The following is a 115,343-nucleotide window of genomic DNA, read 5'->3' as shown; positions in this document are numbered from 1 at the left end:
ATGGGACGCTACATTTCGGACCATGACCGGAAAATTGCCGATAAACTGGCCTATGTTATCTGCGGGGGTGATCTGAGCACACCACAGACGGTTTCGGAGCAATACCTGCTTGACTTGGAGCGGGAGGCTTTCCTGTCGCTAACGGGTGAAAAGAAGACACTGGAACGAATTCAAAGTCTGCTGACGGGCGGCAAGGCGCTACGGAACTAAAGGACACATAGATTTTTATAAAAACGCGGGTAGTGAGAGGCAAGCCAGATAGAAGTCTGCAAGCTGTCTCACTACCCGCGTTTTGCTTTATAGTCCTGATGCAGCCAATTTTTGCTCTCTTTTCTTACCAGTTATTTACCTGTTTCGTTGCTTACCGACTGCTATGGTTAGCCTGTTTCAATGAATCTATAGTATATATTTTTTATTTTATTGTTACTAATAAATAGCCGACAGCTTTTGTTTTGTCTATAATTGCTGGTTACTAAGTATATTTTTAATGTTTTTTTTGGTAACATAATATTGTATTATATAATGGTACGATTAAATATATTTTAGGTCACCTACCTTTTAATATATTTTTTCAAAAGCAAGGGCTTAAGTATGTGCGTTTTAACGTAACTTTTCAATGGCATTACGCCCTAACCCATAGAGATAATTTATTGTATTATGACTGATCTGATCAGCGATGAGGATATGATTCGTCAGTACCTGTCGAGTCAGCCTAACCACTGTTTTGAGATATTGTATAAACGATATGTCAATAAAGTCTATAGACGTTGTCTGTCGATGACAAAGGACCCTCTCAAGGCCGAAGATTTTACCCACGACATATTTTTGAAGGTATTTAATCGTCTGGAGGCTTTTCAGGAGCGGTCGAGTTTCTCAACCTGGCTATACGCTATTTCATTCAACTATTGCTCTGATCAAATCCGATTGGCAAAGCGGATGAGCTTCATTACCATCGAAGAGGAACTCGATCAAAACATACCAGAGCCTGAAGATGCATCGGTGCAAGGTGATGCCACGCAGCTCGTGAACCGAATCTGGAAGACACTCTCGACAAAAGAACGGATGTTGTTGCAACTCAAGTATGAAGACGAATTGAGTGTGCATGATATTGCCAACCTGTATAGCCTGAATCCGAGTACGGTAAAAATGCGGTTAAAGCGAAGCCGGGATAAAATACAACAACTCTACGCAAAAGCCTATTACGACTAGCCTGAAAAGGAGTCGTAGTGCGGTGTTTATAAATCGTTCAGGGTACGGCCATAAGCAAAAGAATTTGACTGTTCATTGTACAAACTCGGTGAACTGATCCAGAGCGGCCGGATTGCGAAGTGTGTCTTTACTGGTTGCCAGCGACGCATCCATGCCTGACAGGATCTTCTTGATAGGTGTTTCCAACTTTTTACCGCTGATGGTATAGGGGATTTCCCGGATTGAATACACCCGATCAGGAACGTGGCGAGGGCTAAACTGGCTTCTGAGTGTCTGTTTGATTCGCCCTACCAGTTCATCTGTAAGATCATACCCTTCACGAAGGACGACAAATAGCGGCATAAAATAGCGCCCACCCGGTTGTTCCAGACCAACGATCAGGCTGTCGGCAATTTCGGGTAAACTTTCTACAGCACTGTAAATCTCGCTGGTGCCAATACGAACTCCGTCCCGGTTGAGCGTAGCGTCGGAACGGCCATAGATAATTACGCCGTTGTGGTTAGTAATCTGAATATAATCGCCGTGCCGCCAGATACCCGGATAATCGGTAAAATAGCTTTTTCGGTATCGGTCATTATCTGGGTCGTTCCAGAAATAAATAGGCATGGAGGGCATGGGCTCCAGAATAACCATTTCGCCCAGCGATTCGCGAACGGGCTTTGCATGCTCATCGAACGCTTCAATATGAGCCCCCAGCATACGGCACTGGATTTCACCTTCGTATACGGGTAAGAGTGGATTGCCGCCGACAAATGCACTACATACATCTGTACCGCCACTGAGCGAGATCAGCCAGATAGTTGGCTTAATAGCTGTGTATATCCAGCGAAAACCCTCAGGAGGCAAGGGAGAGCCCGTTGATCCGATTGTACGCAGTGCTGACAGTTTGGCAAGTTGACCGGGGTGGATATCCGCTCGCAGACAGGCCAGATAATAAGCGGCTCCTCCACCGAAGTGATTGATCTGAGCCGTTTCGGCTAGTCTCCATAAGACATGCAGATTAGGATAACCAGCCGCTCCGTCGTACAGCACCAGCGTAGCGCCTACCAGCATCGCACCCACGGCATAATTCCACATCATCCAGCCCGTCGTCGAATACCAGAAATACCGTTCGCCCATACGAACATCCTGATGCAACGCCAGGGCTTTCATGTGTTCGAGCAGGCAGCCGCCTACACTATGGGTAATGGCTTTGGGTTTTCCGGTAGTTCCTGACGAGTACAATACCCAGATGGGGTGCTCGAATGGTACAGGTTCAAACGTCAATCCATCAGGGGTTGGAGTGGTCAGGACATCCTGCCAGTGGACAAACTTGGCCGTCCGCCCTACTGTGTGGTCGGTTAGTTGAGTCAGCCAGTCTTTTGACGTTGAGGGTCGGTAAGGAACCCAGATCACTTCCTGAAGCGAAGGCAGGTGGGTGCTTAGGTCACATATAGCATCAACTTTATCGACGAATTTGCCATTGTATTGATACGTGTCGATGGCAAAGAGTAGTTTAGGCTGAATTTGCTGGAATCGGTCAACAACGCTGTCGGTTCCAAAATCGGGCGAGCAGCTCGACCAGACGGCTCCAATTGAGTTTGTTGCCAGAAATGCCACCAACGCTTCAGGTATATTAGGCAGAACAGCCACAACCCGATCGCCCTTTTCTACCCCTGCCTGTCGCAGATAAGCCGCTACAGCCGCGACCTGACGTTCCAGTGTGGCCCAGGAGATGGCGGTCAATGGCTGTTGCTCGGAAGCAAACAGAAGCGCGGGGCGATTAGCTGCCTGGTGAGTCGCTTTGTGTCGGAAGATATGTTCGGCATAGTTAAGCGTAGCTCCTCGAAACCATTCCACCCCAATCATATCGGTATCACTCGGTCTGAATAGTACCTGTTGGTAAGGGGTGTGACTTTGCACATCAAAAAATTGCCAGATACTTTCCCAAAACGCTTCCAGATCAGTTACCGACCAATCCCAAAGGTCATCGTAATCACGGAAATACAGGCCTTTTTTAATGAAAAGCCAGTCCATATAGCGTTTCATCAGTGTTTGCTCAATGGTCCGTCGATCGGGCGTGTAAAGAGGTTTTGCGGTAGGAGTGGGCATCGATGGTTGGGAGTCGTTTATCGTATTCGATTATCAGTTGTCAGTTTACAGTGGTAGTAGCAGTCAACCAGCAACTATCGACTAACGACCAAGCACTCCTCTGGATTGTTTTTTCAATAAAATGCGTTTCGGAAAAAGAAGTTTTACAGGGTTATCCTGAAAAAACCTAAATTTGTAACCCAATTTTTACCTGCCTAGAACAGTACGCTGAAAATCAGTGTTGCTTATCTAAACAAACAGGCGATTTACTGTATTTTTCCATGAATCAGGATTCAGAAAAGAACGACCGGAGTAGCCGACAAAACCGTGATGGTAGTCGTTCTATGGGCCGTCGGGATGATGCCCCACGTTTCAACCGTAGCCAGGATGGCGATCGGCCACGCTTTAGCCGAGGTAATGACCGGCAGGATAACAGAGATGACAAACCGCGTTTCAGTCGGGAACGTAGTCAAAAACCAACACCGCGTGATGACGAGCGTGGGAATCGGACTCAGGGTCACTTCAAGGATCGACGTCGGGACGAAGGGCCTGCCCGGTTTGATCGCGATGATAAACCTCGCTTTGATCGGGGGCGCCGGGATGATTTTGACGACCGTCGGCCTCGCTTTGACCGTGACGCAACTGATCGGCCAGCCAGAGGCCCTCGTGACGAGAAGCGGTTTAGCCCGAAACGGGCAGGAGATACAGGAAATCGCCGGTTCGATGAGCGCGATGAAAATCGGCGTGGCCCCGCTCGTTTTGACCGCAATAATGATCGATCTGGCAACGAACGTCGGTTTCGTGATGAACAACATGATCGGCCTCGTTTTCGCAGTGAATCGGAGGGTGATCGCCCCCGTTTCGACCGAAATACACGCGGAGACCGGAGCGACGAACGATTCGGTTCACGTAATAACCGATTTGGTAATGATGAGCGCCCGCGTACCAGCCGGTTCTCGAAGGATACCGATCGGTCGGAGCGCCCTGCTCGTTTCGACCGGAACGATAAACCCGGCTTCAAGCGATCAGATGACTTTAACCAGTCAGATAACGACCGATCCAAAAATCGTTTCGACACGGGTGAGCAACGGGGCCGAGGCCGACGGGCTGGCAACGATGAAGCCTGGAATCGGGATGAACCTTCCTCACGTTTTACGGGTCAGCAACGCAAAGAATCAAGCGATCGACGTACCGGAAAATACATCCAGGCCCCAAACTATGATCGGGCACTAAGTCCCGAGAATGCTCCCTTTCATCAGAAATCGTCGGACGATCGGCGCGGAAAGCCGAAAGGAAGTGATGAAAAGCCAAAACGTGGCCGTTCGGAAGAACACCAGGACGGCCCCGGCCTTACCCGGCTGAACCGATACATCGCCAACTCCGGGGTATGCTCACGTCGGGAGGCCGATGAACTCATTGCTCGGGGCGACATTTCGGTGAATGGTAAAGTCGTGACCGAAATGGGCTATAAAGTAAAAGAAGGCGACACGGTAAAATATGGCACCAAAGTTCTGAATCCTGAACGGTTTGTGTACGTGTTGCTCAATAAACCTAAGGACTATATCACGACTACCGAAGATCCTGAAGATCGGCGAACGGTGATGGAACTGGTGGCCGACGCTGGCAATTTCCGTATTTATCCCGTCGGACGGCTAGACCGTAATACAACGGGTTTGCTGTTACTGACCAACGATGGCGAGCTGGCCGATAAACTGACACACCCGTCGAACAACATTCGTAAAATCTATCAGGTTGAAATTGATAAGCCTGTGACCGAGGAGCATTTTGAGGCTATCCGCAACGGTATCGAACTCGAAGATGGCCCTATCAAGCCTGATGCGTTAAGTATCATAACGCCCGATGCCCAGGTGATCGGTATCGAGATCCACTCGGGTCGTAACCGAATCGTCCGTCGGATTTTCGAACACTTTGGCTATCAGGTCACCAAACTCGACCGGACAACCTACGCCGGATTAACCAAGAAAGACCTGCCCCGTGGCAAATGGCGTTTCCTGGAACCCAAAGAGGTTGTGAAGTTGAAATACTTTAACTAAAGAGCGAAAGAGTGAATGGGTGAAAGAGCGAAATGCTGACGCAAACTTTTTTCGCTCTTTCACCCATTCACTCTTTCGCTCTTTTACAATCCTATGAATCACCTTTTTCCGTATATCGAGCGGACGCTGCTGCATCCTGGGGTAACGATCAACGAGCAATATGACGTGCTCGATGAGGTGATTCAGTTGGGGATGGCAGGGATGACGGTTGCGCCTTTTTGGGTCAAAAAGTTCCGTCGGGAACTGGGCGACGATCACCCGGCTATTTTATCGACGGTGATTGGCTATCCGTTTGGGTACCAGCGCACCGAAGCCAAGCAAACCGAAATTGACTGGGCGTTGAAGGACGGGGTCAATGAGATTGAAGTGGTTTTGAATACCTCGGCTTTATTTTCACCCACGTCGGTCTGGCTCAAAATTGAACTGGCCAAGCTTGTGGCTATAGTTCACGCACAGGAGAAATTTTTTACCGCTATTTTGGAATCGACCTTGCTGGATACAGAGCAACGTCGGAACATGATCAAACTCGCGGCCGACTCGGGTGCCGACTTTATTAAAAACGCAACGGGCGCCCTTCAAACCGACTTTTCTCTGGAGTCGGCGTTGCAGTTTCGTCGGGAAATACCCCAGACGGTGGGGGTTAAAGTAGTGGCTGATGGGGCCACAGAAAGTCAATTGGAAGCGCTGACTGCTGCTGGCATTGAACGGCTGTCGATCGGACGTATGTTGTTATAAAGAAACGCAGAAATATTTTTGGTTTAAAGTAGTATTTTTCTACTTTGCGTCTACTTAAACTAGTTTCTTATATGCGTTATCGATACTTATCCTTCACCTCTATTGAACAACTATTCAAACGAAACAACTTCTTCAGCCTTAGTAAAATAATTTGTTTAGGCCGATCCTTGTTGACGGCATCCAATCCTTTCCTGGGCCTGAATTACCTGTTTACTTTCCTAAGTATCATCATGTCTGTTTCTGTACAGGGGCAGACTAACTTTATTGGTGCCCCAAATTCTACATCACTTGGAGCCTATAATGTTCTAATAGGGCTTCGAGTTGGGCAGGCTATGGCCTCAAACGGCTGGTATAATACATTTGTTGGCTACCAAACAGGCCAGAATAATACAGAGGGGTCATCCAATACCATAATTGGCAGCCAGGCTGGGCAATCCAATACGACTGGAGGTTCAAATGTATTTGTGGGAAATGCAGCAGGTATTAACAACACAACGGCATATAGTAACGTATTTGTCGGTACATGGGCTGGCTTTAGCAATCAAACAGGACCTCGCAATACATACCTAGGCTACTATACAGGTTATAGTAATGTACTTGGTTCCGACAACTTGTTTGCCGGTTATGAAGCAGGGAAATATTCGACTGGCGTCAACAATGTATTTTTAGGGTCATATTCAGGCAATAGTAGTACATCTGGTAGCAGTAATAATTTTATAGGTTATAATTCCGGAAAAAGTAATACTACTGGTAGTGATAATATTTTCTTAGGTAGTAGTGCTGGTGCACAAAATACAACAGGATATAATAATATTTTTGTTGGAACAGGGGCAGGGTCTAATAATGTAAAGGGAGATCATAATGTATTCATTGGGTTTATTTCTGGGCCAAACAATAATAGTGGGCAGTTCAATGTTTTTTTAGGCCCTTATACAGGCTCGTCCAACTCATCGGGCAATGGCAATATCTTTTCAGGAGCATACGCTGGTTATTACAACACTACCGGAAGTAATAATATTTTTTCTGGCCATTTAGCTGGTAACGGAAATACAATTGGGTATAGTAATATTCTTATAGGGGTAATGAGTGGTATTCGTAATAAAACTGGTCATAACAATGTGGCAATAGGTGATTCTGCTGGCTACAACATAAACAGCTCAAACAATGTATTTGTAGGAAGCAAAGCTGGATTTTATAACACATCAGGGACAAATAATATCATAATCGGCCCTTCGTCAGGAACAACTATTACAGACGGAAATGACAATGTAATTATTGGCTACAACTCCCAAGCCGATGATGGACTCCAAAATGCCATCGCCATTGGTTCTAACAGCCGGGTAGCTGTCAGCAACGCCATGATCCTGGGCAACGAGGTTAACGTAGGCATCGGTACCTCAGCACCCACGGCCCGGTTAGAAGTTGTCAGCGAATCTGTCGACAAAAGTGGTTTGCGCTTAACGAACCTGACCGATGCGAGTCCGGCCAGTGCCCAGACCGATCAGTTTCTGTCAGTCGATGGTCAGGGTAATGTCGTCAAGGCCCGTTATCAACTCCGCATTCAGGATCCGTCTCAGTGGAGCGACAAGGTGTTTAGTCCGGGCTACTCGCTCCAGCCCCTTTCGGCTGTCGAAGCCTACATCCAGCAGAATGGACACCTGGCCGACGTACCCTCTGCCGAGGAGGCAGCTGCTAAAGGTGTTGATCTGGTGAAGATGAATGCGCTACTGCTTCAGAAGGTCGAAGAGTTGACACTGTATAGTATTCAGCAGGATAAAAAGACTCAGCAATTAGAAAAACTCATCGAGAAACAGCAGGCGCAAATTAATCAGTTGATGAACCTGATTAAAAAATAATCATAACTGAAGTGGAGCACCTGTCGATCGGACGTATGTTGCTGTAATCACATGAAGGAAAGTTTGGTGAAAATGTGCCGATTGTATAGTTTGCACATATCATAACCACATCTTTTTATGCGTTATCTGGCCCTGTTCTTTCTGATTGGTTGTTCTTCGCTGCTGTTTGCCCAGCAAACGCCTTATCAATTATTCGAAGTCGATTCGGTAGCCGAACCTCGGGGTGGGCAGGCTTATTTTAATGTCTTCCTACAGACCAATCTGCGTAAACCCATACAGGCCGAAGCGCTCGGTATTGGTGGCCGGGTTATGCTGACAGGCGTTGTTGAAACTGACGGTAGCGTGTCGGATATAAAAGTCTTAACAAGCCTTCGACCTGATTGTGACCGGGAAGCTATACGGGTACTTAGCCTGTTTAAAGCCTGGAAACCAGCCAGTAAAGGTGGTAAGCCCGTTCGGCAGATCGTTAATATGCCCATCGTATTCAAGGCGAATGAGCCGTTTACATATATTAGCGGTAATCGCATCAGTTATTTCGATAATGCCGATAAGCTTATAACCGATAGCACACAGGCGGCTTTTCGACAGGTTATCCCGCTCGATACAAACGGTTTGCCTTCTGACGATATAGTGCTTTACAGACTAAGGGGAAAGAGCTGGAAAGTAGAACGTCGATTGCCCTTTGTCCGTGAGAAATACGAGTCGGGGAGCAAGTTGAAGCAGCGGACATATCGAATTGGTTATCAGGATGCTGAGCGCTTATGGCAGGGGATGACCTTTAGCCTGACCAGCGATGGGCGACTTCTTGAACAGACGTATTACGAGCACGGGCGACCAAAAGGGCCCCGCATCACGTATTATCCCAATGGCCTGGTGGCTGAAAAGAGTGACGAAGCCGATACCAAACGAATGATAACGGCCTGGTATACAACTGGACAAATTAAACTGGTACGGGAAATTGATAGTTCTGCACCACTGGGTACCAGGAATCCAGAGCGCTTGTCAGCCTATTGGGATAGTACAGGGAATCAACAGGTTAGAGACGGTAACGGATTGGCTGTATTCAGAGAAACCGTTCGTTCTTACGCCGACACGACCAAACAGACATCGTTTATTGAACAGGGGACTTATCAGAACCGACTGAAACAGGGCGTCTGGATAGGGCGTTATGCCGATGGCTCTTATTTCTATGAGGAAATCTATGACAAAGGGATTTGTCAGAAAGGAAAGGCCCGAACGATTGGAAAAGATACGGTACAGTATTCCGTTCCTGAGCAATTGCCTGAATTTAGAGGTGGTATGCCTGCACTTGGGCAATTTTTGAGTCAAAACCTACATTACCCGCCCGCTGCCCAGCGAGCCAAAGTGCAGGGACGGGTATTTATCAGCTTTGTCATCAATAAGGAGGGGGAGGTAGAAGACGTTGAGGTGCTGAAAGGTATTGGCTTCGGAACCGATGAAGAGGCCGTTCGCGTGGTAAAAGCATCGAGTGGTCGTTGGGTACCAGGAGCACAGCGTGGGCAAAACATTAAAGTAAAATACAACCTGCCAATCAATTTTTCGCTTCAGTAAGTCAGGGTATTACCACAAAGGACCTACTCCACTGACTCTGGTAAACTAGTTGGATTTAAAACAAAATACAGGCGCTGGGATTTATAAAAAAAGCGTTGGTATTTACCCAACAGATTACTCAACGTAAACGAAGCAAGTTATGCAACAAGACCAGAGTTTAGATAATGTACGACTGGATATTGAGGCCGTAGGATTTACATTAACCGACGATCTCCGGGTTTCGGTACTGGATGCGCTGTCGAAACTTCAGCGATTCTACAAGGGCGATGTTATTACGGCCGATGTGTATTTAAAAGTGGAACCTAACCAGCGAAGCAACGAGAAGCATGTGGGTATTAAATATGGTGTGCCCGGCAATGATGTATATGCTGACGAATCGGGCGATAACTGGTATGCGTTGATCCACAGCGTAGTTGGGAAATTACAACGTCAACTGGAGAAACGCTTCGGTAACCATACGAATGCCAACCGGGCTAATCTCGACGAAATCGACCCGGCTAGTTTAGTCTGATTTGATGAATTATAAGTTATCGCCCGGTCTTTCAGGTAAAGGTCGGGCGATTCTATGTATAGAGCATACTAGTTAGTTATGCCGAGAAAGGGTAACCTGTAGGCTAGGATCTGATAGAGACACATGAAGGAAAGTTTGGCGGTAAAGTGGTAATTATATACTTTGCGTATACTTATCCTGTTTTTGTTTATGCAATACCGTCTGCTTTTCTTTCTGTTTTTTTATCGATCCGTATTACTAGCTCAACCAATGATCTATCAACCTTTTGAGGTCGATAGTGCGGCACAGCCACGGGGAGGCTTGGGTGCGTTCAATACCTTTCTTATGGCAAATCTGAGAAAGCCTATAACTGCACAGGTATCTGGTGCGGGTGGTATTGTTGTTCTTACCGGGGTTGTTGGGACGAATGGACATATATCGGATGTGCGGATTACGAAAAACTTCCGACCCGATTGTGATCGTGAAGCTATGCGGGTATTCAAGCTCTTTAATGCCTGGAAACCCGCTAAAAAGCGAGGGGAAGTTGTACATCAGCAAGTAAGTATGCCCATTATATTTAAGCCTAATGTGCCCTTGAGGTATATACATGGCGAAGTCATCACCTATCAGGATGCCGACCTTATTGTGCTTCCAGATAGTAATGAGCGAGTGAAATTCAAAGAGGTTAATCCAGTGGATACGAATGGTGTCCCTTCTGGTGATCTTGTTCTGTATAAGTTAGCCAATATGAAATGGGAAGAGTATGCCCGTGATTCACTAGTACATAGATTAAATGAACAGCCTGATTCGTTTGGTAGGCCTACGTATACGATTGGGCATCAGCAGGCATTGTTAAAATTAAATGGCTCCATCTGTACGGTAGATGCTACAGGAAAGCTGCTGAGTGAAGCTAATTATAAGATTGGCAAATTAGCTGGCCCCCAAATTGCGTATCATCCGAATGGGGCTGTTGCTAAAAAGCATGATTACGGCGATGATAAACAGGTAATTTTGTCCTGGTATGCTAATGGGCAGATTCAGCAGGTTCAGGAACTCGTCATGGGGGACGTTCTTGAAACGTCGGAGATTGATAAAGTAACTGCTTTTTGGGATAGTGCAGGGCGGCAGTTAGTCAGAAATGGTACTGGATGGGCACAGTATTATCGGAGCGTAAAATCGTATACCAATAAAAATCGTGAGACATTGCTTGTCGAGCAGGGGCATTATCAGGATTATCTTAAACAAGGTACGTGGACAGGAATTTATGCCGATGGCTCCTATTTTTACGAAGAGAACTATGATAAAGGTGTTTTACTAACTGGAAAATCCTGTGTAGCTGGGCAGGATACTACGTTGTACGAACTAGAGGACCGTCATCCAATATTTTCGGGGGGGATGCCAGCACTTAAGCAATTTCTGGACCGGAATCTGTCGTATCCAATCAGTGCACAAAAAGATCGGGTTAGTGGTCAGGTGGTGGTCAGTTTTGTCGTTTGCACAGATGGTACACTGTGTGACTACGTGGTTACTCAAAGCATTCGAGCCGATCTGGACCGTGAAGCTCTGCGCGTTGTAAAGAAAATGAGTGGTCGCTGGATACCTGGTATACAACGAGGAAAGAAGGTTCAGGTAAAGTATTACTTGCCGATTAATTTCAACCTAGACTGACTTCGCGTAAGAAGTTTCGGTAAAACCCGTGATCTGTTCGTAAATTTGCCGGATAACCTCCGCGCACATGTCGCTCAAGCAAATTCCTCTCCATCATATTCATCAGCAGTTAGGTGCGAAAATCGTACCGTTTGCGGGTTACGAAATGCCCGTTCGCTATTCCTCCGATCTGGAAGAACATAATACCGTACGCAATGGCGTCGGGATCTTCGATGTCTCACACATGGGCGAGTTTGTGCTCAAAGGCGACGGTGCCCTGGATCTGATTCAGCGCGTATCGGCCAATGATGCCAGTATTCTGTATGACGGTAAAGTGCAATATAGCTACCTGCCCAACGGTCGGGGTGGTGTAGTGGATGATTTACTGGTTTATCGGATTAGCGATCAGGAGTATATGCTCGTTGTGAATGCATCCAACATCGAGAAAGACTGGAACTGGATCAGTCAATATGCATCGGATTATGCCGTTACAATGACTAATATCTCCGACGGTACCTGTTTGTTTGCCGTACAAGGGCCAAAAGCCGCTGAAGCCTTACAGTCACTGACAAAAGTTGATCTGGCTTTGATGGAGTATTATACCTTTGAGAAAGCCGATTTTGCCGGATGCGCCAATGTGATTATATCGGCAACGGGCTATACGGGTGCGGGTGGATTCGAAATTTATGTGTCCAGCCATCAGGCTGAATCAGTCTGGAACGCCATTATGCAAGCTGGAGAACCCTTCGGTATCAAGCCAATTGGTCTGGGGGCCCGTGATACGCTCCGGCTCGAAATGGGCTACTGCCTCTACGGTAACGACATTACCGACGAAACATCACCCATTGAAGCGGGACTGGGCTGGGTTACCAAGTTTACACACCCCTTCATTGATGCCGACGTGCTGAAAGAACAGAAAGAACAGGGTGTTCCACGCAGACTCGTCGGATTTGAATTGATTGATCGGGGTGTACCCCGTAGCCATTATGAATTGGCCGATGCTGATGGCAACCCAATCGGCGAAGTAACGTCGGGTACGCAATCGCCTACGCTGAGCAAAGGCATTGGCTTAGGCTACATCAAAACGGCTTTTAGTAAACCCGGCACCCAGATATTCGTAAAAGTCCGCGACCGGCTCCTCAAAGCTCAGGTCGTTAAACTCCCCTTCGTTAAAAAATGACCGCTCCGGCGGTCCGGCGGGATTTTATGATTTAACTGACCGACCTTGATTGTGTAAAAAGCTTTCCAAGAAAGTCAGTCAAGGTCGGTCAGTTAAATCATAAAATCCCGGTTCAGACAATATGAAACAAATTGACGTTTGCTTTACCCCCGATTTACTCCATCTGCACACGGTTGAAAATACCATCGTGGTAGTGGCAGATGTATTTCGGGCTACTTCGTGCATGGTGACAGCCTTTGCGTATGGTGTCAACAGCATTATTCCCGTCGCTACGGTCGAGGAATGTAAGGAATTACAGGAGCGCGGCTATCTGGCCGCTGCCGAACGCAATGCCCGTAAGGTAGACGGCTTTGAGCTGGACAATTCCCCGTTCACCTACATGGACGAACGGATTCGGGGGGCTAATATCGCTATGACGACCACCAATGGTACGCTGGCCATCACTCGATCCCGATCGGCGGTGAAAGTGCTGGTGGGTTCATTTTTGAATCTGGATGCCATTGTACGCTACCTCAAAACCGAGGGCTATGATGTTATGGTGCTTTGTGCAGGCTGGAAGGGTCGGGTGAATCTGGAAGATACGCTCTTTGCCGGTGCTTTGGTCGACCGCTTGAAAGATAGTTACGCTATGGCCGAAGATAGTGCCATTATGGCCTGGCGGCTTTATGCCCAGGGGAAAGACAACCTAGTGGCCTACATGGCAAATGCCTCACACATCCGCCGACTTCAGCGATTGGGTATCCAAAAAGATATTCCTTACTGCCTCCAGCACGATCTGTACGATGTTGTGCCCGTATTGCGAGGTAATGCCCTGGTAAATATGTAGGAGTCGCCGATTATTTTTTGCTGACAAACGGATTCCCTTTTATATAGTATCGATACGGCAAATCGGCCCCGTGGGTTATACCGATACGCGTGGTTGTAACCATGTCGAAGTCGTGAAGCACGGGGCCGCGTATATACAGAGGTCCGTTTGTCAGTGATCTCCCATTATCACGCGTCCGGTCGATTCCCATGGCAGTAGTTAGCTTGCTGGGACCATTCGCCAGATTACGCTGGCCGTGGGCAGTAGTTGGGTCAAGGACGTTGTTGCGATAGCGGGCAAAACCAGTTTTGAATGCTTCGTTTCGCCGAAGTCCCATCAGATCAATGCCTTCAGTAGGCTCCAGTGCCCGAATCAGTACAGCTTCGCCAATACCTTGCGGCCCGGTCACGACGTTGATGCAATTGTAGTGATTGTAAATCTGGTAGACATAGAGTGTACCGGCAGGGCCAAACATGGCGGCATTGCGAACCGTTTGCCGTCGGTACGCATGACAGGCCGGATCTCCAGTCAAATACCCTTCCGTTTCAACAATTACCCCTGCCGTTGTTCCCTCAGTCGATTCATGTACAAGCTCGCAACCCAGTAATAACTGGGCTAACGTAAGCGTATCGTGCGATTGGTAGAACGTATCGTCGAAAGTATCCAAGGGTATCTTTAGTTGATCAAATTACATTCATTGTCTGCTCCTTAATTTTCTCCAGTTCATCTTTCATCTGGACAACCAGCCGCTGAATGGCAGCGTCATTGGCTTTCGACCCGATGGTATTGATTTCACGGCCAATTTCCTGGGAGATAAAATTCAGTTTCTTGCCATTGGCTTCCTCGCCCATCAGAACCTCAAGGAAATAGGCCAGGTGATTTTTGAGCCTGACTTTTTCTTCCGATATGTCGAACTTCTCGACGTAGTAAACTAATTCCTGCTCAAACCGATTCTGATCGAAGGTTTCGCTGTCGAGCAATTCTTTAACCGAATTGCGCATCCGATCACGTACGGCCGGAATCCGTCGGACATCCTGTTCTTCTACATCGGCCAGCCGATCGGTAATAATCTGAATGTACTCCTGAAACTTGCCTTCGAGCATGGCTCCATCCTGTTTCCGAAAAGCATCGCAACGGCGAATAGCTTCCTGAACGGCAGCCTGTACCGTTGCCCAGTCCGAAGCATCGGCGGCTGGATCGGTCGACTCGGTCAGATACGCATTGGGCTGCTGGAGAGCTAGTTGCAGGATGTTGCTGTCGGGAATACTCATAAGCATGGTATTGGCCGTTTCCTTTAAATCGCTGACGTAAGCCTGCACCAGCGGGCGATTGATGGTTACACCTGGCCGTACCACATTCGTGCGGGTAAGATTGATAGAAAGCTCCACCTTACCACGTTCCAGTTGCTGGGTTAGCAGGGCGCGTAGCTCAATTTCCTTATCCGAGAATTGGCGGGGAATTCGGCAGTAAATATCCAGAAATTTGGAATTCAGGGTTTTAACTTCAGCTGTAACAGACAGGCCTCCAGCCTCTACTGTTGCATTGCCGAAGCCAGTCATTGATTTTAACATTCGATGTATAGTTTTCTGTTTACAGTTTTCTGTTTACAATTGGCTGACGCGTCAGCCAATTGTAAACAGAAAACTGTAAACGCCATAACTTATTTAAGTGCGCCTTCCTCCAATTCAATAAACTCTTTCCGGTGTCGGGCTACGTCGATGGCAGTATAAATGGCCTGTAACATAGACGTCTCATCGGCAAGGTTTTTTCCGGCGATATCGTAGGCAGTTCCGTGATCGGGTGAGGTTCTGACGGCGGGCATCCCGGCGGTAAAGTTGACCCCTTCTTCAAAGGCAATTGCCTTAAACGGAATTAGTCCCTGATCGTGATACATGGCCAGTACGGCATCGAAATGCTTGTATGCTCTCGTGCCAAAGAAACCATCGGCAGGGTAGGGGCCAAACACCAGTTCGCCCTTGTCCAGTAAATCGGCAAGCAATGGCTTGATAATCTCCTGTTCCTCATTGCCCAACAGGCCTTCTTCTCCAGCATGTGGATTAAGGCCCAGCACAGCAATTCGGGGTCTTTCAATGCCAAAATCCTGTCGTAATGACTTCATCATCAGGGCAAGTTTTTGCGCGATGCGATCCCGCGTAATATTCTGACGAACTCGCCCCAGCGGAATATGGCCCGTTACAACCCCAACGCGTAAGGCTCCGCTGACCATAAACATCAGATTGTCCTGAACCTCGAATTCCTGAGCCAGGTATTCCGTATGTCCCGGAAATTTAAATTCTTCCGACTGGATATTGTACTTGTTGATGGGGGCCGTTACGAGTGCATCCAGCTTACCCGCTTTCAGGTCATCCACGGCCCGTTGCAGACAGGCAAACGCAGCCTGACCCGCTTCAGGGGTTACGCGGCCCGGTTGAATATCCTGGTTCTGATCGGGCCAGCACGTAATGACGTTGGTTAGTTTATGGCTGATCTGGCCTATCGACTGAGCCCCATTCAGATTCCAGTCTTTGAAGTTGAGCAGATTGCGATATCGGTTCAAAATCCGCATGGAACCGTAAATAACGGGGGTGCAAATTTTCTGTAATCGGTTGTATTGCAACGCCTTCAGAATAACTTCGGGCCCAATGCCGTTGTAATCGCCCAACGAAATGCCAATCACTAATCGTTCTTCACGACTGGTATGTTCGGTCGGTTGGTTTGGCTGGTTGTTCAGATCACGCAGTGTGGCTTCGCCCAGGAGCGATTCCTGTACGCGGGGCAGGGGGGGCGTTTGCTCCCGGCTGGGTCGATTGTCGTCGCGCTGCCGGGCTTCATTAGGCCGCTGATTCGAGTTGGGTTGTCGGTTTTCGTGCCGATTTTCCCGTTGATTTTGCTGGTTTTTTGGGCGCTGATCGTCTGACCGCCCATTCTGTTGCCGATTCTCGCGCTGATTCTGAATAGGCTTTTGAGGTCTTTCGGGCCGGTTAATTGGGTCTGTGTCGGGCGTGTTATTCCCAGGACGATTATCACGGGAAGGAGTGCTCTGACGGTTGTTAGGGTGTTGATGGCCAGGCCGTTGTTCAGTCGATGGCTGTGACTGAGCTTCGTCAGGACGTACATCAGACTTCGACCCGTTTGATGGGTTGGTGCGGGGTTGGTTTGATTCGTTAGGTTGGCGTTGTTCCATGTACTTTTTGTAGTTTCGCCAAGAATTAATGAATAATGTAAAATGACTAATAGATAATGCAAGTCATGCAGGAATTGGATGGGTTGTCCATACAATTATTCAATGTTCATTATCCATTATTCATTGTCAATTACTTAATGCGTGCTGCAAGTTACGAATAACCCCGGATGTTCCAGAGTCAACGATCTATTCTCATTGCCGACGAGATGCACCCGTCGCTTTTTGCCATGCTCACTGAAGCTGGCTTTCAGTATGATTATCAACCAAAAATCAGCCGTGCCGGCTTACTAACAGCTCTTGAGCCTTTTGAGGGCTTGATTATCCGAAGCAAAACTACGGTCGATCAAGAATTGTTGAGCCATGCACCTAATCTACGGTTTATTGGACGGGCCGGAGCCGGTCTGGATTTAATTGATCTGGAGGCTGCCGAAAAGCGAGATATTGCTGTATTTCATGCCGGTGCCGGAAACCGGGATGCTGTAGCCGAACATACGGTAGGTATGCTTCTGGCCTTGTTAGCGAATATTCTTAAAGCTGACCGAGAGGTGCGGCAAGGTATCTGGGATCGCGAAGGAAACCGTGGATACGAACTCGGGAGCCTGACCGTCGGCCTTATTGGGTATGGCAACAATGGCCGTGCCACGGCTAAACGGCTGAGTGGTTTCGGGTGTAGGGTGTTGGCTTACGATAAGTTCCTGGTCAACTACGGTGATGCATTTGCCGAAGAAGCAACAATGGAACAGGTTATGGCTGAAGCGGACATAATCAGTCTACATATTCCCCTGACGGATGAAACCCGTATGTGGGTGAATGATGCGTTTATTGGGCAGGTTAGCAAACCATTTTACCTCAACAATATAGCTCGGGGCGAAATTGTGTCGCTGGCGGCCGTTGTGCGCGGACTCGAAAGTGGTAAGATCCGAGGAGCTACGCTGGATGTTCTGGAAAACGAAAAACTGGCCAAATTGACACCCGATCAACAGGCTACCTTCGATTACCTTCGCCAATCGGACCGAGTCGTGTTGACCCCCCACGTTGCTGGCTGGACCCATGAAAGCTATGTGCGAATCAATGAGGTACTCGTGAAGCAATTGATTGACAGCGTGAATCGGTAGCTATCAGTAGTGGTAGGTACGGCAGATTCTGGTACCTACCACTACGTTTACTTGGTTACTGTAAAATTTGAACTTGTGCAACTTGTACCTGCATCGTTAGTTAGGCAAATTTGACCCGTGGTGGCTCCGGCGGGCACCGTTGCAATAAGCGAACTACCCGACAGACGGAACGTGGCAGGAGCAGAGTTGCCACCACTGAATCGAACGGCGGTAACCGTTGATAGATTTTGACCTGTTATAGTAACTTCGGCTCCGACCGTTGCACTTTTGGGTGTAAAGTCGGTGATGGTAGCCAGGCGAATGGGGGTAAATGAACTGGTTGTTGTGACGTCGCCCGCTATGTTCACAATCCGCAATGGGCCGACCTGAGCATCGGCAGGAACCAGTACCCAACGTTCGGTATCGGTGTTTTTGCCACCATCGGCCGCCGGACTGGCTGAACCTGTAAAATAAATCTGCGCATCCTGGAGGAAATCACCACTTAATACGATCCGTTCGCCCACTCTCGCTTTGGCAGGAAGCAGACTTGTCACTACTGGTTTTTGAACAATAACGAGTGGTACGGATGCCGAACCTGCCCGGCTGGTTACCGTGATGGGGCCGCTAACGGCGTTGTCTGGTATGCCAATTAACAAATCGATGCCTTCATTTCGGCTGGTGATGGGGACTGCGATACCACTCACTTTCACGTCTGTAATCCGATACAGGTTTTTGCCCGAAACAGTTAACGGGCGTCCATTTAATTGTCGGGCTGGGGTTAAAGACAGATTAGATGGAGGTAGATAAAAGAAAAAAGGATCAGTAGCCGTAGCCGTACCACCAACGCTGTTGGCCGATATTGTGACGTTACCTGACGCAGGCAATGCAGGCACAGTGGCCTCAATTTGGGTACTGCTAAGAATTCGGAAAGGGACTACCACACTGCCAAACGACACGCTTGTAACACTTAACAGGTTTAGACCCTGAATGATGAGTTTATCCCCGGCAATGCCGTCACGAGCCAGTAAATTGGTGATAAATGGCTGTGGAATAATCTTTAATGAATCGGTACTATTGGCAATGAGGGTTTCGAATACCCGAACCGATACCAGACCGGATGTGGCTGTAGCTGGGATCGTTGTGCGTATAACTGTATCAGTGACCATTGTGACGGCTTTATCCGTAACGAGCCCATTAATGCTTAGAACGCCGTCGGTTAAATTTTTACCCTGCACAACCAGCGCCGTTCCTGCTTTAGCCTGTGTTGGACTAATCCGGGTAATTTGTGGGGTTCCGGCAACAATAAACCTTGCGGTTAGATTGCCGCCTTTCGTTTCAACAGCGAGGGCCGATGGGCCACGCGGAGCGTTGGGTGGTACAAGGATAGTTAGCTGATTTGACGTACTGTCTTTTACAGTCGCGTCTATATTATCGAAGCGAATGCGGGTAACCTGATTAAGAAAGTTGCCCGTAATGGTCACAACAGTCCCTGGCAACCCGTTGGTCGGTGTTACCGAAGTTAGCATCGGTGGGGGTTGCTTGACGGTAAAGGGGAGGGGGTCCGATATGCCCTGATCCGTTTGAACTCTGACTTGATTTATGTTTGGTGCGGTTGTTGGCACCCGAACAAGAATCGTATTATCGTCATAACTTTGAATAGAAGCCGTCACCACCGATTTGGAGGTACTAAATGTTACAACCGGATTGGAGCCAAACTGATATCCCCTTAATCGAACACTATCGCTGACAAAAGCCTCTTTGGGCGCTATGCTGATAAGTTCAGGAGGGTTGTTTTGTACACGACAGCCCACCAGGCCAATAAGTACAAGAAAGGGAATAAAGCGTGTTCGTGTCGAGTTCATAGATAGCAACGGGATTATGTTCCCGGCGCGTATAATCGGTAAAATTAGTCATTTTAAGCGTCCAAAAACCATTTCTTTCGAAAGCCTGTTAGACTTAATGAACAATGAATAATGTAAAATGAATAATGACCACCCGGCTCCTAACCTTCATTATACATTGTCCATTATACATTATCCATTACAAACAGAATGAACTACCGCAATCTGAAATCATCAAAACTATTGGCCATTACTACACTCGGTGAGCTGAAAGCGGCCGGGTATGAGTCCCGCTCAATCAAGCAGGAGTTGCGGGAAAATTTAATTGAGCGAATCAAGGAAAAGGAAGTTGTTTTTCCGGGTATATGGGGGTATGAAGATACAGTAATTCCTGACGTAGAACGGGCTATTCTATCCATGCACCATATTAACTTGCTGGGATTGCGTGGACAGGCTAAAACCCGGATTGCCCGGCTGATGGTTAATTTGCTGGATGAATATATCCCGGTGGTGGCTGGTTCGGAACTCAACGATGATCCCCTGAACCCAATTTCACGGTATTCAGTCGACCTGATTGCCGAAAAAGGCGATCTGACACCGATTGACTGGCTTCATCGCAATGACCGCTACACCGAGAAACTGGCTACGCCCGATGTGTCGGTGGCCGACCTGATTGGTGATGTGGACCCGATTAAGGCCGCCACGCTCAAATTACCCTATTCCGACGAACGGACGATTCACTTCGGGCTGATACCACGCTCGCACCGCTGTATTTTTGTTATTAACGAATTGCCCGATTTACAGGCTCGTATCCAGGTTTCGTTGTTCAATATTCTGCAGGAGGGCGATATACAGATACGTGGTTTTAAACTCCGCTTACCGCTCGATATTCAATTCGTGTTTACGGCTAATCCCGAAGATTATACCAACCGGGGGAGTATTGTAACGCCGTTGAAAGACCGGATCGACTCGCAGATTGTAACGCACTATCCGAAGTCGATCGAAATCGGGAAGAAGATCACGATGCAGGAGGCTATTGTTAAAACGGAGCAGAAAGGTATGGTGAAAACCAACGACCTGATTGCTGATTTGATTGAGCAGGTGGCTCTGGAAGCCCGTGAGAGTGAATACGTTGACTCGAAAAGTGGAGTTTCTGCCCGGATGACTATCTCGGCTTATGAAAACCTTCTTTCGTCGGCTGAGCGCCGGGCGTTACTCAATGGCGAACGCGATACGTATGTGCGCATAGCCGATCTGTACGGGGTCGTTCCGGCCATTTGTGGTAAGGTCGAACTGGTATATGAAGGGGAAGTAGAGGGACCAGTGATTGTAGCACAAAATCTGATTGGTAAGGCCATTCGAAATCAGTTTTTGCAGTATTTCCCCAATCCAGAGAAAGCTAAAAAAGATAAGCGGGGCAATCCGTACAAGAAAATAACAGACTGGTTTGGCGATGGTAACACGATGGACATTCTGAACGACCTGAGTAACCGCGACTATGAGGCTCGTCTGCGAACCATTGATGGCTTGGACGATGTTGTCGACCAGTTTCATTCTCGACTGAGCAAACCCGAAAAATTGTTCATGATGGAGTTTGCCCTGCATGGTTTGGCAGAACATTCGCTGGTTGGCAAAAAAGCAATGGATACCGGCCAGTCGTTCAAAGATCTACTTGGCTCGATGTTTAATCCGGGCCAAAACTTTGGTGAAGAGGAAGACGAAGAAGATGACGATCGATACTAAGACCGTAATTGGCTGATCGATCACGATGTTTAAAGGGCGCTTACAGGTGATTTTATTCCCTGTAGCGCCCTTTTCCTTTCGTATAGATTATAGACAATTGATTTCTTCCAGGAGGGTTGTGTAAACGGGTAGTTGGCTCAAAAGAAGCGCAACAATCGCATGGCCCCGTGCATTCAGGTGTGCTCCATCGGCTAGAAAATAAGCCGCTTGCCGGGGAATGGCGCTAAACGTGTCGACCAGCCGAAATCCATTCTGCCGGGCACACTTGCAAATAAAAGGAATACTTTCCCGGCGAAGCCATTGATCTACAGCGTGTAAGCTAGGGAAAGGTGTCATAACAATTACTTTAGCTCCGTATGGAGCCAATAAAGCCAAGGTTTGTGTCAACCGTTGGTCGAATTGCTTTAAATATGGAAGCTGGCTATTCTGGGTTTTGTAAAGCGTCAGGAAGGCCGCTTTGAACCAATTCTTTAGCTTTTGCTGATAGGGAATCGGTGCCGTTCCGGTAATGTTCGGCAAGGGTTTGGGCTGATAGGGCTTTGGCGTTGGCGAAAAAAGCTGGTGTTGAAAAAGCTCCCGAAAACATTTGCGCCAGGAAAGCTCATAATGGCCCAGTTGAAGAACAATCTGGTCGGCCTGCATCAGTTCGACCCTGTGTTGCGTAATCAAATCAGCTACCTGACTCAGGCTGACCATGCTATGGCATAGGGTTTGGATGGGTTCGTCTGTCAGATAGGCTAAATGTTCGGTCCATTTTTGGACAAAGCCAAGATGAGGAGCTATAGCGTAGTTGCCAACATGACAACCGCCAATAAGGATTACTTTCATAGCGTAGTGAGCTAAATACATAGGTCACTACCTACAAATTTTGTGCAACGTTGCAAGATGATTTATAAAATATAATTAAATATATATTAAAGAGATCAAATAGCGTATTTAAGAGGTACGATAGATATAGAAGTACTGGGTGTATAGAATTCTGTAAAATCTATATGCACCCAGTACTTTTTAGAATTTACCTATAATCGGCTTGCTTTTAATGTGGTTAAGGGGTGTAATTTTTAACCGGGCCGGGTGGGTTTTTACCCTCGTTACAGACTATTCGACAACCACAGCCGTACCATTGGCACTGACCATAAGCATAGCTCCATTGCTACCAATCGTCTGATAATCCAAATCGACACCAATAATGGCGTTGGCCCCGAGCCGGGATGCCTGATCGATCATTTCTTTGATCGCGATACTTTTGGCTTCGCGTAGGGCTTGTACATAAGCCCCGCTATGACCACCTACTACATCTTTTATAGAGGTGAAAAAGTCTTTTACGAGGTTGGCACCGATGATGGCTTCACCATTAACCAGACCAATGTATTTTGTAATCTGTTTGTGTTCAATATTAGGCGTAGTTGTTATTAGCATTGTTGAGGGGGAAGACAGTTTTGGACTGTAAAGTTATAAAATGTCTTCGGTATACGGTTTTTAGTTTATGGCGGGCTGGTACACAATTGCGTTTACGCCAGCCTACTATAAACGGAACTCGCTATTTACAAATTCAGGCTGGATTTTTCTATTAGGCATTGACCCGTCATTCGGCCGGAAAGCGGTTGATGGCCTGATTGAGCCAGTAGAGAAAGGCATAGGTTCTGTGCCTTCGACCGCTCAATAAGCGCTATTCCCATTCTCGACCGCTTGCTCAACATGATTTTCTGTAGCCTTAAGCCCCTTCTATTTTTGGCCCAAACATTATTGATGAACTATGAAAAATATGAATGCAATTCGGTTAATGGCATGGGCACTGGTACTCGCCCTGCCCATGTGGTTTAGTAGTTGTAAAAACGGTGGTGATACCAATGTGACTCCATCGACATCGGCCGTAGAAGGAAGTTGGCGGATTTCAGGGTATAAAATTGATCCATCCATCGATCTGGGAAATGGTCAGAAGACAAATGATTTACTGAGCCTGTACAAAGCATATCCCGGCGGCAGCGATATTGTCGATTGCCTGACCACTACGGTAGTCACGTTCAATAGCGGTGGTAAAATAACGGGTAAAGCAGGGCCCAAATGCAACACGTCGATGGATGATGTAAATCCAATTGAAGATAATTCAACCTGGAAACTGGACGGGACTAAACTGACGATTACCAGCGGTACCGACGTATCGGTCTATACGGCAACGGTAAGTGGTAACACATTGAAATTGTCGAGCCAGGAAGCTGAAGATCTGGATGGCGACGGCAAAGATGAGACGTATACGTATACGATGGAATTAACGAAGGTATAGGACTGATTTCATTCAGCAATCAGTATATCAAGGATCGGTCGATCGGCTATTCATCGCCGATCGGCTTTTTTATGGATTATTGACAAGGCAATCGTGCAGGGTAGCTATGTATTTCTCCAGATAAAGCGGAGCGTCTTTTGTTCTGTACTGCAAAATATAACGGGGGTGGTCGAGGGTTACGATTCGTTCGAAAAAGCCTTGCTGGTCGTTCAACCGTTTCAGATACGCTTCATTTTTCTTTCCCAGGCATACGGCCACCCGGCGGTCGCACCCAAAGTCGATCTGGGTTCGAACGGTTTCGGTAATGATTGGCCAGAGCGCTTCCGTGGTGATACGGTCGTCGTAAAAGTTATAGTTTTTTCCGCTTTTCGTCAGGGCAAGAGGAAACAGTGAGGTTAGAAAAAACTGTCCATAAAACGCTTCAGCTCCGCCAAATGCGTCTACAACCTGATAGATAAATCGGCTGGATAGTTCGGGAGTGTCGGCGAGGGTATTGGCAATGTGGCAGTAGCGACGCAGGTTTTGTGGGGTGGTAAATGAAATGCCGGTCACGCCCGCACCAAACCGACCCGGATTGATGCCTAAAACAAATACGCGCGGCTGATTATCGTTAAAAAACTTGCCGTAAAATTCCCCAATAATCCGGCGTACATCCGGGGCCTGGTAAGGATTCAGAACCTCCACCCCAGCCGGAAGATTTGTAGGAACAATAAGGGAATTGTAATAGGCAATCGCCTGATCGGCAAAGGTTGGCATAGAGTGTATTGAAGAATAAAAACAAAGTCGGGAGTAGAGGCCCGACTTTGTTTGCTGTCATTCCGACGATAGGAGGAATCTCAAAATTGCCTATTACTCAAGCTTGAGATTCCTCCTATCGTCGGAATGACAGAAAGATTACCAAACAGAATTGAATCAGATAGCCCTTTACTTGATATTCTTCCGGCGGTTGCGCTGAAAATCCTCAAACATCATGTTGCCCAGGCCCTGTAAGCCACTATAATAGGCCCGACCATTATTGACTTTCGTGAATTCCTGCACGAATTGTTTCAGATAGGGGTCGGAGGCAATCATGAATGTAGTAATCGGAATATCCAGTCGACGACATTGGGCAGCCAGCGTCAGGGTTTTGCTCACGACTTTCCGGTCTAGACCGAACGAGTTTTTGTAGTATTTGATGCCTTCTTTCAAACAGGTCGGTTTCCCGTCCGTAATCATGAAAATCTGCTTGTTCTTGTTTTTTCGCCGACGAAGCAGGTCCATCGATAGTTCGAGCCCGGCTACGGTGTTGGTATGATAAGGGCCAACTTCCAGATACGGCAGATCTTTCGCCTGAATCTGCCAGGCATCGTTGCCAAATACCACAATATCGAGCGTGTCTTTCGGATACTTCTGTTTAACCAGTTCGACCAGGGCCAACGCTACTTTTTTGGCGGGTGTAATCCGGTCTTCGCCGTACAGAATCATCGAGTGGCTAATGTCGATCATCAGCACGGTCGATGTCTGGGTTTTCTGTTCTTTTTCCGTAACCTCCAGATCGCGCTCCATCAGCCGAAACTCTTCGACACCGCTGTTGATCTGCGCGTTTTTGATCGATTCGGTCATCGAAATCTGTTCCAGCGTATCACCAAACTGGTAGCTGCGAAGGTCACTGCTTAGCTCGTCGCCAGTGCCGGTATAGGGCGTATTGTGATTGCCGCCCGATTTAGAGCGTTTGAGCTTACCGAAGATTTCTTCCAGCGCACTTCGCCGAATGGTTTGCTCACTCTTTGGCGTCATCACAATGCGGCCTTCCTGGTTTTCTTCCGTGATATACCCCTTTTCTTTGAGGTCGTCGAAGAAGTTACCGATGCCGTACTTATCGTCGGTAAGGCCATACTGCCGGTCGAGCTGACTCATCCACGACATAGCCTGTTCCACATCACCGGAGGTCATGAGCAGCAGCTGCTGAAAAATGTTGAGCAGCTTGTCGAAGTTGCTGCCTCCTTTCTGCTCAGGAGGTATATAGTCGGAAAATTGAAAGCCTTTCATTGTTAAAGAGCGAAAGAGTGAATTGCCAAAGAGTGAATGTGTGAATAGCGCTAATAGGCTGTTCAGAGAACAGTATGGTTTGCGGATTTGTTCGTCTTACTTCTTCACGATAGGTAAACGAATTTGGGATGGATATTGTGCCGAATGGAACACTTGATTGTGAGCTACAACAGCCTTGGTTTCGTCGTAGTTATTGCCACCTGTATTGAGGTTTCGATCAAATCGGGGAAAGTTACTACTCGATATTTCAACCCGAATCCGGTGCCCCGGTGCAAAATAATTACTGGTCGACATCGGGCTTAGGGCGAGTTTGTAAATTTTTCCTTTGTCCATCCAGACTTCTTTGTCGAACCCTTCACGATAACGAGCCCGCAGTATGGTTTCGTCCAGATTGTAGGCTTTGCCGTCGGGGTATACATCAATCAGCTTAACGGTAAAATCGGTGTCTTTTGCATCAGACGAAACATAGAGTGTCGATTCGATAGATCCCGTTACTTCAATGCCATCGGCAAACGGTTCGGTGGTATAGACCAGAATATCCTGGCGGGTTTCCATCTGATGCTGATCGAACGACCCACCCTGTACGGAATTACCCGCGCAGCAGACATTGCCGCCGTAAGATGGCACCGGATACATCGGATCGTAGGTGAAGGCGTCGGGTTTCTCGTCTTTGCCAAGGGGCTTTGTGATTAGCTTGCCATCGCCGTATAAACTGTTTGCCCGTCCGTTGCTGGAAAGGTAATAGGTCGTCAGTTCAGCATTGGCTGGAGGCCAGGTGTCGGCCGTTTGCCACTTGTTCGAGCCCATCGTATAATAGCGGACGTGCGGAGTCTTTTTCAATACATCGTTGTTTTCGCTTTTGAGCCAATAATCGAACCAGCCATAAATCAGACCGTCATAGTCCAGCCGGGCATCGCCAACACTACGTTCGCCTACTACGGTGTTTTCGGTGGCGCGTTTGTAAGCGCAATGCAGGGTCGGAGCAATCACTAAATACTGATTGTCGCGCACCTGTGGATCGGTTGCGTTTTTTCGAACGTGATTGAACAGCGCCAGATTTGGCCCAGTCGAAACATCATACCAGGAAGCAAACCAGAAACTCGGCACGCCAAACGGCATGTTATCATGGTATAGCCCCCCTTTATACCAGTCGGGATCGTTCGGTTTGCGAACGATCATTTTCTCGTAAACGCCCTTCTGACCATTCACATTTTTGATGATGTCCTGGACGGGTAAATGCTTCAGGCCTTGCGCCCAATCGACGCGGGGCATTTCGGGAGCTAAGTCATAAAAGCGCGATACACGGGTTAGGTCGTCACTGGTAGCGGTTTTTGGGAAGAGTGGCCGGGCAAACAAATCAGTTTGTGTACCATATAGCCAGGTTGTAAACAGCATTTGCTGAGCACCGCCCCGGTACCAGTTGCCCTGCTCATAAAACGACCCTACCCGCCCTACGCCAGCGCCAAAGCCCATCGGAACCATGGCGGCATGTGCTGGGTGATCCAGAGCCGCTACCGCCATTTGCCATTCGGCTGTGGATGAGCAGCCGTAGGTGCCAATCTTCCCATTCGACCAGGGTTGTTTGGCCATCCAGCTAAAGGCATCATACCCATCGGTTGTTGGTGGGCCAAGAATATCCCATTCGCCTTCGGAGAAAAACTTACCCCGTTCATTCTGAACAACATACGCGTAGCCTCGTTTTACGGCATCCAGAGCCGCCTGATACGAGTTTTGCCGTTGTTCGCCATCGCCCCAGGCGTTGAAGTTATAAGGCGTTTTGGAGAAAATAATTGGGACTTTTTGATCGGTTTTAGGCCGATAAATGTCGGTAGCGAGCCGGATGCCATCGCGCATGGGCATCATCACTTTCTGCTCGATGATGGCAATTTCCTGAAGTTTTTTGAAAAGGTCTTCCTGCGGGGCCTGAGCCAGACAAATGTGACCGATCAGGAAAGTGAGTAATAGGCTTGTCAAAGAGGAGTACTGTTTCATTCAGCCATTGTTAGTTAAGAAGAGAAGCAATCGAATTGGTTGAATTAGCGCATTTATAGCCATAAAACAAAGCAGCGTAGCCTCAAAAGCCACGCTGCTTACCGAATTTGCATATTGCACGACCAACCATTAACTCCCTACTGTATTGTGGTGATGTTTATGGTGTTTTCTCACAGGATGGTTCTCCGCTGTAGGGGATAATTGCCAGGTTGTCTCATGCTGCGTTTTATAATTTCGGTTGACGAGGCTACTCGTCGATGCATTGGAAGCTAAGCTACCAATGGCCAGATTGGGTTCGGCTATTGAATGTTTGTAATCGGCTATTCTGGTATTGTAATGAGCCCAGGTAGTGCTCGTAATTGCTGACTGATCCTGCCATTTGGAAGAATACACCTGCTTGTAATTACGACTTGAATAGATCGGATTATTGCGAGGCTGGCCTATTCCCGGACTGGCCGAACAAATAGGCGCTATAGTCGCCGATAGGCTCATAAAAAAGAGCGAAGCACAAATCGTTTTCATAGCATTTCTGAGGTTTGTTGTTGACTGAATTATTGGGTAATCCCTTAAACCTCAGAAGGCTTATTTCGTTTTTTCGAAAAGCCCGTCTGCCCGTGAATTAAATCAAAATTTAATGCTGAATGGCTTATGACTTTTGGGCCCAGCTATTCATCTGCGTTTGGCTTTTAATTAGTTCAGAAAGGGAATCATTTAGGTTGATTAGGGAGAAAACTACGTCGACAACTGTATATTTTGGAAACGGATCAACAAAAGTATGGAAACGATAATGGTGGAAATTCTTAACCAGAAGGCCTATAAGCTACTAGAAGATTTGGCTGATCTTAACATAATTCGGTTGCATGAACCAGCAGGTTCTGCCCGAACGTTGGTTGAGCGTAAGTTTGGTTTCGCCAAATATATAATCGGTCGAATTAGTGATGATTTTAACGAACCACTGAACGAGTTTACTGACTATATGCCGTGACTAATCCCATATTGATTGATACGCACATATTACTTAGGTTCGCTGCTACCGAAGCAAGGATTCCAATTCCTGGATATCGAACCGAGTGATTTGCATACACTTTATACATTGCCAATGCACCACGGTGATCCATTTGACCGAATGATTATTGCTCAAGCCATTGCCCGCTCATGGCCTGTTGTTTCAGACGGTGGGAAATTCAATCAGTATCCGGTTAACTTAATAGTTGGTTAAAATCATTTTATACGTAACTGTATAAACCAATTACAACTGCGCCAGCAGGTACAGTACTGCCATCCGAACCGCTACACCGTTTTCGACCTGGTCGAGAATGATGCTGTGCGCCGAATCTGCGGCATCGGAAGTAAGTTCGACGCCCCGGTTGATGGGACCGGGATGCATCAGTACGATAGGTCGGTCGAGGTCGTCGAGCATCTGTTTGGAGATGCCGAAAAACAGCGAGTATTCCCGAAGTGAAGGAAAATATTTGATTTGCTGCCGTTCTAACTGAATGCGTAGTACGTTGGCTACATCGCACCAGGCCAGTGCTGCCCGAACATCATGCCCGACTTTTACGCCTAGTGCTTCAATGTATTTAGGAATCAGTGTTTTGGGGCCGCAAACCATTACCTCGGCGCCCTGTTTTTGCAAACAGAAAATGTTGGACAGTGCTACGCGGGAGTGCGTAATATCGCCAATGATCGCTATGCGTTTTCCGGCTACATCGCCCAGTTTTTCGCGGATCGAAAAGGAGTCGAGCAGGGCTTGCGTAGGGTGCTCGTGGGTGCCATCGCCCGCGTTGACGACATTGGCTTTGATGTGCCGGGTCAGGTAATGAGGAGCACCGGGGCTGCTGTGCCGCATCACCACCATATCGACCTTCATGGCCAGAATGTTATTGACCGTATCTAGTAGAGTTTCGCCTTTTTTGACCGAACTCCCCGACGCCGAAAAATTGACCACATCGGCCGAGAGTCTTTTTTCGGCCAGCTCAAACGAGAGTCGCGTACGGGTCGAATTTTCGAAAAAAACGTTGGCAATCGTCACATCGCGCAGGGACGGGACTTTTTTGATCGGTCGATTGATGACTTCCTTAAACTGACTGGCCGTTTCCAGAATGAGCTGAATATCAGACTCGGTCAGGTCTTTGATGCCCACCAAATGGCGGACGCTGAGCGATTGGGCCATGCGATTGATACGGGTAAAAATCGGGCAAAGATAAGGCTCATGTCCGTAAACCGAATCGTATTAGCCACATTGCCGCCTACTTCTCTGCAAGAAATTCAGTAATCGGTTGATTACCAGATTTATTTGGGCACGGATTTCACTGCTGGGTAATCCTGGCGCGTATGCCCGCTACAGCCTCTTCATAGGAAGCCCCGATAGGAATTTGTTTGCCTGCTATCGTAAGCTCCTGGCGACCGATTTTATCAATTTTATGAATGGCAATCAGATAAGAACGATGAACCCGGACAAATTGATCCGCAGGCAAAAGTTGCTGAAGCTCGGTCATGGTTTGTCGGCTCAGGAGCTTTCGGGTTTTAAGTACAAACGTCAGGTAGTTTCCATCGGCTTCAATGTATAAAATATCCTCCAGCATAACCTTTTCTTCGTCATACCCTGTTTTGATGAACAGAAATGCCGGTTCTATGCCGATGCGTGCGGTTTTATGCTCCAGCGCCTTATTGCAGGCTTTCAAAAACCGTGTCAGTGGAAACGGTTTTAACAGATAGTCGACTGCGTCCAGATTGAAGCCTTCAACGGCATAGCTCGAATAGGCGGTTGTGAAGATAATCATTGGTACTCTAGACAGGCACTTGACCACATCAATACCGGAAATGTCGGGCATTTTAATGTCCAGAAAGAGCAAGTCCACTTTATAGGTCTGTAGCCAGGTAATAGCTTCGAACGCGTCGGTAAACGTGGCTTTCAGGTCCAAAAAACTTATCCGGGCGGCATGTAGCCGGATCACTTCCAGCGCCTGTGGTTCGTCGTCGATAGCGATTGCGGTTAACGTCATAAGGCCAGATTTGCTTTCACGAACAAAGTAACATTCGATTCATGACAGAGCACATACCTGATTTGGTTCCCAAACAGTTTTCTCCTAACGATATTGCCTTTGCTCATGAGTTGCCGAAGGTAGTCCGGACGGTTGCGAAGTATGCATTTTCTAACTAAAGCGGCTAGTTTTTTAGAGGCTATATAAATCAGTTTTTTTGCAATCGGCTTAAAACCAGTCCAATTGTACGTATGGAAGAGGTTGCCTGTTTGGTCGATAAGTATACTCATGTTCTGATTTGTGCTGGGTATACTTACGACACCCTGGTCCGTTTTAGCATAGCTGTAAGTACGACTTGTATACCCGATGTGGGTACGCCCAGGGCCTAAGTAAACGGCTGTCGGGAAAAGTGGTATTAAACGGGTTTCGCCCTCAGGGGATTTTTGCTCAACGGCTGGTGAGGGCGTTTGGCCGATTACGACTTTGGCAACCAGTAACATCAAAAGTAGGGCAACCGCGAGTTGTCGCATGATGATCGGAGATTTAATGGTACCAGAATAAATGATTCATTCTTGGGAAGTTGATGTGAAGAGGCTACCAGAAAACCAGCGTGAGCCCTACAAAATAGTCCTGTTCCGACTGCTGAATGGTAAGCTGGTGCCGACCGGGATAAATCAACTCCAGCCGTTTCCGAACATTGTCGAGTCCCAATCCCGACTGTTCATCTTCGGGATCATTCGCGTGTTTTGGATGCAGGGAGTTATGAACTTTGAAATACAGATGGGTAGCGTCGAGGGTGAGGGTAATGTAAATCCACGACGGATGGCGAAGGCTGATGCCATGTTTAAAGGCATTTTCGACGAACGGAACCAGCATCATAGGCGCCAGATAGATCTCGCGTTCAGGCTCCTGAATCGTCACCCGAATTTCGATGTTGTGCGATTCATCCAGACGCATCCGCTGCAACTGAATATAATCTTGCAGATAGGCAATTTCTTTGCTTAGGGGAATCCGTTCACGATTATTTTCCTGGAGCATAAACCGCATCATATCACCCAGCTTCTGAATACCATCGGCTGTTTTTTCGCTATTTTCTTTCAATGCAGTAGCATACAGACTGTTGAGGGCATTGAACAGAAAATGCGGATTGATCTGGGCCCGAAGGCTGGCCAGTTCGGCAGCTTTCGAGGATACCTGCGTTTGTAGTACGGTTTTTTCAGTCGAAAATGTTTCTCGCAGATAGGCTATGGAAAAAGAACCCACGTAACTGACCAGCAGAAACAGAACAATATTGCCAAAGTAATGGAATGAGGCCGAAGCAAACCAGACGAGTAGTGGCCCTGCCAGACCAAGCAGGACATAAATAAGCAGATGGTAAGGGAAGGCGGGCGAAGGGGTGCGAAGATTGGGAAGAATGTATCTGAAACAATAAATATGCAGGAAATAGACCTGGATAAATAAGGTCAGTAGGGTGAGCGTATTCTGTAGATGGAATTGCCATAATGTAGGAGGGAGGTTACCATCCAATGCGAAACTAAGCAGAAACAGACCAACTCCGCCCAGGAATACGTAACTAAGTGGTCGTAAATAGCGCTGCGTTTCCTGCTCTATTTTCTGGTTCAGGAATGAATAGAACTGAAAAACCAATTCGTAGGCTAGCAGAACAATCCCGAGTCCAATGGTATCGGCCAGAACCGTACGCTTTCGGTATAGAGAATAAACTTTCAGCCCGATGATCTGCTGCAGGGTATCATGTCGAAAACGGACGTACTGCTTAAGATAATGATAGCTGAACGCGCTGGCAAACAGTAGTAAGGCCGTTTGCAAGAGATATATCCATCCCTTTTGATCCTGAAGGGATAAACTTAGTTGAGGATAGGCCCGCTGATGAAAACTATACCAGCCTGCCAGAAAAAAGCATATACCCGAAACCAGTGGGATGTTATTATTTAGAATGTAATTGTAGTCGCTCACGTCATGCCAGATTGTCGAAGCGGGTATACGAAGCTTTTGCACCTGCTCGATCATGCCATCGAGTCGGTGAACCTCCTGGAAAAGTCGTCGGACAACGTAAATAACCGCTATGACAATCAGGAATAGTGGTTCAAAACGGCGAAGGAAAGTAAGGTTCCACATAGAATTAAGTTTGAGCCAAAACTAGGTGGAACCGACAGGCGTGTGGGCGAAATGGGATGAACAATCCAAAAAATGGGACGAATCCGCCTGGCTATATGCGCTATTGTTTCGCAAACGGGAACAGGGGCGATTCGATGTGCGACTGGGTCATCAGACGGGCAAGCTCCTTCGCCTTATCGGGGTATTGAGCAGCCATATTATGCGCTTCGGCGGGATCCTTACTCAGATCGTATAATTCGACTGGCCCATTCGGGTTGTTGATGGCCTGCAATCGAACAGCTTTCCAGTTTCCCTGCCGAACGGCCTGCCGACCGCCATTTTCGTGAAATTCCCAATACAGAAAATCATGCTTTTTCTGAACACCCCGGCCCGTAAGGGTGGGAACAAACGAAAGCCCATCAATAAGTTTTGGAATCCTGGCTCCGGCCAATTGCGCGAACGTAGGCAACAAATCCCAGAACGCTCCGATGTAGTCGCTTTTTGAGCCCGATTGAATGGTGCCCGGCCAGCGTGCAAAAAACGGTTCGCGGATGCCGCCTTCATACAAATCCCGTTTGACACCGCGCAGATTTCCACCACTGTTAAAAAAGGCCGGGTCGGCTCCGCCTTCAGTGTGTGGACCATTGTCGCTCGTAAAAATGACCAGCGTGTTTTGATCGAGCCCTTTTTCTTTAAGCTTAGCCATTACCTGACCAACGTATAGATCCAACCGGGCCACCATAGCCGCAAACGTAGCGCGGGGATACTCCTGCGATGTATAGCCTCCTGTTTTTGCATTGGGGCCGTAATCGGCTCCCTTATACGGTTTTTCAGGAAACTTGCCTTTGTAATAAGCCAGCAGGCTATCGTTGGGCACCAACAATTCAGCATGGGGTAGAATATAAGGCAGAAATAGAAAGAACGGCTGCTTGCCGTCACGATCATCCAGAAAACGTAGCGTCTGTTTCTGAATCAGGTCGGGAGCGTACTGGTTTGCCTGCCGTAGCTGTTCATTTCCTGGTAATGCGATCTTTTGGGCATTGTCCCACAAATGGTCGGGGTAATAGCGGTGCGCCAGCGCCTGACAGTTGTAGCCATAAAATCGGTCAAAGCCCTGCCTGTTAGGGTCCCCTTCTGAACCAACTGGCCCTAAACCCCATTTGCCAAAAGCCGCCGTTGCATAACCAGCCTGTCGCAGAAGTTCGGCTACGGTAGTAACTGAATCAGCAATGGGTTGCTGGCCTTCGGGTTGCACTTCTTTGTTGCCCCGAATGTACGTATGCCCCGTATGCTTTCCGGTTAAAAGGGATGACCGTGAAGGAGCACAGACCGACGTACCCGCATAAAACTGCGTAAACTGCATGCCTTCGCGGGCTAGTCGGTCGATGTTAGGTGTCTTTATCAAGTGCTGCCCGTTAATACCTACATCGCCGTAGCCGAGGTCGTCGGCCAGAATGAAAATGATATTCGGACGAGTTGCCGGACGGTTTTGCGCGTTAGTATAAAACGGAGCAAGAAGAAGGATTGAAAGAATATATTTTGTCATAACGGTGGGGCGGAACGTCCGCCGTTGCGGTGGAAACCCACACAGTTTATAGCTAAATGGCGAGTTATTCCCACCCGCCTTACTTGACAGGGGTAAATGTCATTTTAGGTAGCTGCATGGCATTTTCCAGGAGCCTGATTTCCAGTCGTAGAATGGCTTCTTCAGCGTTTATGTCAATTTTGTCCGAATCGTCGGTGGATTTATGGTAATCGGGGTGACCGCCCGTATGAAAAAACAGTACCGGAATCTGTTTGGCGTAAAAAGCCGCATTGTCGGAACCTCCATTTCCGGCTCGATCCGTAAAGAATTTAATGCTGCTCTCAACGCCTTTAAACACAGTGGGCCAGGCATCGCTGGTGCCATACCCGCCAATACCCACGCCCCGTTCGGGATTGTAGCGACCAATCATGTCCATGCAAATCATACAATTCATCTTTTCGAGCGGTAGCGTCGGATTGTTCAGGAAATAGCGTGATCCCTGCAACCCCAGCTCTTCTGCACCAAAGGCGATAAACAGAAAATTATACGGTTCTTTTACCTGGTTTTGGCTGAAGTAACGGGCCATTTCCAGCAGTCCGGCTACGCCCGATGCATTGTCGTCTGCTCCATTATGAATTTTGCCCTCCGGTATCGAATCCTTCGAGCTGCCCTGTCTGCCCAAACCCAGGTGGTCGTAGTGAGCGCCAATCACAATGGTATACAGTGCGCTGTTGTCCAGAAAACCAAGTACGTTTCGGGCTTCCCGAAGGCTATCCGGCACAATGACTCGCCTGACTTTGGCCGTAAAGGGCTGGTAATATCCGTCGGACCCTAAGGGGGTAAGCTTATATTTTTTGAACAGTTTTTCAACGTAGCGAGCGGCTTTTGCATTTTCGGGACTACCTGTGCCGCGTCCCTGCATCTTGTCGGATGCCAGGTAGCGGATGTGTTGATCAATTTGTGTTGCCGATGGTTCCTGCCCGAACAGCGATGTTGCCAGTAAAAGCAGTGGAAAAAAAAGATAGAATTTCATAAATACTTTTTAAGCGTACCTGACTAGGCTGGCCAGATAAATTAGTAATGGTATTGGTACAACTAGGTTAACAAGAGCAATCATCTTTATTCCAGTACAACGCATCCGTAGGCCGGTATCTGAACCCGATCTTTGCTGAGCTGACTACCCGGTACGGTGTCGAAAACGATCTGATGGCACCAGTACTCATCGGGCGATAGCACAACGTTAATGGGGTCTTTGGTTAGGTTATGAATCACCAGAACACGTGGCCCATTTTCCAGATAGCGGATAAAGGCAACCGTACCTTTCTGGCGAATGCCCGATTGCTTTAACCGGCTCAGGTTGTTATTCAGCACCGAATGACTGTTTCGGTACTGAATCAGTCGTTTGTAATGGGCGAACAACGAGTCTGGGTCGATTCTCTGCTGGGCCAGAGGACGAATGCTTCGGCTGGTGCTGTAGCGCCCGCGTCGCCAGTAGGTGCGCTGCTTATCTCGATCACGCGTATCCCAAAGGAACGGTTCCCGGATATTTTCGTCGGGCTTTACGCCCCGCATGCCAATTTCCTCGCCATAATACAGATAGGGCAGACCCGGCAAGGTTAGCAGCAGACTGGCCGCCACTTTCAGATGGTTCAGGTTACCCTTCAGCAAACTGCCGATCCGGTTCTGATCGTGGTTCGACAAGATGAGGGCATCGATAAACTGTGGGTTTACATGGCCGAAAGCGGCATGAACATAGGCCAGAAACTGAATCATATCCTCAGTATCGTCTTCCTGGCGAACAATTTCTTCAATCATCAGCCGAAGATCGAAATTGAAATTGGCTTTCAGACCCCGATAATACGGGGCAATGCGTTCGGGCCGCGTCCAGACTTCGCCTACAGTGTAAGCACCCGGCTTGGCTGCTTCGACCTTCCGGCCAAACTCCTCCCAGAAATCGTGGTTTTTTGTTTCCTCGTAATCGCGATAGAGGTGTCGGGCTGCATCGAGCCGAAAGCCATCTACACCGATATCATTGAGCCAGTAACGCACAATGTTAAAAACTTCGTTGCGCACGGGTTGGTGATCGAAATTCAGGTCGGGCATTCCCTGCCAGAACATTCCATAGTATTTCTCGGGGTATCTGGCCCCTGCTACCGAATGCCAGGGGTTCCGCTCGTCGGAATCGGCCGTAATATCGCGCGTGGCCAGATTACGCGCTTTAATCTCTTCGGGGCGAAGCCATTTGTAGAAATTCCAGTACGGGTTGTGAGGGCCTTTTGCTGCCTCCCGAAACCACGGATGCTGTATGCTGGTATGATGTAAAACCAGGTCGATAATGATCGCAATACCCCGCTGATGGGCTTCCTGAATCAGTCGTTTGAAATCATCCAGCGTACCATATTCCGGATCGATGCCATAATAGTCCGTAACGTCGTATTTGTGGTAACTGGGCGATGGACTAATGGGCATGAGCCAGATGGCCGAAATGCCCAGATCTTTCAGATAATCAAGGTTGGCCGTAAGGCCATTAAGATCGCCAATGCCGTCGCTGTTAGAGTCAGCAAACGACCGGACGAAAATTTCATAATGAACGCCAGTATGGCCAATAGGGAGATGCATAAAGAGTGAATCGAAGCGGAAGAGTGAAAGAGCGAAATACTGACGCAAGCTACTGTTCGCTCTTTCACTCTTTCGCCCTTTCACTCTTTAAAAATCGTTTCAATGCCTGATAAACGCGGTGCGTAGGCAATCCCATTACGGTATAAAAAGAGCCTTCCAGCCGCTCAATACCAACCAGTCCGATAAAATCCTGAGCGCCGTAAGAACCAGCTTTATCGAAAGGGTGGCAGGTCCGGATGTAATACACGATTTCGTCGTCGGATAAGTTGGCAAACTGCACAATGGTTTCGTCTGTAAATGACGTCAGCCCGTCGGGCGATAGAATCGCAACGCCTGTCCGAACGCGGTGGGTGCGCCCAGCCAGGCTACGTAGCATCCGCTGTGCATCCGCTTCATCCTGGGGTTTGTTCAGAATCTGATCATCCAGAATAACGACCGTATCGGCACACAGAATGATTCGATTGCCTAAATCAGCCTGGAATTGAGTAGCTTTCTCACGGGCCAGATATTCAGCTACCTCATCGACGGGCATAGTTGCCGGAAAAAATTCGTCGGTTGGTCGGGTTTCGATGGTAAATGAGAAACCAGCATCGGTCATGAGTTGCTTCCGTCGGGGTGAACCGGATGCCAGTACAAGGGGATAAACTAATTGCATTTGCAACGGTCAAACAATGAATGATGAACAATAAAGCGAATTTCGGGCTATAATCGCACATCGTATACTATTAATCGTAATTCCTTTGACAATTCGCCCTGCTACGCTGGCCGATGCGGCCCTGCTTACTGATATGTCGGCGGTGACTATGCGTGATACGTTTGGACCGCCATACAACGCTGCCGAACTGGTTGAGGAATATATCCAGTCGGCCTTTTCATTGCCGATTATAGAAGCTGAGTTAGCTGATCCTAAGTCGTTTTTCTTTGTAATGGAAACACCTGATGGACAACCCGTCGGGTACGCTAAACTCCGCCGTGGCCGCCCTCCTCGCCGAATGATGGATCGGAACGCCATCGAAATTCAGCGTATTTATCTGTTACAAACGCAACTTGGGCAAGGCCAGGGACGTATACTCATGCAGCATTGTCTCGACTGGGCGCGTATTCAGGGGTATACATCCGTCTGGCTGGGGGTATGGGAGCGTAACGTACGGGCTATAGCGTTCTACCAGAAAATGGGCTTCGAGCGGCTGGGCTTCCATTATTTTCAGTTTGGCTCCGAGCGTCAGCGGGATTACTGGCTTCAAAAACAGTTGACTACTTAGTTGGTTAATTGGTAGGTTAATGGAACTGATCGTTGATTTAAGTTGACCAACGGGTCAATTGTAGTCCCGATTGATCTGAAACTTGAAATGGCTTGTCTACGTATGTATGTTGTAGTTGAGTTTTAATTGGATTATAATTAGAAAATATAGCCTTAAGCGTTCTTGGTCAGGAGTTATCGGTATTAAACTATTTTGGCTCATCATACTCTAAGTACTAGATCTTTAGTCCATGTATCAGGTATATCCGAACAGATATGTAGTTAGGCTACGCTGTATTGCAGTGTGCCTGATGCTATTTGCCGGATGTATGGTAGAGGTAAAGGCGCAGCAGGATACCAATCGGCAACGGACAGACAGCACCCGGTTCCGATTGAATCCAGACCGGGTTCGGGTAGATACCCTGCAACCTAAATCGATACAATATGGGCCTACCGACTCGCTGATGGCCATTAAGTTAACCGCCGTTACAGACAGCTCACTCCTGCGAGATAGCATTTTTTATAGCCGCCTAAAAGAACGGATGTACCGGCATCGGCTGACTCGCCAGTTATACGATGCTGTTTTTCAGGATGTATACAACAGCCGCCTACAAACGGGAGAAGTTAATCAGATTGAAACCAATCCATTCAAACCTTTTGAAGGACGGATTATCGGGAACATCTATATTCGTCGGTTGAGTGTATTCGGCCAGACGGTGTATGATACACTGCGTCAGCCTGGAAACTGGATAGAACGATTGGGGGGGCGTTTGCATACCAACACACGTGAGCATGTCATTCGGCGATCATACCTGCTTTTTCAACAGGGCGATGTGGTCAACCCCACCGTGTTGCGCGATAACGAGCGGCTCCTGCGAACCACATCAATTTTTCATGATGCCCGTATTTTAATCGTCCCTCGTGCCGGAAGCCGCCAGTTTGTTGATGTCTATGTAATTACGCAGGATGTCTGGTCGCTATTGCCTATTGGCGGTTTTGGTGGTTTTCAGAACTTTAGTATTGGGTTTAACCAGTTGAATTTTAGAGGTTTGGGACATCAGCTTTGGACTCAGGTAGCTTATAACGGAACAGACCCCCGCCAAACGATGGAATATCAGGCACATTATAAGGTGCCGTTCATTGCAAAAACATTCCTGACAGCGCAGGCTGATCTGTTATATCTACGCGACCTTAAACAGATATCTGCCAAAATTTATCGCCCTTTTCTGACACCCGATACCAAATATGCCGGATCGATTGAGCTAAACCACACGCAGGTGAATAATCGGCTGATTACGCGTAACGATACAGTGCTCTTTGTGCCTCTTTCCTACAACTATACCGATGTCTGGATTGGGCGGTCGTTTCGACTGTTTTACCGGGAAAACGATAATGATATTGAAAAGAAAGGTCGTTCACGACTCATCATTGCTCTGCGGAATACGGATTATTCTTATAGCCGACGACCTACGGTAACGGCCGATACCAACCAGATTTACCAGGACAGTCGTACAACTTTATTCAGTGTTGGCTACTCTCGTCGTAAGTATGTTCGCGATGTGTTGATTTATGGATTCGGACGTACTGAGGACGTTCCTACGGGCGAATCGATTGCCCTTATTACTGGATTCGATGATGCTGAACTGGGCCGACGGAAGTACATGGGCCTGAATTTTTCGCAGGGTAATTATGTGCGGCAGATGGGGTATCTTTATGGGTTGGTCAGCCTGGGGGGATACATTCGGTCCAATAGAATCGAGCAGGGGGTTTTTTCGCTTGAATCCAACTACTTCAGTCCCCTGATAAAAAGCCGTTGGGGAAATATGCGTCACTTCTTCAATACACGCTACACAACTGGGATCAGTCGATTCGCTAATGAATATATCTCGTTGGGCAGTACGGGTAGCGGAATAAATACCGACGGCATTGGTGTCAATAGCGATGCGCTCATTGGCACCAAGCGGTGGTTCATTAATTACGAGAATATTCTATTCTCTAAACTTAATCTGATTGGTTTCCGGGTGGCATTCATCACGTTTGTTAACCTTGGGCTGGTCAGTTTTCCTGATCGTCCGTTGTTGAGCGGACCGCTTTACCAAGGATACGGGATTGGCTTTCGGCTCCGTAATGAAAACCTGACGTTCAATAGCTTCCAGATCCGATTAGCCTATTATCCGAACATTCCTAATAATACAATACCCTTTCGTCAGGTATTTGAAGGTGTGCCTACATTACGATTCCGGGACTTTGATTTATCCGCTCCTCAAATCATCCCGTATCAATAATGAATTTATTTGTATTTAATGTTGTTACATTTAATACAAATACTTTATCTTTGTGGCATGTCCATCGAAACTGACATCAAGCAAACAACGCCATTTAAAACCCCATATCATCGGGTTATGGTGAACTTGTTCTATACAAGCAATTGGGTAACAGCGGCTCAGACCAAATTGCTGAAACCATCGGGGCTGACTTTACAGCAATATAATGTGTTGCGCATCTTACGCGGACAGTACCCTTCGCCCGTAAAAGTGAGCGACATTACTGAGCGTATGCTCGATAAAATGTCGAATGCATCCCGGCTGGTCGATAAGCTGGTTGCTAAAAAATTAGTCTTGCGCACGGAGTGCCCCAGTGACCGACGGGCAGTTGATGTCGTCATTACTGAAAAAGGGCTTGAGTTGCTCAAACAATTGGATACACATCAAAATGAGTGGGATCAGCAACAACGCTGTAAACTCACCGAAGATGAGGCCGTACACCTAAGCCAATTGTTGGATAAGCTTCGGGGCTAACGAAATCACTTGTCTACTTTACTTTTTATTTTTCAATTTTCAATTATTCATTTACAACCAATGAAAAAGGCAACTTTTTTTGCAGCTCTCTTATTGTCTTCTGTGAGCGCTTTCGCTCAAAACTGGGGGCTCGACAAAGCTCACTCGAATCTAGGCTTCACCGTAACACACATGATGCTGGCCGAAGTAGACGGTAAATTCACCAACTTCGATGTTAAAATGAATTCATCGAAAGATGATTTTTCAGATGCACAAATCGATCTGACGGCTGATGTAAACAGCGTCAATACGAATCAGGATCGTCGGGATACGCACCTGAAAAGTCCTGATTTCTTCGATGCTGCTAAATATCCGACCCTGTCGTTCAAAAGCAAATCGATTAGCAAAGTATCGGGCAACAAATACAAGCTGGTAGGCGATCTGACCATGCATGGCGTAACCAAGCCTGTAACGCTGGATGCCGTTATCAACGGCCCCGTTACAAACCCACAGAACAAGCAAACCAAAGCTGGCTTTAAAGTAACGGGCGAAGTAAAACGCGCTGATTTCTCGCTGGGTACTGCACCTACGGCTGTTGTTAGTGACGAAATTGCTATCCGGGCAACGGGCGAGTTAGTGAAGCAACAATAATTGTACGCGATAGTGGATTCTACAAATCCCCGTTACTTATCTGGTGACGGGGATTTTTGTTTGGTAACTGGTCAGAGATCGCTAAAGAAATGCAGGGAAGTCATCCATAAAGGCAATCTCGGCAGTAGCGTGGTTGACGGAGCAGCAGTAATGAACTAATCCATTGGAAATGACCAGATAAGGAGCTCGATGGACGTGATTATAACGGGCAATCTGGTCGAAAACGGTTTGCGTCAGTGCAATATGGGGAGCCTTACATTCGACTAGTAAAAATGGATTGCCTTCCCGATCAAAAACAACGATATCGGTTCGTTTCTGAGTCTGGTTTAGGGTTAGCCCACCTTCGGTTCGGATCAGTGCTTTGGGATAGGCATAATGCGCCAAAAGCAGATTGATGACGTGCTGACGAACCCACTCTTCGGGCGACAAACGCACATACTTCCGGCGGATTAAGTCAAAAATATACGGTTTTCCTTCGACTTGCTTAGTTTTGCAATCAAAGGCTGGCAGGTTCAATGGGACCATACCACGAAGTTACGAAAGAGCGAAAGAGTGAATGAGCGAAAGAGTGATTCTTTTTAACATTCCTTTCGCTCGTACGCCAGCCCGACCACTCACTCTTTCGCCCTTTATAAATGAAAACAAAAGAAGAAATCGTTCAGAACTGGCTTCCCCGTTATACAGGAACCCCCATCGAACAGTTCGGAGAATATATTTTGCTGACCAATTTTATCAACTACGTTGACCTGTTTGCTAAAAAATTCGACGTTGAAATTTTTGGTATTGGTCGAGCTATGCAAACCGCAACGGCCAATAATATCACGATTATCAATTTTGGTATGGGTAGCGCAATGGCCGCTACGGTGATGGATTTGCTGTCGGCTGTAAATCCCAAAGCTGTCCTGTTTCTGGGTAAGTGCGGGGGCTTGAAAAAAACGCAGATAGGGGATTTGATTTTACCCATAGCCGCTATTCGGGGAGATGGTACCAGTAACGACTACATGCGACCTGAGATTCCGGCCCTGCCTTCATTCCGACTGCAGCGAGCCGTTTCGTCAACGATCAAGAAGTATGAACTGGATTACTGGACGGGCACGGTATACACTACAAATCGGCGCATCTGGGAACACGATGAGCAGTTTAAGGATTACCTGCGCGAAATCCGAACGATGGCCATTGATATGGAAACGGCAACGATTTTCACGGTCGGCTTTGTTAACTCCATTCCGCACGGAGCCTTATTGCTGGTTTCTGACAATCCGTTGGTTCCCGAAGGTGTAAAAACGGAAGAAAGCGATAAACGCGTGACAAGTCAGTTTGTGAACGTCCATCTGGAAATCGGTATCGACGCGCTGGTCGAACTCGAATCATCTGGCGATTCAGTTAAGCACTTGCGATTCGAATAATTAGAACGGTATACAATGCATAAGGGGCGAAAGAATGTAGTTATTATTCTTTCGCCCCTTATGCATTGTATACCGTTCTAATTACAATAGTCGCTGATGACTTTGTAGGAGGGATTGTAGCCTAATTCACCCGCTTTAGAGAGATCCAGACAACCACCGTTTTCATCGCCCAGGCTATGTTTGATAATTCCCCGGATGTAATACACCTCAGCGTATCGAGGATTCAGCTTAATGGCACTGTTGCAGTCCATAATAGCGGCCCGTTGGTCGCCTTGCGCCGATTTGATCAGCCCCCGGCTAAAATACGCTTCGGCATAAGTAGGACTGAGTTCAATGGCTTTGTTTAGGTCGATAATGGCCGATTTTTGATCCCCCTGTTTATTCTTGCTGATTCCCCGGCTAAAGTAAGCTTCGGATCGTTCGGCTCCCAGCTCATTAATTTTATTCCGCTCCTGAACAACATCCCGGAGCTTATCCAGCGTAGCACGATTGATACGGCCACTATAGACCAGTTTAGCATCCGTAACGTTGACATTGTTCATCTCAATAGCCTGGTTAAAGTCCAAAACGGCACCTTTCTGATCGCCGAGTTTGCTTTTGCAAAAGCCTCGTCCATAATAGGCCCGGTAGTTATCGGCTTTGAGCGCTATCGCTTTGTCATAATCGGGTAGTGCGCCTTTATAATCCTCCAGTTTACCTTTTGCATAACCCCGATAAAAGTAGGATTCCCCATCTTCCGGGCTAAGTTCAATGGCTTTATTCAGATCGGTTACGGCCCCGGTAAAGTCGGCAAGTTCCGTTTTTGAAATACCCCGACCCGCATAGGCTTGTGCCCGTTTTGGCGTCAGGTCAATTACCTTCGTAAAATCAGGTAAGCTACCCGCAAAGTCTTCCAGTTTTTGCTTTGTAATACCTCGCACGTAATAAGCCTGCGCATTACCAGGGTCAAGCTCAATCGTTTTGTTGAAATCGGTCAACGCTCCTCGGTACTGTTCGATCCGGCTACGGCTTAAGCCACGGTTATAATAGGCTTGCGGATCATCGGGGTTCAATTCGATGGATCGGCTAAAATCAAGTAAGGCGCCCCGGTGGTCGTCCTGTCGGCTTTTGCTAACCCCTCGGCTCAGGTAAGCCATGGCGTCTTTCCCATTGAGTTCGATGGCACGGTCGTAGTCCAATATAGCTCCCCGGTGATCTTTCAGGTTCGCTTTAGCAAGGCCCCGGTTGTAGTAGCTGGCCGAGTTTTCGGGATTCATGGTAATCGCCATGCTAAATGCCTGTAGAGCGCCCGTAAAATCGTTGGCCTTGCTTTTGGTAATGCCGCTTTCAAAGTAATCGACAGCGGTTTGCTGGGCAGTGGCAGAAAAGGTTAAGCTGGCGCAAAATGAGAGAGTAACCAGCGGCAGTAAATGTCGCTTCATATAAAGTAGATAAGAAGTTTTAGGTAAGTCAGTTTCGTAATGGGCTTATAAAATTAGCCGATTCTCGCTGTTTAGCCAAGTCTGACCAGTATTAAAAGTAAGGGAACGGTCCTACTTAATTATCTCCTTAACCTGTAGATATACAAAATGGCTTGTGACCTATATAGAAATCCTATTTAATAATGACATTATGGCATAATTGCGGGGCTTATTTGGGGTATTTCGGTCATAATGTCATTGTTAAATTGTTTATAGTGCTTTGGTACGTCGTTTGTCATAAGGTGTATGTGTTTGATCATGAAACTCAAATAAAACCAAATAAGAAAATGGCAACGTTAGTTCGATATAACAACTTCCCTACATTCGTTAACCCATTCTACAGCCGTCCGATCATCAATCGGTTTCAGAATACCACGCCCAATGTACCGGCTGTCAATGTGAAAGAAACCGAAACCGAATTTATTCTGGAACTGGCCGCTCCCGGTCTGAAGAAAGAAGATTTGAAAATAAATGTAGAGGCTAATAAACTGACGATTGGCTACCAATCGGAAGTGAAGAGCGAGGAAAATACTGAAAAATTCACCCGTCAGGAATTCGGATTTACGTCTTTTGAAAGAAGCTTCCGCCTGCCTAAAACGGTAAATGCCGATGCCATTAAGGCCGCCTATACCGATGGAATTCTGACGGTTGAATTGCCCAAAATTGAGGTGAAAGAAGAGAAGCAGGTAAAGGAAATTGCTATTGCCTAAACGAAGGACAGTAGCAAGGTGTACAAATAAGTGATTGTACTGTAATTCAATAGGAAAAGCCCACGCCGGTTGGTGTGGGCTTTTTTGTGTTGAATACGGACGTTAGGGCATGGAGATTTACCACCATACCTGACGTAAAAACGTGTCAAGTTTCTGCTCGTTCAGTTGACCGTTGGTTCGAACACCGCTACAGATATCAAGACCAAATGGCTGGACAGTTTCGAGAGCCTGACGAACATTATCGGCGTGTAGCCCTCCCGCCAGAAAGACAGGTACCCGCGATTGCTCGACAATTTTGCGACTTACCAGCCAGTTATGTACCCGACCAGTTCCGCCAAGTTCCTTGATGGCCAGATTTGGGTTGCCCGAATCGAGTAGCAGGGCATCGGCACCGTTTTCAACAGCTTGTAAAGCCTCCTCCAGGTTGTACTCGTCGATCACATGGATTACCTGTACGACTTTTACCGACGGTAAAGCCGCGTGAAGCTGAGCATAGGTATTGGCCGATACGGCATCGACAAGTTGGATCGTATTGGCCAATACCCGCTGTTGATGAGCAACAATGTCATCGACAGTCGTCTCGCTCGTTAGCATGAATGTGGCTACAGGCGGAGGCACTGTCCGGACAATTTCGGCGGCCAGTTCGTCCTGTACTACACCAGGGCCACTAGGCATTTTACCAACTAATCCCAGCGCATCAGCACCGAACCGAATGGCAAGTTGTGCTTCGTCGAGGCTGCTGATGCAGCAAATTTTTACGCGCGTACGGAACACAGATTCTATTATTTTAGGTTGACAAACTAAAGACCAGGCGACAAACATACGATTCGCCGTCCATAGTATGGTGCAACACTCTCCCAACGACACATTTGCCTCGCTCCGAATTGCCGAATTTCGCTACTTCGTGATGAACAGTTTTCTGATTACGGTCACGTTACTGATTCAGGAAGTGATTCTGGGGTATGAGCTGTACAAGATTACCCACGATCCACTCATGCTTGGGCTGGTCGGATTAGCCGAAGCGATACCGTTCATTATTTTGTCGCTTTTTGGGGGGCACCTGGCCGACCGACGTGATAAGAAAAGGATTCTGCAATGGAGTTTGCTGGTTATTATTCTGGGCTCGGTTATTCTGTACTTTGTTTTTCAGCCATCCGTTGTGGCCAAGCTCTCATCGACGGCGCGGTTAGCCACTATTTATGGCGTACTGATGCTAATCGGGACCGCAAAAGGGTTTTATTCTCCGGCCAGTTCATCGCTAAAACCTTTTCTGGTACCGCGTGAATTATACGCCAACTCTGCCACCTGGTATAGTTCGTTCTGGCAGGCTGGGGCCATTGTAGGGCCGGGCTTGGCTGGTTTTTTCTACAACTGGTTCGGCTTCGATAATACCCTGATCGTAATCATTGTCTTATTTGTTTTCTGCTTTCTGTTGCTTTCCCTGATCAAACGCAAGCCTGTGCCGGTGAGCAACGAGCCGATGTTAGGGCTGCGGGAGAGTTTGAAAGAAGGTTTTCGGTTTGTCTTTAAAACGCAGATTGTGCTGTATGCTATCTCGCTCGACCTGTTTTCGGTTCTGTTTGGTGGCGTTGTCGCTATTCTGCCCGTTTTTGCTGAAGATATTTTGCATGTAGGGGCCGAAGGGCTTGGTTTCTTACGGGCAGCACCTTCAGTTGGAGCCTTGCTGACAATGGCGTTTATGACCCGCTTTCCGCCGACGCAGAATGCCTGGCGAAATATGTTGCTGGCTGTATTAGGCTTTGGTGTGGCCACCATCATATTTGCCTTTTCAACCAATTTTTACCTATCGCTGATTATGTTGGCGCTAACGGGTGCTTTCGATAGTGTGAGCGTTGTAATCCGACAAACGATCCTACAGATTTTTCCGCCCGATCATATGCGCGGACGAGTTGCTGCAGTAAATGGCATCTTTGTTAGTTCGTCGAATGAAATCGGGGCGTTCGAATCGGGCTTGTTGGCCCGGTTGTTGGGTACAGTACCATCAGTAGCACTGGGGGGCGTTGTGACGTTAATTGTAGTGGCTTATGTATACGCCCGATCGAAGGAGTTATTTGCCGTGCGATTAAACTAAGCCCGGAAGAAAACAAACTTCCCAAAACAAAATACCCGTCGAGTCGATACGGATTGGCTAGTTTGTTTTGGGAAGTCTGATGGGTAGTTAATTTTGAGCGATCGGAGTAGAAAGATCACGGAGGAAAGAATTGACGTCTATCTGCTCATTGAGCAGTACACGCGAATTAAAGATTTCCCAGAAGAGTTCATCTGAGAGGTGGTATTCACGTTGCAGCCGAATCATATCGCGGATGCTATCCTTGAGTTGCCCTACCGGCGGTTGCATCGGCGAAGTTAGGGATTGGTTGTGTTTCATTGACCTGTGTTTTTAGTGCGCGTGATGATAAACAGGCCTGATTTTTAGATTGTTTTCTACGTATAGTACCTTAGTCGATGCCACGTTAGAAAAATTATATTATATATTGTACATGTGGTTTGTAGAGTAAATGCTGGCCCAATATGTTACAACAATTTTTTTTTAGTTTTTTTAATCCTGAATCCCCATTGATCTATGAAACAAGCGCTTACGTTAGTCGGAGTCTTTGTCGGTAGTGCTTTGCTACTGGCACTGATGCCCCCATCGGTGGCTCCCAAACCTATGAAACTGGTGAAAGTATGGGAGACTGACACAACATTACGTATTCCTGAATCGGTACTTTATGATGGCAAGAACACAATCTACGTCAGCAATATTGACGGTAAGCCTGATGGGTTGGATGGGAGCGGGTTTATTTCGAAAGTATCGCTCGATGGCAAGATTGAAAACCTGCACTGGACATCGGGACTGAATGCACCAAAGGGTATGGGTATCTATAAAAAGCGGCTTTACGTGACCGATATGTACCGGCTGGTGTGTATCAATACCGATAATGGCCAAGCCGAAAAGACATGGGATGGCGTTGGAAAAGACGCTTTTCTGAACGATGTAACCGTAGCCAGCGACGGAACTGTGTACGTTTCGGACAACCGCAATGACAAAATTTACCGCCTGAAAGATGATAAGCTGGACGTTTGGATGGAAGGTGAGCAATTGAACAAACCGAATGGGTTACTGGCCGTTGGAAAAGACAAGCTTATGATCGGCAGTACGAAAATCGGCGCGCTGCAGGTGGTGGATGTCGAAACAAAAACGATAACGAAAGTAGCGGATGGAATGGCCGCCACCGATGGCATTGTGCCAGAAGGAAAAGGGACCTTTTTTGTATCGGACTGGAACGGTCAGATCTTCCATGTGAATGCCGACGGCACAAAGGAGCAATTGCTGGATACTCGCAGCAATAAGATCAACTCAGCCGATATTGACTATGTGTCGAAGAAAAAACTGTTGATTGTTCCGACGTTTTACAAAAACAGTCTTGTGGCCTACCGAGTGGAATAACTAGAACAATGTAGTGGTGAAAGTAAGTATAGTCGTAGCTGTTCATCGACTGTACTTACTTTCATAACGGAGCTAATAATCGATGCCTTCTTCGTCCAGTAATGTTTTAATATTGAGGATACAGCCTTCCATTACAGGTATATCGTTGCTCCAGTCCGTAAAAATCCAGTCCTGATTGGGTTGAGCGATCATGACCCGGCGGTGTTTGCCCACAAAACGCGTTCAACACCAAGATCGAACAAACGCTGGTTTTTTTCGGCAACATAGTTGAATTCAATGCCATCGAACTCGGTCAAATCAATTTTGACATCGACTTCAACCACAATTTTAGGGGCAACGTCAAAATACTTAGTTGTGAGGGGCAAACGTACCCTTCTCAAAAATGGCTACATCGCAGGATAAATTATCGGTGAGGGCCAGATGAACACCAGCTTCGTTAGTAACGGGAATGTATTTTTTCTTATCCCGATTGAGCATAATATACGAATGAATCAACGATACTAAAATAGACTGTAAAGCACTGCTTCCCCTGATACTTTCAGGATTCAGATGGTTTTCCAGCACCTCTTTATAGCCCCGGTAATACAGGGGTCTTCCATTTAATACCTCGTAAATGAAGTACGATGGAATGGCCGAAGTAGCTGTAGTTTCCTGAGTTGCCAGCATCTTCGTATAGATTGGTTTATAGCAAGATAACGCTTTTTTAAGAAAGTAACCGAGTTATGGCTTCCTGTACGTTGCCAGCGCCAAAGCCATTCAGAGTCTGTTGCATCTGGTTAACAATAAGATCGTTCCCCAGGTTGCCAATGCTGCCTTCGTGGGTATGATGAAGCACGCGGGGTGGAACATAGGTATGCTCGGCTATTTCCTTCCCAACCGTTCGGTAGGCTTCGCGGAAGGGCACGCCCTGTAATACGAGTTCATTTACACGCTCTACACTGAAAAGCAGATCGTATTTCGGGTCGTCAAGCAAATTAGATTTTACTTGTAGGTGTTCGAGCATGAAATCGGTGATGTCGAGGCAGTCCAGAATCTCGTCGAACGCGGGCATCAGAATTTCTTTCAATAGTTGCATATCACGGTGATAGCCCGATGGTAAGTTGCTCATTACCAGTGTTATTTCCATCGGCAAAGCCTTTAGCCGATTGGTTTTGGCCCGTAGCAATTCCGCCACATCAGGGTTTTTCTTGTGTGGCATAATGCTTGAACCCGTCGTAAGCGCATCCGGCAGAACCAGAAACCCGAAATTCTGGCTGTTATACAGGCAAATATCCATCGCCATTCGAGATAGGGTTGCTGCTATAGCTGCCAATGCCGTAAGAGCCGTTTGTTCGGTTTTTCCCCGGCTCATCTGTGCGTACACTACGTTGACGTGCATGCCTTCGAAGCCCAATAACTCAGTGATCAGTGTCCGATTGAGGGGAAATGATGAGCCGTATCCTGCCCCTGAGCCCAGCGGATTCCGATTGGCAAGTCGATAGGCGGTTTGCAGCGTCAGCATATCGTCGGAGAGGGCCTCAGCGTAGGCGCCAAACCAAAGCCCAAACGACGAAGGCATGGCGATCTGAAGATGTGTGTACCCAGGTAATAGGTCGTCTTTGTGCTGTTCGGAACGGCTAATGAGTCGGTCGAATACGCGTTGAACCGCTTGAGCAACCTGCCAGAGTCGGTCGCGGGTAAAGAGCTTCAGATCGACGAGTACCTGATCGTTTCGGGAGCGTCCCGAGTGAATTTTTTTGCCCACATCGCCCAGCACGCGGGTCAGCATTAACTCAACCTGCGAATGGACATCTTCGATACCGTCTTCAATAACGAACTGCCCGGCTTCAATTTGACCGTAAATAGCTTTTAATTCGGTCTTTAGCTGTTTTAGCTCCTCCTGAGTAAGCAGATTGATGGTTTCGAGCATCTGCGCATGGGCGAGGTTGCCCAATACATCGAAAGGGGCCAGATACAGGTCCATTTCACGGTCGCGACCGACGGTGAAGCGTTCTATTTGTTCGGCAGTGGTAACGCCTTCTTTTTGCCAGAGTTTCAAAGTTTAAAGAGCGAAAGAGTGAATGAGTGAAAGAGCGATTGTTCCGGATGTCACTCATTTACTGGTTTGACAGTCCGGTCATTCGCTCTTTCACTCCTTAAATTGGGGCAAAGGTCGTAAAGAAAGTTGGGAGGGCAATTTTAAGAAGATGATTCAGAGCTTTGCTCTATCGAAAGTTCCTGTGCTTCTTTCTGTTTTAACACCTTCCCCAGCCACAAAAAGCCACAGGACGACACCAGAATAAGGCTGGCAGCCACTGGCCAATGGATCGAAAAGCCAGCCTGTGCAACCAGAAAGGAGCCAAAGATTGGGGCCGTTGTTTGGGCAAACGAGGCACCCATGCCATATAGCGCCAGGTATTGGCCGCGCGTAGCCGGATTCGATCGTTCTACAGTGAACGATTGAAGGAATGGGATAGACAGCATTTCGCCCAGCGTGGCAAACAGAATAAAAAGTAAAGCAATATGTATTCCTGACAGCAAGTTACTTGTTGGCAGAGCCAGCGCAAGATAGGCCAGAGCGGTTAAGATACTTCCCATAATAATTAGCGTGGTTTTGGGGCGTTTCTGTTGCTCCAGGCTGTATACCAGCGCCATTTCGAACAGCACAATCAGAATGCCATTCAGGGCCATCAGCCTGCCAATCAATTGTTCGTTCAATCCAAGGACTTCTTTGAAGAACAGAGGCACTATCGAAAACAATTGCATGAATACCATCAGATATAAAGCCGAACAGACCACAAATCCGATGAACAGCGTATCCCGGTAAGGACTTTGGTTCGTGGCTATTGGGTCTGATAAACCGGACATTATTGATTGTACTGCCTTCGCTTTCGGGCGGCTCGGAACGGGTAAATAGATCCATAGTACGATACTGGCTATCAGACAAGTAAACCCATCCACCCAAAACAGCAGGCTATAATCGATACTCGCCAGCCACCCCCCCAACGCACCCCCAACAGCCCAGCCAAGATTGATTGCCAGACGATTCAGCGAAAAAGCTCGTGTTCGGGTTTCTGGATTAGAGTAGTATGCAATGGCAGCCTGATTGGCGGGTCGGAATGAATCGCCGAATAGCGTAAACGTAAAGATACTCCCGCAGAGCAGGTAGAAATTGGTAACGAACTGAAGACCGATGAGCGCAAAGCCTCCAAACATAAGGCTGACTAATTGGATGTAATAAAACCCAAACCGATCGGTCAGCCGCCCTCCAATGAACGTACCAATGAAAGCCCCTGCGCCAAACAAAGCCATAATTATACCCGCGTCGGTAACGGAGTAATGCAAATGCTGGGTCAGGTACAGGGTCATGAAAGGTAGCACCATCGTACCACAGCGGTTGATCAGCATGACTATGGCCAGCAGCCAGACCGATGGCGATAGTCCCTGATAGGCCCGTTGATACAGATGAAGCGTCCGCTGAAGCATGCCTGCAAGTTACGATGAATCGTAAGCAGCGGGTGTTTGTTATTCAGGTAGTGGAAGAATAAGTTTACAAAAAACGAGCTATTCAGGAATGCGGCCGTCGTCGGGCACTGGGCTCTTCGCCTGGGACAACAAATATCTTCGGATCGGTGATTAACGGCCGGTGTTCTTCCAGAAAAGCCTTAAAAAGCCGAATCTCTTCCAGTTGCTTCTCAATCGGATGCGTTAATGCATAGCTTTCCACATGCACCTCCGTCCGGCCATCGGGTTCAAAAGCCGCAATCACATACTCCATCAGTTTAATACCCTTGCCTTTAAGCGCGTGGAGGTATAAATTCTGGTGATTGTGTACATACCGCCCCGGCTGATACGAAGCTGTTGTTTTCAAATCGACTGCTTTGAATTTGCCAATCAGATCAACATAGCCATAAAACAGCACATCTTCGATCTGCCATTGGCAATATACCTGCGTATCGACAATCGGGCGGGGGAGTAGCTTACGAACTTTTTTGAGAAGCTCCGGATCGAATCGGTCTTCGTCAGTGCCCTTTACTACGGCTTCCTCAAACGAAATGCCCCGTTCCTGAGCTGCTGTGGTTGGTGTTGGTACCCGATTGATAGCATCGATCAATTCCTGAGCCGACAGGCTCCCTCCACGCATATAGCGGGAAAACACATTCAGTAACGATGGGTAGAAGCGGTAGTTGATCATGACTTCTCAGGTTTACCGTTTACAAGGTCCGGTGGGCTGGGGCATACTGTAAAACCGTAAACGTTAGACTTAGTTTTTTACAACCAGCAATACCCCACCTACAATCAGGATGATGCCGAGCAGCCGCCAGACATTGGCCGGGTGGTGAGCGAACCCCAGCAGGCCATAGTGGTCGAGAATGATGGCGGCTGTTAACTGACCAGCTACGCTTAAACTAACCATGTTGGCTGTTCCAATTTTTTGTACGCTGACGATAACCGTGATCATGTAGATGGCTCCCATAACACCCCCTGTCCATTTCCACCAGCTAACCTGTCGGATGGTATCGAGGGGAGGAACAACGCCACCCGTTGACAAAAACATCAATACGAGGGCAATCAGCCCCGAACCAAATGAGATGACTGCCGCCAGAATCGGGTTGGCCATCGCCTGTCGTAAGTTTGCATTAACCCCTGCCTGAACGGTGATGGCCAGGCCAACGATGAACGCAAAAACCAGATAGATGTAATTCATGATACAAAGGTAGCCAATGGGCAACCGTCACGTTAGTGGTTACATGTTTTTTCGTTGGAGTGAACGTTTTGAAGTGAATGGTACATTTTGTAGCTTGCTTCACCATTCCCGACCTAAACAGCCTTCACTCAATGTTCATCATTACTCATTACCCATTAGCTGTTGTTGTTTGTTTTGTAACAATGCTTTGCTGGGGGTCCTGGGCTAATACGCAAAAGCTTACTACCCAGTCTGTACCTACCACCATCTTCTACCGCGACTATACCTATGGTATTTTACTGCTAAGTCTGCTGCTGGCGTTTACATTTGGCAGTTTCGGTGAGGCAGGGCGTCCGTTTATTACTGATCTAAAACAGGGTGATACGCAAAACCTGATTTATGCACTGATCGGTGGGTTCGTGTTCAATATTGCCAACATTCTGATTGTGGTTGGTATCGAACTGGCCGGTTTGTCGGTCGCCATGCCGGTTGGTATTGGCCTGGCGCTGATTCTGGGGGTTATCGTCAATTATATTCAGTCGCCGGTAGGCAATGTTGGGCTACTGTCGGGAGGGGTTTTCTCCATATTTCTGGCTATTGTGTTCAGTGCTATGGCCTACCGATCGAAGAGCCGTACCGATGCATCGGTCAGCACACAGGGGTTGATTAGCTCACTGGCAGGTGGGTTTCTGATGAGTTTCTTCTTCTATTTTGTGGTCAAATCCATGACTGCCGATTTCGTCAATCCGTCGCCGGGCTTGCTCACGCCCTACACCGCTTTGGTGCTATTTGCAGTTGGGGTTGTTGTTAGCACGCCCATTTTTCTGCCTGTCCTGCGCCGATTCGCGAGTAAACCGGCTGACGGGGAAATACTATACAGTGATGTAAGTCGTCGGAATCATCAGATCGGTATTCTGGGGGGATGGTCTGGTGTCTGGGCATGGCATCGAGTTTGCTGGCTTCAGGCGCGGCTGGCTATGCGATCAGCTACGGACTAGGGCAGGGTGCTACGATTATTGCCGTGCTCTGGGGCGTATTTATCTGGCACGAATTTCGGGGTGCTCCGTCAACCTCCAATCGATACCTGATGCTGATGGGATTATGCTATGTATTAGGGCTCGTCCTGATCATTTCGGCCAAGTAATCAGGTTCGATTAAATTGAACCGACAGGACGCGAAGTCGCGAAGAATTATAAGATTACTCTTCGCGACTTCGCGCCCTGGCGATGTTTACTGAAGTTCATCCTGCATAATCTGGCCTTCACACCTGTAGGGTGGTGGTTCATCACAAAAGTCATTAGTCTTAGCGGCAAGTACCTAGTTTTGATTGTATTAGGCTGATTGCCTGGTTAAGATTGCAGGCGAAATCGCTTGCTCCACTGACTAAACTAACCTTGCCCGATGAAAACGTTCTATCAGACTGGGTGGCTACGGTATTCGGTAGCCCTGCTGTCGTTTCTATTTATTTTTTCGCCGGTTTACAGCCAGAAACCCCTCGCTACGATTCTTGCCGAAGGGCAAAAAGTGTACATGGCTACCTGCAATAGCTGTCACAAGGCCGACGCGGGCGTAGGGGCTCCAGGCTATCTGGTACTGGCACAAATGCCGCCACGAGCCATCGTCGCGGCTTTGGAAACGGGTAAAATGCGTGTACAGGCTAAAGACCTCACCGACGAACAGCGGAAAGCTGTAGCGCATTGGCTTACGGGTAAGGCTATTAAGGAAACGGCCATGCCGCAGGAAGCCTACACACAGTTTTCAATACCTGCCGATGCGAAAGGGGTAGTGCGTCATTCGGGTTGGGGAGGGAATCTGGAAGGAACCGGATACCGATCGGCCGAACAGGCTGGTATATCGGCAACGAGTGTCGGTCAGTTGAAACTCAAATGGGCATTTGCCTTCCCCGAAGCTAATCAGGTACGCAGCAAACCTGCCATTGTGGGCGATTGGCTGATTATTGGCAGTCAGTTTGGCGAAGTGTATTGCCTGAATAAACAGACAGGTAAAATAGGCTGGCGATTTCTGGCAAAAAGCGCAGTCCGGGGTGCAATTTCGGTCGTACAAACCGGAAAAAGCATACAGGCCTTTTTCTGCGATAACAACACCAATGTGTATGCCCTCGATGTAAAAACCGGCAAACTGATCTGGGAAAGTAAAGCAGGAGAGCATCCACAATCGGGAAATACGGGCTCCGTGGCGGTGTACGACAACCTGGTTTATGTGCCAATCACCTCTATCGAAGTAGCTTCGGTATTAGACCCTACGTATCCCTGTTGTTCATCGTCGGGTGAAATCGTCGCGATGAATACCCGGTCGGGAAAGATTGTCTGGCGGCATCGGGTCATTACCGAACCGGCGAAGGAAGTTGGGAAAAAGAAAAACGGAGCCCCCTTTTATGGCCCATCGGGTGCAATCGTCTGGTGTAGCCCCACTGTTGATGCCCAACGAGGATTGCTTTATTTCGGGACTGGCGAGAACTATACGGCCCCTGCTACTACGACCAGCGACGCCATTCAGGCACTGGATCTGAAAACCGGAAAACTGGCCTGGACATTTCAGGCGACGCAGGGTGATACCTGGAATCTGGCCTGTCCGGGAAATCCGAACTGCCCTGAAAAGATTGGCCCCGACTTCGATTTTGGTATGGCGCCAATTCTGGTCAAACAACCATCGGGCGATGATCTGCTGGTGGTTGGGCAAAAAGCGGGTTTTGTATACGGTCTATCACCCGAAACGGGTAAATTGGTCTGGCAAACCCGCATCGGTCGGGGAGGGGCGCTGGGTGGTATTCACTGGGGCATGGCAACCGACGGCAAGCTGGTTTATGCCGCCAATGCCGATAATAAATACGGGATCAATCCTAAAGTTGATTCGCTTGTAGAACCCGCGCCTGGCATCTTTGCCCTCGATGCTGCGAAGGGTAGTATAGTCTGGAAAGCAGCCGCGCCATCGTGCGAAGGGAAAGCAGGTTGCCTTGAAGCGAACTCGGCTGCCCCAACGGTCATTCCGGGCGTCGTATTTGCTGGTGCATTGGATGGGCATATTCGGGCCTACTCCACCGTCGATGGAAAGATTTTGTGGGATTATGATACAGGTCATAGTTACCAGACTGTTAACGGTGTAGACGGTAAAGGGGGATCGCTTGACGGAGCTGCCCCCGTTGTAGCGGATGGTATGCTGTTTGTTAACTCAGGCTATGGACAGTTTGGGGAAATGCCCGGAAATGTGCTGCTGGCTTTTGGTGTAGAGAACTAATCGAATAGAACCCAGATCAGTATGATTGCTCCCAGATCTTAATCGATCATACGAATCATACGAATCTGTGTTCAGTGGAGCGTGTTTTCGATTATTTTTCGGGAAATTACTATTTCTCTATGAAAACAGGCCACTACCTGATCGGTTGGTTAGCACTCATTGTTCTAAGTGTATCGGCTTGCAAAGAAGATAAGCCCGCTCGCCCGAATATCCTGTTCATTCTGGCCGATGACTGGAGTTACCCTTATGCCGGTATGTATGGCGATCATACGATCAAAACGCCAAATCTCGACAAACTGGCGCAGCATGGAACGGTCTTCACCAATGCGTACTGTGCCTCACCTTCCTGTACGCCATCGCGGGCGGCCATGCTGACAGGTCGTTACCCACACAATCTGGGAGAAGGGGTCAATCTTTGTGGGCGGCTCGACTACAGTGTTCCCACCTATGTGCAACTCCTGAAAAAAGAGGGCTATGCGGTGGCCTTTGATCGGAAAGGATGGGCACCCGGCGATTTTCTGAAGATGGGCTACAAGCAGAATCCAGCGGGTGATTCGGCTAAGCTAGGCTTTGGCCCGTTTCTCGATCAGTTGCCGAAGGATCAGCCGTTCTTTTTCTGGTTCGGCACGAACGATCCTCATCGTCCGTTCGATTTGGGAAATGGGAAAAAAGCCGGTATTGACCCGCTGAAAATTCATTTACCGAAGTTTCTGCCCGACGTGCCGGAGGTCAGAGGTGACGTGGCCGATTATCTGTCGGAAGTGGAGCGGCTCGATCAGGAAATTGGTGATTTGCTCAAGAAACTGGAAGCATCGGGTGAACTGGCTAATACCATTATTGTGGTGGCGTCGGACAATGGGATGCCTTTCCCGCACGCCAAGGCGAATCTGTATGACTATGGTACCCGTGTGCCGCTACTGATCAGCCGGTTTTCGGACAATGAAACACAACCCAAACGAAACGATTCCTTTGTCAATCTGATCGACCTGATGCCTACTTTTCTGGATTGGGTTGGCGTGAAGGAACGGCCTAAAGTTGACGGGAAAAGCCTCGTTCCGGTGCTGACCGGACAAACTACGACTCACCGATCGGAAGTATTTCTGGAGCGTGAACGGCACTGCCTGTGTCGGGCCGAAATGGACGCTGGTGCGGGTTATCCCATGCGGGCCATTCGAACCGCCGATTACCTGTATATCCGAAATTTTCGGCCTAACCGTATGCCAGCCGGCGACGAAAGCATTCCAAATACGCCCTCCGTATTTGGCGATGTGGATGGTGGGCCTACCAAAGTGTACATGATGGATTACCGGAACGATGCAGCCGTAAAATCGCTGTTTGCGTTAGGTTTTGCCAAACGACCTGCCGAAGAGTTATACGTACTCAAAGACGACCCCTATAATCTGAATAACCGGGCCAATGATGCTCAGCTTGCCAGCGTAAAGAAAGATTTACAAGGGCGCCTGGAGCGTTGGATGAAAGATGAACATGACCCACGACTCGATGGGGGCGGTGACCAGATCGATCGGTATGAATCGACAACCCATGCCTGGATCACGCGGACGGGTATCATTTTTTGGGATAAATAGCTGAAACGCTCAGATTAGCATTTTTTAATGTCGGGTTGCAACGCAAAGGCGAATTTGGTTGTATAGATTTGCAACGAATGCCAGCCTAAAGCAAGAATCGATGACTGAAAGGCTGATTGGCAAACGTTGTGACACGTTCGACTTTTATTAAATCAATTTATTATGCGTAAGCTTTTCATACTTGTTCTTCTTCAGATTGCTTATACTGCTCATGCCCAAACAGCAACAGCATTGTTGCCATCCAAACCTGCCCGACCGTTTAAAGTACTTGCTTCAGTAGGCTACGCGTCGCCCGTGGATTTGTCGGGGAATAAGTCACTTGGTAAAGCCGGGTTTGTGTACAGTCTTGAGCCACAGTATGAAATTGCCAAAAACGTGGATTTAGGCGCCCGAATCGAGCAGGCATTTATTCAACGTCCTGAGTACATTGATAAAACCTATTATAAGTCAGCGCTGGCCAAATTTACCTTGTCGCTTGTTGCCACGGCCAACTACACATTCAATGTATCGGGTTCGCTTAAACCGTATATTGGTACGGGTATTGGTCTGTATTATGTTCAATCCAGCAATCCTACGTATACCATAGGTACTACCATCGCTACGTATCCACTGCCTACCACCATCAATCTGGGAGGTATTGCCCGTTTAGGGGTTAAGTTTGGTATTGCCCATCTGGAAGGGGCCTATGATTTTATTGGAGATACCAGTGTTCGAAACACCTCAACAGGCCTTACACTCACAGGTAGTAATTCCTATTATACCATCAAGGCAGGTTTGCGTTTTGGTGGCCGATAAAAAGTAGTACCGCGGGCAATGTCCGCGGTACTAAAACTCTTTCAGCAGTAGAAACATTTCGGCTGCATGCCAGGCGTGTGGAAACGCCAGTTTCTGCTTGACCAGTTCGCGGTCGAGTACGGTTTCACCGGGGTAATGCGCATCAATGTCCCGTTGTTGCCAACTGAGCGGGTAATCAATTGTGCCTACCATCCCACGTTTTGCCGAATTGGAGGTCTGTCCATAAAAATGGTCCTCGGCCCAGCCAAAAAATGGATTATTGGCGAAATTATCATCGGGCTGTTTTTCGTCGGCAGATCTGGCTGGTACGTACTCCTGCTTATAGTCGAGCCAGAAAACAGAGGAATAGCTATCGTACTGCTGGGGAATGCTATACGGATCAGGAAGAGCAAGCGATTTTAGGCCGTATTTGAGCCATTTGGTCTGATAAACAGGATGTTCGACGTTGTCAGTTTTGCCCAGGATGCCGTCCCCTTTCTGAAAACGCCTGGCTGAATCCAGCACGACCGGCACTACTGGATGGCTCTTGTCAGCTACTAACGATACCAAGAACAGCACCTCGCCCAGATTATCAACTTCCCGCTGATTGTTTTGATCAAATGGGTCGCGAATGGCCATGATCCAGTCGCGAATCAGGGGTAGATTGTCGGTTGCTTTCAGTACCATTGCCATCATCGCAGCATCCCGATACCAGGGTTTGATATAGACTAGAAAATTCGGTACGGGTCGCCCATTAACTACATTGATCAGCACTTCCTGATGCAGTACGCGTAAGACGGGTCCATATGGATGCGAGGCAAAAAGGGGTAAATTTATGGGGCTTCGCGTACCGGGAATCAGGCGTGGCCGTTTTCCTGACTGAAGAATCCAAACCCCCGTTTCGTCTTCCCGAATCTGAATAATCTGTCCGTCTGTTAAGGATAGCTGAACCAGATATTCGGACGGAACAATAACCTCCTCCTTCACCCGCCATTGCTCTTCTATGTTGCCCGTTAGCGCGTTCAATAATCGCCCGTTACGATAAATGAGCTTTAGCCGATCGCCCATCCCAAACAAAAAAAACTTCAGATCAGGGAGTTTATGGTAGTTGGTATACGCTTTCCGAAGCCGTGTCAAGTTCTCCCGGTACATCTGTAAAGCTCCAGCCGGATCGGGGTGTAAACCAGGCGGAATGGGCTTCTGAGCAAATGCCGGAATAATCAATAACAGGAGCAGACAAAGCCGGAATGCAGGCATACGGATAGGGTAAAAAATAGGTTTACGGTTTTTCAGTTTACGGTAGACTGGCGCATGATATGATTCGTAAACGCGTCAGCTTACTATAAACTGAACACTGTAAACCATTATTTAGTAGTCAATTTGTCGCTATAAACGAGTAGGTCGCCCATATGGATGAGGTGATCTTTATCTGGATTTAGGACTGTAATCCGCACGGTATGTTTTCCTTTGGGCAATTGGTACTTCCAGAACAATTCATGTCGGCGATGGGTAAAATCGGTAGGTAGTTTCGCCGTTTCTACTTTCTGACCGTCGATGTACAGCTCGGTGTCGAACACAAACGGACTGGTGGACTCCCAAGAGCTTTTAGCTTTGGGTTTAGCCTCCCCTTTAAGGACAAAGCCAATTCCATCAAAATCGAAGCTGTATTCATTACTGATCTCTTTGTTGATGCCTTTTGCCAGCACTGGATAATGGCCTGGAAACGATTGCTCCAGCCGAACCGCTTTAGGAGTTTGGGTGACAATGGTAATCTGATCACCAGCTACGTTGCCGCCGTTTCGCCCGATAACCTGCAAGGCATGTTTCAGGCTCATGGCATACACATCGTTCAGCGACATGGTTGTGTATTTGAAGTCAATATCTTCGGCTTCTTTCAATCCTTGTTTCCAGTAGGCTGGAATCTTATCATAACCGAGTATGGTACCCAGAATACCACCCGCCGAGGCTGGGTTGCAGTCGGAGTCCTGCCCTGCCCGCGTGCTGATTTGCATCGTTTTGGTGAAATCGCCTTTGCCATAGAGTAATCCCAGTACAATGTAGGCAGAGTTGATTTTTGCATCGATGTCGAACGAACGGAACACGCCATCCGGGCAACCTACCTCGTCGGACCATTTCCGCTGAATTTCGAACCAGTTCCGTTTCCAGTCGTTGGGGAACTGCTGATGCCATTTGATTACATCGGAAATGCACTGATGGAATGTACTTTGGACCGGAATCACTTTCAGAGCCTCGTTGACCACATAGTTTACATCACTGGATACAAACGCCAGCGCATACATAGCCCCCACGTAAGCACCACCATACCAGCCATCGCCGTAGTTCATAATATGGCCAATCGGATCGCCGATCTGAACGGCTGTGTTTGGCATTCCCGGAGCCATCAGCCCCGAAAAATCCGCTTCAATCTGAAAATCAATGTCATCGGCATGCGGATTGTTCAGCCAATGCCCCGACTCAGGGGCTTTCATGCCGTTCAGGATATTGTATCGACCCGCCTGGTTAGCGTGCCAGAGCATATAATCGGCATGGGCATAGGCGTTGGCGTGTTCGGCAACGGGGGCCTCGATTCCTTTTTTCTCGAAAACATCGACAAAGGTCAAATCCATGTAGAGGTCGTCGTACAGGCCAGGATTTTCGATCATGGTTTTTTTGATGTACCCATCATACCAGGGAATAGGCTGATAGTCGTTGATCATGGTACCTGTAAACCGGAATTCGGTAGGGCCACCAAACGTGCAACCGATGACCTGTCCGGCCCAACCGCCTTTTATCTTGTTCTGAAGAGCGGTTTTCGTCAGGGTTACCGTCGCTGCCTTTCCAGCTTTGGGTAGAGGAGTTGATGGGGTAAAGGTCGGCAGGAAGGCCAGAAGGGATAATAGAACAGTTTTCATAAAAGGCTCAGCAATACGTATGAATAATGGGTAATAGCTACTGAACTAGGCTTAGATTGGAAAGCCATTATTCAGCATCTATTACCCATTACCCCTGCCGGATAATGCATTATCCGGTGGTCGTTGCTTACGCCAGTTCGGTTCGAACGCGTTCGAGCAGTGTTTTGGTGGCTTTGATACCATCGGCGACTGGCAGATAACCCGCCGTTGGGTTGTACATATTCATCAGCCCACCTTCGTATTCAATGCCTACATAGCCTTTGAACCCGGCATCTTTGATAATTTTGAACATACGCCGGAAATCGGTTTCGGTTTCGTTGCCACTAGCGTCGAACTTATGCGTTTTGGCGCTGATGCCTTTGGCGTAGGGCATCATTTTCTTTACGCCCTCGTATCGATCATATTCCTGGAGGCATTTGGTGGCCATAATGCCCTTAATATCGTTGGTTTCAGGTTTACTGCGTTGGCGGCAGAAGTTACCAAAATCCGGTAGCAAACCGGCGTTGGGCATATTCACTGCTTTCAGAACACCTACCAGCCAGTCGATATCGGTAGAGTTGCCGAAGTGATTTTCGACAATAACGTTCATGTTTTGTTTGGCAGCATATTCGAGTAGTTTGTGATACCCGTCGGCAGCCGATTTGGCCGCTTCTTCGGCTGGATCGTCGGGTACACCCGTAATGGCTTTCGACGAATCGCCCAGGTTGACCCGAATCGCTGTGCATCCCAGGAACTTAGCCGCATCGACCCAGGTATAGTGATCTTCAACAGCTTTTTGCCGCTTGGCCGCATCCAGATCGGCAATGTTCGCCCCGTCTACCATAATCAGATTATTTTTCATGCCGAGGTCATCGCAACGTTGCTTGAGGTCTTTCAAATAAGCCTGATCGGTATGTTTGTTGTTAAAAAACATCGACACATATTCCAGTACGTTAATACCAAAGTCTTTTTTTGCTCGGGCCGGAAAATCGAGATTGGTCATTTTGCCCGACATGATTTCGGGAAAGAAGGAGAACTCGGCCAGCGACATCTCGAAGGAGAACTTTTTAAAGGCCATATTGGCAAACGTTTCGGTTGGTAAAGCCGATGAAAGACTGGCTCCGGCGGCTGCCATGCCAAGTTGACTTAAAAATTGACGACGAGTTTGAGACATGAGGGATACGATCAGATCAGTTGACGACAGAACAGCATGCGAAAAGTGCTACCAACCGATACGCTAACAAACGAAGAAAAGTCGTATCATAGCGGAAGCGTCATTTGAACACAATGATACGTATTTTTGCTTAATGTGTATCAAGTACACATTATATTTACTTGTAGATTTTCTTTATGGAATACAAAAAGGAGCTACAGCGGCTACTGGACGATATCAAAACCCATCATCTACCATCGGTATCTATCGACTGTGTTATCTTTGGCTTTCATCTAGGACAGCTTAAAGTGCTGTTGCTACGCTGGAAAAATACAGATGACTGGTGCTTGCCGGGAGGCCGTATTCGTAAGGATGAAAACATGGATGCAGCAGCTCACCGAAGTTTGCGCGAACGAACCGGACTCCATGAGATTTTTTTACAGCAGTTTTACACCTTTGGCGACATAAACCGATACCGCCATTATAGTCAGAGTGAAACACTGGCAAAGCTAGGCCTGCCCGAAGACGTTGCGAAAGCGGTTGTCAGCCGGGATATTTCGGTCGGCTACTATGCGCTGGTCGAATTTGCGAATGTGGTTCCTACCCCCGATTTATTTACCGACGAATGCCGATGGTGGGACGTTCAGCAGGTTCCGGCGCTCCTGTTCGATCATAACGAGATGATTACCCTGGCGTTGAAAACGCTCCGCCGACAATTAAGCTATCAACCCATCGGCTATAATCTGTTGCCCGATAAGTTTACTATGCCCGACTTGCAGCAGCTCTATGAAACTATTCTGGGTGAATCGATGGATCGGCGGAATTTTCAGAAACGTATGCTTGGCTACGATATTCTGGAGCGGCTGGACGAACGGAAAACGGGCGGAGCGCATAAAGCTCCTTATCTGTATCGGTTCGATAAAGTGAAATACGAAAAAGCCCTGGAAAGTGAGTCGTTGTTCACGACATAGGTCGCAAGCGGGCTAATCGTTACAAACAGCCTCTCAATTCGTCTGAATGTTGTACTTTTGGCCCTCGCAACTGGCGGCCCGATGTTTTTTGCAAACCTTACACCAGTTGCATGGTTAACATAGCCGTAACACTACCGCGCCGTATGAACACGAAAATTCGTTTAGCCCTCGATCGGACGCCCAATACCAACCACACCGGCTTTTATGTGGCCTTTGCGAAAGGAGCTTACGAGCAGGCTGGGCTTGATGTAACGTTTATCTCGCCCGATCAGGAAAATTATCAGATAGCGCCCTCCCGCCGAGTTGCCCAAAACGACGCCCATCTGGCCATTACGCCTTCCGAAAGTGTAATAAGTTACCAGACCAATGGTGTTCCCCTGATTGCGGTAGCCACCATACTGGCGCGCGATGTGAGTGCCATTATGACCCTGAAAGAAAGTGGTATCGAGCATCCGCGTGAACTGGACGGCAAAGTTTATGCGTCGTATGGAGCGCGGTATGAGGAAGATATTATTCGCCAATTAATTCAGAATGACGATGGGCGGGGCCAATTCGTGGCCCATAAATCACCGTGGGCGAATATCTGGCGGGCGCTGGTAACCCGCGAAGTCGATGCGGCCTGGTGCTGGCTGACCTGGGAGGGTGTGAAAGCGGATATTGATGGTATTGACCTGAATCAGTTCCTGTTCGACGAGTACGAGATTCCTTACGGTTATAATCCTGTGTTAACGGCTCATCAGGACTGGGCCGAGCAGAATGCCGACGCATTACATCGATTTCTGGAAGCTACAACGGCTGGCTTCCGGTTTGCCATGAAAAACCCCGATGAGGCCGCTCGTATCCTGATCAAAACGGCGAATCATCCTACTTTGACAAATCGCAATTTTATAGAGCAAAGCCAGCAAATGGTTTCGGGCTATTACCTGGATGGCGAAGGGCACTGGGGTTTTATGCACCGAACTATCTGGTTATCGTTCGTTAACTGGATGATCCGTAACCGTATGCTTACCGACGCTAAAGGCGAACTCATTCAGCGGATGGATGTTGACGCTCTGTTTACGAATAAATTTTTAGAAGGTATTCCGGCGGGGATTCGGCTGTAGACTACTATTTTTTCACGAGTTCACTTAAGGTAGTTGCTAATTCATCGGGCGATAGATCACGTGCAATAATCCGCTTATTCTGGTCGAAAAATACGTTGTCAGGAGTTCGTTTAACTTGAGTAGACACTTTCGATTCGCCTACACCATTATCAATGACTGCCAACCAGGGTAATTTCTCTTTTTGGAGCAGCTCTTTAGGTACTTGCTGGCCATAACCGCTATAAACCGTAAGGATTTCCAGACCCGCAGGCTGATAAGCCTTGTAAATCTTCTTTAGCCTTCCAGGTCTTTGCGGGCATGAAAGCATGTGAGCGTCTGAAAGTCGATCAGTATGAATTTACGGGTTAGCTTATAAAGCGTAACGGGGTTTTCTGATAAGTCTGGCAACGTAAAGTCAGTAGCTATTTTCCCGGATTATCAACCTCCAATCGTAGCCATCGACTCGGTTACGGTCACTCGTTGGTTTTCGGCTTCGAAACCGTTGCGGGGGCGATGCGCAAATGCCTGTAGAAAGGCGGCAGTTAGCTCTTCGTCGGTTGCACCAGTACGAAGCATGGCCCGAACATCCAGCACACCATTGTCGTAGAGGCAGGTTTTCAGTGTACCCTGTGCTGTCAGACGAATTCGGTTGCAGGTGCCACAAAACGTCCTACTGAAGGCAGCAATCACGCCAATCGTGCCCTGATGCCCCGGAATCTGATAATTGGCCGACGTGGAAAATGGCGGGTCCGGCAATTTTTCGATGTCGGGAAAGTGCTCGCGGATTTCATGGATGATTCGCTGATGCGTCCAGTTAAGAACCGGGTAATGACTACCTTCCCCATTGAATGGCATCTCTTCAATAAATCGGACATCAACGGGTAGTCGACGGGTAAGCTCGGTCAGCGGAATGAGGTCTTCAATGTTCTGACCATCCATAACCACTGCATTGATTTTCGTTTGAATGCCTGACTCCAGAAGCGCGTCGAGTGTCTTCAGGACAGCGGGTAATTCGTCGCGACGGGTAATTGTTCGAAAGCGTTCGCGATCGAGGGTATCCAGGCTTAAATTCACTGACCGCACGCCGAGAGCTGCCATGGCTGCAACATGGGGAGCCGTAAGCACACCATTGGTGGTTAGTGAAAGATCGGTTAATCCATCAATAGCGGCCAGCCGATGCAGAAACGGCATCAAACCCGCTCGAACAAAAGGCTCTCCGCCCGTAATTCGCACTTTCTGAACCCCCAACTGGGCCAGTATACGGACCAGCCGCTCCATTTCTTCGTAAGTAAGTACCTGATGCTTGGGCAAGTACTTGATCCCTTCTTCGGGCATGCAGTAAAAACACCGCAGGTTGCAGCGATCGGTTACGGCCAGTCGAAGGTACGTAATGGGGCGATTGTGGTTGTCGTAAATCATGCGTAGAGGACTAACACAAAAATACCGATTTTGATTGCATATCCGAAAGCCATTACCCCCGTGGCATGGCGGCCCGGCCCAAATAGATCTCATCCCCTTTCAGGGTGAGTGTGGTATAAAACCGATACCCATTGTCAACATAACGCACCATCACCTGACTGGTCTGGTCGGGTCGGGCGTAGGCTTTTGTAGCCGCTATCAGAATCTGATTCCCGTTGACAATAGCCCGAACAAAGGGTAAGTTACGGGTTTTGAGTTGGTTGGCATTGTATTTATACCAGGTCCGACCCCCATCGTAGGAACACTCCGTAGCTTCGTTCAGATACGTTTCGCGTCCGTTGAACAGGTCACTATGATGTTTGAACAACCGCCACAGGCCATGCACATAATGTTCATAGCAGGCATAATTACGGTCGTTGCCAAGGCCAGTCTGGGAGGGGTCGCTCGGAGAGGGTTGATCGGGAATCAGGTCGGTATGATCGTCCCAGAATAAGACGCCATAGGCACCCGTAAACCAGTAAAATATTCCCATGCCTTCAGATACAGCAGGCGGAGTAGGGTGTTCGGCTTTGGCACTACCCGGAAATTCAGCATTCTGGGTGTTGAACAGCCAGTGCCAGGCAATCCGTTTTTTGGGCGATAGTTTCATATTTACCTCCTGCTCACCCAGTAAAGCGGCCAGCCAGTGTCGATCACCGTCGCTGTTGTGTTGGGCCGAATAATCCAGTTCAGGGTATAAATAATAGGTGCCGGGCATCAGAAAATCGGCGTAGTCCGAATAAGTTTTACCAATCAGATTGTCGGGTAATCCACGCTGCCGACTGGAAGCTGTGTGCCGAACGGGCATTGTCAGAAATTCATCGACTCCAGCCTGATAGTCGGACGTGCGGGAGTACCCGAAGCTATTGTGCGCTACCGGATCGATGGAGCCTACCAGCGTTTGGGGGCTGGCGTTTTCCTTTATGGTCTTTACCAGATACGTATATAAGTTTACCTGCTCCTGAAGATTTTTGATCCCGTAATTGTTCTCAATATCCAGGAAAATCAACCCATAGGTGCTTTTCCAGCCGGTAGAGGGGCAGTCGCCGAAGCCAACGCAATTGCCATTTAGTTCCAGGGCCGATTGAAAAATCGTTTGGCGATTAACTGGCGCATTGGAACGAGGGGTCGCTACTCGATAAAGCGTCTGGTCGGCTTTCCCATTGTCTTCCGACCAGCCCAGCCCAAACGAATCTCTAAAGTATCCCCGATAGAGAATATTGGCCCGCTGGCTGATCTGTAATGTACTTTTCCAGCCGCCGGGAGGATATGAATCGCCCCCCCAGATTTCCACATTTGGGATCATCCGGCTCCGTTCGACGGCTGTAAAGCCTCGTCGGAAGATCTTGGTTGGGTCCTGTTTGACATGAAGGTTGCGTCCCGCTCCGCAAAAGGTAATGGATTTGGTAGAGGGTATAGTAAAATCGCTGACGACATCCAGGCTATAATAACCTTTCCGCGTGCTGGGATTAAACCGCGAACGAGGTGTAGGCGACAGAGCCGTTTGCGGAGGCAGATTGCCAGTTAGTTGAACGCCCACGACGGGTTCGGGTACACGACTGCGAACGTACCAGACACCTGCTCCGAATAGACTGATTAAAAAGGCTAAGCTGAGAAATTTCATAATCGCTTATAACTGAACAAACGGGTTTTAACGACACTAAAGGTCGTCAATAGTTTTCTAGATTAGAACGGTAATGGACGTACAGTATTCTGTTGATGATTCTGGAATTATGCTTGTGCTAGCTTAGTCGTATTCCCTGTTGCGCCAACTCATATTTACTATCCTATATAGTCTAACAACTACCACTCTTTAATTGGCATACATTTTGGGGTAATAGGTTACGGATGTTCAACCACGTAACTTCATGCGATTTGGCCTACTTCTTTATTTACTGCTAAACAGTTGCCTTTGTTTAGCGCAGGACTGGACTTTCTATGGTTTCTTCCCGGCCATTTCGCAGTCAGGCAATTTGGGCAAGAAGTTTCAATACAATGCCTATATCTCCTCGACTATCGATGCCTTTCATCAGACAATTGCCGAGAAAGGCTATCCAGCAACGGCTTTACAATATTATTTGCAGCCTAGTCTAAACTACAAATTGTTGCCAAATGTCCAGTTGGGAGTGGGCTATGCGTATGTGAAGCATAACCTGTTTGGTCTGCACGTTAATGAGAATCGCTTGTGGGTTCAGGCGGTAGCTACGCATGATGTTCCTGCCCTGGGAAGGCTCAAATTATCGCACCGGCTACGGTACGAAGAGCGTTACCCGCTTAATATGAAGAGTAATCAATGGTCGTATGCGACCCTGTTTCGGTATCAGATTGGGGCGAATTTCCCGCTTTACGATCCGAAAATTAAGAAAACCGGGTTCTATGCATCCGCGTCCAATGAAGCGTTTCTGTGCCTGACCGGAGCCATCAATAGTCCGATCAGTTCGAAAAATGCCTTTTATGGCGAAAACTGGCTTTACGGTGGAATAGGCTACAATACCCAGAAATTTGGCAAGATCGAGATGGGGTATATGTTTCAGAATCTGATTCGGAACCCCCAGCAGGATCACCGTTACCTACATCTATTACAAGTAACGTGGGCGGCTAATTTCGATCTGTCGGAACTTGGCGTGTGGCTATATACGCCTTAAACAACGCCTTAAAAAAAAACCTGCCCTGTGGCATCAATTTTGTTTGAGATTTAGTATTATTTTTGGGAAAAATTTACTGAACGCAGTTGAAGAAAGTAGTTTCTATCGGCCTCTTTGCGCTTCTGGTGTATCACACACTAGCCTATGTGCTTGTGTTTGTAGGTACATGGTGGCAGGCAGAGCACGATTTGTCGGAACAGCTTTCGGTTTATCGTTCAGTTGATAGTATCGTTGAGTTTGAGATTCCGTTGAAAGACAGGCTCGACGCCAGCACCATTACCCGAACTACTTCCGATGGGTTTAGTTACCGTGGGCATTATTATTCGGTGGTGAGCCTGGAAATTCAGGGCGACCGGCTGCATATTGCGGCCCTGGAAACCGAGAACCGATCGATCTGGCAAAGTGATCTGCTTTCGTTTCTGAACAAGCACGTAACTGGTACTACTGAGTCGAACCGGAAGGCTAATCAACTGCTGAAATTTCTGCTGAAAGAATATTCGCCAAGCCCCCGAGCTATTTTTAGTTTTCTTGCTCCTCAATGGCGTGAATCAATTCGTATTCCCGAACATCTGTTCGTGTTAACGGCCCGCGCCCTTCCTATTCATTCGCCCCCGCCCGAAATCTGAGGGAAATTGCCAATCGTGTAGAAAGGGAATTGAGCTTGTTCAAGGTTCAACGTTTTCTGGTATCACTGGTATATAAACCCGTAGGCCGAGTTTCGTTGCACGCAAAAACGTTCTCCTATAGCTTTCATTTGGTTTCGCTGGTTCGTATAATATCCTTAAAAACGATATATGCGTCGTTTGCTGCGTGGTCTTCGCAGTCAGCCAAACCGTCGTTAGCTAATCCTGTCTCAGCACGATTGATTTTTAACTAATCCTGCGAATAGTCACGTTCGTGGCTACGGTTGGCTTATAGACTAGCCTGTACCAGCGTTCCATCCTGTCGTAGGCAGTCTTCATTAGTTTAGTCAATTTTCATTCAGACATTTTCAGGTATGAAAACGATTTCTACCCTCGTTCTGGCGGTAGCCTATATACTACTTTCTAACAGTACAACCCTGGCGCAGGGATGTGTGGCCGTTCGACACATGAGTTGTGCTGCTCCGGCAGGCTCGGCCGATTATTTTAAACAACGCAATGGCCACTGGCAAGTGTCGGCAGGTTATCGTTATTTTCGCTCGTATAAGCATTTTGTTGGCGATGTGGAGCAAACCCAACGCGTTGAACAGGGCACCAACGTCATCAATCTGTCGCACGCTATTGATCTGGGCATTACCTATATGGTCAATAACCGGTTGTCATTTTCGGCCAACCTTCCTATTCAGTACTACGATCGTTCGTCATTGTACGAACATTACGGCAATTCCGTAGCCCAAAATCCTGAGCAGAAGCGATTCCATACCGGCTCTCAGGGGATTGGTGATCTGCGTATTTCGGGCAGTTATTGGCTGGTTAACCCTGTAAAACTGCCCAAGGCAAATATTGCGGCTGGCCTGGGCGTGAAACTACCGACAGGGAACTACAGCGTAACGGATAGTTTTCACAAGCTCACTAAAGAAGGGCAGGACTATACGGTTAGTCTGCCTGTCGATCAGTCGATTCAATTGGGTGATGGTGGCGTGGGTATAAGTGTTGAACTTCAGGGGTATGCGTCCCTCAACAGCACATTAACGGCCTATGCCAATGGGTTCTATCTGTTCAATCCACGCGAAACGAACGGCGTTGTTCGGAACCCAACCGCTACCACCATCGATTTGGTTACGGGGACGTTCTCGGTAGCTGACCAATTTGCTGCCCGTGTTGGTTTAAGCCAGTCGATCAAAGCTGTACCTGGATTGGCGGTTATGCTTGGTGGACGAGTGGAAGGTGTACCAGCCATCGATGCCTTCGGGGGAAGTTCAGGTTTCCGCCGTCCGGGGTATATCGTATCGGTTGAGCCGGGCTTGTCGTATATGCGGCATAAAACATCCATAGCCGCTACCATGCCCTGGGCTGTTTACCGGAACCGGACCAAGAGCTATGCCGACCGCCTGGACCCACTGGGCCAAAAGCACGGCGATGCCGCCTTTGCCGACTATTTGGTGTCGATCAATGTATCCCGCTGGTTTTAAGCTTTCTGCCTAAGCGCTTTTAGAGGGGTCGGTATCCAGGCCGACCTCCTGTCAACTATTTTCTAATCAGTACGGAAGGTAATCCTCCAACATGAAAACAACGCTAAAAAGCTTTGCTTTAGCAGGGCTATTGGTGCCGTTTGTGGCAAAAGCACAAATGCCGCACGATGCCATTTATATGGGTAAAAAACAACTCTGCGTAGCAGGGATGTATGGGTATAGCTCCTGGAATCAATACTGGGAGAATACACTCAAACGTGAGAACTTCAATATTGGTACACATACGACCCAGAGTGTGATGGTTATGCCTGCTTACGGCATTAGTAACCGGGTCAATGTGATTCTGAGTCTACCGTACATCTGGACGAGCACCAGTGCCGGTAATCTGATGGGGCAGCATGGTATTCAGGATTTATCGGCCTGGCTGAAAATGAAGGTAGTGAAAGCCGGAGGATTTTCGCTCAATGCCATTGTTGGTGGGTCGGTTCCTATTGGAAATTATGTGCCGAGTTTTCTTCCGATGTCGATTGGGTTGCAGTGTCGCACCTTTACCGGCCGGTTGCTGGCGAGCTACAAAGAGCCTAAAACGGGGGTATATCTGACCGCACACGGAAGCTATGGCTGGCGGAGTAACATCACAATCGATCAGAACTCGTATCAGGCAGATGACCGGGTCTATAACACCAATCAGGTACAGGTTCCCAATACCTACGATGCTGCGGTTCGGCTGGGGGTTCAGCGGAAAGGCTGGCAAACGGAAGTATGGGCTGAACGTAGTGCCTGCCTGAGTGGTGATAACATTCGTCGGAACGATATGCCGTTTCCAACCAACAACATGCAGGCTACCTCCATTGGATGGTATGGTAAGGTCCAGCCGCGCAACATCGGGGTTAATGCCCGCGTCGGTTATATAGTCGATGGTATGAATGTAGGTCAGAGTACCAGCTATATGGTTGGTCTGCTGTATCAAATCAATTTCAACAAATAAGCCAAGCCGTAGCACACAATGAAAAACGCATATAAACTTATGGCTATCGGTAGTCTTGCTGCTGGGCTATCTGTTTCGATTATCTCCTGTGATAAGAGTATATCCGAACCACAGCGTGTAGGGTATACTCCCGCCAATGCCGATGAAAAAGCGGGAAGTTGGAAAACCTATGTCTTAACTGCGCCAACTGATGTGACCGTAGCGGCTCCTAAAGCTACCTCATCGGCAGCGTATCAGGCTGAACTCACCGATCTGAAATCGAAATCGGCCAGTTTAACTCAGGAGCAGCAGGAGGCTGTCGTGTATTGGGGCGCTGGAGCGGTGTATCGCTGGAACGAAATTGCCCGTGAACTGGCTGCCCGGTATAACATTCCTCCGGCCTCTACAGCAGACGGTAAATACCCCGTTCCTGATGCGGCTAATCCACTGGCCGACCCAAAATTCCCGTTTGCTAATCCACCTTATGCCGCTCGTGCACTGGCCTACCTGAGCGTTGCCCAATATGATGCGCTGGTAGCCGCCTGGAATTATAAATACCAGTTCAAGCGGTCGGCTCCGTCGAAAGTGGATGCTACGGTTCGGGTGGCATTACCTACGTCGACGATTCCTGCCTATCCGTCGGAAGATGCGGTTGTCGCGGCTGCGTCTTATGTCGTGCTGAAAGCCATGTTCCCCGGCGAAGTACCGTTTCTGGATGCCAAACTGGCTGAACATCAGAATAGCCGCTTGTGGGCTGGTATGAACGTACAGAGTGATCTGACGGCGGGTGCTGATCTGGGGAATCAGGTAGCTGCCAAAGTGATGGCGCGTGCGAAGACCGATGGCATGAGTGCATCCAACAACCAGGCACTTACGGCCGGTATGATCGAGGTTGCTAAAGCGCAGGGACTGACCGAAGTATGGGTAAGTCAGGAAAGCCCTATTCGCCCCCCCATGCTGCCAAACTATGGCGCTGTAACGCCCTGGAACTTCGATGCGGCTACGAAAGTTAAGCTTCGTCCTGGCCCACCACCCGCGTTGAATAGTGCTGAGTTTACCAAAGCGTTGGACGAGCTGAAAGCCATCAACAAAAATCAGACGCGCGAACAGGCTCGTATTGCCAATTACTGGGCTGATGGCGCCGGGACCTACACCCCTCCGGGCCACTGGCTGCGTACGGCTGCCAATGCGGCTAGCGAAGCCAAATACAGCGAGGTGCGTATGGCCCGTACGTTGGCTCTGGTTGGCACATCGCTGATGGATGCCGGTATCTGCTGCTGGGATACGAAGTATTACTACTACTATCCACGTCCTCAGCAGTTCGGTGTGAAAACATCGGTTGGTCTGCCAAACTTCCCGTCGTATACCTCCGGCCACTCGACCTTCTCGGCGGCTGCGGCTACTGTGTTGGGCAGCATCTTCCCCGATCGGGCCAGTGAGTTCTGGGCGCAGGCACAGGAAGCGTCAAACTCTCGGATTTATGGACTGATTCACTATCGTTTCGATTGCACGGTAGGGCTCGAATGCGGTAAGAACATCGGTACTTATGCCGTAAATCGTGGTAAAGCGGACGGATCGGGACTCTAATAAAACGAGCGAAAGAGCGAAATAGTGATTTAACATCATTCCGAAATCATTCAGTCATTCACTTACCACTGGCTGAGCAGTTGCCGGGTATTAGTGGGTTGCTCAAGTACCGTCTGGATACCGCCATGCCGGGAGCTTACGCAGATTTTACTGCGAGGATAGTCTACGTTAACGATTGGCAAGCGTGAACTGATTGCGGTTTCGTTCTGTATGTACAACCGCTATGTTGATGGGTTTGCCACATTGACGCCTACCGATCGGGTTGCTTATGAAGCAATGGATGAGCGTATGGGAACGCTTGGTTATCAGGTACCTAAAACAAAATAAAGGCTGACAAAATCGTCAGCCTTCAAAAACATTTAGTATAGGTTGGTTTTAGTCCCCGGTTGTTTTACGGCCGGGGTACTATTTACACTGCTAAACAAACGAAAATTATGCCATATATCCAATTGCCTGAAGGATTACCTGGAATTCGTGGGCCAATGGCGTTTAGTCCGCAAACGGCCGATCCACTCAATGCGCTGGTCAATGTGTTACTACGCGACAACGCCCATCGGCCAGACTCAGGCCTTACGGAAGGCGAACGCGAACTGATTGCTACCTATGTATCGTCGCTGAACGATTGTTTTTTTTGTCAGACCATCCACGGTGCTGTTGCGAGTCATCACCTCGGCGATGAAGACTGGAGTCTGGTTCAATCGGTTAAATGTAATCCCGAACAGGCGGCTATCAGTTCTAAGCTGAAAGCGTTACTGGCTGTAGCAGCCGCCGTGCAGCAGAGTGGCAAGGCTGTAACGCCCGACCTTATTGCAGCCGCACGCGCTGAAGGAGCCACCGACCTCGACATTCACGATACGGTACTGATTGCTGCGGCTTTCTGCATGTTCAATCGGTATGTGGATGGACTGGCTACCGAAGCGCCTAACAAACCGGATCTGTATCGCTACCGAGCTTCCCGGATAGCTGCCGGTGGCTATGCTTCGCAGGATGCCTATATGCCACCTGTCGAATCGACCTTTTCAGGAGCGGAAACGAATTAGTTAGTGAGCATAAGATAGGGTAGTAGATTGACGATCTATATGAAAAACGTTATCTGGTTTATAGTCTGTATACTCGCATTGATTGCGCTCGAAGCGGCCAGTGTTTATTTCATTATGCCATTTCCGGGTAGCCAGCTGGGGTTAGCCGAAGGAGAAACATCGCTTGACCGGGTCGAATTGGCGTACTGGCTGCATCTGCATATGGGCTGGTTGCGAGGTATTGGGCTATTGCTGCTGGCCTACCCCGCTTACCGACTTCTGATTCGCCCGCTTCGGGCATGGCAGCGATATACCGCTTTCGCTTTATTGCTGGTCTATGGCGGAGTACTCTACATAGTTCATCAGCAGATGATGGCCGACCATATGTTTCTACAGCCAACTACCAAGCGGGTTGTACCCATGAGCCAGAACAAAATTCCACTCGATAAACTCGTAATAGGCTTCGAAGCGCTAGGGCAGGCAACGGCGTATCCGATTCAATTGATTGGGTATCATCACCAGGTGCGGGATACGGTTGGAGGGCAGCCTATCATGGTGACCTATTGTACCGTTTGCCGGACAGGCCGTGTATTTAACCCACTGGTGCAGGGGCAGGCCGACGAGTTTCGACTGGTGGGTATGGATCATTTCAACGCGATGTTTGAAGACAACCGTACTGGAACATGGTGGCGGCAGGCAACGGGTGAAGCCGTAGTTGGCCCGTTGCGTGGAAAATCGCTGATGCCTCTTTCGTCTCGTCAGATGACGCTACGCGAATGGGCGCATGAACACCCCAATACGCGTGTTTTGCAAGCCGATTCAACCTTTGCCGAGGAGTTCAAAGGGATGCTTACCTACGACAAGGGCTTAGCGAAAGGTAAACTCACCCGGCGGGATTCGGCATCGTGGCATCCAAAATCGTGGGTAATTGGTGTTGAACATGCGGGTTTTGCAAAAGCCTACGATTGGAATCAACTACAAACGAATCGAGTAGTCAACGACGTAGTAGGAGGTGAACCGGTACTGATAGCGATGTCGCCCGATAGCGCATCGTTTGGTGTATGGAATCGTCGGATGGGTGTTCAGACGCTTACATTTCACTATACGAATCGGCAACTGATCGATCAGGAAACGAAGTCAATCTGGACCTGGCGCGGGCATTGTACGGCTGGTCCGCTGAAAGGCCGTCGGCTATCAGCCATGCCGAAAGCGTACCAGGAGTTCTGGCATAGCTGGCGATCGTTCCATCCCCAGACGCAGCGGTAAAACTCGGTTTTTAAACCATTCAGGTCGCTGAGTGATGCGCAAAGATTATCGGGAAAATGTCTCTCGGAGCCTTGCACTTCGTTCAGCGACCTTTACACATCAATAGAATCTAATTCACGCTGGCAATACGGCGCTCAACCTGACGTTCTTCGGGTGTGAGCAGACGGGATATTGGTAGTTTTGTAAGACCGTTCGCGCAGAATCGGCCAGAAAATGCCCCGGAATTCAGGCCAACGACTACCTTTACCGTACCAAGTAGCCTATGCGATTTTTACCTCTTGCCATTCTATTCCTGACAACGCTGTTCGTTTCCCATCAGGCCAGGGCCCAATGGATCATTGGTGGGTTTATGCAGGGACATCGAAAAGCCAGCCTGGCCATTATTGGTTCTCAGGAAAGTTACAGTACCTATTTCATCAATAAAACCGAGACCAAAAACCCAAATCTGGGAACGGTGACCACGCAGGCATTGACCGCTGTCGGGACATATGGTTTGGGGTACGACCTCGATCTGATCGTGGCCGCGCCTTATATCCGTACCGAAGCCAGTGCGGGCTATTTTCCGAAGCAGGAAGGGTTTCAGGACGCATCCGCTACGCTTCGATGGGAGGCCTACGACTACAAACTGGGTAAAAAACTCAGGCTCTCATGGCTGTTCGCCGTTGGCTACTCCATGCCTATTCAGAATTACGTCAATGACGCGATGGTTGCCATTGGGCGTGGCTCTAAAAACTGGGACGGTCGTACGATGCTGCACCTGAAAGGGAAATCCTTTTTTATAACCGGGCAGTATGGGTATATCCGCCGGGGGCAGGTTACGCTCGATCATGTGGTAAATTATTATGACCCCAGCCAACTCAATCCGAATAGCGGCTCGAAGGTGAACGTACCCGATGTTACCGAAATCATTGTGCGGGGGGGGTATGTGAATACATGGCTCAATCTGGATGTCTGGGGGCAGCAGCAAACGCCATACACAAAGGGAACCGACATTGGGCCAGGAATTCCATTTCCGACCAATGCGGTGGGTTTCACACGGGTAGGCGCCACGGCTTATCTTCGTTTAGCGAAGCAGTTTGGCCTGACGGCTGGCTACAATACCATTATCGATGGGCGTAACGTCGGGAAGAACTCCCAAATCAATGCAGGCCTTGTAATCGGTCACTGGACTGCCAATAATTAGTGTCGTGGCTCTCTAGTCCGCATAAGTATAGTTTTTACGTATAGCTATGCGGACCAGAGAGCTACGGTACAGCAACTACTATGAGACTATTTTTTGTAACCATTAGCTTAGGGGCTTTGCTGGTGTGGATAGTGGGGTGTTCGGAACCTACTATCGATGAAGGCGTTCTGCCTTTTATTGTGCCTACATCCACAGATGCCGATGGAGGTAGCTGGAAAACAGTTGTGCTCAAAGCTGTTACGGATATTAGCGTACCGCAACCGCTCGCAACCACATCGGCTGCCTATCAGCAGGAGTTGGCCGATGTGAAAAACGGCGTTCTGGCGGCAACTCCTGAGCAGAATACGGCCGTTAACTATTGGGCTTACGGGGCTGTTTTGCGCTGGAATCAGATTGCCCGACAGTTAGTAGCCAAGTACAATGTTGCGCCCGGTTATGACTATGCAACGGGACAGACAACACCCGCTGAATCGGCCAATCCATATGCAGGGCCTCCGTATGCCGTTCGGGTATATGCCTTGCTGAGTGCTGCTCAGTACGACGCATTGGTTGTAGCCTGGCGGGCCAAATTTCAGTATAATCGGCCATCGCTGGAGCAGCAGGGTGTGATTTCGCGGGCACCTGTACTCGACGTCCCTTCCTATCCCTCGGAGGATGCGGCCGTGGCCGAAGTTTCCTGTCAGGTACTGGCGTATCTATTTCCGAATGAGGTAGCTTTTTTAAAGGCTAAAGCAACTGAGCATAAGCAGAGCCGCATATGGGCTGGAGCCAGCGTGCCGAGCGACGTGAAAGCGGGCGAAGCGCTGGCGGCTGCATTGGCTACCAAAGTTATTGACCGGGCTAAAGCAGATCGTTTTGGTGCGGCTAATGATCCGACCAATACCTGGCAGACGGCATTGGCGAAAGCACCCTATGATCAAAAATGGACCAGTCTTGAAATACCGGCCCGTTCCCCTATCCTGCCGCTGGCCGGTAAAGTGAAAACCTGGTATGACTCAACGTCTATTGCCAAAATAGTTCCTGCTACTCCGCCAGCCACCACGTCTGCCGATTTCCAGAAGGCATTGAGCGAAGTACACGATATAGCTGCCGCCCGCACGCGTGATCAGTCGCGTATAGCCAGCTACTGGGACAATGGCCCCAATACGTATTCTTTGTCGGGCTTATGGAATCTGTTAACGGAAGAATTTATTCGGGAAAATGGGCAGAACGAGCTACGGGCGGCACGAACCTATTCCCTGCTGAACCGGGCCATGCAGGATGCTACTACGGCTAGTTGGCGTATGCAATACACCTATTTTGTGCCCCGCCCCTCGCAGATCGATCCAACAATTAAAACCGCTACCGTTATTCCGAATACACCGAGTTATATATCGGACAGGGCAGCGGTATCCAGTACAGCCGCAACGCTTTTAAGCTATCTATTCCCGAGCGATGCTACCAAACTGGCGGCTCAGGCTACCGAAGCATCGCTATCAGGCTTGTATGCAGGTACGCAGTATCGGTTCGATAACGACGAAGGGGCTAAGTTGGGTACGGCGATTGGGCAGTTGGCTGTTGCTGCGGCTAAAGTCGACGGGGCAAAATGAATCGGACAGATAAGTCTATTGTATGAGGAATGGCGTATAATTGCTAAATTTCGTTTTCATGAAAAGCCGGGTTTGAGAATCCGGCTTTTTTGTAACATTGCCCTAGTATTTGCGAGTTAGTTACCCATAAAACCTATGATTGCATGAATGTTTCGGAAACTCTTACCGGTCAGTCGCGAGTCGTTATTGAACATGTATCCCCTGAATTGGATGGCGGACTGTACCCTATCAAAGCTGTACCGGGGGATGTCATTGCTGTTGAAGCGGATATCTTCGCGGATGGACACGATTACCTGACGGCTGTCCTGCTCTTTAAACATATTGATGATGCCAACTGGACCGAAACGGCGATGGCCCCGATCATAAATGATCGCTGGGGGGCATCGTTTGTGGTCGAAAAACAGGGTAAGTATCTCTATACCCTGGAATCCTGGGTCGATCATCCGGGTTCCTGGCAGCACGAGGTCCATCTGAAAGTGGCCGATGGGCAGCGGATTACCAGTGAGCTACTGGCCGGAGCGCAGTATCTGGATGGTATGCTGGTTAGAGCAGGCGGTGCAACAGAACAAAAGAAAGGTGGAAAGGGAAAAGGGACGAAAGCAAAAAGTGAACCGATTTCGGAAAGTACTGATGCAAAGGCAATTCGGGAAATGGCAGCCTTGTTTCGGGATGAGAGCCGCTACAACGAAGCCGTATCCGTTGCCGAAAGCGATCAGTTTACGTTTTATGCCAGTCGCTACCCGGAACGGCAGCACGTAACCCGATACGGTCACGAACTGGGTGTTGAGGTCGATAGAGCCCGTGCCGGGTTTAGTAACTGGTATTGCCTGTTTCCCCGCTCGGCTTCGCGGGTCGAGGGCAAGCATGGTACCTTTAAAGACGTAGAGGCTCTATTGCCGCGCATTTCGGGTATGGGCTTCGATGTACTCTATTTACCGCCGATTCATCCCATTGGTACCGCACATCGGAAAGGGAAAAACAACTCGGTTATCTGCCAGCCTGGCGAACCTGGCGTCCCATATGGAATTGGCTCGCCGGAGGGCGGGCACGATGCCATTCACCCTGAACTAGGTACGGTTGAGGAGTTTAAACACCTGATTGCGATTGCGGCCAACTACGGAATGGAAGTGGCGATGGACCTGGCTATCCAATGTTCGCCAGATCATCCCTGGGCTAAAGAGCATCCCGAATGGTTCAAAAAACGCCCTGATGGCTCCATCCAATATGCCGAAAATCCACCCAAAAAGTATCAGGATATTTACCCGGTTTATTTCGAGACCGACGATTGGCAGAATTTATGGGAAGAATTGAAACGGGTGCTGCTCGTCTGGGCATCGTGGGGAGTCCGAATTGTACGGGTCGATAACCCGCATACCAAGCCGTTCGGTTTCTGGGAATGGATCATTGCCGAAGTAAAAAAGGAATTTCCCGATATGTTGTTTCTGGCCGAAGCCTTTACGCGTCCGAAAGTTATGCAGGAGCTAGGCAAACGCGGGTTCGCTCAATCCTATACGTACTATACCTGGCGTAATACAAAATATGAGTTGGAGCAGTATATGATGGAGTTGACTCAGACGGAAATGAAATACTACTACCGTCCGAATTTCTGGCCAACCACGCATGATATTAACCCATATAGCTTGCAGAGTGGCCATGAGCCACAATTCCTGATCCGGTATTTTCTGGCGGCCACGCTGGTCAGTAATTATGGCATTTATGGTCCATCCTTCGAACTGATGGAACACATTCCGTTTCCAAATAAGGAAGAGTACCTCAACTCGGAGAAATACGAAATTCGGTTGTGGGATTGGGATCGGACCAATAAGTTAACCTACCTGATTTCGCTCGTAAACCGAATTCGCCGCGAAAATGTGGCTTTGCAGGTAACCAATAATATCCAGTTCTGCCCGGTAAACGACGATGCAATTATGGCCTATCTAAAAGTAAAAGACGCCAATCGATTGCTGATTGTTGTGAATACAGATGCCTATAACCGACGGGCGGGTGTCGTGCAGGTGCCGATTGGGCTGTTAGGCATTGGGCCTGAACAGTATTATCAGGTGCACGATTTGCTGACAGGCGCTTACTATAACTGGCAGGGGGAGCACAATTATGTTGAACTGGACCCGTATAGCCTGCCCATGCACTTGTTTCGGATTGAAGTATAATTGAGCGAATGAGTGATTGAGTGGTTGTGCGCCAGCTATTCACTCAATCACTCATTCGCTCAATCACTCAGTTTACCAGCACCACACGACTTTGAAGCCCTACTGGCGTTTCAACGGTAATGGTATAGCGCCCGCTAGCCACACCCCGCAGACTGAAGTTTCGACTGTGATTTCCCGCAGACAGATTGACTTCACGGATTGCCTGGACGCGTTGCCCAAGCAAATTAGTTAACGACAACGTAGCTGGGCCAGCCGTTGATTGGGTGAAATCGACAGTAATAGTCTCGGTTGTTGGGTTCGGGTAAATGCGTAGTCCAATGTCGTTGGGTTCGGTAGTACCTGTCACAACCGTTGTCGTTTCAGTAGTTGTGGATAGGGTTTTCAGAATCCAGTTGTTAGGGTCGATCACTACATTGGTGACTTTACCTCGGGCAGGAAGCGTAAACGTCTGATCGGCCTGGTCGTTGAAAACGGTGACGGTCGTGTCGCCTGCTGCCGACTGCACTTTCATCTGGATGGGCATCGTAAACGAACCAGGATTGGAGGCTGTGCCATTCGTTTGCGTAAGCCGAACCGTTGCCGTTGAACCTCCTGTAGTGATGGTCGCTTTATAAGCCGGATAACCCGCTCCATAGATCCATTGACTGAAAAAATAATTCAGATTCTTCTCCGAAACCTGCTGGGCAATGGCCTGAAAATCTTCCGTGACAGCCGTTTTATAGGCGACTAGCGGACTAGCTGCGTAGGTACGTAAAATGCGAAAGAACGTACTATCGCCAACCATTCCCCGAAGCATATGCAGGACCGTAGCTCCTTTGGCATAGCTGCGATTATAATTGAAAACATAGTCAACATTCGTAATACTCTGCACGTAAAGACTCCCCTGCGCATTACGAGCACTGTTCATGAAGGTGTTGATCGATGATAGATAACCCGATTGTCCATTGATCGATTCGGTATAAATGGCTTCCGCGTAGGAGGCAAAACCTTCGTTTAACCAGATGTTCTGCCAGTCTCGGCAGGTAATTTTATCGCCAAACCATTGGTGGGCTAACTCGTGAGCAATCGTAGTAGGCGTGAAGGCACCCAAATACGATGAACTGATGGTTGATGGCCCCATCGAGCTTATTGTCTGATGCTCCATGCCGCTGTTGTCGCCGTATTGCGCATGCCCATATTTTTCGTTGAGAAAAGGATAGGCTCCAAAACGATTACTGAACAACTGCAACATAGCAGGAGTTAGCGCAAGGTTAGTTTGTATGCCAGCTATTGCAAATGTTTCAGGGAAAATATAATGCGTAACGGGCATGATCTGGGTCCCGTAGGTAAATGGGGTATCGTACTGCGTATAATTCGAGACTGCAATCGAAATCAGGTATTGGGCTATCGGATAACTATTTTTCCATAAATACGTTTTTGTGCCATCCTTGTTTGTGGTCGTGCTCATCAACTTACCGTTCGAGACCGATATCAATTGAGCAGGAGCTGTAATGCGTACCGACGATGAATCGGCTTTATCGGCCGGGGTATCGCGGCAGGGGAACCAATCCGATGCGCCATAGGGCTCACTTAATGTCCAGATCACCGGATCGGCTGCCGGGCCGTGTTTATCGAAAGAGAAATTTACATAACCGGGTCCGTTGGACGTATTATTTGGAACGCCCTGATAAAAGACAGTGAACGAAAGAGACTGACCATTTGCCAGAGGTTGTGGTGCTGAAATGGTCAGTTTATTTTGCGTGTGCTGGAATGTGAGTTTCTGAGTTCCTGTCTTGACCGAATCGACTTTAAGGCCGGCACTGGACGTAGTTGCTGAGTTAAGGTCCAGAAAAAAACTTGTCAGGCCGGAAACCGTGCTTTTAAGGGTAATGGTCGTCGCAGCCGTCATATTGGCTGGTGAAGTGCTCAGTCGAAGATCAAGGCCATAATACGTTACGTCGATTGAGGCATCGCCTGGATAGGCCATTCGCGCTTTCGGATTAGTAGCTAGTTGGCCGAAGTAATGTATTTTGCCTGCCCGGCAGAACTGTCCTCCATCGTTATCGATCTGGGCGTAGGTGAGGAGCGGAAAGAGAAGCAGGAAGTACAGATTTTTCATAGAACAAAGGGCGTAAAGACATTACCATCTAAACGGATTATCAGTTGAAATCTGCTTGGTTTCAGCTGCTTTTTATTCGTTGGTACGTCCGGTCAGTAGCTTCGGGGGCTGGCTTGTTGTTTCGGCCTGTGCTTTCAGTGCCTCAAGTTCGCGTTGCTCCGCTTCGGGGAGTTGCAGGTGCCAGCCCATCGAACTGGCCAACTGATATATCATGTACTGAATCTGATTGTTAGCAATTTTGGGCAGATCGCTTTGCATAGCCCGTTCGTTCATGGCCTTCTTAGCCTCTTCCAGAATCTGTGTGTAATCTGCACCGCTGAAGTGGTTCAAAATACCAGCCTGGATATCATAAAATTTATAGTCCGTATCAATCGAAAGTACTTCCGGCTCTGGAAATGAGTCGATAACTAACTTTTTTTCGCCATTGACCGGAGCCCGAAACCGAACTTTCGCAAAGTCGAAGCCAACTAATACCTTTGATTTGGCGATGACCATTGCCTTTTTTGGATCATTGAGCAGATACAAAATCTTTTTCTGATCCTGGTAATTGTAAATCTCAGAAAAGTACCCTTCTGCCATTACCACTTTGAACACTTTCTCGATGCGTTCGAGCAACAGAACGGAGTCGCGCTGGACATTGGTGAGGCCGGTACGTTTTCGAAGGGTATTGGCTAGAGCAACACCTCCACCCGCGCCCAGCAGTACAAGTAAAACGGCAGTTAAGAAATCCATAGTAGGTTAAATGTACAGACTTTATGGTAAGATGCCAGTCGCTCAGCAAGAATTGATAATGTTCTCATCTTACTATGCAGCATAGTCTGGTGTATAGACCTGTATGGTGGCAAAAGTAACGGATTTATGGGCCCCGACCAGTTCTGATGATCAATACATGAATCGCCTTGCTCAATGGATAACTGTCCTTGAACAAGGCGATTGGAATAACTCTTCCAGTAAGTATACGTAGCAACCGGTAATGGCATTTCAGCTAACACGGCTTTAACCGGCATCCTTTTAGCTCTATTGGGATGGCTTATCGGAGGTTGTTTCCATCCGTCTGATCGGTAGTAAAATAGCTTGATGAAGATGGCTCCTGCGTTATCTTTTTCGCAATCAAGGCATTGTATTTACAGATCAATACCATTCGGTTGACCAGTCTGGACACTTCGTTCCGGGGATTTTTTATATAATACTTCAACTCGTCTTTGTAGTGCGACATGAGTTGTGGCCAGCGCTGGCTGTAAAATTCGTTCAGGCCAAGCCATTCGTTACCGCTATGCACCACATACACAAAGGCATTCGTACTTTTCATCAGCTTGCCATCCATATCAAAATTGGCTGCGTTGCCAGGACTGTGGGTAATACGCAAGCTCCGGTATACCATGAGTGTTCCTGAGGCAATTTCTTCGAGAAACTGCGGTCGTCCATGCTGGAGTAAGTAGCAATCGTTGATCGCCACGAATTTGCGAAGGTTGTTGAGCTGGTTGTCGAAATACACAAAGTTGCTTACCTGATCGATTGAGTACGCCTTTACTTTATCCTCCTGACGGTACTGGACGATATCGGCTTTCCAATTGAAATTCAGATCGCCCTGAAGCTCAACGCCGTTGCGTAAGGTAAGTTTACCTGGATTCCAGTTGATGGCGTAAGCAGCCCAGGTATTGCTGATTAAACCTATAAATAGCATGAACAGTACCCCCTTTTTCATTCTCGTGGTTTATCTATTGAGTAAAACTTCTGCCAGATGAATCGGCCAGTTTGCTGATTCGGATTCATCTGATAACCCTTGTCTATCAAAAGGATTTATCGACAGAATTTAACCGAAAAAAAGGGCTCTAGTTTAAAAATAATTGAATTATTATGTTAAAAAATTGAATATATCTGTGTAAAAAGGTTATAGATTATGCTGTTTGGTTACGGATATTCCCATTAAAAGATGGCAAATCATTCAAGTAAGAAGTGATCTATTTTAGGGAATGGCGCTTTTGCCGAATTCTCTTTGCTGGCCCCTACTCTGAAAAAAATTAGTAAATGATCGACTCGCTACGTCAGATTTTATAGCCTCCAGGCGTCATCAGCGTGTGTATGATGGAAAATGGAGAGGAGTAGGTATAAAAAAGCGGATGCCGGATAAGAGAAATATACGCTCATCCGGCATCCGCTTTGAAAAATTACCTTAGTACTATTTTGCGTAAGCAACCGCCCGCATTTCCCGGATGACCGTCACCTTGATCTGACCGGGGTACTGCATTTCTTTTTCGATCTTCTGTGAGATTTCGTACGATAGAACACCAGCCCGCTCGTCGGAAACGTGGTCTGCATCGACCATAATCCGAAGTTCGCGGCCAGCCTGAATGGCGTAGCATTTTGTTACACCGGGGAAATTACCTGCTAGCTCTTCCAGTTCTTTCAGCCGTTTGATATACGACTCCATCATTTCGCGTCGGGCGCCGGGTCGCGAACCCGATACCGCATCGCAGACCTGAACAATGGGCGAAATCATGCTGGTCATCTCGATCTCGTCATGGTGAGCGCCGATCGCATTGATAACTTCAGGGTTCTCCTTGTATTTTTTCGCCAGCTCCATGCCCAGGATAGCGTGGGGCAGTTCGGCTTCTTCGGGCCAAACCTTACCAATATCGTGAAGCAGGCCTGCCCGTTTGGCCAGCTTGGCGTTCAGCCCTAATTCAGCCGCCATCGTGGCACAAAGTTTGGCAACCTCGCGGGAGTGCTGGAGCAGGTTCTGGCCATAACTTGACCGGAAACGCATTCGCCCCACCATTTTGATCAGTTCGGGATGCAGTCCATGAATGCCCAGATCAATAACGGTCCGTTCGCCAATTTCAACGATCTCGTCTTCGATATTCTTGCGGGTTTTGGCAACGATCTCTTCAATACGCGCCGGGTGGATGCGGCCATCCTGAACGAGCCGGTGAAGCGATAGGCGGGCTATTTCCCGACGGACAGGGTCGAACCCAGAGATGATAATCGCTTCAGGGGTATCGTCTACAATGATTTCAACGCCAGTTGCAGCTTCCAGCGCCCGTATATTACGGCCCTCGCGCCCAATTACTTTTCCTTTTACGTCGTCGGATTCGATATTGAACACCGACACACAGTTTTCGATAGCGTGTTCGGTTGCGGTCCGCTGAATAGTTTCGATCACTACCTTTTTAGCCTCTTTGGTAGCGGTCAGCTTAGCTTCTTCAATAATGCTTTTAATATAGGAAGAGGCCCGGCTTTCGGCTTCGGCTTTTAGGGTTTCAATCAGTTGATCGCGAGCCTGATCGGCCGAAAGTCCTGCGATTTTTTCAAGTTGAGCCACTTGGTCGGCCAGCATTCGGTCGGCTTCCTGCTGTCGTCGTTCTACATCTTCTTTCCGTTTATTGAGGGCGTCTATTTGCTGGGAAAGACTATTCTTTTGCTGATTGATTTCGTTCCGCTGTTGATTTAATTCGTTTTCCCGCGTACGTTGCTGGTCGGCTTGCTGGGCTAATTGCTGTTCGCGTTGCTTGAGTTTATTCTCGTTCTGAAGAAGAATATTCCGTTTTTGATTGGTTGTTTCTTCGAACTCCGCTTTCAACTTAAGGTATTTCTCCTTTGCCTCTAGTATGCGATCTTTTTTGATATTTTCGGCTTGTAACTCAGCGTTTTTTAAGATCGTTGCTGCCTGCTCTTCTGCTTCTTTTTCGTGTTTTGCACGAACGCTCGCCATCATCTGGCGGCCAATTAGTATGCCAATGCCACCCCCAACCAGGAGGGCGGCCAGAATCGTTAACCAAGTGTCCATTGGACTATATCGTTAGGGTTGAACAAAAAACCATCAACCTGCTTCGATACGAGTGCCCTGAACGCGAACTCGAAAAATTATATCGGGTGAATAGCCCGTAGGTTATCTATGTCGAAACGACCGGCGTGACAACCTGGTCTAATTGAGTGATTTTGTCAAATACCATCTGTTGTAATCGCTGCATTTTACGTTCTCCTCTGAGCTTAGTTACTAAGCAGTCGAAGGCTATCATTGCCAGGGCTTCCTGTGTTTCCGAAAAGCCCTTGTCCCGGTATTGTTTCAGTTCATCCTGAATCAGCTTGGCGGCTTCGCGCACTACGGCTTCCGCTTCGGGCTCTACAAACAATTTGTAGGTCCGATCCGCAATTTTGACGCGAATTGATAGTTCTTCCATCGCTGCAGTCGGCTCAGTTGGGCTACTCCTCGGAGCCAATTTAGGTTTATGACAAACTACTCAAATGAGCGATACACCGTTCCAATTCCTGGATATACTCGTCGAGTTGTTGTTTTAATTCAGCATTCGTACCTGTTCTTAACAGGTTGTCTTTTACAATTATACCACTATCTTTTGAAATAGCTGTATTATTTTCTGCCTTAGTTGATTTTTTTCGTAATTCCTTTACCTGGTCCTGTTCGGCTTTAAGACTTTCCTGCAAGGCCTCTTTCTCCCGTTCTAACTGCTCAATCTGGCTTTTAGCATCGGCATACAGATTCGTAAGCAACTTGAGCTTATGCTCAAATCGCTCCACCAATGCAATAATTTGATGCTCGCTAACCACAGTGTTGATAGAATTTTAAATGATCGAATTGTTGAATGATTGAATAAACCGGCTTCAACTGTTTTATTCAATCATTCAACAATTCGATCATGCAATCATTTACGAATGACAGCTCCCAACTCTTTTTCGAAGGCAACCATGAGCCGCTGCATGGTTTTATCAATAGCTGCTTCGGTAAGGGTTTGCGTTGAATCCTGTAGCATAAAATTGACAGAATACGCCTTTTTCCCTGCACCCAGGTTATCGCCTTCATACACATCGAAAACGTTAATCGACTGTAGTAACTTACGCTCCGTTTGCCGAGCCAGCCGACTGATTTGCTCAAACGTGACGCCTTTATCGATAACTAGTGACAGATCGCGACGAACTTCCGGGAAGCGGGATACTTCCTGATAGCGCACCTTACCAGTTGCCAACTTCAACAGAGCTTCCCAGTCAAAATCAGCATAAAATACAGGCTGCTTCAGGTCGATCAGTTTAGTTAGTTTTGGCTGAATTAAGCCCAGACTAACGATTGGTTTTTTGTTGACTATGTATGTCAAACCATATTGGAAAATGGCTACGTCGGCAGGCTGAGTCTCAAACGATTTAATACGGAACAGATTGAGAATACGCTGGGTAGCCGTAGCCAGATCGTGGTAGACCACAGATTGACCTTTTTGTAGCCAGCTTTCCGACGACTCATTGCCTGTGATAGCCAGGCTTAACCGCATACGTTCCACGTATTTAGTACCACCGTCTTCGAGTTTTACTTTATAATACACTTTACCGAATTCGAAGGTTTTCAGGTCTTTCTGCCGCCGGTTCAGGTTATAAGCCAGCGTTTCCAGCGATGAAAACAGGAGTGTCTGACGCATAACGGATAGTTCATCACTAAGCGGATTCAGTAAGGTGACGTCCTCATTAGGCAGAGCCGACCGGATGGCATCGTGATAAGCAGGCCGCGTTAGTGATAGGGTCAGAATCTCATAAAATCCATTAGCCGCCATCAACTGACCCACTCGATTCTGCCAGCCGTCGGGGTCTATTTTCGGAAATTCAGATAGCGAATCAGCAGACAGGTTTACCGAGAGCGGAACATTATCCAGACCATAAATACGCAGAATCTCTTCGATCACATCAGCCTCACGCGTTACATCGACTCGGTACGGTGGCACAATCGCGGTAAATCCTTCTTCCGTCCGGTCAGTCGCCTGAATGTCCAGCGCTTCCAGAATGCGGTGGATTTCGGTATGGGCAATTTGTATTCCGATCAGTCGATCAATGTTCCGATAGCGTACTGGTACCCGGAAGGGCTCTATCGGGTTTGGGTAAATATCAGTAATCGCTGAGCTAATCGTACCACCCGCAATTTCCTGAATCAGAAGGGCAGCTCGTTTGAGGGCGAAGACGGGCATGTTTGGGTCCGTCCCACGCTCAAATCGGAACGATGCGTCGGTTTTAAGTCCGTGATATTGCGCGGTTTTTCGAACAGAGGTGGCCGAGAAGTAAGCCGATTCCAGAAAAATGCTGGTGGTCTGCATCGAAACCCCCGAATACTGCCCCCCAAATACACCTGCAATACACATAGGCTTTTCAGCATCGCAGATCATTAGGTCTGTACTACTGAGCTTCCGCTCAACGCCATCAAGAGTAACAAATGGTGTTCCCTCCGGCAAGGTCTTAACAATAACCTGGTTTCCGGCTATCCGATCTGCGTCGAAGGCGTGGAGCGGTTGCCCAAGGTCGTGCAAAACGAAATTTGTAATGTCGACTACGTTGTTGATCGGTTTCTGACCAATAGCAATCAGGCGCTGTTTAAGCCATTCCGGCGACTCGGCTACGGTCAGGCCACTAATGGTCAAGCCGGTATAGCGAGGGCAGGCCGTCGTATCGTCAACGCGTACATCTAGGGTCAGGTTCGTATTATTGACCGCAAACGCATCCACTGACGGTAAACGAAGGGGACGATTCAGCGCAGCTTTTAGGTCACGGGCCGTACCATAGTGCGAAGCCGCATCAATCCGGTTAGGAGTCAGGCCGATTGCAATCTGATAATCAGCTTCCAGGTTGAAGTACCGGGCTGCCGGTGTCCCATTGGGCAGGTCAGTATCCAGCACCATGATCCCTGCGTGCGATGTGCCTAGTCCAATTTCATCTTCGGCACAAATCATTCCTTCAGAAGCGGCCCCACGAATTTTGGCTTTTTTGATCTGAAATGCTTCGCCCGAAGAAGGGTGTAATGTTGCCCCAACGAGGGCAACCACTACTTTCTGCCCAGCGGCCACATTAGGCGCTCCACAAACAATGGGTAACGGTTGTCCGGTACCTACATCTACGGTAGTCAGACTTAGTTTATCGGCATCCGGGTGTTTAGTGCAGGTCAGCACTTCACCAATAACTACTCCTTCCAGTCCACCCGGTATAGCTTCAATTTTCTCAACTCCTTCTACTTCAAGCCCCGTTGCGGTTAGCATTTTGCCAACTTCTTCCGGTAATTCCGGTAATTCAATAAAATCTTGTAACCATTTATAGGAAATTTCCATACACAGGCGAAACAGGTAATTGTTACAAAGGTAAGGAGGAAAGCAGGAAAGCCGGAAGACGAAGAAAGGAAAAAGGAGGAAGTGGTAACGTATTGCCCTTCACTCTTTTTCCTTTCTTCGTCTTCCGGGTGCATTCAATGATACGTTTCTCCAGCCTTTACAGATACACTTAATGTATTTTCGGCTGGGGGTATCGGGCAGGAATAAGTAGGGTTATAGGCACAATACGGATTGTAGGCAGTATTGAAATCGACTATAGCGCCGTTGCTGGTCAATTGGGCCGGGTCTAGTTCAAGGTAGCGCCCTCCACCATATGTCTCCTTACCTGATGTACCATCCCGAAATAAAATAGAGTATGTATTCTCAAGTTTAACCACTAATAATCGACAGGTTTCGCCATTTAATTTAAAAACCACATGAGCAAACTTGTCGTAAACTTCTTCATTACCATCGCTCATGCGAACTACTAATTTTTGCGTTTTATCAGCAAAGGGTTCAAGCCTTGCGACAACCCGATAGGAGGGGTCAGGTGGGAAATAGTGTAGGCCGCGAAAAGTAGTTTTGTCTTTGATAGGAGATTCACTGTCGGTGCGAAAAAACACGTCTTTCTTTTTACGGGCATCTGCCAGTTGCTGACGATAGGTTTCCAGGTTAATCGTTTCGTCAAGACCGCCATTGGATGATGCGTTTCCGCCATCAAAAAATGAGTAATAAAGTACTACCAGCGCGGTCAGAAAAAGGCCTCCCAAAAAAAATTTATTTTTTATCATATGTTAAGTTTAAACTTCAATCCAACGTGTTGCTCAGAGGTTGTAAAAATAAAGAATGGTAATTTAGAATATGCCATTGAAAATTTATTGATAAATGACGAACAGCCGAATTATCTGATAACGAACTAGCAAAAGTTTACAATTAAATTAGTAATATCGCCCTGCCGGGGCCTATTTAATTCTATAAGTTACATAGGTTGATATATTTACAACTTCATCATAATGAATCTTTAGGTTTTAACTGGTTTTTAATACCTTTAGACGCTGAAATTGTAATTCTTCATCACGGTATAAACATACTATTCCGCATATGGCTAAACTTTACGAACTAAAAACGTTCACATCTGGAAACGGAAATCTCACCGTTTTTGAGGAAATTATACCGGGAGTGATTCAGCGTGTTTTTTATATTTATGAAGCTGGGCAAGGAGCAAGGGCTGGGCATCGGCATATTCGTGCCTGGAATGCGCTCATATGTCTAAATGGAAGCTGCCGGGTTTATTCCAATAACGGAAAGGAAGAAACTACCTTTCATTTGACATCGCCCCGTCAGTGTTTAGTGCTAGAGCCAGAAGACTGGCACATCATGGACGAATTCTCAAGCGATGCTATTTTGCTGGTTGTTTCGAACGAAACGTACGACAAAGACGACTACATTTACGAACCTTACCCCAATAGTCGGCTGATCATGGCCGATTCCGAATGATTCCTTTTCTGGATCTTAAGCGTGTTAATGAACCATACGAGTTAGCTATACAGGCTTCCACTGACCGAGTCCTGAAATCAGGATGGTATATACTGGGTCGTGAGGTGGAAGCCTTTGAAGCAGCATTTGCGGCCTATTGCCAGGCAAAGCATTGTATTGGTGTTGCCAATGGGCTGGATGCGTTGACGCTGGTATTGAAGGCCTGGGAGTTTCCGGCTGGTAGCGAAGTTATAGTGGCGTCGAATGCCTATATAGCATCAGTACTTAGTATTACGCTGGCTGGTTTGACTCCTGTACTGGTCGAGCCAGATACTCACACCTATTTACTTGATCCCAGTCGTATTGAAGCAGCAATATCCTCACGTACAAGGGCCATATTACCTGTACACCTGTATGGTCGTTGTTGCGACATGGAGCCTATCGGGAAGCTGGCAGAGCAGTATGGCTTGGCGATTCTTGAGGATGCCGCGCAGGCGCATGGAGCGTTGTATGGTCTGAAACGAGCCGGCAATCTGGGCGATGCTGCCGGATGGAGCTTTTACCCGAGCAAGAACCTTGGAGCAATGGGTGATGCTGGGGCTATCACGACCAATGATGATGCACTGGCTCAGCGCTTGCGTGCCTTGCGAAATTATGGGTCATTAAAAAAGTATGTCAATGATTATCAGGGAAATAATAGTCGGTTGGATGAGTTGCAGGCAGCTATCCTTTCGGCTAAGCTTCCTGGTCTTGATGCCGATAATGAGCGCAGACGAGTACTGGCTCGTCAGTACCTGAACGGCATTCAGCATTCTGAAGTAATACTACCCCCGACCGATCAGATTGAGCAGGATGTCTGGCATTTGTTCGTGATTCGCCATCCACGTCGTCATCAATTGCAGACCTACCTGCGTGAACGTGGTATTACTACCGACGTTCATTATCCGATACCACCGCATAAACAGCGCGCCTATGAGTCGTATGGAAATCGTTCGTTGCCGATTGCGGAGCAACTGCATCAGGAAGTGCTAAGTTTGCCACTCAATCCATCCTTGACGGATCTAGAAGTTGCCTATATTATCGATTCGGTTAACCAATTTAGCGAATGAGTGGGTGTGTAAAGCAGCGTAGTTACTCGAAAGCCTGCTCTCCATCACCCACTGCCTATCGCTTTCGCCTTTATGAATCTTTCTGTCATTATTCCGGTCTACAACAGCGAACGAACCATAGGGCCGTTGGTTGAGCGTTTACAGGAATGCCTGTTGGGGCAGGAGTTTGATGTTGTATTAGTCAATGACGGTAGTCGGGATAATTCAGAAGTCGTATGTCAGCAACTGGAAAATCGCTATGCAAATGTGACGTTTGTATCGTTACGGAAAAATTTTGGGGAATTCAATGCGGTTCTGTGCGGGCTTAACCATGCTTCTGGAAAGTATGCCGTGATCATCGACGATGATTTTCAGAACCCGCCAGAAGCAATTCTAACCCTTGTAGCTACCGCCGAGCAGGGTGATTTTGATGTAGTCTATAGCCGCTATGCCCAAAAAGAGCACCATTGGTTCAGAAACCTGGGCAGTTGGCTCGTCAATACACTGACAACCTATTCTATTGGAAAGCCACGAGATTTATATCTGTCGAGTTTTAAGCTAATCCGACGGGAAGTAATCAACGAAATTATTCGGTACAGAGGGCCTTATCCTTATATCGACGGACTTATTTTCCGGGTGACGCGTAATGTTACCAGTGTGGAAGTGCCTCATCATGTACGCGCTGAAGGGCGTTCCAGTTATACGATTCGGAAACTTATCAGTCTATTTCTGAACGTGTTTATTGGGTACTCACTCTGGCCAATCCGGGTTTTTACAGTGTTCGGTGCAGCTCTGTTTGTCGTGAGTCTTTTCATCGGTTTCTGTTTTATGGTGGGCTGGATTACGAAATCAATCATTATTCCTGATTGGGGTATTATTGTGTGGGCAATCGGAATGGGATTAGGGTTCCAAATACTCTCTTTAGGTGTGTTGGGTGAATACCTGGGTAAATTATTTATGGCGTATAGTGGGCTACCCGCCTATGTCGAAAAAGAGCGAAAGCGTGAACGAGCCAAAGAGTAGACATCAGCGCGTTGCTTTACTTCATTCCCCATTTTGCTTATTCGCGCTTTCTTTATGATCGGTCATTCGGAAGAATATGAGAAGATGGCCCGGCTGGAAGGGCAGTTATGGTGGTATCGTAGCCTGCACAAACGGGTAGAAACAGCTATTCGTCGGCAGTTTGGCGACCGTAAGGCTATAAAAATCCTGGATGCAGGCTGCGGGACCGGTGGGATGCTCGCGTATCTTCGTAAGAAAGGCTATACCGATTTACGAGGTATCGACGGGTCGGCTGATGCCATCGCTTTTTGTCAGCAACGTAATCTGCCGGTTACTTCACTGAATCTAAATGATCTAGCCTATTTCGAACCCTACACCCAGTATGATGCCATTATCTGTAACGATGTATTCTGCTATTTTACCGATGCCGATCTATTACCATTCATACGGGCACTACAGCAACGTTTGAAACCAGCGGGAATCTTAGTGAGCAACAATAATGCCTTCAATGCTTTTGAAGGGCAGCATGATATTGCTGTGGGGGTAATTCGAAGGTTTGTTTTAAGTGATTTCGCCGGAATGATGCCTAAGATGGGTATGCGGATTATCGACTCCACCTATTGGAGTTTCACGCTTTCCATCCCAATTTTGCTGATGCGGCAATGGCAGCGGTTGCAGTTGGCGATGGGCTGGCGTACGGTTGAAGAAGCTCAATCGGATGTTTACTTACCGGCACCCTGGCTAAATGAAACACTGTATTGGATCACAGAAATGGAACAAAAGCTGTTTCGCCGAACCCCATTCGGAAGTTCGCTGTTCATAATAGCTGTAACCGATCCAGCGGCTCGGTGATGACTATCGACTATTGACTTTATGTTTACAGGTATTGTTGAAACGACCGGTACTATATCGGCCATTGAATCGGAAGGGACGAACTTGACGTTTCGAATAGAATCGAATATGGCCTCCGAATTGAAAATTGATCAGAGTGTGAGTCATAACGGCGTTTGCCTGACCGTCACCAGCGTGAGCGATGGCAGTTACACTGTTACGGCTGTCGATGAAACGCTGAGGAAAACAAACCTTGGTCAGTTGAAAGTGGGCGATCGGGTTAACCTGGAACGTTGCATGCCAGCCAACGGTCGATTCGATGGACATATTGTGCAGGGGCATGTTGACCAGACGGGTGTTTGTACCAACGTACAGGATATGAATGGAAGCTGGCTGTACGATTTTCAGTATGAACCCGACGAATCCGGTAATATTACGGTCGAAAAAGGGTCAATTTGTATCAATGGTGTTAGTTTAACCGTTTTCAATTCGCAGCCCGATCGATTTCGGGTTACCATCATTCCGTACACATACGAACATACCACCTTCCGTGACCTTAGAGTAGGAGACAAGGTCAACCTGGAGTTCGATATTGTCGGAAAGTATATCAAAAAAATGCTGGGAAACGCTTATTTTGTAGCTGGCGAAGCCGTAAAATGAGAATTACTCACTTCGTTATCGTTTCCTGTACTTACTTTACTAAATCGACTTATACCTCCTGAATGATCAAGATCAGTACCCGTACCGTCTCTGACCTGCTGATTCAACTTGGCATCATTGTGTCACTACTGGTAGTTTTATTCCTGGGGTTTTTCTTTGTCTACCTGCCTTTCACCACCAATCACGGGCAAACGATTACAGTACCCGATGTAACCAAGCTTAGCTTCGAAGAAATGCAGAACCTGCTCGAAGATCGTGACCTGCGTTATGAGGTCAGTGATTGTACGTTTGTAGCTGGTTGGCAACCATTGACGGTTTTTCAGCAATATCCACGGCCTAACGCCAAAGTAAAAGAGGGCCGAAAAATATACATTACCCTTGTGAAACGCATGGCGCCTATGGTATCCATGCCTAATCTGACAGATTTAACGCTTCGAAGTGCTGAGCTAAATCTGAAATCACTTGGCCTTGAAAAAGGAGAAACAACCTATGTGCCTGATGTAGCGAAAAATTCGGTGCTTCGCCAACTGTATAATGGTAAAGAAATAGCGCCCGGAACTCCCGTACCAAAGGGCGCGATGATCGATCTTGAGGTCGGTGATGGGCTGGGAAGTACGATGTTTGAGGTGCCCAACGTTGTAGGTTTACCGCTCGACGAAGCCAGGCTGACAATTCAGGGGTCGAATCTGAAAGTCGGCACGATTATTTCTGTTGAAGACCCGGAGAAGGAAGTTGGAACAGTGGTTCGGCAACGACCCGAAGCCCGGTCTGGTGAACGCATTCGCGTTGGAGAAGCAATGGATTTGTGGGTCGTGGGTCCAATTGAGCCGGATCAATAAACGCTTTCCGGCACGAATGCCACATGAGAATTTCGTTACGTAGTCTGCTATACAAATCTGTTTCCCGTCAATTTTTGTGCGGCCTGTTACTGGTTGCCATGCATTTTTTTAGCCAGGGGCTTCGGGCTCAGAGTGCCTTGTCACTTCCTTTTTTTGATGATTTTACTTCCGCGTCTGCCCGTTCGGGATCAACTCAGCCTGATCCAGCGCGTTGGGTAGCAGGGAGTGGGGTTTATATCAATAACACGATGGCTATTGGTCATCCGACCATTAACGTGGCCACATTCGATGGTTTACAGGCTAATGGTCGTCCTTATGTGCGGAACGCTGCGCTTGAACAAGGGTATACCGATACGCTGGAATCAAGACCTATCAATCTGGCGGGACTGACGACCAGCAGTGGTGTCTTTCTGAGCTTTTACTGGCAGGCAAAAGGCTTGGGTGAACTGCCTGATCCGGGTGCTCTGCAAATTCAACGACCTGATACTTCGACTACAAAGCGATCTCCTTACGATAAGCCGTATGTCGATGCCAGTGGTGTTTCGCGGTGGATTCATATTGATACACTGATTGTTCAAACTGCCGATTCGCTAACGGTACAGTTTAAGGATGCGGCAGGTACCTGGAAAACCATATGGGCGAAGGCTGGTGGGCAGGCCGATACGGTATTTAGCCAGTCATTTGTTCAGGTTCCGGCCAACTACCTACATGGTTCTTTTGCATTCCGTTTTCGAACGTATGGTCGTCGCTCAGGACCTTTCGATACCTGGAATATCGATTACGTGTATTTGAATAAAGGGCGCAATGCGAACGATAAGGAAATGATCGATATTGCGACGCAACAGGCGCTAACGCCCTTGTTGAAGCGGTATACAGCCATGCCTCTGTCGCAGTTTAAAGTCAAAGGACAGGCTGAGCTAGCCGATACGGTGAGTACCGTGATTAATAACCTGATCAATAACCCAACACCCACACCCCACCGATTTATTGTACGGGATGAGCTAACGGGCAGTGTGTTGCAGAATAGCGTTACAGCGCCAACATTCGTCAATGGTTTTCAACGCCGGACCGTAAAACCAGCCATAGCAATTGATCTGACGCAGCCCAAAGTGTCATTACGCTATGAAATTGATCTGGAAACGGCCGATGCCCAAAACCCAATTTTTAGTGCTAATCCAAAAACATTACTCAGCAACGATACCATTTCATCGGTGGCTGTGCTCGATAATTATTATGCCTATGATGATGGGGCCTGGGAATATGCCTACCAAATCCGGCAGCGGGAGCAGGTAGCTGTTCGGTTTGCGCTCAATAAGCCTGATACGGTTGGGGCAGTCAGAGCCTGTCTGGTCCCTTTTACAACGGATCAGACAGGGCAGTCGTTTGTCATTACCGTTTACGGCAATAATAAAGGGAAACCTGGTATTGCTTTGTACCAGCAGTCATTTACGATGCAGTATCCGTCAACCCGGAATGGATTTGTCGATTATAAGTTTACGAAAAACGTTATTGTTCAGGATACGTTCTATGTAGGGTATCAGCAGATTGCGAGTGCCGATACAAGCTTGTTACGGATAGGATTTGATAAGAATAGCCCGTTTGGTGATAATATTTTCTATAATGGAGGGGCCAACTGGGAGCAAAATCTTCGCAAAGACAATGCTGGAAAACCAATTGGGGCTTTCCAGATAAACGGTGCTTTTATGCTGCGGCCCGTAATGGATAAAAAAGGAGTACTGACTCCGACTACCGAGCCGGCGCCCGTAAACCTGCTTCAGACATACCCCAATCCAACTACCGGTCTGATTCGCTGGGACAACACAAAATTGACTCGCCTGGAGGTAATGAATACAAGTGGACAAACCCTGTTGTCAGTCGAACCAAGTCGGGGGCAACAAATGTTAGACCTTAGTCACCTCCCAGATGGCCTTTACTTGATTCGTCTCTTCGCCGACCAGCGGGCAGTGGTGCAAAAATTAATCATTCAACATTAACCCAGGTCATTAATTAATCATCCTACCTGTTAGGGATAAGGTCTATTGCTGACGATTGATTACTGGCTGCTGACCATCGACTATTATGGATATTACCGTACAGGAATTGAAAGAACGGCTTGAGAAAGGAGAAACACTCCATGTGATTGATGTGCGTGAGCCACATGAGTATGAAGCCGATAATATTGGTGCCCGGCTCATTCCGCTTGGCGATCTGCCCTACAATCTGGACGAGATTGAAGACTTGCAAGATGAAGAGGTAATTGTTCTCTGCCGTTCGGGGAAACGTAGTGGAATGGCTCAGCAAATTCTGGAACAAAATGGGTTCAATAATGTCCGTAATGTAATTGGCGGTATGCTGGCTTATCGGGCACAGTAAATGCTGTATGATGTGAGATGTATACCTCAATATAGCATACATCTCACATCATACAGCTTAGTATTTTTTCCTCATCGTCGGGAGCTACCCAAGTATAGTTCCCTTGATTGCGAAACCAGGTTAGCTGGCGTTTGGCGTAACGTCGGGAGTTGCGTTTGAGCAGACGCACCATTTCATCATAATCATACGTACCATCGAGGTAAGGAAAAACTTCCTGATAACCTACTGTTTGTAAGGCAGGCAGGTCACGATAGGGAGTAAGGGAGCGAACTTCATCAATGAGTCCGGTGGCCAGCATGGCATCCATACGAGCGTCAATGCGAGCATATAACTCGTCGCGTGGCCGATCAAGAGTAATCATAACCGGGTGAAATGGACGTTCAGCCGTCTGCCGACGACGGAATGATGAATATGGTTGCCCCGTCGATAAACAGACTTCGAGTGCTCGGGTCACCCGAATTGGATTTTGCAAATCGGCCGTTTCGGCATAGACCGGATCTAGCAGTCGTAACTCCTCCTGAAGCGTAGATAACCCTTCTTTTTCTAAACGGCTTAGCAGATGCTCACGGAGCATTGGGTCAACTGTAGGCATATCGTCGAGGCCAAAACAAACAGCATTGATATATAAGCCAGTGCCTCCTGATAAAATAACTACATCTTTTCGCTGAAATAAGTCGGCCAATACAGTCAGACACTCCCGTTCATAGCGACCTGCGTTTACGGCATCGGTAATGGAATGAGAGTTGATAAAATGATGCCGAACGCCTTCCATTTCGTCAGGTGTGGGCTTTGCAGTACCTATAGTCAATTCACGATATAACTGGCGTGAATCGGCTGATACTACATCCGTTTGCAATGATTTCGCCAATCGAACGCACAGGGCCGTTTTTCCGACGGCTGTTGGGCCAGCTATAACAAGCAATGTTTTCACAAAATCATTCGTTTGGTTGATCCCTTCTGCTGAGGGAGTATGTAAGGTTTGCTTCGTTAACTACGAAGCCTGTATGCTTATGCAAAGTAAACAGCTATATGGCTTTTCCAGGCATCAATCGGTTGAAGCGTAAGGGACCGGCAGCGAGGCTCATTAGCTGACTGGTTGATCGGAAAAGTATTCCACTAATTATATTCTTATACAATGGAATTATGGACATAGATTTTATAATTTGATTCTCATAGGACCATATACTAGCAATTTTTGGTTTAATTTTCCTGTTGAAAAACAAACAGTTACTGTATATGATTTAAGGTCAGATAATTGGGCAGAATATAGTTTGTGATGTAGATTAAATTAAAATATCTATATTTGCTCATAACGTTGCAAGTGCCTTTTAATCAGTAAGTTAACTTACCAAAAGGTTAGTACTAAGATTCCTCATGAACGAACCAATAAACGCTCCAAAGCCCCAACTTTTTAACCATACAGCCCTGAAGAAAACATTAGATATTATTTGTGGAAAGTGGCGGTTGTACATTATTTATCAAATTGGTACTGAAGCCCGGCGATATGGTGAACTTAGGCGTATGATCCCTGAAGTGAGCGAAAAAGTATTAATACAAGAACTTAAAGCGCTGGTCGAACTAGGCGTTATAGAAAAGAAGTCGTATAACGAAGTGCCGCCACGTGTTGAATACAGCCTGACGGCAAAAGCATTGCATATCTTTCCCCATTTGCTCGAGTTAACCTCTATTGGGGAAGCGTTTCTGAATCCGTAGCCAGAGAATTCAACTATTTTTGGATTCGCGTCGTTATGCATTGAGAACGTAAGCGGATTCAATGAGTATACAGGTTGGTTGTCTGTTTCTGGGTCTATTGGGGCTTATCCAACTGGGGCAAGGCGGGCTACAGCCTGTTGGTGTGAAATGGCCTTCGGCCAATGCGATGACTTATCTGGCCGATCCCTTGGTGATAGCCCCGCAATACAACAAACAACTTCGGTTTAATATCTATACGTTCTCGGTAAGTGCTTCCGATACGGGAAGGGTACGGCAGGCAACTATTAAAGCGTACCGGGGCGAGCTATTGCTTACCAATTTTCAGGTTCGTATCGATGGCGCAGTCGTCGGTGCCGAAGTGGCCGATCTGGATGGTAACCGATTTCCTGAGTTATATGTGTATAGCACCAGCGATGGCAGTGGCTCGTTTGGTCGGGTGTATGCCTGGCAGTTTCTGCCCGAACGCAAAGCGGATATTACGATGCCTAACTGGCAACTGACCACGAGTTCTGGCTATATGGGACATGATAGCCTTTGGGTAGAACGAACTATTTTGTGTCGAAAATACCCAATTTACCAGGATGGCGATGCGAATGCCGAGCCCTCTGGAGGGTATCGCATGATGCGTTATCATCTCCAGTCTGCTGGGTCAAATTACGCGCTTGTTGCTGAGTAATCTATATGGATCAGTTGATAGTGCTTAGAGGAATCCAATCCCTAACTATCAACTGATCCGTACTTGTATTAAAATACCCTGAAGCCAAGAGAAACAGTGGCTATTCCCAGAAATCCTTTGATGCCCGAATCTTTGTACACACCCCCTACGGGTGCTGCATAGCGGACATCAACGTCTAAAAAGGGCAGCGGTGTATAGCCCACACCCAGTTCCAGCGCATACGTAAAATCTTTTACCTCCAGATTCTGCGCTTCGTATTTATTGAGCAGGTTGGTAGTACCTGTGGTCGCCGGAATATCAGTTTGCGGAAAATTGATCGTCGAATTCGCATTGATGGCCCCGCTGGTGGTTCGGTTGGCCTGGGCTTTCTGAACAAAAATAAAGTTTGGTCCGGCATACCCGCGAAGCTTTCCATTCATCCAGCGTTTCCCGATCAGAATCGGTACATCTACCGCTTCCAGAATAGATTCAGAGACTACATTTAACGAAGCATTCAGTAACCCCGGCTGTACACTAACCGGTAGTGCATTGGCCAGCGCTGCATTGGCGTTTACATCGACTGTAATAGCTGCTTTCTGTCTCAGCACAAATCGATTGTAGGTTACTTCGGCCTGGATGAAAAATCTCTCAAAATTTTTACGGGCCCATAAACCTCCTGAATAGCCGTATCCAATTCCATTATTTTTATTTTCCAGATCAGGTACTTTAACACTGCCTACCGTTTGGCCGGGGACAGTTGTAAACCCATGCGTGAAGGTTCCTCCTCCTTTGATACCGAGTTCGATACTACGACCCGACGTTTGCGCCATTACTCCCGATGCTGTCAGGCTGAGTAATAGAGCGAATGAAAGCTGGTAAAATCTCATAAATTTATTGTTGCAGCAACACCCGACGGTAGTTGGCTGGATTAACCTGAGGAATTGTTGAACTGTATTTCGCATTTATGCCTTTTATAATTTCGTTCGCCACCATAGCATAACCGGCAGGGGTCAGGTGAATACCATCGAGGCTAAAAACGCCCCCTTGAATATAGGTTGATGAATAGGTGATGCCGTTTAGGGTGTAGCCGCCAGTTTGTGCCAGTTGCTGAAAGATGGGGTTCACATCCACGTACACTAGCCCTTTAGCATCGGCCTGCGTTTTCATGATGGTATTGAATTCGTTGATGCGGGTGTTCAGGGTAGTTACCTCGCTGGCATCCAGCACATACTGGTCGGGCACCGGATTAGAGGCACTAAGCCCAACGCCTTTGGCAATGAAGCTATTAAGTACTGAGGCAATAGAAAGTAGAAAATAATCGCCCGATCCAGACATACGTACCCCACCCGGTGCCGATTTTGAACTGATTGCCAATCCCGATAGACCCTGTACTTTCAATAGTGCGTTGATCTGGTCGGTGGCGGTTGTAAAATACGGGGTCATCGTGATATTGGGAATACCGATAACAACGCCTTTCCGGCCTCCTTCGGTCAGTTTGTTCATGATGGCGGTGAAGTTTGTAGTGAAGAGCGTCGTGGAGGTCAGGTTATCGGCACTTACTCCACCCGCCAGCGCATACCCTAACGCATCGTTGTTGCCCAGCCAGCAGGTAAAAAAGGTAGCTCCGTTCAAATTATCACTGGCATACTGGAAATAGGTTGTCGAGCTTTGGTCAGGTAACAGACGTTCAAAGTACGCATTTCCCAGGGAAGAACCGTAGCCCGGCGACAGTATGTCGGCCATTCGAATGCCAGGAACACCCAGATTCTGGTTGGCTCCTGTAAATTTAGTGTAGAGTGGCCCGCCACCTCCCGGACTTGTGCCCCGAATAGCTGCCGGAGCCACCTGGCCCAGCGAACTGGCCAGCGAGGTCGGGTCTGAAGGATTTGGTACTTTAATCAGTTTGATATAACCTGACCCCGCGGCCTGCGCTTCTGAGAACAGGGGCTGGATGAAATCACCTCCTCCGACCGTTTTGAACTGGCCCGCTAATATGTTTGGATACGAATTGAGTTGGCTGTCGCGATAAAGTCCATTGTCGGCATAGCCAGAGGTCAACGAATTACCTACAGCTACATACTTCGTAAAATCAGCCGAACCTTTAGTAGGAGCAGCCCCTGTGCTCGACCCGTTCGGATCAATGTCATTATTCGTACAGGCATTTATACTAACCAATACGGTTACTATAAGAGCCCATCGAAATCGGTTAGCAGCATGCATTCGGGTGTATAGTTTATTTGAATAATAAGAAATTGTAAAAAAAGAACGCAAAAGTAACGGCTTTCTGTTACCAGTCGACTCATTCTGCGTCAAATGACAATGATGAACCGGAAGGTAGTAAACAAACCATTATCCACAACTGTTGTTTGTCTGAGATGGGTTCGCGTACTTGCCAACCATTACTGCATGTTTCATTTTAAATCATTCTAAACCAATGGGTCTTTTATCGTTTTTCAAAGGAGTAGGCGAAAAAATTTTTCACAAAGAAGAAGCTGCCCCCGATCCAGTTCAGGCAGAGAAAGTAGAACCTGTTCGGGCACAGGCCTTACTCGACCATGTGAAGAAGCTTGGACTTGCGTACAATAGCCTGACCGTAAAAACCAAAGGGGATACGGTTACCATAACAGGCTCAGTAAAAACGCAGGAGGATGCTGAAAAAATTGCATTGGCCGTAGGTAACGTAGAGGGTGTATCCGCTGTTGATAACCAACTAACGGTAGACACACCAGCTCCTGAAGGAAAATACTACACTGTAAAATCGGGTGACTCCTTATCGAAAATCGCGAAGGAAGTGTATGGCGATCCGATGAAATACGGCATTATCTTCGAAGCTAATAAGCCTATGTTGAGCGATCCTGACAAGATCTACCCTGATCAGGTTCTGCGGATTCCACAACTGTAAAATAGAATTTTAATCTCAGTAACGTTATAGGGCTGAAGTATTATCCTGTTGTTCCATTGTGATCAACAGGATAATACTTCAGCCCTATAACGTTACAAATACATTACAGGAATAACATTTCGGCATATGCGTGGTTTTATTGGTCTCAACCTACTAAAAACTCATGGCCGTTCATTTAATTTCGTACCTGAAAGAACAGTTTACCCCGACTGTAATTGACCAGCTTGGCAGTGAGCTAAACGAATCATCAGCTACGATCCAGAAAGTTATCGATGGAGCCCTGCCAACATTATTGGGTGGACTCACTCGCCGGGTTCAGGATACAGGTGGCCCCACATCCCTTATTCACTTTTTAGATAGCAACGATTACCGGGACACACCGCTAGATCTGAGCCAGGTGGTTGGCAATCAGTCAGAAATAGCCGGGCTTACTGCGTCTGGGCGTGATTTTCTAAGTCATATCTTTGGCGATAATCTTACCAAAGTTACCGAACTGATTGGCCTGTATAGCGGTGCTAAACCGCAGTCTGTGCTAGAAGTGCTGGCGCAGATCGGTTCAATTCTGATGGGTATTTTGGGTCGTCAGGAGCAGGAAAAAGGATTGTCGGCAGAGAACCTGGAAACATTATTACTGGGCCAGGCCACGGAGTTTCATCAGACGCTGCCCAAAGAGCTGAATGGGGTCGGAAGTCTGCTGGGGTTCGATGAGCTAGTAACGCCCACAGGGCCGCAGACTGAGGTGCAGGGTACGGATAATCTGAGTAGTAATGTCATAAATCCAAATATTCCGAAAAGCCCTGAAGGGGAACGTCGTCACGAAAATGTACGCTGGTTACGCTGGGCTATGATTGCGATTGCTGTGTTGATATTGGCGCTGTTGATTCAGAAATGTAGCCAGAATCAGAACGGTATAGACGGGGTTAGTACTGACTCGACCCGAACTGTAGAGTCGAATGCCGTTGAAGATACATCGGCTGCCACTAAACAGAGCATTGAGGAGGCCAACGGTCAAACGACAGACTCAACAGCATCAGGCCCATTAGGTACGCGTGACTCTTCGGCCTCAAATCGCTAATCATCTAGTGCAGGTGCGTACGGCCGCTTTTTCAATCAGGTAACTAATAGTTAGGAATACAACTTTTCCCCAACCCTGTATGATACATCAGGCTAAGAATTGAATTCGGGCCTGGATATGGGCAGCCCTACTGGTTGGCTAAAGTTTAGTAGGCGGGAGTTGTTCGTCAGGTAATAAAGAAACATCGGGCGATACCGCTACGACAGGTAGTGATAGTTCGGTATCTGGCCGACAGGGTGATACGACGACAAACTCCCTGAATGCACCAGAGCAGGCTCCTCCCGATAGTGCCAATGCTGGGGGGGGCGTGGTACCCGCCGAGGTTGAAGCAAAACCTGAAAAATAATCGGGCTGGTCGGTAAGTTGGAGTTTGAGTGCGTTGGTATTGGTTAACTTGCAGCCTTATTTATGCACTTGTACACTGACTTATTATGTTTGTTGACGCCATAGAACGCGTTGATTCTTTTACCCGTCCATTGCATTCGATTGTTCGTCTATACGGGCACGATGGCATTATACCCGGAACGGCAACCTTATTTTTTGTAAACGAAGAAGCGTGCGCCATCACCTGCAAACACGTAGCCGATTTAGTGGCGCAGGCGGATGCCATTTTCCAAAACTATCGCGAATTTCAGGGCGCCCGTCGAGATGTACTCCGGGAGAAAAATGTGACCCACCTGATTAGCCAGCTCGAAACCAAATACAAGCTAAGCCCGGATACCATTATTCGTATACGTAATAATTTTATAGGCTGTGTCGACCAGTTTCAGCGATTAAATATTGACAGTCATCCCACTCAGGATCTGGCACTTCTTCGGTTTGAAGGTTACAAGCGTATACTCTATAATTCCTATGCTACGTTTCTGCGTGATACGTCGCGTATAAAGCCGGGCCGTAGTCTGTGCCGATTAGGCTATCCATTTCCTGAGTTTACAAACTTTCGTTACAATCCATCCATAGACGATATCGAATGGGATACGGTTGGACGAGCATCGTCGCCGTCGTTTCCAATCGATGGTATCGTAACCCGTCTGACGGGCGACAATCGAGGAGTATCGGGCATAGAAATGAGCACACCCGGATTGCGTGGACAAAGTGGCGGGCCGCTTTTCGATACAAATGGGATTATTTTTGGGATGCAGTCGGCTACAAGTCACCTCCACCTGGGCTTCGATATTGAAGATCACGAAGTACTGGTTAATGGTCGCAAAAGGCGGGTTTCCAATTACCCGTTTCTGAACGTAGGCCGCTGTGTACACGTCGATGTGATAAAAGCGTTTCTGCGGGAGAAAGGCGTCAAATATTATGAAGGCTAGCTGACTGACAATGGGTTGACGGCTGTAGGATTTGTGGAGCGCATCTCGACTTGACAACAATCAACTGGTTGCTTCTAACGGTTTCCGGCTGCTTATTGAGCATTGGTCGTATCTTTGAACAGCCAATGCTCTATTCTATGTCTCAGCTAATCGCGAACAACTCAACGCAGGCTACCCTTTCGGCAGAAGCGCTCGCCTTGCTCAAACGACTGATTTCAACCCCTTCGTTCAGCCGGGAAGAGGCCCGGACAGCAGCCCTTATCGAAGCGTTTTTTCAGGAGAAACACATTCCTTATCAACGACTGAACAATAATGTTTGGGCTCAGAATCAGTATTTCGATGCAACGAAGCCAACGCTATTACTCAATTCGCACCACGATACCGTAAAACCCAATAAATCCTGGACACTGGACCCGTTTACGCCCTTGGTGCAGGATGGGAAATTGTTTGGTTTGGGAAGTAATGACGCAGGTGGTTGTCTGGTATCGTTGTTGGCCGCCTTCGTCTATTTCTACAATCGCCCTGAGATGGCCTACAATGTGGTGATGGCTGCTACGGCCGAAGAGGAAATTTCGGGACGGGATGGCCTGGAGCTTGTGTTGCCTCTGCTGCCACCCATTGATTTTGCCATTGTGGGCGAACCGACTGAAATGCAGTTGGCCATTGCCGAAAAAGGATTACTTGTACTCGATTGCACAGCCCACGGTGTAAGTGGACATGCAGCTCGTGACGAAGGTGATAATGCGATTTATAAAGCCATCCAGGATATTAACTGGCTGATCAATTATCAGTTCCCTAAAGTGTCGCCAACACTGGGGCCAATCAAGTTATCGGTAACCATCATCAATGCCGGAACTCAGCACAACGTAGTGCCTGATACCTGCACATACACCATTGATGTTCGGGTGACGGAACAGTACACGCTCGAAGAAGTAATTGAAACCATCCAGGCGAATATCCAGGCAGAAGTAAAGCCGCGCTCGATTCGTCTGAAGCCATCCAGCATTCCGGCCGATCATCCGATAGTGAAGGCTGGCCTGGCGCTGGGACGATTCACCTACGGCTCACCCACTACCTCCGATCAGGCGTTGTTAAGTTGCCCATCGCTCAAGTGTGGCCCAGGCCATTCGGGACGTTCGCACTCGGCGGATGAATTTATTTACCTGCGCGAAATCGAAGAAGGGGTGCAGGGGTATATCCAGATGCTGGAGCAAGTGGTATAACTAGCGTGCCCAGAGCGTTTAGGTTATATTTTTGGGGTACTTTTATTGCTAAAATCTATCACTGGTTACTAGTTCAATTCCTGTATGCGTCATTCTTTTCTTACGGGTTGTGTAATGGTATTAGCCGCAGTCATGGCAAACGCGCAACCTAAGCCCACTCCCCGCCAACTAGCCTGGCAACCCCTCGAAACCACTGCTTTTCTTCACTTTACGGTCAATACCTTTACGGATAAGGAATGGGGCGACGGAACCGAAAGTCCAGCTATTTTTAACCCGACCAAACTCGATGCTCGGCAGTGGATTAAGGCGCTGAAAGAAGCCGGTTTTAAGATGGCGATCATTACTGCCAAGCACCACGATGGATTTTGCTTGTGGCCGTCTAAAATGACCGAACATTCAGTCAAAAACAGCCCCTGGAAGAACGGGAAAGGCGATGTAGTGAAAGAAGTAGCCGATGCCTGTCGTGAATTTGGGCTGAAATTTGGTGTCTATCTCTCGCCCTGGGATCGTCATGAACCGCGCTATGGGACAGCTGCGTACAACGATTATTATAAAAGTCAGCTCCGGGAGCTATTGACCAATTATGGCCCTGTGTCGGAGGTTTGGTTCGATGGTGCCAAAGGCGAAAACGCCAAAGATATGACCTACGATTTTGCCGGGTACTGGGCGCTGGTTCGGGAATTACAGCCGAATGCGGTGATGTTTTCCGATGCAGGTCCTGATGTACGCTGGGTGGGCAACGAAGCGGGTAACGCCGGAGAAACCTGCTGGTCGACCATCAATACCGAAGGGCTGGCACCAGGGGTAGCGGATTCAAAATACCTCAATCGGGGCGATGCGGCTGGTAAGCAATGGGTTCCGGCGGAAACCGACGTATCAATCCGACCGGGCTGGTTTTATCATGCATCCGAAGATACCAAAGTGCGTTCGGGGAAAAACCTGGTGAATTTGTATTACCAGTCCGTTGGCCGGAACAGTTTGTTGTTGCTCAATGTGCCACCCAATCGGGAGGGTTTATTTTCGGAGCCTGATCTGGCCAGTTTGAAAGAGTTTCGAAGTATTCTCGATGAAACCTTCAAGACTAATCTGGTGGCTAAACAGCCCAAACTGACCGATAAAAAACTGGCTACGTTTACAACCCTGTCGGCGAATCAGCCATTGGTTATTGAGTTGGGAAAAGAAGCAGAGTTCGACCGGATTTCAATTCAGGAAAATATCGCCAATGGCCAACGAATAGCCAGTGGCCGGGTCGAATACTGGAATGGCTCCGACTGGCAACTTCTGCAAACCTTTACAACTGTCGGCTACAAACGGCTACTGCGCTTTCCGGCTGTAAAATCAACGAAGCTTCGTTTGTTCATTAATAATGCGAATGGATCAGTAGAGTTAGCCGAAGTAGGTATTTATAAAGCGTCGTCGAGAGAATAAAGTACGCGAGTGCTCCTGGAAGGTTAGCTTTTCGGGCGTATTATAAACCCTTCCTTATTGCCGGTGAAAGCTCCATTTGTCGTTGTGCTGACGATTCTCCTTGCGGGAAATCTGTTAAGCGTATCTGCGCAGTCCTTATCTGACTCAATTCGTCTAAACCAGCTTGGTTTTTACCCAAATGCACCGAAGGTTGCTATTGTCGTTGGGCAAGCATCAGGGCCTTTCGAAATAGCAACTCCCGATGGCAAAAAGATCGTGTTTAAAGGCATGCTCAGCCTACCCCGGACGAACGCTATTTCTGGGAAAAAGACGCATACGGCTGATTTCTCGGGTTTGAAAACAGCCGGTACATTTGTGGTCAGTATTCCCGGACTAGGCCATTCGGCTCCTTTTCGGATTGAACCGGATGTACACCGGGCTGCGGCTATCGGGTCATTGAAAGGGTTTTATTATCAACGGGTATCGACCGATTTACCGGCAACGTATGCCGGTAAATGGAGCCGCCCAGCGGGGCATCCCGATACGCGGGTGTTCATCCATCCGTCGGCGGCTTCGGCCAGTCGGCCCGTTGGGACTACCATTTCGTCACCCCGTGGTTGGTACGATGCGGGTGATTACAATAAGTACATCGTCAATTCCGGTATTACGATGGGTACGCTTCTGTCGCTGTACGAAGATTTTCCAGCCTATTGTAAATCTCTGAAAACGAATATTCCCGAAAGTTCAAACGCCATCCCCGATTTGCTGGATGAATCCTTATGGAATTTGCGCTGGATGCTGACCATGCAGGACCCGGTCGATGGTGGTGTATACCATAAACTAACCAATGCCGGATTTGACGGGATGGTTATGCCCGATAAGGCTACTAAAGATCGCTATGTTGTTCAGAAAAGCATAACGGCCGCCCTCGATTTTGCCGCTGTCATGGCTCAGGCCGCCCGTGTGTACAGACCCTTTGCTCGTGAACTCCCCGGTCTGGCGGATTCCTGCCTGACAGCTGCCGAAACGGCCTGGCAGTGGGCGCAAAAGAATCCCGAACTGTATTACCGGCAGAGCGACATGAACAAACAGTTCGACCCCGACGTAACCACTGGCAGTTACGAAGACCGAAGCGCCAGCGACGAGTGGATTTGGGCGGCTACGGAACTGTTTGTCACGACGAAAAAGGATACATATGCTACAACTGTGAACCTGTTTCCCGACGATAATACGCCTTTGCCCGCCTGGCCTCAGGTTCGGACACTGGCGTATTATACACTCGCTCGCTTTGCTAAAGACAAGACATTACAGAATAGGCCAGAACCCGGTTCGGCCAGAAAGCATATCCAGAAACTGGCAGACGAATTGATTGTGGGGGCCGACGAACAGGCGTTTGGGACCATTATGGGTAAATCGGCGAAGGATTTTATCTGGGGAAGCAGTTCGGTTGCGGCTAATCAGGGTATTGCGCTTATTCAGGCGTATCGGCTCACAGCGGATAAAAAATACCTGACGTATGCCCTAACCAACCTCGATTATTTATTGGGCCGTAATGCAGTAGGGTACTCGTTTTTAACCGGTTTTGGGCATAAATCAACCCTGAATCCGCACCACCGCCCTTCGGTAGCTGATGGTATCGAAGCGCCTGTGCCCGGTCTATTATCGGGCGGAACCAACGCCAATGCGGCTCGGCAGGATAAGTGTTCGGGCTATACCACAACCATTGCCGACGAAGTGTATCTGGATCAATCCTGCTCGTATGCGTCGAACGAAATTGCCATCAACTGGAACGCCCCAATGGTATATCTGACGGCTGCCATCGACGCCTTACAACGAGAAATGACCACGAAGTAATGAGAAGTGCATGCAAAATCAAGCCCTGAACTGTGGTCCTATAAACAAAGCAAATTCGGCCTTCTGAACAAAGTCGCCGGGTCAACCGTCCCCTAGTTTTGTATCAACAAAATCAATGAAAGCACATGATACAAAACAACAATCAGGGGGCTCTGCAACGTCCTCTCGGTACAGGGTTTAATGCTCAATCGACGACCAATGATGTTATCCGTGGCATCGATCTAAGGGGTAAGATGGCTATCGTAACGGGTGGTAATGCGGGTATTGGTGTCGAAACCGTCCGGGCACTCGCAGCCGCTGGTGCAACCATAATCGTTCCGGCAAGGGATGTCGAAAAGGCGACCAAAAATCTGAAAGGAGTCGGCCCTGTGGAGATCGAAGCTATGGATATGATGAATTCTGCATCCATAGAGGCATTTGCTGCGAAATTTCTGGCATCGGGCAGGCCGCTACACATCCTGATTAACAATGCAGGTATTATGTGGGTACCATTGCAACGCGATGGACGCGGTATTGAATCCCAGCTGGCAACCAACTATATCGGGCAGTTTCACCTTACCGCAGCATTATGGCCTGCCCTGAAGCAGGCAAATGGCGCAAGGGTTGTGAATGTTTCTTCGCTGGGACATCACATGGCATCGTTCAACTTTGAGGACCCCAACTTCGAACAGCGTGAGTATGAAACATTACAAGCCTATGGCCAGTCAAAAACAGCCAGCAACCTGTTCGCTCTGGAACTGGACAACCGCGCGAAAGACTTTAAGGTACGAGCCTATTCAGTACATCCAGGCTCAATAGCCGGGACAGAGCTAGGGCGCAGTGCATCAATAGACCTGTGGAAACAAATGGGCTTTCTGGATGAAGACGGGAACATGCGCCCTGAAATACTGGCAGGGTTAAAAACCATTCCGCAAGGTGCCGCTACATCGGTATGGGCTGCAACCAGTCCATTGCTGAACAACCTGGGTGGTGTTTACTGCGAAGATGGCGATATTGCCGAGCTACTACCTGCCGACCCTTCAGTACCCACTAAGGCTAAGCTGCATCAGTCTGGTGTACAACAATATTCGCTCGATGAGATCAGTGCGAAACGCCTGTGGGAATTGACCGAATCGATGACAGGGATTACATTTCGTGTAAGCTAACAGCGGGACGGCTATCGGGATAGAGGGAAACGAACAATCTACCGAACGAACATGGAACATCAGTCGATCTATTTGACACCGGACATTAAACTTTCATGCTACGAGGACAAGTTCTTTAAGTCCGACATTACGTTCGACCACCACATGCTCATCTGGTTTATCTCGGGACAAACCAAGATCGTGCAGGCCGAAGGAACCTATCTGTTCAACAAGGGCGATATTTTTCTGATTCCAAGGCATCAACTGGCCACGATCATCAATTATCCCAAAGATGGCCTGCCGCACAAAACCGTGGTTATGCACCTGACGAAGGAGTGGTTACAGCGTTACTATGCCAAACTTGATGTGAAGCCCCAGGTTACAAAAGTCCCGAAACTAAGATACTACAACAACCACCCGTTGCTGGAGAGCTGCCTGAGTTCGCTGATTCCGTATTTCGACATGAAAGAACTGCCGGACCATATCGCCGATCTGAAGATTACGGAGGCTGTTACGATTCTGCGGTCGATTGATAAGGATATCGATACTATGCTCGCCAACTTCGAGGAGCCGGGTAAGATTGATCTGGCGGAGTACATGGAGCGCAACTTCATGTACAATATGCCCATCGAGAAATTTGGGTATCTGACCGGGCGTAGCCTGACAACCTTCAAGCGCGATTTTAAAAAAGTATTTAATGCCACACCCCAGAAGTGGCTGACGCAAAAACGGCTGGAACTGGCGCATTACCAGTTTGTCGAAAAGAAGATGAAACCGATTGATGTGTGTTATGAAGTGGGCTTCGAAAACCTTTCACACTTCTCATTTGCGTTTAAAAAGCAGTTCGGTTATGCACCCTCTGAGTTATTAGCGGAGCATAGAAGAGGCTAGTAATGCGGGTGGGAACCCGTGATTGGGTTAACGATCATGGTTCCCACTCGCATTACTGAATTACTGCGCCAGATAACCGCCGTCGACGGGGTAATAGGAACCCGTAACAAACGAAGCCTTATCTGACGAAAGCCAGACAACCAGTTCAGCCACTTCTTCCGACCGTCCCAGCCGCCCAATGGGGTGAAGCGCAATAACCGCCTGACGAGCTTCGTCGGGTAAGATGCGCAGCAAAGGCGTATCGATATAACCCGGACCCACCGAATTAATCCGAATGCCTTTAGGCGCATACTCGATAGCAGCCGTTTGGGTTAAGCCCAGAATGCCATGTTTAGCAGCCACATAACCGGGAGCCGACGCTGTACCGACCTGCCCCAGAATCGACGCCATGTTGATAATGGAACCACCCGTATTCTGGCTAAGCATAGCTTCCAGTTCGTATTTCAGGCAATAGAAAACACTGTTGAGATTAACGTTGATGATGTGGTGCCAGCCTTCAATCGAGTAATCGCCGGTCATATTCATCTCACCGCCAATGCCAGCATTGTTGAAAGCAATATCAAGCTTGCCAAAAGTCTTGACTGTTTCCTGTATCAGTTGCTGGCATTGGGCTGAGTCGCCTACATCGGCTTTTAAAAAGCGGGCTTTGGCACCGCTGGCCAGTATTTCTTCGGCGACCTGTTGGCCCTGTGCCTCATCGACATCTGATAGCATTACATTCGCGCCATGTTGAGCATATAAGATGGCGGTGGCTTTACCAATACCCGAAGCAGCTCCGGTTACTAAGGCTGTTTTTCCTGCTAAGTCCTGATCCATAACCTTGTTTGTTGGGAAGGCATCGTTTTAACACCTTCCATGAATACCTTAAAATGCATTGAACAATGCAAAGGAAAGGCATTGCTCAGGCTGGGGTTATGAGCGGATACAGGTAGAACCCTGATAATTATCAGTGTAGGTGCTGGGCCAGTTTAGGCAAGAATATCGTGAATAACTTTACCATGAACGTCGGTAAGCCGGAAGTTGCGGCCCTGGAAAGGGAAGGTGAATTTCTCGTGGTCGAAGCCTAGTACGTGCAAAATTGTAGCCTGTAGATCGTGGATATGGGTTTTGTTCCGAACGCCATAGTAACCAATTTCGTCGGTTTCGCCGTGGGAATAGCCCGCTTTGATACCACCACCCGCCATCCACATGGTAAACGCGTCGATGTGATGGTCGCGCCCTTTAAACGGTGAATTGTTATCCCCAGCCCGATTTTCCATCATGGGCGTCCGGCCAAATTCGCCACCCCATACAACTAAAGTATCGTCGAGTAAACCACGTTGTTTCAAATCCTGAATCAGTGCCGTAATAGGCTTGTCGATAACCTGAATATTTCGGCGCAGGCCTTCATCAACACCACTGCCCGCGTCGGTGCCGTGCGAATCCCAGCGTCGGTCGAAGAGTTGAACGAACCGAACGCCTTTTTCGAGCAGTTTACGGGCAAGCAGGCAATTGTTGGCAAAGGAGGCTGCGCCCGGTTTGGCACCATACCAGTCCTGTACCCATTGAGGCTCATCGGTAATGTCCATCGTTTCGGGAACTTCCGATTGCATCCGATAGGCCAGTTCGTATTGCGAAATCCGGCTTAGAATTTCGGGGTCGCCGATTTCCTGATGTTCCAGTTCGTTGATCTGGTTGATGACGTCGATGGATTTTTTGCGAAGCGAATCACTGACCTCCGCTGGATTTTTGATGTACAGTACAGGCTCACCCATGGAACGGCATTGTACGCCCTGATATACCGTAGGCAGAAAACCACTTCCCCAAACCGACTTGCCAGCGCTAGGCTCCTGACCGGATACCAGCACTACATAGCCTGGTAGGTTCTGATTTTCGGAGCCTAGCCCATACGTAACCCACGCGCCCAGACTGGGGCGGCCCAACCGTGGACTACCCGTATGCATAAACAACTGAGCGGGTGCATGATTGAACTCATCGGTGTGCATGGCTTTCAGAAAGGTAAGCTCATCGACAATTTTGGGCCAGTGCTGAAAATAGTCCGATAGCCACGCCCCCGATTGCCCATGCTGCTCAAAACAGGACTGCGGCCCCAGCATTTTCGGAATCCCTTTAATGAACGCAAACCGTTTGCCTTCCAGTAATGAGGGCGGGCAGAGTTGTCCGTCAAGTTTGGCTAGTTCGGGTTTATAGTCAAACAGTTCCAGTTGCGACGGTGCCCCTTCCATGTGCATAAACAACACCCGCTTTGCTTTGGGAGACTGAATGGGACTAAGCGGCTTCAGTGGATTTTCGCTGGTGGTTGGCGAACTGCCAAACCCACAGCTATCCAGCAACGACAGCATCGCCAGGGAGCCTAAACCCGATGTACACTGTTTCAGGAAATGGCGTCTGGTGTTGAAGGTTGCCTGATTCAATACGGCCTCGTCGAAGAGCGTAAGTCGTTTCATTTGGTAAGCGTTTCGTCTAAGTTCAACAACACATTCGCCACCATCGATAGCGCACCGAACTCAGGCGATTGTGTTGATGGAACTGTTTTGGATTGCTTTTTTTGCGTGTTCAGGTGAAGAGCATCTGAATAGAATTTTTCCAGCAGGGCCAGCTTTTCGTCGGACGGCTTACGATACATAATTTGCTCATAACCACACGCGAGT

At 48.1% G+C, this 115,343-nt stretch carries 106 protein-coding genes and 1 pseudogene (2 of these 107 running past the window's edge); 58 read left to right on the top strand and 49 right to left on the bottom strand.

Annotation, left to right across the window (positions count from 1 at the left end):
* Both B5M13_RS27205 and B5M13_RS27200 read left to right on the top strand, forming a co-directional pair.
* A protein-coding gene (locus B5M13_RS27205) for a 3-hydroxyacyl-CoA dehydrogenase/enoyl-CoA hydratase family protein (RefSeq protein ID WP_080058669.1) crosses the window boundary here: on the top strand, nt 1-210 show its 3' end. The gene continues 2,241 nt to the left of window position 1, outside the view; the window shows 210 of its 2,451 coding nt (coding positions 2,242-2,451); the start codon falls outside the window, past its left edge; its stop codon occupies nt 208-210.
* Nucleotides 211-657: 447 nt separating this feature from the next.
* Nucleotides 658-1,209 (top strand): RNA polymerase sigma factor, encoded by a 552-nt coding sequence (locus B5M13_RS27200; protein WP_080058668.1) that lies wholly within the window; start codon nt 658-660, stop codon nt 1,207-1,209.
* Nucleotides 1,210-1,281: 72 nt separating this feature from the next.
* On the opposite strand, the gene B5M13_RS27195 is transcribed toward B5M13_RS27200, so the two are convergent.
* Nucleotides 1,282-3,300, bottom strand: coding sequence for an acetoacetate--CoA ligase (locus B5M13_RS27195; RefSeq protein ID WP_080058667.1), 2,019 nt, complete (start codon nt 3,298-3,300; stop codon nt 1,282-1,284).
* 260 nt (nt 3,301-3,560) lie between these two features.
* Between B5M13_RS27195 and B5M13_RS27190 the strand changes: the two genes are divergently transcribed.
* The 8 genes from B5M13_RS27190 to B5M13_RS27155 all read left to right on the top strand — a co-directional run bounded on the left by B5M13_RS27190 (nt 3,561) and on the right by B5M13_RS27155 (nt 13,639).
* Nucleotides 3,561-5,333, top strand: coding sequence for a pseudouridine synthase (locus B5M13_RS27190; protein WP_080058666.1), 1,773 nt, complete (start codon nt 3,561-3,563; stop codon nt 5,331-5,333).
* A 93-nt stretch (nt 5,334-5,426) separates the two neighbouring features.
* Complete coding sequence (locus B5M13_RS27185) at nt 5,427-6,068, top strand: deoxyribose-phosphate aldolase (RefSeq protein WP_080058665.1); 642 nt, start codon at nt 5,427-5,429, stop codon at nt 6,066-6,068.
* A gap of 230 nt (nt 6,069-6,298) precedes the next feature.
* Nucleotides 6,299-7,924 (top strand): hypothetical protein, encoded by a 1,626-nt coding sequence (locus B5M13_RS27180; RefSeq protein ID WP_245859514.1) that lies wholly within the window; start codon nt 6,299-6,301, stop codon nt 7,922-7,924.
* Between the two features lie 117 nt (nt 7,925-8,041).
* Nucleotides 8,042-9,496, top strand: a complete 1,455-nt coding sequence (locus B5M13_RS27175; protein WP_080058664.1) for a TonB family protein — start codon at nt 8,042-8,044, stop codon at nt 9,494-9,496.
* A gap of 139 nt (nt 9,497-9,635) precedes the next feature.
* Nucleotides 9,636-10,007, top strand: coding sequence for a ribosome hibernation-promoting factor, HPF/YfiA family (hpf, locus tag B5M13_RS27170; protein ID WP_080058663.1), 372 nt, complete (start codon nt 9,636-9,638; stop codon nt 10,005-10,007).
* 249 nt (nt 10,008-10,256) lie between these two features.
* Complete coding sequence (locus B5M13_RS27165; protein WP_170061201.1) at nt 10,257-11,654, top strand: TonB family protein; 1,398 nt, start codon at nt 10,257-10,259, stop codon at nt 11,652-11,654.
* 67 nt (nt 11,655-11,721) lie between these two features.
* Nucleotides 11,722-12,813 carry a glycine cleavage system aminomethyltransferase GcvT gene (gene gcvT / locus B5M13_RS27160; protein WP_080058661.1) on the top strand — a complete coding sequence of 364 codons (1,092 nt, stop codon included), beginning with the start codon at nt 11,722-11,724 and terminating at the stop codon, nt 12,811-12,813.
* Nucleotides 12,814-12,934: 121 nt separating this feature from the next.
* Nucleotides 12,935-13,639: a 2-phosphosulfolactate phosphatase gene (locus B5M13_RS27155; protein ID WP_080058660.1), complete on the top strand. Its 705-nt coding sequence runs from the start codon at nt 12,935-12,937 to the stop codon at nt 13,637-13,639.
* Nucleotides 13,640-13,649: 10 nt separating this feature from the next.
* Here B5M13_RS27155 and B5M13_RS27150 read toward each other — a convergent pair whose 3' ends face one another.
* From B5M13_RS27150 to pdxA, 3 genes are all read right to left on the bottom strand, one after another.
* Nucleotides 13,650-14,285 carry a DNA-3-methyladenine glycosylase gene (locus B5M13_RS27150; RefSeq protein ID WP_155297337.1) on the bottom strand — a complete coding sequence of 212 codons (636 nt, stop codon included), beginning with the start codon at nt 14,283-14,285 and terminating at the stop codon, nt 13,650-13,652.
* A 16-nt stretch (nt 14,286-14,301) separates the two neighbouring features.
* Nucleotides 14,302-15,189 (bottom strand): YicC/YloC family endoribonuclease, encoded by an 888-nt coding sequence (locus B5M13_RS27145; RefSeq protein WP_080058658.1) that lies wholly within the window; start codon nt 15,187-15,189, stop codon nt 14,302-14,304.
* 89 nt (nt 15,190-15,278) lie between these two features.
* Nucleotides 15,279-16,802 (bottom strand): 4-hydroxythreonine-4-phosphate dehydrogenase PdxA, encoded by a 1,524-nt coding sequence (pdxA, locus tag B5M13_RS27140; protein WP_080058657.1) that lies wholly within the window; start codon nt 16,800-16,802, stop codon nt 15,279-15,281.
* A gap of 167 nt (nt 16,803-16,969) precedes the next feature.
* Between pdxA and B5M13_RS27135 the strand changes: the two genes are divergently transcribed.
* Entirely contained in the window at nt 16,970-17,917 is a 948-nt protein-coding gene (locus B5M13_RS27135; RefSeq protein WP_080058656.1) for a 2-hydroxyacid dehydrogenase, read from the top strand.
* Nucleotides 17,918-17,964: 47 nt separating this feature from the next.
* Here B5M13_RS27135 and B5M13_RS27130 read toward each other — a convergent pair whose 3' ends face one another.
* The gene (locus B5M13_RS27130) at nt 17,965-19,758 is read right to left on the bottom strand and encodes an IPT/TIG domain-containing protein (RefSeq protein WP_080058655.1); all 1,794 of its coding nucleotides are present in this window, start codon (nt 19,756-19,758) and stop codon (nt 17,965-17,967) included.
* A gap of 189 nt (nt 19,759-19,947) precedes the next feature.
* Here B5M13_RS27130 and B5M13_RS27125 point away from each other — a divergent pair, with 189 nt between their 5' ends.
* Complete coding sequence (locus B5M13_RS27125; RefSeq protein ID WP_080058654.1) at nt 19,948-21,480, top strand: P-loop NTPase family protein; 1,533 nt, start codon at nt 19,948-19,950, stop codon at nt 21,478-21,480.
* 87 nt (nt 21,481-21,567) lie between these two features.
* On the opposite strand, the gene B5M13_RS27120 is transcribed toward B5M13_RS27125, so the two are convergent.
* Both B5M13_RS27120 and B5M13_RS27115 read right to left on the bottom strand, forming a co-directional pair.
* On the bottom strand, nt 21,568-22,308 hold the full coding sequence (locus B5M13_RS27120; protein ID WP_155297336.1) for an SGNH/GDSL hydrolase family protein: 741 nt from the start codon (nt 22,306-22,308) through the stop codon (nt 21,568-21,570).
* Between the two features lie 270 nt (nt 22,309-22,578).
* Nucleotides 22,579-22,899 (bottom strand): heavy metal-binding domain-containing protein, encoded by a 321-nt coding sequence (locus B5M13_RS27115; protein ID WP_080058652.1) that lies wholly within the window; start codon nt 22,897-22,899, stop codon nt 22,579-22,581.
* 67 nt (nt 22,900-22,966) lie between these two features.
* Here B5M13_RS27115 and B5M13_RS27110 point away from each other — a divergent pair, with 67 nt between their 5' ends.
* Together B5M13_RS27110 and B5M13_RS27105 are read left to right on the top strand one after the other, a co-directional pair.
* Complete coding sequence (locus B5M13_RS27110; RefSeq protein ID WP_080058651.1) at nt 22,967-23,146, top strand: hypothetical protein; 180 nt, start codon at nt 22,967-22,969, stop codon at nt 23,144-23,146.
* Nucleotides 23,147-23,236: 90 nt separating this feature from the next.
* On the top strand, nt 23,237-23,764 hold the full coding sequence (locus tag B5M13_RS27105) for a lipocalin family protein (protein WP_080058650.1): 528 nt from the start codon (nt 23,237-23,239) through the stop codon (nt 23,762-23,764).
* A gap of 69 nt (nt 23,765-23,833) precedes the next feature.
* Here B5M13_RS27105 and B5M13_RS27100 read toward each other — a convergent pair whose 3' ends face one another.
* The 4 genes from B5M13_RS27100 to B5M13_RS27085 all read right to left on the bottom strand — a co-directional run bounded on the left by B5M13_RS27100 (nt 23,834) and on the right by B5M13_RS27085 (nt 28,306).
* A complete protein-coding gene (locus B5M13_RS27100) occupies nt 23,834-24,520 on the bottom strand; it encodes a uracil-DNA glycosylase family protein (RefSeq protein WP_080058649.1) in 687 nt (228 codons plus the stop codon).
* Between the two features lie 168 nt (nt 24,521-24,688).
* Nucleotides 24,689-25,792 carry a vWA domain-containing protein gene (locus B5M13_RS27095; protein WP_080058648.1) on the bottom strand — a complete coding sequence of 368 codons (1,104 nt, stop codon included), beginning with the start codon at nt 25,790-25,792 and terminating at the stop codon, nt 24,689-24,691.
* Nucleotides 25,793-25,888: 96 nt separating this feature from the next.
* On the bottom strand, nt 25,889-27,784 hold the full coding sequence (locus B5M13_RS27090) for a CocE/NonD family hydrolase (protein WP_080058647.1): 1,896 nt from the start codon (nt 27,782-27,784) through the stop codon (nt 25,889-25,891).
* 129 nt (nt 27,785-27,913) lie between these two features.
* Complete coding sequence (locus tag B5M13_RS27085) at nt 27,914-28,306, bottom strand: hypothetical protein (RefSeq protein WP_080058646.1); 393 nt, start codon at nt 28,304-28,306, stop codon at nt 27,914-27,916.
* Between the two features lie 253 nt (nt 28,307-28,559).
* Here B5M13_RS27085 and B5M13_RS27080 point away from each other — a divergent pair, with 253 nt between their 5' ends.
* The gene (locus tag B5M13_RS27080; RefSeq protein ID WP_080058645.1) at nt 28,560-28,769 is read left to right on the top strand and encodes a hypothetical protein; all 210 of its coding nucleotides are present in this window, start codon (nt 28,560-28,562) and stop codon (nt 28,767-28,769) included.
* A 15-nt stretch (nt 28,770-28,784) separates the two neighbouring features.
* Entirely contained in the window at nt 28,785-29,003 is a 219-nt protein-coding gene (locus B5M13_RS34680) for a PIN domain-containing protein (RefSeq protein ID WP_394334302.1), read from the top strand.
* A gap of 30 nt (nt 29,004-29,033) precedes the next feature.
* Here B5M13_RS34680 and B5M13_RS27075 read toward each other — a convergent pair whose 3' ends face one another.
* The 8 genes from B5M13_RS27075 to B5M13_RS27040 form a co-directional block, all read right to left on the bottom strand.
* The gene (locus tag B5M13_RS27075) at nt 29,034-29,957 is read right to left on the bottom strand and encodes an aspartate carbamoyltransferase catalytic subunit (RefSeq protein ID WP_080058644.1); all 924 of its coding nucleotides are present in this window, start codon (nt 29,955-29,957) and stop codon (nt 29,034-29,036) included.
* Nucleotides 29,958-30,093: 136 nt separating this feature from the next.
* Entirely contained in the window at nt 30,094-30,789 is a 696-nt protein-coding gene (locus B5M13_RS27070) for a LytR/AlgR family response regulator transcription factor (RefSeq protein WP_080058643.1), read from the bottom strand.
* Nucleotides 30,786-31,298, bottom strand: a complete 513-nt coding sequence (locus B5M13_RS27065; RefSeq protein WP_080058642.1) for a hypothetical protein — start codon at nt 31,296-31,298, stop codon at nt 30,786-30,788. Before B5M13_RS27065 ends, B5M13_RS27070 begins: the two co-directional genes overlap by 4 nt.
* A 64-nt stretch (nt 31,299-31,362) precedes the next feature.
* Nucleotides 31,363-32,904 carry a sensor histidine kinase gene (locus tag B5M13_RS27060; RefSeq protein WP_080058641.1) on the bottom strand — a complete coding sequence of 514 codons (1,542 nt, stop codon included), beginning with the start codon at nt 32,902-32,904 and terminating at the stop codon, nt 31,363-31,365.
* A 100-nt stretch (nt 32,905-33,004) separates the two neighbouring features.
* Entirely contained in the window at nt 33,005-34,429 is a 1,425-nt protein-coding gene (locus B5M13_RS27055; protein ID WP_080058640.1) for an arylsulfatase, read from the bottom strand.
* Nucleotides 34,430-34,508: 79 nt separating this feature from the next.
* Nucleotides 34,509-35,441, bottom strand: a complete 933-nt coding sequence (locus B5M13_RS27050) for a M20/M25/M40 family metallo-hydrolase (protein WP_080058639.1) — start codon at nt 35,439-35,441, stop codon at nt 34,509-34,511.
* Nucleotides 35,442-35,527: 86 nt separating this feature from the next.
* Nucleotides 35,528-37,027 (bottom strand): alpha-amylase family glycosyl hydrolase, encoded by a 1,500-nt coding sequence (locus tag B5M13_RS27045; protein ID WP_080058638.1) that lies wholly within the window; start codon nt 37,025-37,027, stop codon nt 35,528-35,530.
* 64 nt (nt 37,028-37,091) lie between these two features.
* Nucleotides 37,092-37,682, bottom strand: coding sequence for a Maf family protein (locus B5M13_RS27040; protein ID WP_080058637.1), 591 nt, complete (start codon nt 37,680-37,682; stop codon nt 37,092-37,094).
* Between the two features lie 85 nt (nt 37,683-37,767).
* On the opposite strand from B5M13_RS27040, the gene B5M13_RS27035 reads away from it, so the two are divergent.
* From B5M13_RS27035 to B5M13_RS27020, 4 genes are all read left to right on the top strand, one after another.
* Nucleotides 37,768-38,289, top strand: a complete 522-nt coding sequence (locus tag B5M13_RS27035) for a GNAT family N-acetyltransferase (RefSeq protein ID WP_080058636.1) — start codon at nt 37,768-37,770, stop codon at nt 38,287-38,289.
* Nucleotides 38,290-38,731: 442 nt separating this feature from the next.
* Complete coding sequence (locus tag B5M13_RS27030) at nt 38,732-40,552, top strand: BamA/TamA family outer membrane protein (RefSeq protein WP_394334324.1); 1,821 nt, start codon at nt 38,732-38,734, stop codon at nt 40,550-40,552.
* A 57-nt stretch (nt 40,553-40,609) separates the two neighbouring features.
* Nucleotides 40,610-41,065: a MarR family winged helix-turn-helix transcriptional regulator gene (locus B5M13_RS27025; protein WP_080058634.1), complete on the top strand. Its 456-nt coding sequence runs from the start codon at nt 40,610-40,612 to the stop codon at nt 41,063-41,065.
* A gap of 60 nt (nt 41,066-41,125) precedes the next feature.
* Nucleotides 41,126-41,695, top strand: a complete 570-nt coding sequence (locus tag B5M13_RS27020; RefSeq protein ID WP_080058633.1) for a YceI family protein — start codon at nt 41,126-41,128, stop codon at nt 41,693-41,695.
* An 81-nt stretch (nt 41,696-41,776) separates the two neighbouring features.
* On the opposite strand, the gene B5M13_RS27015 is transcribed toward B5M13_RS27020, so the two are convergent.
* The gene (locus B5M13_RS27015) at nt 41,777-42,220 is read right to left on the bottom strand and encodes a type I restriction enzyme HsdR N-terminal domain-containing protein (protein WP_080058632.1); all 444 of its coding nucleotides are present in this window, start codon (nt 42,218-42,220) and stop codon (nt 41,777-41,779) included.
* Between the two features lie 110 nt (nt 42,221-42,330).
* Here B5M13_RS27015 and B5M13_RS27010 point away from each other — a divergent pair, with 110 nt between their 5' ends.
* Entirely contained in the window at nt 42,331-43,101 is a 771-nt protein-coding gene (locus B5M13_RS27010) for an AMP nucleosidase (RefSeq protein WP_080058631.1), read from the top strand.
* A 77-nt stretch (nt 43,102-43,178) separates the two neighbouring features.
* Here B5M13_RS27010 and B5M13_RS27005 read toward each other — a convergent pair whose 3' ends face one another.
* The gene (locus tag B5M13_RS27005; protein WP_080058630.1) at nt 43,179-44,522 is read right to left on the bottom strand and encodes a tetratricopeptide repeat protein; all 1,344 of its coding nucleotides are present in this window, start codon (nt 44,520-44,522) and stop codon (nt 43,179-43,181) included.
* 326 nt (nt 44,523-44,848) lie between these two features.
* On the opposite strand from B5M13_RS27005, the gene B5M13_RS27000 reads away from it, so the two are divergent.
* On the top strand, nt 44,849-45,271 hold the full coding sequence (locus B5M13_RS27000) for an Hsp20/alpha crystallin family protein (protein ID WP_080058629.1): 423 nt from the start codon (nt 44,849-44,851) through the stop codon (nt 45,269-45,271).
* 117 nt (nt 45,272-45,388) lie between these two features.
* Here the strand turns inward: B5M13_RS27000 and B5M13_RS26995 are convergent, their stop codons facing one another.
* Entirely contained in the window at nt 45,389-46,045 is a 657-nt protein-coding gene (locus B5M13_RS26995; protein ID WP_449448525.1) for a phosphoribosylanthranilate isomerase, read from the bottom strand.
* Nucleotides 46,046-46,112: 67 nt separating this feature from the next.
* On the opposite strand from B5M13_RS26995, the gene B5M13_RS26990 reads away from it, so the two are divergent.
* Nucleotides 46,113-47,363: an MFS transporter gene (locus B5M13_RS26990; protein WP_080058627.1), complete on the top strand. Its 1,251-nt coding sequence runs from the start codon at nt 46,113-46,115 to the stop codon at nt 47,361-47,363.
* 87 nt (nt 47,364-47,450) lie between these two features.
* Here B5M13_RS26990 and B5M13_RS26985 read toward each other — a convergent pair whose 3' ends face one another.
* Nucleotides 47,451-47,660, bottom strand: coding sequence for a hypothetical protein (locus tag B5M13_RS26985; protein WP_080058626.1), 210 nt, complete (start codon nt 47,658-47,660; stop codon nt 47,451-47,453).
* 195 nt (nt 47,661-47,855) lie between these two features.
* On the opposite strand from B5M13_RS26985, the gene B5M13_RS26980 reads away from it, so the two are divergent.
* Nucleotides 47,856-48,722, top strand: a complete 867-nt coding sequence (locus tag B5M13_RS26980; protein WP_080058625.1) for an SMP-30/gluconolactonase/LRE family protein — start codon at nt 47,856-47,858, stop codon at nt 48,720-48,722.
* 188 nt (nt 48,723-48,910) lie between these two features.
* Here the strand turns inward: B5M13_RS26980 and B5M13_RS34285 are convergent, their stop codons facing one another.
* From B5M13_RS34285 to B5M13_RS26955, 6 genes are all read right to left on the bottom strand, one after another.
* Entirely contained in the window at nt 48,911-49,087 is a 177-nt protein-coding gene (locus tag B5M13_RS34285) for a hypothetical protein (RefSeq protein ID WP_245859512.1), read from the bottom strand.
* Nucleotides 49,071-49,388, bottom strand: a complete 318-nt coding sequence (locus B5M13_RS34280) for a hypothetical protein (protein ID WP_245859510.1) — start codon at nt 49,386-49,388, stop codon at nt 49,071-49,073. The genes B5M13_RS34285 and B5M13_RS34280 overlap by 17 nt, the downstream gene beginning before the upstream one ends.
* 37 nt (nt 49,389-49,425) lie before the next feature.
* Nucleotides 49,426-50,760, bottom strand: coding sequence for an argininosuccinate lyase (gene argH, locus B5M13_RS26970; protein WP_080058624.1), 1,335 nt, complete (start codon nt 50,758-50,760; stop codon nt 49,426-49,428).
* A 140-nt stretch (nt 50,761-50,900) separates the two neighbouring features.
* On the bottom strand, nt 50,901-52,187 hold the full coding sequence (locus tag B5M13_RS26965) for an MDR family MFS transporter (protein ID WP_080058623.1): 1,287 nt from the start codon (nt 52,185-52,187) through the stop codon (nt 50,901-50,903).
* An 82-nt stretch (nt 52,188-52,269) separates the two neighbouring features.
* Nucleotides 52,270-52,896, bottom strand: a complete 627-nt coding sequence (locus B5M13_RS26960; protein ID WP_080058622.1) for a PD-(D/E)XK nuclease family protein — start codon at nt 52,894-52,896, stop codon at nt 52,270-52,272.
* Nucleotides 52,897-52,965: 69 nt separating this feature from the next.
* Nucleotides 52,966-53,409 carry a DMT family transporter gene (locus B5M13_RS26955; RefSeq protein WP_080060097.1) on the bottom strand — a complete coding sequence of 148 codons (444 nt, stop codon included), beginning with the start codon at nt 53,407-53,409 and terminating at the stop codon, nt 52,966-52,968.
* Nucleotides 53,410-53,540: 131 nt separating this feature from the next.
* Between B5M13_RS26955 and B5M13_RS26950 the strand changes: the two are divergent.
* The 4 genes and pseudogenes from B5M13_RS26950 (at nt 53,541) to B5M13_RS26935 (ending at nt 59,024) form a co-directional block, all read left to right on the top strand.
* Nucleotides 53,541-54,532 (top strand): annotated as a pseudogene (locus tag B5M13_RS26950) (GRP family sugar transporter).
* Between the two features lie 257 nt (nt 54,533-54,789).
* Nucleotides 54,790-56,643: an outer membrane protein assembly factor BamB family protein gene (locus B5M13_RS26945; protein WP_080058621.1), complete on the top strand. Its 1,854-nt coding sequence runs from the start codon at nt 54,790-54,792 to the stop codon at nt 56,641-56,643.
* A 119-nt stretch (nt 56,644-56,762) separates the two neighbouring features.
* Nucleotides 56,763-58,229: a sulfatase family protein gene (locus B5M13_RS26940; RefSeq protein ID WP_080060096.1), complete on the top strand. Its 1,467-nt coding sequence runs from the start codon at nt 56,763-56,765 to the stop codon at nt 58,227-58,229.
* 162 nt (nt 58,230-58,391) lie between these two features.
* On the top strand, nt 58,392-59,024 hold the full coding sequence (locus tag B5M13_RS26935) for a hypothetical protein (RefSeq protein WP_080058620.1): 633 nt from the start codon (nt 58,392-58,394) through the stop codon (nt 59,022-59,024).
* A gap of 30 nt (nt 59,025-59,054) precedes the next feature.
* Here the strand turns inward: B5M13_RS26935 and B5M13_RS26930 are convergent, their stop codons facing one another.
* The 3 genes from B5M13_RS26930 to B5M13_RS26920 all read right to left on the bottom strand — a co-directional run bounded on the left by B5M13_RS26930 (nt 59,055) and on the right by B5M13_RS26920 (nt 63,068).
* Nucleotides 59,055-60,260 (bottom strand): hypothetical protein, encoded by a 1,206-nt coding sequence (locus tag B5M13_RS26930; RefSeq protein WP_080058619.1) that lies wholly within the window; start codon nt 60,258-60,260, stop codon nt 59,055-59,057.
* Between the two features lie 107 nt (nt 60,261-60,367).
* Complete coding sequence (locus B5M13_RS26925) at nt 60,368-61,915, bottom strand: ADP-ribosylglycohydrolase family protein (protein WP_080058618.1); 1,548 nt, start codon at nt 61,913-61,915, stop codon at nt 60,368-60,370.
* Between the two features lie 127 nt (nt 61,916-62,042).
* Nucleotides 62,043-63,068, bottom strand: a complete 1,026-nt coding sequence (locus tag B5M13_RS26920) for a sugar phosphate isomerase/epimerase family protein (RefSeq protein ID WP_080058617.1) — start codon at nt 63,066-63,068, stop codon at nt 62,043-62,045.
* 176 nt (nt 63,069-63,244) lie between these two features.
* Here B5M13_RS26920 and B5M13_RS26915 point away from each other — a divergent pair, with 176 nt between their 5' ends.
* Together B5M13_RS26915 and B5M13_RS26910 are read left to right on the top strand one after the other, a co-directional pair.
* Nucleotides 63,245-64,018: an NUDIX hydrolase gene (locus tag B5M13_RS26915; protein WP_080058616.1), complete on the top strand. Its 774-nt coding sequence runs from the start codon at nt 63,245-63,247 to the stop codon at nt 64,016-64,018.
* Nucleotides 64,019-64,161: 143 nt separating this feature from the next.
* Entirely contained in the window at nt 64,162-65,121 is a 960-nt protein-coding gene (locus tag B5M13_RS26910; protein ID WP_080060095.1) for an ABC transporter substrate-binding protein, read from the top strand.
* A gap of 4 nt (nt 65,122-65,125) precedes the next feature.
* Here B5M13_RS26910 and B5M13_RS26905 read toward each other — a convergent pair whose 3' ends face one another.
* The 3 genes from B5M13_RS26905 to B5M13_RS26895 all read right to left on the bottom strand — a co-directional run bounded on the left by B5M13_RS26905 (nt 65,126) and on the right by B5M13_RS26895 (nt 68,182).
* The gene (locus B5M13_RS26905; RefSeq protein ID WP_080058615.1) at nt 65,126-65,428 is read right to left on the bottom strand and encodes a TlpA family protein disulfide reductase; all 303 of its coding nucleotides are present in this window, start codon (nt 65,426-65,428) and stop codon (nt 65,126-65,128) included.
* Nucleotides 65,429-65,538: 110 nt separating this feature from the next.
* Nucleotides 65,539-66,519: a GTP 3',8-cyclase MoaA gene (gene moaA, locus B5M13_RS26900; protein WP_080058614.1), complete on the bottom strand. Its 981-nt coding sequence runs from the start codon at nt 66,517-66,519 to the stop codon at nt 65,539-65,541.
* Nucleotides 66,520-66,571: 52 nt separating this feature from the next.
* The gene (locus B5M13_RS26895) at nt 66,572-68,182 is read right to left on the bottom strand and encodes a hypothetical protein (RefSeq protein WP_080058613.1); all 1,611 of its coding nucleotides are present in this window, start codon (nt 68,180-68,182) and stop codon (nt 66,572-66,574) included.
* 244 nt (nt 68,183-68,426) lie between these two features.
* Between B5M13_RS26895 and B5M13_RS26890 the strand changes: the two genes are divergently transcribed.
* From B5M13_RS26890 to B5M13_RS26840, 10 genes are all read left to right on the top strand, one after another.
* Nucleotides 68,427-69,203: a DUF2490 domain-containing protein gene (locus B5M13_RS26890; RefSeq protein ID WP_080058612.1), complete on the top strand. Its 777-nt coding sequence runs from the start codon at nt 68,427-68,429 to the stop codon at nt 69,201-69,203.
* A gap of 86 nt (nt 69,204-69,289) precedes the next feature.
* The gene (locus tag B5M13_RS26885) at nt 69,290-69,829 is read left to right on the top strand and encodes a hypothetical protein (RefSeq protein ID WP_080058611.1); all 540 of its coding nucleotides are present in this window, start codon (nt 69,290-69,292) and stop codon (nt 69,827-69,829) included.
* 371 nt (nt 69,830-70,200) lie between these two features.
* Nucleotides 70,201-71,316, top strand: coding sequence for a hypothetical protein (locus B5M13_RS26880; protein WP_080058610.1), 1,116 nt, complete (start codon nt 70,201-70,203; stop codon nt 71,314-71,316).
* A gap of 91 nt (nt 71,317-71,407) precedes the next feature.
* The gene (locus B5M13_RS26875) at nt 71,408-72,304 is read left to right on the top strand and encodes a hypothetical protein (RefSeq protein ID WP_080058609.1); all 897 of its coding nucleotides are present in this window, start codon (nt 71,408-71,410) and stop codon (nt 72,302-72,304) included.
* A gap of 18 nt (nt 72,305-72,322) precedes the next feature.
* On the top strand, nt 72,323-73,870 hold the full coding sequence (locus B5M13_RS26870; protein ID WP_080058608.1) for a phosphatase PAP2 family protein: 1,548 nt from the start codon (nt 72,323-72,325) through the stop codon (nt 73,868-73,870).
* Nucleotides 73,871-74,304: 434 nt separating this feature from the next.
* Nucleotides 74,305-74,910: a carboxymuconolactone decarboxylase family protein gene (locus B5M13_RS26860; RefSeq protein WP_080060094.1), complete on the top strand. Its 606-nt coding sequence runs from the start codon at nt 74,305-74,307 to the stop codon at nt 74,908-74,910.
* A gap of 39 nt (nt 74,911-74,949) precedes the next feature.
* Nucleotides 74,950-76,155, top strand: a complete 1,206-nt coding sequence (locus B5M13_RS26855) for a DUF3179 domain-containing (seleno)protein (RefSeq protein WP_170061200.1) — start codon at nt 74,950-74,952, stop codon at nt 76,153-76,155.
* Nucleotides 76,156-76,417: 262 nt separating this feature from the next.
* Nucleotides 76,418-77,338, top strand: a complete 921-nt coding sequence (locus B5M13_RS26850; RefSeq protein WP_080058606.1) for a hypothetical protein — start codon at nt 76,418-76,420, stop codon at nt 77,336-77,338.
* A gap of 80 nt (nt 77,339-77,418) precedes the next feature.
* Nucleotides 77,419-78,927, top strand: a complete 1,509-nt coding sequence (locus B5M13_RS26845; RefSeq protein ID WP_080058605.1) for a phosphatase PAP2 family protein — start codon at nt 77,419-77,421, stop codon at nt 78,925-78,927.
* A 143-nt stretch (nt 78,928-79,070) separates the two neighbouring features.
* Nucleotides 79,071-81,095 carry an alpha-1,4-glucan--maltose-1-phosphate maltosyltransferase gene (locus B5M13_RS26840; protein ID WP_080058604.1) on the top strand — a complete coding sequence of 675 codons (2,025 nt, stop codon included), beginning with the start codon at nt 79,071-79,073 and terminating at the stop codon, nt 81,093-81,095.
* 67 nt (nt 81,096-81,162) lie between these two features.
* Here B5M13_RS26840 and B5M13_RS26835 read toward each other — a convergent pair whose 3' ends face one another.
* The 8 genes from B5M13_RS26835 to B5M13_RS26800 all read right to left on the bottom strand — a co-directional run bounded on the left by B5M13_RS26835 (nt 81,163) and on the right by B5M13_RS26800 (nt 91,054).
* Nucleotides 81,163-83,193, bottom strand: a complete 2,031-nt coding sequence (locus B5M13_RS26835; RefSeq protein WP_080058603.1) for a M1 family aminopeptidase — start codon at nt 83,191-83,193, stop codon at nt 81,163-81,165.
* Between the two features lie 72 nt (nt 83,194-83,265).
* Nucleotides 83,266-83,925: a DUF4230 domain-containing protein gene (locus tag B5M13_RS26830; RefSeq protein ID WP_080058602.1), complete on the bottom strand. Its 660-nt coding sequence runs from the start codon at nt 83,923-83,925 to the stop codon at nt 83,266-83,268.
* A 298-nt stretch (nt 83,926-84,223) separates the two neighbouring features.
* On the bottom strand, nt 84,224-84,898 hold the full coding sequence (locus tag B5M13_RS26825; protein ID WP_080058601.1) for a hypothetical protein: 675 nt from the start codon (nt 84,896-84,898) through the stop codon (nt 84,224-84,226).
* A gap of 474 nt (nt 84,899-85,372) precedes the next feature.
* Nucleotides 85,373-86,980, bottom strand: a complete 1,608-nt coding sequence (rny, locus tag B5M13_RS26820) for a ribonuclease Y (RefSeq protein WP_080058600.1) — start codon at nt 86,978-86,980, stop codon at nt 85,373-85,375.
* 106 nt (nt 86,981-87,086) lie between these two features.
* On the bottom strand, nt 87,087-87,374 hold the full coding sequence (locus B5M13_RS26815; protein ID WP_080058599.1) for a cell division protein ZapA: 288 nt from the start codon (nt 87,372-87,374) through the stop codon (nt 87,087-87,089).
* A gap of 46 nt (nt 87,375-87,420) precedes the next feature.
* The gene (locus B5M13_RS26810; protein WP_080058598.1) at nt 87,421-87,759 is read right to left on the bottom strand and encodes a hypothetical protein; all 339 of its coding nucleotides are present in this window, start codon (nt 87,757-87,759) and stop codon (nt 87,421-87,423) included.
* A 95-nt stretch (nt 87,760-87,854) separates the two neighbouring features.
* Nucleotides 87,855-90,284, bottom strand: a complete 2,430-nt coding sequence (pheT, locus tag B5M13_RS26805; RefSeq protein ID WP_080058597.1) for a phenylalanine--tRNA ligase subunit beta — start codon at nt 90,282-90,284, stop codon at nt 87,855-87,857.
* A gap of 134 nt (nt 90,285-90,418) precedes the next feature.
* The gene (locus B5M13_RS26800) at nt 90,419-91,054 is read right to left on the bottom strand and encodes a DUF1684 domain-containing protein (protein WP_080058596.1); all 636 of its coding nucleotides are present in this window, start codon (nt 91,052-91,054) and stop codon (nt 90,419-90,421) included.
* 310 nt (nt 91,055-91,364) lie between these two features.
* On the opposite strand from B5M13_RS26800, the gene B5M13_RS26795 reads away from it, so the two are divergent.
* From B5M13_RS26795 to B5M13_RS26760, 8 genes are all read left to right on the top strand, one after another.
* Complete coding sequence (locus tag B5M13_RS26795) at nt 91,365-91,760, top strand: sugar 3,4-ketoisomerase (RefSeq protein ID WP_080058595.1); 396 nt, start codon at nt 91,365-91,367, stop codon at nt 91,758-91,760.
* Nucleotides 91,757-92,848, top strand: a complete 1,092-nt coding sequence (locus tag B5M13_RS26790; protein ID WP_080058594.1) for a DegT/DnrJ/EryC1/StrS family aminotransferase — start codon at nt 91,757-91,759, stop codon at nt 92,846-92,848. The genes B5M13_RS26795 and B5M13_RS26790 overlap by 4 nt, the downstream gene beginning before the upstream one ends.
* Before the next feature lie 72 nt (nt 92,849-92,920).
* The gene (locus tag B5M13_RS26785) at nt 92,921-93,850 is read left to right on the top strand and encodes a glycosyltransferase family 2 protein (RefSeq protein WP_080058593.1); all 930 of its coding nucleotides are present in this window, start codon (nt 92,921-92,923) and stop codon (nt 93,848-93,850) included.
* A gap of 33 nt (nt 93,851-93,883) precedes the next feature.
* Entirely contained in the window at nt 93,884-94,681 is a 798-nt protein-coding gene (locus tag B5M13_RS26780) for a class I SAM-dependent DNA methyltransferase (RefSeq protein ID WP_317046953.1), read from the top strand.
* A 21-nt stretch (nt 94,682-94,702) separates the two neighbouring features.
* Nucleotides 94,703-95,320 carry a riboflavin synthase gene (locus B5M13_RS26775; RefSeq protein ID WP_080058591.1) on the top strand — a complete coding sequence of 206 codons (618 nt, stop codon included), beginning with the start codon at nt 94,703-94,705 and terminating at the stop codon, nt 95,318-95,320.
* A 62-nt stretch (nt 95,321-95,382) separates the two neighbouring features.
* Nucleotides 95,383-96,159, top strand: coding sequence for a PASTA domain-containing protein (locus B5M13_RS26770; RefSeq protein ID WP_080058590.1), 777 nt, complete (start codon nt 95,383-95,385; stop codon nt 96,157-96,159).
* Nucleotides 96,160-96,182: 23 nt separating this feature from the next.
* Entirely contained in the window at nt 96,183-98,153 is a 1,971-nt protein-coding gene (locus B5M13_RS26765) for a T9SS type A sorting domain-containing protein (protein WP_080058589.1), read from the top strand.
* A gap of 85 nt (nt 98,154-98,238) precedes the next feature.
* Nucleotides 98,239-98,532 (top strand): rhodanese-like domain-containing protein, encoded by a 294-nt coding sequence (locus B5M13_RS26760; protein ID WP_080058588.1) that lies wholly within the window; start codon nt 98,239-98,241, stop codon nt 98,530-98,532.
* Nucleotides 98,533-98,575: 43 nt separating this feature from the next.
* Here the strand turns inward: B5M13_RS26760 and miaA are convergent, their stop codons facing one another.
* Nucleotides 98,576-99,463: a tRNA (adenosine(37)-N6)-dimethylallyltransferase MiaA gene (gene miaA / locus B5M13_RS26755; RefSeq protein WP_080058587.1), complete on the bottom strand. Its 888-nt coding sequence runs from the start codon at nt 99,461-99,463 to the stop codon at nt 98,576-98,578.
* Nucleotides 99,464-99,906: 443 nt separating this feature from the next.
* Here miaA and B5M13_RS26750 point away from each other — a divergent pair, with 443 nt between their 5' ends.
* Together B5M13_RS26750 and B5M13_RS26745 are read left to right on the top strand one after the other, a co-directional pair.
* Nucleotides 99,907-100,245, top strand: a complete 339-nt coding sequence (locus B5M13_RS26750; protein WP_080058586.1) for a winged helix-turn-helix transcriptional regulator — start codon at nt 99,907-99,909, stop codon at nt 100,243-100,245.
* Nucleotides 100,246-100,306: 61 nt separating this feature from the next.
* Nucleotides 100,307-100,921: a PliI family lysozyme inhibitor of I-type lysozyme gene (locus B5M13_RS26745; RefSeq protein WP_080058585.1), complete on the top strand. Its 615-nt coding sequence runs from the start codon at nt 100,307-100,309 to the stop codon at nt 100,919-100,921.
* A 68-nt stretch (nt 100,922-100,989) separates the two neighbouring features.
* Here B5M13_RS26745 and B5M13_RS26740 read toward each other — a convergent pair whose 3' ends face one another.
* Nucleotides 100,990-101,787, bottom strand: coding sequence for an outer membrane beta-barrel protein (locus tag B5M13_RS26740; RefSeq protein ID WP_080058584.1), 798 nt, complete (start codon nt 101,785-101,787; stop codon nt 100,990-100,992).
* Between the two features lie 4 nt (nt 101,788-101,791).
* The gene (locus B5M13_RS26735) at nt 101,792-103,120 is read right to left on the bottom strand and encodes a DUF459 domain-containing protein (protein WP_080058583.1); all 1,329 of its coding nucleotides are present in this window, start codon (nt 103,118-103,120) and stop codon (nt 101,792-101,794) included.
* Between the two features lie 214 nt (nt 103,121-103,334).
* On the opposite strand from B5M13_RS26735, the gene lysM reads away from it, so the two are divergent.
* From lysM to B5M13_RS26695, 8 genes are all read left to right on the top strand, one after another.
* The gene (lysM, locus tag B5M13_RS26730) at nt 103,335-103,802 is read left to right on the top strand and encodes a peptidoglycan-binding protein LysM (protein WP_080058582.1); all 468 of its coding nucleotides are present in this window, start codon (nt 103,335-103,337) and stop codon (nt 103,800-103,802) included.
* Between the two features lie 163 nt (nt 103,803-103,965).
* The gene (locus B5M13_RS26725) at nt 103,966-104,877 is read left to right on the top strand and encodes a DUF937 domain-containing protein (RefSeq protein WP_080058581.1); all 912 of its coding nucleotides are present in this window, start codon (nt 103,966-103,968) and stop codon (nt 104,875-104,877) included.
* A 431-nt stretch (nt 104,878-105,308) separates the two neighbouring features.
* Nucleotides 105,309-106,193 carry a trypsin-like peptidase domain-containing protein gene (locus B5M13_RS26720; protein WP_080058580.1) on the top strand — a complete coding sequence of 295 codons (885 nt, stop codon included), beginning with the start codon at nt 105,309-105,311 and terminating at the stop codon, nt 106,191-106,193.
* A 137-nt stretch (nt 106,194-106,330) separates the two neighbouring features.
* The gene (locus B5M13_RS26715) at nt 106,331-107,416 is read left to right on the top strand and encodes a M20 family metallo-hydrolase (RefSeq protein ID WP_080058579.1); all 1,086 of its coding nucleotides are present in this window, start codon (nt 106,331-106,333) and stop codon (nt 107,414-107,416) included.
* 84 nt (nt 107,417-107,500) lie between these two features.
* On the top strand, nt 107,501-108,844 hold the full coding sequence (locus B5M13_RS26710) for an alpha-L-fucosidase (protein ID WP_080058578.1): 1,344 nt from the start codon (nt 107,501-107,503) through the stop codon (nt 108,842-108,844).
* A 63-nt stretch (nt 108,845-108,907) separates the two neighbouring features.
* Nucleotides 108,908-110,677 carry a glycoside hydrolase family 9 protein gene (locus B5M13_RS26705; RefSeq protein ID WP_080060093.1) on the top strand — a complete coding sequence of 590 codons (1,770 nt, stop codon included), beginning with the start codon at nt 108,908-108,910 and terminating at the stop codon, nt 110,675-110,677.
* 125 nt (nt 110,678-110,802) lie between these two features.
* Nucleotides 110,803-111,822, top strand: coding sequence for an SDR family NAD(P)-dependent oxidoreductase (locus tag B5M13_RS26700; RefSeq protein WP_080058577.1), 1,020 nt, complete (start codon nt 110,803-110,805; stop codon nt 111,820-111,822).
* A 51-nt stretch (nt 111,823-111,873) separates the two neighbouring features.
* Nucleotides 111,874-112,692: a helix-turn-helix domain-containing protein gene (locus tag B5M13_RS26695; protein WP_080058576.1), complete on the top strand. Its 819-nt coding sequence runs from the start codon at nt 111,874-111,876 to the stop codon at nt 112,690-112,692.
* 60 nt (nt 112,693-112,752) lie between these two features.
* Here B5M13_RS26695 and B5M13_RS26690 read toward each other — a convergent pair whose 3' ends face one another.
* The 3 genes from B5M13_RS26690 to B5M13_RS26680 form a co-directional block, all read right to left on the bottom strand.
* Nucleotides 112,753-113,508: an SDR family NAD(P)-dependent oxidoreductase gene (locus B5M13_RS26690; RefSeq protein WP_080058575.1), complete on the bottom strand. Its 756-nt coding sequence runs from the start codon at nt 113,506-113,508 to the stop codon at nt 112,753-112,755.
* Between the two features lie 152 nt (nt 113,509-113,660).
* Nucleotides 113,661-115,139 carry a DUF1501 domain-containing protein gene (locus B5M13_RS26685; protein ID WP_080058574.1) on the bottom strand — a complete coding sequence of 493 codons (1,479 nt, stop codon included), beginning with the start codon at nt 115,137-115,139 and terminating at the stop codon, nt 113,661-113,663.
* Nucleotides 115,136-115,343, bottom strand: partial view of a DUF1553 domain-containing protein gene (locus B5M13_RS26680; protein ID WP_080058573.1) — the 3' end only. It continues 2,543 nt past the right edge of the window; 208 of the gene's 2,751 nt are visible here — the last part of the coding sequence; its start codon lies off the right edge, out of view; it ends in the stop codon at nt 115,136-115,138. The genes B5M13_RS26685 and B5M13_RS26680 overlap by 4 nt, the downstream gene beginning before the upstream one ends.

The sequence above is a fragment of the Spirosoma aerolatum genome, assembly GCF_002056795.1.
Classification (GTDB): domain Bacteria; phylum Bacteroidota; class Bacteroidia; order Cytophagales; family Spirosomataceae; genus Spirosoma; species Spirosoma aerolatum.
The sequence above is the reverse complement of the archived record's forward strand: the minus strand, read 5'-3'. Positions and strand labels throughout refer to the sequence as shown.

Bases quoted from the DNA above. Each gene is read 5' to 3' on its own strand.
- B5M13_RS27200 (WP_080058668.1), top strand. From the start codon at position 658: ATGACTGATCTGATCAGCGATGAGGATATGATTCGTCAGTACCTGTCG.
- B5M13_RS27195 (WP_080058667.1), bottom strand. From the start codon at position 3,300: ATGCCCACTCCTACCGCAAAACCTCTTTACACGCCCGATCGACGGACC.
- B5M13_RS27190 (WP_080058666.1), top strand. From the start codon at position 3,561: ATGAATCAGGATTCAGAAAAGAACGACCGGAGTAGCCGACAAAACCGT.
- B5M13_RS27185 (WP_080058665.1), top strand. From the start codon at position 5,427: ATGAATCACCTTTTTCCGTATATCGAGCGGACGCTGCTGCATCCTGGG.
- B5M13_RS27180 (WP_245859514.1), top strand. From the start codon at position 6,299: ATGTCTGTTTCTGTACAGGGGCAGACTAACTTTATTGGTGCCCCAAAT.
- B5M13_RS27175 (WP_080058664.1), top strand. From the start codon at position 8,042: ATGCGTTATCTGGCCCTGTTCTTTCTGATTGGTTGTTCTTCGCTGCTG.
- hpf (WP_080058663.1), top strand. From the start codon at position 9,636: ATGCAACAAGACCAGAGTTTAGATAATGTACGACTGGATATTGAGGCC.
- B5M13_RS27165 (WP_170061201.1), top strand. From the start codon at position 10,257: ATGATCTATCAACCTTTTGAGGTCGATAGTGCGGCACAGCCACGGGGA.
- gcvT (WP_080058661.1), top strand. From the start codon at position 11,722: ATGTCGCTCAAGCAAATTCCTCTCCATCATATTCATCAGCAGTTAGGT.
- B5M13_RS27155 (WP_080058660.1), top strand. From the start codon at position 12,935: ATGAAACAAATTGACGTTTGCTTTACCCCCGATTTACTCCATCTGCAC.
- B5M13_RS27145 (WP_080058658.1), bottom strand. From the start codon at position 15,189: ATGTTAAAATCAATGACTGGCTTCGGCAATGCAACAGTAGAGGCTGGA.
- pdxA (WP_080058657.1), bottom strand. From the start codon at position 16,802: ATGGAACAACGCCAACCTAACGAATCAAACCAACCCCGCACCAACCCA.
- B5M13_RS27135 (WP_080058656.1), top strand. From the start codon at position 16,970: ATGTTCCAGAGTCAACGATCTATTCTCATTGCCGACGAGATGCACCCG.
- B5M13_RS27130 (WP_080058655.1), bottom strand. From the start codon at position 19,758: ATGAACTCGACACGAACACGCTTTATTCCCTTTCTTGTACTTATTGGC.
- B5M13_RS27125 (WP_080058654.1), top strand. From the start codon at position 19,948: ATGAACTACCGCAATCTGAAATCATCAAAACTATTGGCCATTACTACA.
- B5M13_RS27120 (WP_155297336.1), bottom strand. From the start codon at position 22,308: ATGAAAGTAATCCTTATTGGCGGTTGTCATGTTGGCAACTACGCTATA.
- B5M13_RS27115 (WP_080058652.1), bottom strand. From the start codon at position 22,899: ATGCTAATAACAACTACGCCTAATATTGAACACAAACAGATTACAAAA.
- B5M13_RS27110 (WP_080058651.1), top strand. From the start codon at position 22,967: ATGGCGGGCTGGTACACAATTGCGTTTACGCCAGCCTACTATAAACGG.
- B5M13_RS27105 (WP_080058650.1), top strand. From the start codon at position 23,237: ATGAAAAATATGAATGCAATTCGGTTAATGGCATGGGCACTGGTACTC.
- B5M13_RS27100 (WP_080058649.1), bottom strand. From the start codon at position 24,520: ATGCCAACCTTTGCCGATCAGGCGATTGCCTATTACAATTCCCTTATT.
- B5M13_RS27095 (WP_080058648.1), bottom strand. From the start codon at position 25,792: ATGAAAGGCTTTCAATTTTCCGACTATATACCTCCTGAGCAGAAAGGA.
- B5M13_RS27090 (WP_080058647.1), bottom strand. From the start codon at position 27,784: ATGAAACAGTACTCCTCTTTGACAAGCCTATTACTCACTTTCCTGATC.
- B5M13_RS27085 (WP_080058646.1), bottom strand. From the start codon at position 28,306: ATGAAAACGATTTGTGCTTCGCTCTTTTTTATGAGCCTATCGGCGACT.
- B5M13_RS27080 (WP_080058645.1), top strand. From the start codon at position 28,560: ATGGAAACGATAATGGTGGAAATTCTTAACCAGAAGGCCTATAAGCTA.
- B5M13_RS27075 (WP_080058644.1), bottom strand. From the start codon at position 29,957: ATGGCCCAATCGCTCAGCGTCCGCCATTTGGTGGGCATCAAAGACCTG.
- B5M13_RS27070 (WP_080058643.1), bottom strand. From the start codon at position 30,789: ATGACGTTAACCGCAATCGCTATCGACGACGAACCACAGGCGCTGGAA.
- B5M13_RS27065 (WP_080058642.1), bottom strand. From the start codon at position 31,298: ATGCGACAACTCGCGGTTGCCCTACTTTTGATGTTACTGGTTGCCAAA.
- B5M13_RS27060 (WP_080058641.1), bottom strand. From the start codon at position 32,904: ATGTGGAACCTTACTTTCCTTCGCCGTTTTGAACCACTATTCCTGATT.
- B5M13_RS27055 (WP_080058640.1), bottom strand. From the start codon at position 34,429: ATGACAAAATATATTCTTTCAATCCTTCTTCTTGCTCCGTTTTATACT.
- B5M13_RS27050 (WP_080058639.1), bottom strand. From the start codon at position 35,441: ATGAAATTCTATCTTTTTTTTCCACTGCTTTTACTGGCAACATCGCTG.
- B5M13_RS27045 (WP_080058638.1), bottom strand. From the start codon at position 37,027: ATGCATCTCCCTATTGGCCATACTGGCGTTCATTATGAAATTTTCGTC.
- B5M13_RS27040 (WP_080058637.1), bottom strand. From the start codon at position 37,682: ATGCAATTAGTTTATCCCCTTGTACTGGCATCCGGTTCACCCCGACGG.
- B5M13_RS27030 (WP_394334324.1), top strand. From the start codon at position 38,732: ATGGCCATTAAGTTAACCGCCGTTACAGACAGCTCACTCCTGCGAGAT.
- B5M13_RS27025 (WP_080058634.1), top strand. From the start codon at position 40,610: ATGTCCATCGAAACTGACATCAAGCAAACAACGCCATTTAAAACCCCA.
- B5M13_RS27020 (WP_080058633.1), top strand. From the start codon at position 41,126: ATGAAAAAGGCAACTTTTTTTGCAGCTCTCTTATTGTCTTCTGTGAGC.
- B5M13_RS27015 (WP_080058632.1), bottom strand. From the start codon at position 42,220: ATGGTCCCATTGAACCTGCCAGCCTTTGATTGCAAAACTAAGCAAGTC.
- B5M13_RS27010 (WP_080058631.1), top strand. From the start codon at position 42,331: ATGAAAACAAAAGAAGAAATCGTTCAGAACTGGCTTCCCCGTTATACA.
- B5M13_RS27005 (WP_080058630.1), bottom strand. From the start codon at position 44,522: ATGAAGCGACATTTACTGCCGCTGGTTACTCTCTCATTTTGCGCCAGC.
- B5M13_RS27000 (WP_080058629.1), top strand. From the start codon at position 44,849: ATGGCAACGTTAGTTCGATATAACAACTTCCCTACATTCGTTAACCCA.
- B5M13_RS26990 (WP_080058627.1), top strand. From the start codon at position 46,113: ATGGTGCAACACTCTCCCAACGACACATTTGCCTCGCTCCGAATTGCC.
- B5M13_RS26985 (WP_080058626.1), bottom strand. From the start codon at position 47,660: ATGAAACACAACCAATCCCTAACTTCGCCGATGCAACCGCCGGTAGGG.
- B5M13_RS26980 (WP_080058625.1), top strand. From the start codon at position 47,856: ATGAAACAAGCGCTTACGTTAGTCGGAGTCTTTGTCGGTAGTGCTTTG.
- B5M13_RS34280 (WP_245859510.1), bottom strand. From the start codon at position 49,388: ATGCTGGCAACTCAGGAAACTACAGCTACTTCGGCCATTCCATCGTAC.
- B5M13_RS26965 (WP_080058623.1), bottom strand. From the start codon at position 52,187: ATGCTTCAGCGGACGCTTCATCTGTATCAACGGGCCTATCAGGGACTA.
- B5M13_RS26960 (WP_080058622.1), bottom strand. From the start codon at position 52,896: ATGATCAACTACCGCTTCTACCCATCGTTACTGAATGTGTTTTCCCGC.
- B5M13_RS26955 (WP_080060097.1), bottom strand. From the start codon at position 53,409: ATGAATTACATCTATCTGGTTTTTGCGTTCATCGTTGGCCTGGCCATC.
- B5M13_RS26945 (WP_080058621.1), top strand. From the start codon at position 54,790: ATGAAAACGTTCTATCAGACTGGGTGGCTACGGTATTCGGTAGCCCTG.
- B5M13_RS26940 (WP_080060096.1), top strand. From the start codon at position 56,763: ATGAAAACAGGCCACTACCTGATCGGTTGGTTAGCACTCATTGTTCTA.
- B5M13_RS26935 (WP_080058620.1), top strand. From the start codon at position 58,392: ATGCGTAAGCTTTTCATACTTGTTCTTCTTCAGATTGCTTATACTGCT.
- B5M13_RS26930 (WP_080058619.1), bottom strand. From the start codon at position 60,260: ATGCCTGCATTCCGGCTTTGTCTGCTCCTGTTATTGATTATTCCGGCA.
- B5M13_RS26925 (WP_080058618.1), bottom strand. From the start codon at position 61,915: ATGAAAACTGTTCTATTATCCCTTCTGGCCTTCCTGCCGACCTTTACC.
- B5M13_RS26920 (WP_080058617.1), bottom strand. From the start codon at position 63,068: ATGTCTCAAACTCGTCGTCAATTTTTAAGTCAACTTGGCATGGCAGCC.
- B5M13_RS26915 (WP_080058616.1), top strand. From the start codon at position 63,245: ATGGAATACAAAAAGGAGCTACAGCGGCTACTGGACGATATCAAAACC.
- B5M13_RS26910 (WP_080060095.1), top strand. From the start codon at position 64,162: ATGAACACGAAAATTCGTTTAGCCCTCGATCGGACGCCCAATACCAAC.
- B5M13_RS26905 (WP_080058615.1), bottom strand. From the start codon at position 65,428: ATGCTTTCATGCCCGCAAAGACCTGGAAGGCTAAAGAAGATTTACAAG.
- moaA (WP_080058614.1), bottom strand. From the start codon at position 66,519: ATGATTTACGACAACCACAATCGCCCCATTACGTACCTTCGACTGGCC.
- B5M13_RS26895 (WP_080058613.1), bottom strand. From the start codon at position 68,182: ATGAAATTTCTCAGCTTAGCCTTTTTAATCAGTCTATTCGGAGCAGGT.
- B5M13_RS26890 (WP_080058612.1), top strand. From the start codon at position 68,427: ATGCGATTTGGCCTACTTCTTTATTTACTGCTAAACAGTTGCCTTTGT.
- B5M13_RS26880 (WP_080058610.1), top strand. From the start codon at position 70,201: ATGAAAACGATTTCTACCCTCGTTCTGGCGGTAGCCTATATACTACTT.
- B5M13_RS26875 (WP_080058609.1), top strand. From the start codon at position 71,408: ATGAAAACAACGCTAAAAAGCTTTGCTTTAGCAGGGCTATTGGTGCCG.
- B5M13_RS26870 (WP_080058608.1), top strand. From the start codon at position 72,323: ATGAAAAACGCATATAAACTTATGGCTATCGGTAGTCTTGCTGCTGGG.
- B5M13_RS26860 (WP_080060094.1), top strand. From the start codon at position 74,305: ATGCCATATATCCAATTGCCTGAAGGATTACCTGGAATTCGTGGGCCA.
- B5M13_RS26855 (WP_170061200.1), top strand. From the start codon at position 74,950: ATGAAAAACGTTATCTGGTTTATAGTCTGTATACTCGCATTGATTGCG.
- B5M13_RS26850 (WP_080058606.1), top strand. From the start codon at position 76,418: ATGCGATTTTTACCTCTTGCCATTCTATTCCTGACAACGCTGTTCGTT.
- B5M13_RS26845 (WP_080058605.1), top strand. From the start codon at position 77,419: ATGAGACTATTTTTTGTAACCATTAGCTTAGGGGCTTTGCTGGTGTGG.
- B5M13_RS26840 (WP_080058604.1), top strand. From the start codon at position 79,071: ATGAATGTTTCGGAAACTCTTACCGGTCAGTCGCGAGTCGTTATTGAA.
- B5M13_RS26835 (WP_080058603.1), bottom strand. From the start codon at position 83,193: ATGAAAAATCTGTACTTCCTGCTTCTCTTTCCGCTCCTCACCTACGCC.
- B5M13_RS26830 (WP_080058602.1), bottom strand. From the start codon at position 83,925: ATGGATTTCTTAACTGCCGTTTTACTTGTACTGCTGGGCGCGGGTGGA.
- B5M13_RS26825 (WP_080058601.1), bottom strand. From the start codon at position 84,898: ATGAAAAAGGGGGTACTGTTCATGCTATTTATAGGTTTAATCAGCAAT.
- rny (WP_080058600.1), bottom strand. From the start codon at position 86,980: ATGGACACTTGGTTAACGATTCTGGCCGCCCTCCTGGTTGGGGGTGGC.
- B5M13_RS26815 (WP_080058599.1), bottom strand. From the start codon at position 87,374: ATGGAAGAACTATCAATTCGCGTCAAAATTGCGGATCGGACCTACAAA.
- pheT (WP_080058597.1), bottom strand. From the start codon at position 90,284: ATGGAAATTTCCTATAAATGGTTACAAGATTTTATTGAATTACCGGAA.
- B5M13_RS26800 (WP_080058596.1), bottom strand. From the start codon at position 91,054: ATGATAAAAAATAAATTTTTTTTGGGAGGCCTTTTTCTGACCGCGCTG.
- B5M13_RS26795 (WP_080058595.1), top strand. From the start codon at position 91,365: ATGGCTAAACTTTACGAACTAAAAACGTTCACATCTGGAAACGGAAAT.
- B5M13_RS26790 (WP_080058594.1), top strand. From the start codon at position 91,757: ATGATTCCTTTTCTGGATCTTAAGCGTGTTAATGAACCATACGAGTTA.
- B5M13_RS26785 (WP_080058593.1), top strand. From the start codon at position 92,921: ATGAATCTTTCTGTCATTATTCCGGTCTACAACAGCGAACGAACCATA.
- B5M13_RS26775 (WP_080058591.1), top strand. From the start codon at position 94,703: ATGTTTACAGGTATTGTTGAAACGACCGGTACTATATCGGCCATTGAA.
- B5M13_RS26770 (WP_080058590.1), top strand. From the start codon at position 95,383: ATGATCAAGATCAGTACCCGTACCGTCTCTGACCTGCTGATTCAACTT.
- B5M13_RS26765 (WP_080058589.1), top strand. From the start codon at position 96,183: ATGAGAATTTCGTTACGTAGTCTGCTATACAAATCTGTTTCCCGTCAA.
- B5M13_RS26760 (WP_080058588.1), top strand. From the start codon at position 98,239: ATGGATATTACCGTACAGGAATTGAAAGAACGGCTTGAGAAAGGAGAA.
- B5M13_RS26750 (WP_080058586.1), top strand. From the start codon at position 99,907: ATGAACGAACCAATAAACGCTCCAAAGCCCCAACTTTTTAACCATACA.
- B5M13_RS26745 (WP_080058585.1), top strand. From the start codon at position 100,307: ATGAGTATACAGGTTGGTTGTCTGTTTCTGGGTCTATTGGGGCTTATC.
- B5M13_RS26740 (WP_080058584.1), bottom strand. From the start codon at position 101,787: ATGAGATTTTACCAGCTTTCATTCGCTCTATTACTCAGCCTGACAGCA.
- B5M13_RS26735 (WP_080058583.1), bottom strand. From the start codon at position 103,120: ATGCATGCTGCTAACCGATTTCGATGGGCTCTTATAGTAACCGTATTG.
- lysM (WP_080058582.1), top strand. From the start codon at position 103,335: ATGGGTCTTTTATCGTTTTTCAAAGGAGTAGGCGAAAAAATTTTTCAC.
- B5M13_RS26725 (WP_080058581.1), top strand. From the start codon at position 103,966: ATGGCCGTTCATTTAATTTCGTACCTGAAAGAACAGTTTACCCCGACT.
- B5M13_RS26720 (WP_080058580.1), top strand. From the start codon at position 105,309: ATGTTTGTTGACGCCATAGAACGCGTTGATTCTTTTACCCGTCCATTG.
- B5M13_RS26715 (WP_080058579.1), top strand. From the start codon at position 106,331: ATGTCTCAGCTAATCGCGAACAACTCAACGCAGGCTACCCTTTCGGCA.
- B5M13_RS26710 (WP_080058578.1), top strand. From the start codon at position 107,501: ATGCGTCATTCTTTTCTTACGGGTTGTGTAATGGTATTAGCCGCAGTC.
- B5M13_RS26700 (WP_080058577.1), top strand. From the start codon at position 110,803: ATGATACAAAACAACAATCAGGGGGCTCTGCAACGTCCTCTCGGTACA.
- B5M13_RS26695 (WP_080058576.1), top strand. From the start codon at position 111,874: ATGGAACATCAGTCGATCTATTTGACACCGGACATTAAACTTTCATGC.
- B5M13_RS26690 (WP_080058575.1), bottom strand. From the start codon at position 113,508: ATGGATCAGGACTTAGCAGGAAAAACAGCCTTAGTAACCGGAGCTGCT.
- B5M13_RS26685 (WP_080058574.1), bottom strand. From the start codon at position 115,139: ATGAAACGACTTACGCTCTTCGACGAGGCCGTATTGAATCAGGCAACC.